Annotated in this window: 105 protein-coding genes and 1 other RNA gene (2 of these 106 cut by a window edge); 52 read left to right on the top strand and 54 right to left on the bottom strand. The window is 68.8% G+C overall.

Annotated elements, in window-relative coordinates:
- From ftsZ to dnaE, 8 genes are all read left to right on the top strand, one after another.
- A protein-coding gene (gene ftsZ / locus J2Y42_RS15455) for a cell division protein FtsZ (RefSeq protein WP_309860260.1) crosses the window boundary here: on the top strand, positions 1–1072 show its 3' portion. The gene continues 110 nt to the left of window position 1, outside the view; only the last 1072 of its 1182 coding nucleotides appear in the window; the start codon falls outside the window, past its left edge; the stop codon is at positions 1070–1072.
- Positions 1038–1751 carry a YggS family pyridoxal phosphate-dependent enzyme gene (locus tag J2Y42_RS15450; RefSeq protein ID WP_309860258.1) on the top strand — a complete coding sequence of 238 codons (714 nt, stop codon included), beginning with the start codon at positions 1038–1040 and terminating at the stop codon, positions 1749–1751. Before ftsZ ends, J2Y42_RS15450 begins: the two co-directional genes overlap by 35 nt.
- Before the next feature lie 64 nt (positions 1752–1815).
- The gene (locus J2Y42_RS15445) at positions 1816–2343 is read left to right on the top strand and encodes a cell division protein SepF (protein WP_018191360.1); all 528 of its coding nucleotides are present in this window, start codon (positions 1816–1818) and stop codon (positions 2341–2343) included.
- A 102-nt stretch (positions 2344–2445) separates the two neighbouring features.
- Positions 2446–2742, top strand: coding sequence for a YggT family protein (locus J2Y42_RS15440; protein WP_309860255.1), 297 nt, complete (start codon positions 2446–2448; stop codon positions 2740–2742).
- A 148-nt stretch (positions 2743–2890) separates the two neighbouring features.
- Entirely contained in the window at positions 2891–3733 is an 843-nt protein-coding gene (locus J2Y42_RS15435) for a DivIVA domain-containing protein (protein WP_309860253.1), read from the top strand.
- 31 nt (positions 3734–3764) lie between these two features.
- Positions 3765–4361, top strand: coding sequence for a signal peptidase II (gene lspA / locus J2Y42_RS15430; RefSeq protein ID WP_309860251.1), 597 nt, complete (start codon positions 3765–3767; stop codon positions 4359–4361).
- On the top strand, positions 4362–5282 hold the full coding sequence (locus J2Y42_RS15425; RefSeq protein ID WP_309860249.1) for an RluA family pseudouridine synthase: 921 nt from the start codon (positions 4362–4364) through the stop codon (positions 5280–5282).
- 24 nt (positions 5283–5306) lie between these two features.
- Complete coding sequence (gene dnaE, locus J2Y42_RS15420; RefSeq protein ID WP_309860247.1) at positions 5307–8822, top strand: DNA polymerase III subunit alpha; 3516 nt, start codon at positions 5307–5309, stop codon at positions 8820–8822.
- 22 nt (positions 8823–8844) lie between these two features.
- Here the strand turns inward: dnaE and J2Y42_RS15415 are convergent, their stop codons facing one another.
- On the bottom strand, positions 8845–9375 hold the full coding sequence (locus J2Y42_RS15415; RefSeq protein ID WP_309860245.1) for a flavin reductase family protein: 531 nt from the start codon (positions 9373–9375) through the stop codon (positions 8845–8847).
- 79 nt (positions 9376–9454) lie between these two features.
- Here J2Y42_RS15415 and hisD point away from each other — a divergent pair, with 79 nt between their 5' ends.
- The 3 genes from hisD to J2Y42_RS15400 are packed head-to-tail and all read left to right on the top strand — an operon-like array spanning position 9455 to position 12316.
- Complete coding sequence (gene hisD, locus J2Y42_RS15410; protein ID WP_309860243.1) at positions 9455–10765, top strand: histidinol dehydrogenase; 1311 nt, start codon at positions 9455–9457, stop codon at positions 10763–10765.
- Positions 10766–10781: 16 nt separating this feature from the next.
- Positions 10782–11252, top strand: coding sequence for a transcriptional regulator NrdR (gene nrdR / locus J2Y42_RS15405; RefSeq protein WP_018191352.1), 471 nt, complete (start codon positions 10782–10784; stop codon positions 11250–11252).
- 20 nt (positions 11253–11272) lie between these two features.
- Complete coding sequence (locus J2Y42_RS15400; RefSeq protein ID WP_309860240.1) at positions 11273–12316, top strand: quinone-dependent dihydroorotate dehydrogenase; 1044 nt, start codon at positions 11273–11275, stop codon at positions 12314–12316.
- Here J2Y42_RS15400 and J2Y42_RS15395 read toward each other — a convergent pair.
- Together J2Y42_RS15395 and J2Y42_RS15390 are read right to left on the bottom strand one after the other, a co-directional pair.
- Positions 12284–13225, bottom strand: a complete 942-nt coding sequence (locus J2Y42_RS15395) for a ribonuclease HI family protein (RefSeq protein ID WP_309860239.1) — start codon at positions 13223–13225, stop codon at positions 12284–12286. The genes J2Y42_RS15400 and J2Y42_RS15395 overlap by 33 nt on opposite strands.
- Position 13226: 1 nt before the next feature.
- Positions 13227–13823: a DUF3043 domain-containing protein gene (locus J2Y42_RS15390; RefSeq protein WP_309860237.1), complete on the bottom strand. Its 597-nt coding sequence runs from the start codon at positions 13821–13823 to the stop codon at positions 13227–13229.
- Positions 13824–13864: 41 nt separating this feature from the next.
- Here J2Y42_RS15390 and J2Y42_RS15385 point away from each other — a divergent pair, with 41 nt between their 5' ends.
- The 5 genes from J2Y42_RS15385 (at position 13865) to J2Y42_RS15365 (ending at position 18986) form a co-directional block, all read left to right on the top strand.
- Positions 13865–15319 carry a dipeptidase gene (locus tag J2Y42_RS15385; protein WP_309860236.1) on the top strand — a complete coding sequence of 485 codons (1455 nt, stop codon included), beginning with the start codon at positions 13865–13867 and terminating at the stop codon, positions 15317–15319.
- Positions 15320–15413: 94 nt separating this feature from the next.
- Positions 15414–15770 carry an iron-sulfur cluster insertion protein ErpA gene (gene erpA / locus J2Y42_RS15380; RefSeq protein WP_089910115.1) on the top strand — a complete coding sequence of 119 codons (357 nt, stop codon included), beginning with the start codon at positions 15414–15416 and terminating at the stop codon, positions 15768–15770.
- Between the two features lie 144 nt (positions 15771–15914).
- Positions 15915–16802 (top strand): cytochrome c oxidase subunit II, encoded by an 888-nt coding sequence (gene coxB, locus J2Y42_RS15375; protein ID WP_309860233.1) that lies wholly within the window; start codon positions 15915–15917, stop codon positions 16800–16802.
- A gap of 9 nt (positions 16803–16811) precedes the next feature.
- Positions 16812–18560 carry a cytochrome c oxidase subunit I gene (ctaD, locus tag J2Y42_RS15370; protein WP_309860232.1) on the top strand — a complete coding sequence of 583 codons (1749 nt, stop codon included), beginning with the start codon at positions 16812–16814 and terminating at the stop codon, positions 18558–18560.
- 3 nt (positions 18561–18563) lie between these two features.
- Complete coding sequence (locus tag J2Y42_RS15365; RefSeq protein ID WP_018191344.1) at positions 18564–18986, top strand: cytochrome c oxidase subunit 4; 423 nt, start codon at positions 18564–18566, stop codon at positions 18984–18986.
- Between the two features lie 859 nt (positions 18987–19845).
- Here the strand turns inward: J2Y42_RS15365 and J2Y42_RS15360 are convergent.
- The 5 genes from J2Y42_RS15360 to J2Y42_RS15340 all read right to left on the bottom strand — a co-directional run bounded on the left by J2Y42_RS15360 (position 19846) and on the right by J2Y42_RS15340 (position 25006).
- Positions 19846–20664 (bottom strand): methyltransferase domain-containing protein, encoded by an 819-nt coding sequence (locus tag J2Y42_RS15360; RefSeq protein ID WP_309860229.1) that lies wholly within the window; start codon positions 20662–20664, stop codon positions 19846–19848.
- A gap of 95 nt (positions 20665–20759) precedes the next feature.
- A complete protein-coding gene (locus J2Y42_RS15355; protein ID WP_309860227.1) occupies positions 20760–22376 on the bottom strand; it encodes a ubiquinol-cytochrome c reductase cytochrome b subunit in 1617 nt (538 codons plus the stop codon).
- Positions 22373–23440, bottom strand: coding sequence for a ubiquinol-cytochrome c reductase iron-sulfur subunit (locus J2Y42_RS15350; RefSeq protein ID WP_018191341.1), 1068 nt, complete (start codon positions 23438–23440; stop codon positions 22373–22375). Before J2Y42_RS15350 ends, J2Y42_RS15355 begins: the two co-directional genes overlap by 4 nt.
- Positions 23441–23498: 58 nt before the next feature.
- On the bottom strand, positions 23499–24338 hold the full coding sequence (locus J2Y42_RS15345; RefSeq protein ID WP_309860225.1) for a c-type cytochrome: 840 nt from the start codon (positions 24336–24338) through the stop codon (positions 23499–23501).
- A 23-nt stretch (positions 24339–24361) separates the two neighbouring features.
- Positions 24362–25006, bottom strand: a complete 645-nt coding sequence (locus J2Y42_RS15340; RefSeq protein ID WP_026307206.1) for a heme-copper oxidase subunit III — start codon at positions 25004–25006, stop codon at positions 24362–24364.
- Between the two features lie 132 nt (positions 25007–25138).
- Between J2Y42_RS15340 and trpD the strand changes: the two genes are divergently transcribed.
- From trpD to dhaM, 4 genes are read left to right on the top strand one after another with little or no spacing between them, the layout of a single operon-like run.
- Entirely contained in the window at positions 25139–26188 is a 1050-nt protein-coding gene (trpD, locus tag J2Y42_RS15335) for an anthranilate phosphoribosyltransferase (protein WP_309860222.1), read from the top strand.
- Positions 26189–26228: 40 nt separating this feature from the next.
- Complete coding sequence (gene dhaK / locus J2Y42_RS15330; protein ID WP_018191337.1) at positions 26229–27227, top strand: dihydroxyacetone kinase subunit DhaK; 999 nt, start codon at positions 26229–26231, stop codon at positions 27225–27227.
- 32 nt (positions 27228–27259) lie between these two features.
- Positions 27260–27901 (top strand): dihydroxyacetone kinase subunit DhaL, encoded by a 642-nt coding sequence (gene dhaL / locus J2Y42_RS15325; protein WP_309860220.1) that lies wholly within the window; start codon positions 27260–27262, stop codon positions 27899–27901.
- Positions 27898–28626 carry a dihydroxyacetone kinase phosphoryl donor subunit DhaM gene (dhaM, locus tag J2Y42_RS15320; RefSeq protein ID WP_309860218.1) on the top strand — a complete coding sequence of 243 codons (729 nt, stop codon included), beginning with the start codon at positions 27898–27900 and terminating at the stop codon, positions 28624–28626. Before dhaL ends, dhaM begins: the two co-directional genes overlap by 4 nt.
- Positions 28627–28688: 62 nt before the next feature.
- Here the strand turns inward: dhaM and J2Y42_RS15315 are convergent, their stop codons facing one another.
- Both J2Y42_RS15315 and J2Y42_RS15310 read right to left on the bottom strand, forming a co-directional pair.
- On the bottom strand, positions 28689–29225 hold the full coding sequence (locus J2Y42_RS15315; RefSeq protein WP_309860216.1) for a GNAT family N-acetyltransferase: 537 nt from the start codon (positions 29223–29225) through the stop codon (positions 28689–28691).
- A gap of 5 nt (positions 29226–29230) precedes the next feature.
- Positions 29231–30544: an aminotransferase class I/II-fold pyridoxal phosphate-dependent enzyme gene (locus tag J2Y42_RS15310; RefSeq protein ID WP_309860215.1), complete on the bottom strand. Its 1314-nt coding sequence runs from the start codon at positions 30542–30544 to the stop codon at positions 29231–29233.
- A gap of 108 nt (positions 30545–30652) precedes the next feature.
- Between J2Y42_RS15310 and J2Y42_RS15305 the strand changes: the two genes are divergently transcribed.
- Positions 30653–31252: a DUF1345 domain-containing protein gene (locus J2Y42_RS15305; protein WP_396427165.1), complete on the top strand. Its 600-nt coding sequence runs from the start codon at positions 30653–30655 to the stop codon at positions 31250–31252.
- Between the two features lie 6 nt (positions 31253–31258).
- Here J2Y42_RS15305 and J2Y42_RS15300 read toward each other — a convergent pair whose 3' ends face one another.
- Both J2Y42_RS15300 and J2Y42_RS15295 read right to left on the bottom strand, forming a co-directional pair.
- Positions 31259–31756: a dihydrofolate reductase gene (locus tag J2Y42_RS15300; RefSeq protein ID WP_309860212.1), complete on the bottom strand. Its 498-nt coding sequence runs from the start codon at positions 31754–31756 to the stop codon at positions 31259–31261.
- Positions 31753–32559, bottom strand: coding sequence for a thymidylate synthase (locus J2Y42_RS15295; RefSeq protein WP_309860211.1), 807 nt, complete (start codon positions 32557–32559; stop codon positions 31753–31755). Before J2Y42_RS15295 ends, J2Y42_RS15300 begins: the two co-directional genes overlap by 4 nt.
- Positions 32560–32745: 186 nt before the next feature.
- Here J2Y42_RS15295 and J2Y42_RS15290 point away from each other — a divergent pair, with 186 nt between their 5' ends.
- From J2Y42_RS15290 to rnpB, 4 genes are all read left to right on the top strand, one after another.
- Positions 32746–35010 (top strand): cytosine permease, encoded by a 2265-nt coding sequence (locus J2Y42_RS15290; protein ID WP_309860209.1) that lies wholly within the window; start codon positions 32746–32748, stop codon positions 35008–35010.
- Between the two features lie 100 nt (positions 35011–35110).
- On the top strand, positions 35111–35929 hold the full coding sequence (locus J2Y42_RS15285) for a Nif3-like dinuclear metal center hexameric protein (RefSeq protein WP_309860207.1): 819 nt from the start codon (positions 35111–35113) through the stop codon (positions 35927–35929).
- Positions 35930–35957: 28 nt separating this feature from the next.
- Positions 35958–36692 carry a hypothetical protein gene (locus tag J2Y42_RS15280; protein WP_309860204.1) on the top strand — a complete coding sequence of 245 codons (735 nt, stop codon included), beginning with the start codon at positions 35958–35960 and terminating at the stop codon, positions 36690–36692.
- Between the two features lie 62 nt (positions 36693–36754).
- Positions 36755–37122: RNase P RNA component class A (gene rnpB / locus J2Y42_RS15275), an RNA gene on the top strand.
- Positions 37123–37191: 69 nt separating this feature from the next.
- Here the strand turns inward: rnpB and J2Y42_RS15270 are convergent.
- From J2Y42_RS15270 to J2Y42_RS15255, 4 genes are read right to left on the bottom strand one after another with little or no spacing between them, the layout of a single operon-like run.
- The gene (locus tag J2Y42_RS15270) at positions 37192–37896 is read right to left on the bottom strand and encodes a response regulator (RefSeq protein WP_309860202.1); all 705 of its coding nucleotides are present in this window, start codon (positions 37894–37896) and stop codon (positions 37192–37194) included.
- On the bottom strand, positions 37893–40457 hold the full coding sequence (locus J2Y42_RS15265) for an ATP-binding protein (RefSeq protein WP_309860200.1): 2565 nt from the start codon (positions 40455–40457) through the stop codon (positions 37893–37895). Before J2Y42_RS15265 ends, J2Y42_RS15270 begins: the two co-directional genes overlap by 4 nt.
- Positions 40458–40463: 6 nt before the next feature.
- Complete coding sequence (gene ppgK, locus J2Y42_RS15260) at positions 40464–41297, bottom strand: polyphosphate--glucose phosphotransferase (RefSeq protein WP_309860198.1); 834 nt, start codon at positions 41295–41297, stop codon at positions 40464–40466.
- 26 nt (positions 41298–41323) lie between these two features.
- The gene (locus tag J2Y42_RS15255; protein ID WP_309860196.1) at positions 41324–41941 is read right to left on the bottom strand and encodes a TetR/AcrR family transcriptional regulator; all 618 of its coding nucleotides are present in this window, start codon (positions 41939–41941) and stop codon (positions 41324–41326) included.
- Between the two features lie 66 nt (positions 41942–42007).
- Between J2Y42_RS15255 and J2Y42_RS15250 the strand changes: the two genes are divergently transcribed.
- Positions 42008–43474, top strand: a complete 1467-nt coding sequence (locus tag J2Y42_RS15250; RefSeq protein ID WP_309860194.1) for an MDR family MFS transporter — start codon at positions 42008–42010, stop codon at positions 43472–43474.
- Positions 43475–43534: 60 nt separating this feature from the next.
- Here J2Y42_RS15250 and map read toward each other — a convergent pair whose 3' ends face one another.
- On the bottom strand, positions 43535–44401 hold the full coding sequence (gene map, locus J2Y42_RS15245; protein WP_309860192.1) for a type I methionyl aminopeptidase: 867 nt from the start codon (positions 44399–44401) through the stop codon (positions 43535–43537).
- Positions 44402–44413: 12 nt separating this feature from the next.
- On the opposite strand from map, the gene J2Y42_RS15240 reads away from it, so the two are divergent.
- The gene (locus tag J2Y42_RS15240; protein ID WP_018191320.1) at positions 44414–44623 is read left to right on the top strand and encodes an SPOR domain-containing protein; all 210 of its coding nucleotides are present in this window, start codon (positions 44414–44416) and stop codon (positions 44621–44623) included.
- Between the two features lie 70 nt (positions 44624–44693).
- On the opposite strand, the gene panB is transcribed toward J2Y42_RS15240, so the two are convergent.
- Positions 44694–45545 carry a 3-methyl-2-oxobutanoate hydroxymethyltransferase gene (gene panB, locus J2Y42_RS15235; RefSeq protein WP_309860188.1) on the bottom strand — a complete coding sequence of 284 codons (852 nt, stop codon included), beginning with the start codon at positions 45543–45545 and terminating at the stop codon, positions 44694–44696.
- A gap of 150 nt (positions 45546–45695) precedes the next feature.
- On the opposite strand from panB, the gene glnA (J2Y42_RS15230) reads away from it, so the two are divergent.
- On the top strand, positions 45696–47033 hold the full coding sequence (glnA, locus tag J2Y42_RS15230; protein ID WP_309860187.1) for a type I glutamate--ammonia ligase: 1338 nt from the start codon (positions 45696–45698) through the stop codon (positions 47031–47033).
- A gap of 10 nt (positions 47034–47043) precedes the next feature.
- Positions 47044–50067 (top strand): bifunctional [glutamine synthetase] adenylyltransferase/[glutamine synthetase]-adenylyl-L-tyrosine phosphorylase, encoded by a 3024-nt coding sequence (locus tag J2Y42_RS15225; RefSeq protein ID WP_309860185.1) that lies wholly within the window; start codon positions 47044–47046, stop codon positions 50065–50067.
- A 123-nt stretch (positions 50068–50190) separates the two neighbouring features.
- Here the strand turns inward: J2Y42_RS15225 and J2Y42_RS15220 are convergent, their stop codons facing one another.
- Both J2Y42_RS15220 and J2Y42_RS15215 read right to left on the bottom strand, forming a co-directional pair.
- Positions 50191–51426, bottom strand: a complete 1236-nt coding sequence (locus tag J2Y42_RS15220; RefSeq protein ID WP_309860183.1) for an RNA polymerase sigma factor — start codon at positions 51424–51426, stop codon at positions 50191–50193.
- 22 nt (positions 51427–51448) lie between these two features.
- Positions 51449–51877 (bottom strand): YciI family protein, encoded by a 429-nt coding sequence (locus J2Y42_RS15215; RefSeq protein WP_309860181.1) that lies wholly within the window; start codon positions 51875–51877, stop codon positions 51449–51451.
- 253 nt (positions 51878–52130) lie between these two features.
- Here J2Y42_RS15215 and J2Y42_RS15210 point away from each other — a divergent pair, with 253 nt between their 5' ends.
- A complete protein-coding gene (locus J2Y42_RS15210; protein WP_309860179.1) occupies positions 52131–53288 on the top strand; it encodes an acyltransferase in 1158 nt (385 codons plus the stop codon).
- 16 nt (positions 53289–53304) lie between these two features.
- On the opposite strand, the gene J2Y42_RS15205 is transcribed toward J2Y42_RS15210, so the two are convergent.
- The 4 genes from J2Y42_RS15205 to J2Y42_RS15190 all read right to left on the bottom strand — a co-directional run bounded on the left by J2Y42_RS15205 (position 53305) and on the right by J2Y42_RS15190 (position 56795).
- Entirely contained in the window at positions 53305–54783 is a 1479-nt protein-coding gene (locus J2Y42_RS15205) for a dicarboxylate/amino acid:cation symporter (protein ID WP_309860178.1), read from the bottom strand.
- A 263-nt stretch (positions 54784–55046) separates the two neighbouring features.
- Positions 55047–55589, bottom strand: a complete 543-nt coding sequence (locus tag J2Y42_RS15200; protein ID WP_309860176.1) for a hypothetical protein — start codon at positions 55587–55589, stop codon at positions 55047–55049.
- Between the two features lie 432 nt (positions 55590–56021).
- The gene (locus tag J2Y42_RS15195) at positions 56022–56462 is read right to left on the bottom strand and encodes a hypothetical protein (RefSeq protein WP_309860174.1); all 441 of its coding nucleotides are present in this window, start codon (positions 56460–56462) and stop codon (positions 56022–56024) included.
- Between the two features lie 117 nt (positions 56463–56579).
- Positions 56580–56795, bottom strand: coding sequence for a hypothetical protein (locus J2Y42_RS15190; protein WP_309860172.1), 216 nt, complete (start codon positions 56793–56795; stop codon positions 56580–56582).
- A gap of 311 nt (positions 56796–57106) precedes the next feature.
- Here J2Y42_RS15190 and J2Y42_RS15185 point away from each other — a divergent pair, with 311 nt between their 5' ends.
- Positions 57107–57487, top strand: coding sequence for a hypothetical protein (locus J2Y42_RS15185; RefSeq protein ID WP_309860170.1), 381 nt, complete (start codon positions 57107–57109; stop codon positions 57485–57487).
- A 33-nt stretch (positions 57488–57520) separates the two neighbouring features.
- Here the strand turns inward: J2Y42_RS15185 and J2Y42_RS15180 are convergent, their stop codons facing one another.
- Positions 57521–58141, bottom strand: coding sequence for a hypothetical protein (locus tag J2Y42_RS15180; protein WP_309860168.1), 621 nt, complete (start codon positions 58139–58141; stop codon positions 57521–57523).
- A gap of 210 nt (positions 58142–58351) precedes the next feature.
- Here J2Y42_RS15180 and J2Y42_RS15175 point away from each other — a divergent pair, with 210 nt between their 5' ends.
- The gene (locus J2Y42_RS15175) at positions 58352–59752 is read left to right on the top strand and encodes a recombinase family protein (RefSeq protein ID WP_309860166.1); all 1401 of its coding nucleotides are present in this window, start codon (positions 58352–58354) and stop codon (positions 59750–59752) included.
- A 221-nt stretch (positions 59753–59973) separates the two neighbouring features.
- On the opposite strand, the gene J2Y42_RS15170 is transcribed toward J2Y42_RS15175, so the two are convergent.
- From J2Y42_RS15170 to J2Y42_RS15120, 12 genes are all read right to left on the bottom strand, one after another.
- Positions 59974–60885, bottom strand: coding sequence for a hypothetical protein (locus J2Y42_RS15170; RefSeq protein WP_309860165.1), 912 nt, complete (start codon positions 60883–60885; stop codon positions 59974–59976).
- Between the two features lie 10 nt (positions 60886–60895).
- Positions 60896–62146 carry a hypothetical protein gene (locus J2Y42_RS15165; protein ID WP_309860164.1) on the bottom strand — a complete coding sequence of 417 codons (1251 nt, stop codon included), beginning with the start codon at positions 62144–62146 and terminating at the stop codon, positions 60896–60898.
- A 140-nt stretch (positions 62147–62286) separates the two neighbouring features.
- Positions 62287–65010: a phage tail tape measure protein gene (locus J2Y42_RS15160; RefSeq protein WP_309860162.1), complete on the bottom strand. Its 2724-nt coding sequence runs from the start codon at positions 65008–65010 to the stop codon at positions 62287–62289.
- On the bottom strand, positions 65007–65351 hold the full coding sequence (locus J2Y42_RS18700; protein WP_396427161.1) for an HNH endonuclease: 345 nt from the start codon (positions 65349–65351) through the stop codon (positions 65007–65009). The genes J2Y42_RS15160 and J2Y42_RS18700 overlap by 4 nt, the downstream gene beginning before the upstream one ends.
- A 40-nt stretch (positions 65352–65391) precedes the next feature.
- The gene (locus J2Y42_RS15155; RefSeq protein WP_309860160.1) at positions 65392–65676 is read right to left on the bottom strand and encodes a hypothetical protein; all 285 of its coding nucleotides are present in this window, start codon (positions 65674–65676) and stop codon (positions 65392–65394) included.
- Between the two features lies 1 nt (position 65677).
- The gene (locus tag J2Y42_RS15150; protein WP_309860158.1) at positions 65678–66217 is read right to left on the bottom strand and encodes a hypothetical protein; all 540 of its coding nucleotides are present in this window, start codon (positions 66215–66217) and stop codon (positions 65678–65680) included.
- Complete coding sequence (locus J2Y42_RS15145) at positions 66214–66633, bottom strand: helix-turn-helix domain-containing protein (protein WP_309860156.1); 420 nt, start codon at positions 66631–66633, stop codon at positions 66214–66216. Before J2Y42_RS15145 ends, J2Y42_RS15150 begins: the two co-directional genes overlap by 4 nt.
- A 52-nt stretch (positions 66634–66685) precedes the next feature.
- Positions 66686–67069 carry a hypothetical protein gene (locus J2Y42_RS15140; RefSeq protein ID WP_309860154.1) on the bottom strand — a complete coding sequence of 128 codons (384 nt, stop codon included), beginning with the start codon at positions 67067–67069 and terminating at the stop codon, positions 66686–66688.
- 11 nt (positions 67070–67080) lie between these two features.
- Positions 67081–67299 carry a hypothetical protein gene (locus J2Y42_RS15135; RefSeq protein WP_309860152.1) on the bottom strand — a complete coding sequence of 73 codons (219 nt, stop codon included), beginning with the start codon at positions 67297–67299 and terminating at the stop codon, positions 67081–67083.
- On the bottom strand, positions 67296–67826 hold the full coding sequence (locus J2Y42_RS15130; RefSeq protein WP_309860150.1) for a hypothetical protein: 531 nt from the start codon (positions 67824–67826) through the stop codon (positions 67296–67298). Before J2Y42_RS15130 ends, J2Y42_RS15135 begins: the two co-directional genes overlap by 4 nt.
- A complete protein-coding gene (locus J2Y42_RS15125) occupies positions 67826–68152 on the bottom strand; it encodes a hypothetical protein (protein ID WP_309860147.1) in 327 nt (108 codons plus the stop codon). The genes J2Y42_RS15130 and J2Y42_RS15125 overlap by 1 nt, the downstream gene beginning before the upstream one ends.
- Positions 68149–68340, bottom strand: coding sequence for a helix-turn-helix domain-containing protein (locus tag J2Y42_RS15120; RefSeq protein ID WP_309860370.1), 192 nt, complete (start codon positions 68338–68340; stop codon positions 68149–68151). The genes J2Y42_RS15125 and J2Y42_RS15120 overlap by 4 nt, the downstream gene beginning before the upstream one ends.
- 96 nt (positions 68341–68436) lie before the next feature.
- Here J2Y42_RS15120 and J2Y42_RS15115 point away from each other — a divergent pair, with 96 nt between their 5' ends.
- Positions 68437–69156, top strand: coding sequence for a helix-turn-helix transcriptional regulator (locus J2Y42_RS15115; protein WP_309860145.1), 720 nt, complete (start codon positions 68437–68439; stop codon positions 69154–69156).
- Positions 69131–70243, top strand: coding sequence for a tyrosine-type recombinase/integrase (locus J2Y42_RS15110; protein ID WP_309860143.1), 1113 nt, complete (start codon positions 69131–69133; stop codon positions 70241–70243). The genes J2Y42_RS15115 and J2Y42_RS15110 overlap by 26 nt, the downstream gene beginning before the upstream one ends.
- A gap of 27 nt (positions 70244–70270) precedes the next feature.
- Here J2Y42_RS15110 and glnA (J2Y42_RS15105) read toward each other — a convergent pair whose 3' ends face one another.
- The gene (glnA, locus tag J2Y42_RS15105; protein ID WP_018191311.1) at positions 70271–71695 is read right to left on the bottom strand and encodes a type I glutamate--ammonia ligase; all 1425 of its coding nucleotides are present in this window, start codon (positions 71693–71695) and stop codon (positions 70271–70273) included.
- 187 nt (positions 71696–71882) lie between these two features.
- Between glnA (J2Y42_RS15105) and J2Y42_RS15100 the strand changes: the two genes are divergently transcribed.
- Complete coding sequence (locus tag J2Y42_RS15100) at positions 71883–72305, top strand: RDD family protein (RefSeq protein WP_309860141.1); 423 nt, start codon at positions 71883–71885, stop codon at positions 72303–72305.
- Positions 72306–72421: 116 nt separating this feature from the next.
- On the opposite strand, the gene J2Y42_RS15095 is transcribed toward J2Y42_RS15100, so the two are convergent.
- From J2Y42_RS15095 to lipB, 3 genes are all read right to left on the bottom strand, one after another.
- Positions 72422–73117 (bottom strand): DUF4191 domain-containing protein, encoded by a 696-nt coding sequence (locus J2Y42_RS15095; protein ID WP_020077407.1) that lies wholly within the window; start codon positions 73115–73117, stop codon positions 72422–72424.
- Positions 73118–73179: 62 nt separating this feature from the next.
- Complete coding sequence (lipA, locus tag J2Y42_RS15090) at positions 73180–74169, bottom strand: lipoyl synthase (RefSeq protein ID WP_309860139.1); 990 nt, start codon at positions 74167–74169, stop codon at positions 73180–73182.
- Positions 74166–74825 carry a lipoyl(octanoyl) transferase LipB gene (lipB, locus tag J2Y42_RS15085; protein WP_309860137.1) on the bottom strand — a complete coding sequence of 220 codons (660 nt, stop codon included), beginning with the start codon at positions 74823–74825 and terminating at the stop codon, positions 74166–74168. Before lipB ends, lipA begins: the two co-directional genes overlap by 4 nt.
- A gap of 115 nt (positions 74826–74940) precedes the next feature.
- Between lipB and J2Y42_RS15080 the strand changes: the two genes are divergently transcribed.
- Positions 74941–76539 carry a hypothetical protein gene (locus tag J2Y42_RS15080; protein WP_309860135.1) on the top strand — a complete coding sequence of 533 codons (1599 nt, stop codon included), beginning with the start codon at positions 74941–74943 and terminating at the stop codon, positions 76537–76539.
- Between the two features lie 5 nt (positions 76540–76544).
- Here J2Y42_RS15080 and sucB read toward each other — a convergent pair whose 3' ends face one another.
- From sucB to J2Y42_RS15065, 3 genes are all read right to left on the bottom strand, one after another.
- Entirely contained in the window at positions 76545–78140 is a 1596-nt protein-coding gene (sucB, locus tag J2Y42_RS15075) for a 2-oxoglutarate dehydrogenase, E2 component, dihydrolipoamide succinyltransferase (RefSeq protein ID WP_309860133.1), read from the bottom strand.
- Between the two features lie 78 nt (positions 78141–78218).
- Positions 78219–79592, bottom strand: coding sequence for a dihydrolipoyl dehydrogenase (lpdA, locus tag J2Y42_RS15070; RefSeq protein WP_309860131.1), 1374 nt, complete (start codon positions 79590–79592; stop codon positions 78219–78221).
- Positions 79593–79698: 106 nt separating this feature from the next.
- A complete protein-coding gene (locus J2Y42_RS15065; protein WP_309860129.1) occupies positions 79699–81183 on the bottom strand; it encodes a leucyl aminopeptidase in 1485 nt (494 codons plus the stop codon).
- Between the two features lie 119 nt (positions 81184–81302).
- Here J2Y42_RS15065 and J2Y42_RS15060 point away from each other — a divergent pair, with 119 nt between their 5' ends.
- From J2Y42_RS15060 to J2Y42_RS15040, 5 genes are all read left to right on the top strand, one after another.
- Positions 81303–82232, top strand: a complete 930-nt coding sequence (locus tag J2Y42_RS15060; RefSeq protein ID WP_309860128.1) for a PAC2 family protein — start codon at positions 81303–81305, stop codon at positions 82230–82232.
- Positions 82233–82303: 71 nt separating this feature from the next.
- Positions 82304–83635, top strand: a complete 1332-nt coding sequence (locus J2Y42_RS15055; RefSeq protein WP_309860126.1) for an MFS transporter — start codon at positions 82304–82306, stop codon at positions 83633–83635.
- A 236-nt stretch (positions 83636–83871) separates the two neighbouring features.
- Complete coding sequence (locus J2Y42_RS15050) at positions 83872–85245, top strand: RNA polymerase sigma factor (RefSeq protein ID WP_309860124.1); 1374 nt, start codon at positions 83872–83874, stop codon at positions 85243–85245.
- 4 nt (positions 85246–85249) lie between these two features.
- The gene (locus J2Y42_RS15045) at positions 85250–86524 is read left to right on the top strand and encodes a MurT ligase domain-containing protein (RefSeq protein ID WP_018191300.1); all 1275 of its coding nucleotides are present in this window, start codon (positions 85250–85252) and stop codon (positions 86522–86524) included.
- Positions 86521–87237 carry a cobyric acid synthase gene (locus tag J2Y42_RS15040; RefSeq protein ID WP_309860122.1) on the top strand — a complete coding sequence of 239 codons (717 nt, stop codon included), beginning with the start codon at positions 86521–86523 and terminating at the stop codon, positions 87235–87237. Before J2Y42_RS15045 ends, J2Y42_RS15040 begins: the two co-directional genes overlap by 4 nt.
- Positions 87238–87324: 87 nt before the next feature.
- On the opposite strand, the gene alr is transcribed toward J2Y42_RS15040, so the two are convergent.
- Genes alr through J2Y42_RS15025 form a run of 3 tightly spaced genes read right to left on the bottom strand, consistent with a single transcriptional unit; the run spans position 87325 to position 89393 of the window.
- Positions 87325–88401 (bottom strand): alanine racemase, encoded by a 1077-nt coding sequence (gene alr / locus J2Y42_RS15035; protein WP_309860120.1) that lies wholly within the window; start codon positions 88399–88401, stop codon positions 87325–87327.
- Positions 88398–89120, bottom strand: a complete 723-nt coding sequence (locus J2Y42_RS15030; protein ID WP_309860118.1) for an alanine racemase C-terminal domain-containing protein — start codon at positions 89118–89120, stop codon at positions 88398–88400. Before J2Y42_RS15030 ends, alr begins: the two co-directional genes overlap by 4 nt.
- Positions 89121–89156: 36 nt before the next feature.
- Positions 89157–89393: a hypothetical protein gene (locus J2Y42_RS15025; RefSeq protein ID WP_018191296.1), complete on the bottom strand. Its 237-nt coding sequence runs from the start codon at positions 89391–89393 to the stop codon at positions 89157–89159.
- Between the two features lie 215 nt (positions 89394–89608).
- Between J2Y42_RS15025 and J2Y42_RS15020 the strand changes: the two genes are divergently transcribed.
- Positions 89609–91705 (top strand): DNA topoisomerase IV subunit B, encoded by a 2097-nt coding sequence (locus J2Y42_RS15020; RefSeq protein WP_309860116.1) that lies wholly within the window; start codon positions 89609–89611, stop codon positions 91703–91705.
- Between the two features lie 109 nt (positions 91706–91814).
- Here the strand turns inward: J2Y42_RS15020 and J2Y42_RS15015 are convergent, their stop codons facing one another.
- Positions 91815–94301 (bottom strand): DNA topoisomerase IV subunit A, encoded by a 2487-nt coding sequence (locus J2Y42_RS15015; protein WP_309860114.1) that lies wholly within the window; start codon positions 94299–94301, stop codon positions 91815–91817.
- An 84-nt stretch (positions 94302–94385) separates the two neighbouring features.
- Here J2Y42_RS15015 and J2Y42_RS15010 point away from each other — a divergent pair, with 84 nt between their 5' ends.
- Complete coding sequence (locus J2Y42_RS15010; protein ID WP_309860368.1) at positions 94386–95510, top strand: alkaline phosphatase family protein; 1125 nt, start codon at positions 94386–94388, stop codon at positions 95508–95510.
- Here J2Y42_RS15010 and J2Y42_RS15005 read toward each other — a convergent pair.
- Complete coding sequence (locus tag J2Y42_RS15005) at positions 95458–96747, bottom strand: acyltransferase (RefSeq protein WP_309860112.1); 1290 nt, start codon at positions 96745–96747, stop codon at positions 95458–95460. The two genes, J2Y42_RS15010 and J2Y42_RS15005, sit on opposite strands and share 53 nt — an antisense overlap.
- 55 nt (positions 96748–96802) lie before the next feature.
- Positions 96803–97978, bottom strand: a complete 1176-nt coding sequence (sepH, locus tag J2Y42_RS15000; RefSeq protein ID WP_309860110.1) for a septation protein SepH — start codon at positions 97976–97978, stop codon at positions 96803–96805.
- A 203-nt stretch (positions 97979–98181) separates the two neighbouring features.
- On the opposite strand from sepH, the gene J2Y42_RS14995 reads away from it, so the two are divergent.
- On the top strand, positions 98182–98475 hold the full coding sequence (locus tag J2Y42_RS14995) for a DUF4193 domain-containing protein (RefSeq protein ID WP_026307201.1): 294 nt from the start codon (positions 98182–98184) through the stop codon (positions 98473–98475).
- Between the two features lie 11 nt (positions 98476–98486).
- On the opposite strand, the gene J2Y42_RS14990 is transcribed toward J2Y42_RS14995, so the two are convergent.
- Positions 98487–98933: a DUF3093 domain-containing protein gene (locus J2Y42_RS14990; protein WP_309860106.1), complete on the bottom strand. Its 447-nt coding sequence runs from the start codon at positions 98931–98933 to the stop codon at positions 98487–98489.
- A gap of 40 nt (positions 98934–98973) precedes the next feature.
- Between J2Y42_RS14990 and dut the strand changes: the two genes are divergently transcribed.
- The 8 genes from dut (at position 98974) to J2Y42_RS14950 (ending at position 110132) form a co-directional block, all read left to right on the top strand.
- Positions 98974–99432: a dUTP diphosphatase gene (gene dut, locus J2Y42_RS14985; protein ID WP_309860104.1), complete on the top strand. Its 459-nt coding sequence runs from the start codon at positions 98974–98976 to the stop codon at positions 99430–99432.
- A gap of 65 nt (positions 99433–99497) precedes the next feature.
- Entirely contained in the window at positions 99498–100106 is a 609-nt protein-coding gene (locus tag J2Y42_RS14980; protein WP_309860366.1) for a DUF3710 domain-containing protein, read from the top strand.
- Between the two features lie 9 nt (positions 100107–100115).
- On the top strand, positions 100116–100898 hold the full coding sequence (locus tag J2Y42_RS14975; protein WP_309860102.1) for a DUF3159 domain-containing protein: 783 nt from the start codon (positions 100116–100118) through the stop codon (positions 100896–100898).
- Between the two features lie 37 nt (positions 100899–100935).
- Positions 100936–103311 carry a cation-translocating P-type ATPase gene (locus tag J2Y42_RS14970; RefSeq protein WP_309860100.1) on the top strand — a complete coding sequence of 792 codons (2376 nt, stop codon included), beginning with the start codon at positions 100936–100938 and terminating at the stop codon, positions 103309–103311.
- Positions 103312–103450: 139 nt separating this feature from the next.
- Positions 103451–106279, top strand: coding sequence for an aconitate hydratase AcnA (gene acnA / locus J2Y42_RS14965; protein WP_309860099.1), 2829 nt, complete (start codon positions 103451–103453; stop codon positions 106277–106279).
- A gap of 326 nt (positions 106280–106605) precedes the next feature.
- Positions 106606–108564 carry a 1-deoxy-D-xylulose-5-phosphate synthase gene (gene dxs, locus J2Y42_RS14960; RefSeq protein WP_309860097.1) on the top strand — a complete coding sequence of 653 codons (1959 nt, stop codon included), beginning with the start codon at positions 106606–106608 and terminating at the stop codon, positions 108562–108564.
- A gap of 189 nt (positions 108565–108753) precedes the next feature.
- The gene (locus J2Y42_RS14955; RefSeq protein WP_309860095.1) at positions 108754–109155 is read left to right on the top strand and encodes a MerR family transcriptional regulator; all 402 of its coding nucleotides are present in this window, start codon (positions 108754–108756) and stop codon (positions 109153–109155) included.
- A complete protein-coding gene (locus tag J2Y42_RS14950; protein WP_309860093.1) occupies positions 109152–110132 on the top strand; it encodes an aldo/keto reductase in 981 nt (326 codons plus the stop codon). Before J2Y42_RS14955 ends, J2Y42_RS14950 begins: the two co-directional genes overlap by 4 nt.
- A gap of 91 nt (positions 110133–110223) precedes the next feature.
- Here the strand turns inward: J2Y42_RS14950 and J2Y42_RS14945 are convergent, their stop codons facing one another.
- From J2Y42_RS14945 to J2Y42_RS14935, 3 genes are all read right to left on the bottom strand, one after another.
- Positions 110224–112362 carry a 3-hydroxyacyl-CoA dehydrogenase NAD-binding domain-containing protein gene (locus J2Y42_RS14945; protein ID WP_309860091.1) on the bottom strand — a complete coding sequence of 713 codons (2139 nt, stop codon included), beginning with the start codon at positions 112360–112362 and terminating at the stop codon, positions 110224–110226.
- Between the two features lie 7 nt (positions 112363–112369).
- Positions 112370–113557: a thiolase family protein gene (locus tag J2Y42_RS14940; protein WP_396427160.1), complete on the bottom strand. Its 1188-nt coding sequence runs from the start codon at positions 113555–113557 to the stop codon at positions 112370–112372.
- Positions 113558–113651: 94 nt separating this feature from the next.
- A protein-coding gene (locus J2Y42_RS14935) for an HRDC domain-containing protein (protein ID WP_309860087.1) crosses the window boundary here: on the bottom strand, positions 113652–113865 show its 3' end. 983 nt of this gene lie beyond the right edge of the window; the window shows 214 of its 1197 coding nt (coding positions 984–1197); its start codon lies beyond the right edge, outside the window — the gene reads right to left on this strand; the stop codon is at positions 113652–113654.

Below are 113865 nucleotides of genomic sequence, written 5' to 3'. Positions count from 1 at the left end.
CATCGCCATCAACACGGACGCCCAGGCGCTGCTGATGAGCGACGCCGACGTCAAGCTCGACGTCGGCCGTGAGATCACGCGCGGCCTCGGCGCCGGAGCGGACCCCGAGGTCGGCCGTCGCGCCGCCGAGGACCACGCGGAGGAGATCGAGGAGGCCCTCGCGGGCGCTGACATGGTCTTCGTCACCGCGGGCGAGGGCGGCGGCACCGGAACCGGTGGCGCACCCGTCGTCGCGCGCATCGCGAAGTCGATCGGCGCACTGACCATCGGTGTCGTCACCAAGCCGTTCTCCTTCGAAGGCAAGCGCCGCCAGCAGCAGGCCGAGGCCGGCGTGCAGCGCCTGAAGGAAGAGGTCGACACCCTCATCGTCGTGCCGAACGACCGGCTGCTGGAGATCAGCGACCGCGGCATCAGCATGCTGGAGGCGTTCTCCACCGCCGACCAGGTGCTCCTCGCCGGTGTCCAGGGCATCACCGATCTCATCACGACCCCCGGCCTCATCAACCTCGACTTCGCTGACGTCAAGTCGGTCATGCAGGGAGCCGGCTCCGCCCTCATGGGCATCGGCTCCTCGCGCGGCGCCGACCGGGCGATCAAGGCGGCGGAGCTGGCGGTGGCCTCCCCGCTGCTGGAGGCGTCCATCGACGGCGCCCACGGCGTCCTGCTCTCCATCCAGGGTGGATCGAACCTCGGCATCTTCGAGATCAACGACGCCGCCCGACTGGTGCAGGAGGCGGTGCACCCGGAGGCGAACATCATCTTCGGCGCGGTCATCGACGACACCCTCGGCGACGAGGTGCGCGTGACCGTGATCGCGGCCGGATTCGACGGCGGCGAGCCGAGCACACGGCCCGCCGCGGTGGATGCGCGCCGCGCCAGCTACATCGAGGCCGGCTCCGAGGAGTCGCAGGTGGCCTCCTCCGCCGAGGTGGAGGCGGGCGAGATCCCCGCGCCCGTGACCAACGACGCCTGGCACACCGGCGAGAGCCCCGTGACCGAGGCCGCCCAGCAGAAGGACCCGGCGTTCGACGACGAGAATGACGACCTCGACATCCCCGACTTCCTCAAGTAGTCCGCTGGCCGAGCGGCTCGCCGCGGTCCGGGAGGGCGTCGCCGACGCCGCCCGGGCCGCCGGCCGTTCGCCCGACGAGCTGACGACCATCGTCGTGACGAAGTTCCACCCTGCCTCGCTCGTCCGCGAGCTGGCCGAGCTCGGCGTCCGCGACGTGGGGGAGAACCGCCACCAGGAGGCGCAGGAGAAGGCGGCGGAGCTCGCCGACCTCGACCTCACGTGGCATTTCGTCGGCCAGCTGCAGAGCAAGAAGGCGCGGCAGGCGCGGCGCTACGCGTCCGTCATCCACTCGGTCGACCGGTTCTCGCTCGTCGACGCCCTCGCCGCGCGCGAGGGCGAGGGCGACCGCGATGTGGATGTGTTCGTCCAGCTGAACCTCACCGACGACCCCGCGCGCGGCGGTGTCGCCGACCGCGACCTCGAACCGCTGGTGGAGCACGTGCTCGCAGCGCCCGGGCTGAACCTGCTCGGCGTCATGGCCGTCGCCCCGCTCGGCGAGGCGCCCGCCAGTGCCTTCGAGCGTGTCCGTGCCGCCTCCGACCGCGTCCGTGCGCTCGCGCCGGAGGCCACGTCGATCTCCGCGGGGATGTCGCAGGACTACCGCGAAGCCATCGCGGCCGGCGCGACACACCTTCGGATCGGGACCGCCATTACCGGGAATCGGCCGGAGCTTCGTTAATCTCGAAACGAAGAGTTCGAAGTGCGTGGCGAGGCGTCGACGCGCAGGTCTGTACGGAGGAACCATGGCCAACCCGCTGAAGAAGACGATGGTCTACCTGGGCCTCGCCGACGAGGAACTGGAGTTCGAGGAGCAGCCGCAGGAGCAGGCTCATCACCAGCCGCGCCGCGAAGCACCGGTCCACACCCCGGCCCCGTCGCCGGTCCAGGCCGTCCCCCACCCCGCTCCGGTCGCTCCCGCGGCCGGTCGCGCTCCGGTCACGCCGCTGCGCAAGTCGTCCACCGCACGGAATGCATCGGTACAGGAAATGAACGAGATCCTCACGGTCCACCCCCGCCAGTACCGCGACGCCCAGGCGATCGCCGAGTCCTTCCGGGAGGGCATCCCGGTCATCATCAACCTCTCGCAGATGAGCGAGGGCGACGCCCGCCGCCTCATCGACTTCGCCAGCGGCCTCTCGCAGGGCCTCTACGGCAAGATCGAGCGGGTCACCCCGAAGGTGTTCCTGCTGTCGCCCAGCCACGTCGTCGTCTCGGGCGAGCACGGCGGCCAGGACGCCGAGGTCGACGCCTCCTTCTTCGCCCAGGCCTGAACCTGCGGGCTCCGGCCCGTCGACGCTCCAAGCGCACCGCCTCCCTCGTCGTCCATTGCGGACGCTCAGGGGACGCGGTGCGCTTTCCTCCATACTGGGAGGGTGTTTGTCGTCTCCCTCATCGCGACCGTCCTCTACTATGCGTTGCTGCTCTACTTCTTCGCCCTCTGGGCCCGGTTCGTGCTCGATCTGGTGCGCGTCTTCGCACGCCAGTGGCGCCCGCGCGGTTTCGGTCTGGTGCTCGCAGAGTCGACGTACGTCGTGACCGACCCGCCGATCCGCTTCTTCCGGCGGATCATCCCGCGCGTCTCGATGGGCCCGGTGGCGATCGACTTCGGCTGGAGCCTCACCATGCTCGTGGTGATCATCGGCTTGTACGTGACCCTGGGATTCCGCTGAGCGTCGGTCCACGGTTCGGGGGAGGGCCCGTTGTATCGTTGACGAGCCGACGCGCCGGACAGGCGCTGGAGTGCGCGACTCCCGCCCGCTTTGCTAGCGTTGGCTGAACGCGTTTCTGTTCCAATTTCACGATCTAAGGTGGCTTGCCATGGCGCTGACTCCGGAAGATGTAGTCAACAAGCGGTTCCAGCCGACGAAGTTCCGCGAGGGCTACGACCAGGACGAGGTCGACGACTTCCTCGATGAGGTCGTCGTCGAGCTGCGTCGCCTGAACCAGGAGAACGAGGAGCTCAAGCAGCGCCTCGTGGCGGCCGACTCGCGGATCGCCGAGCTGCAGCGCAGCGCCGGCCAGGGCGGTGCCGCCCCGGTCGCCGCCGCAGCGCCGCAGGCGGCCGACAACGGCGAGGCCGAGCGCCTCCAGCGCGAGAACGAGGAGCTCAAGCAGCGCCTCGCGCAGGCCCAGCAGGAGGCCGCGCAGGCGAAGCAGCAGGCCGAGCAGCAGGCGCAGGCCGCTCCCGCCTACCAGGCGCCCGCGGACGACGCGAACGATCCCAACGCCACCAACAACCTGCTCCAGCTCGCCCGCCGTCTCCACGAGGAGCACGTGCGCGAGGGTGTCGAGAAGCGCGACCAGCTCATCGCCGAGGGTCACGCGACCGCAGCCCGGATCGTCGCAGAGGCAGAGTCGAAGCAGCGCGCGCAGATCAGCGCCCTCGACCAGGAGCGCACCGGCCTCGAGCGCCGCATCGACGAACTGCGGACGTTCGAGCGCGACTACCGCAAGGGCCTCAAGAGCTACATCGAAGGTCAGCTCCGCGACCTCGACGCTCCGGTGCAGGGCGGCGGCGCGCAGCCCGGCGGTGCGTCAGGCAGCCGTTCCGCGGCTCCCGTGAGCGCGAGCGGCTCTGTCCCGGCGCCGGTCCCCGCGGGCGGCTCCGACGACTCCGGCCAGGGGCAGCAGCCCCCGGCGTTCCCCGGCTTTGGAGGCTAGTCCCTCCCGGTCCAAGGTCAGCATCAGGGCCTTGGCGGTCCTGGCGGTGGTCGCGCTGTGCGTGTACCTCGTCGATCAGATCGCCAAGGTCCTGGTCGTCTCGAACCTGTACGAGGGCCAGCAGATCGAGGTCCTGGGGCAACTGCTCCAGTTCCATTTCGTCAAGAACGCCGGCGCGGCCTTCTCCATCGGCAGCGGCTCGACGTGGATCTTCTCCATCGTCGGGGTCGGCGTCCTCGGCTTCGTCATCTGGTACGCCCCGCGCATCCGCTCCACCGCCTGGGCCGTGCTGTTCGGCCTGCTGCTGGGCGGCCTGCTCGGCAACCTGACCGACCGGCTGTTCCGGGAGCCCGGCTTCGGGGTCGGCCATGTGGTCGACTTCCTGCAGATCCCTCTGCTGCCGGCGATCTTCAACCTGGCAGACGTCGCCATCGTGTCGAGCATGGCGTTGTTCCTCATCCTCACCCTCCGCGGGGTCGGCCTCGACGGCCGTCACACCCATGACGATGACGAGGATGAGGCGGATGCGGATGACGTGGACGCGGATGCTGCTGCTGATGCAGACGCAGCGGCCGCCGACACCGCTCGCCCCGCGCCCGAACCACGCGACGACAAACCGCAGGCCTAGATGGAGTCGCGCAGCTTCCCCGTCCCGGACGGCCTGGAGGGCTCGCGGGTCGATGCGGGTCTCGCCAAGCTCCTCGGGTTCTCCCGCAGCTTCGCGGCCGAGATCGCCGAGGCCGGCGGCGTCACCGTCGACGGCCGTGAGGCGGGCAAGTCGGACCGGCTCTCCGCAGGTTCCTGGCTCGAGGTGTCGTGGCAACCGAAGTCCGACGTCGAGATCGTGCCGATCGCCGTCCCCGAGCTGACGATCGTCCACGACGACGACGACATCGTGGTCATCGACAAGCCCGTCGGCGTCGCTGCGCACCCCTCCGTCGGCTGGGAGGGTCCGACCGTGCTCGGCGCCCTGGCCGCCGCGGGTTTCCGCATCTCCACCTCCGGCGCCGCCGAGCGTGCGGGCATCGTCCACCGTCTCGACGCGGGCACCAGCGGGCTCATGGTCGTCGCGAAGTCGGAGCACGCCTACACGGTGCTCAAGCGCGCCTTCCACGACCGCACGGTCGAGAAGATCTACCACGCGGTCGTCCAGGGGCACCCCGACCCGCTGACCGGAACCATCGACGCCCCGATCGGCCGGCATCCCCGCTCCGACTGGAAGTTCGCGGTCGTCGCCGGCGGCAAACCGTCCGTGACGCACTACGAGACCATCGAGGCCTTCCCCTCCGCCAGCCTGCTGGAGATCCACCTCGAGACCGGGCGCACGCACCAGATCCGCGTCCACATGGCCGCGCAGCGGCACCCGTGCGTGGGCGATGCGATGTACGGTGCCGACCCCGTCCTCAGTGCGAAGCTCGGCCTCAGCCGGCAGTGGCTGCACGCCGTCCAGCTCTCCTTCGACCACCCCGCGACGGGGGAGTGGGTCACCTTCACGACGACGTATCCGGCCGACCTGCAACACGCGCTGGACGTCCTCCGAGAGTCGTAGGTCCGACGTAGGCTGGTGTCACTCATGAGCGACTCCTTCGTCCACCTCCACGTCCACAGCGAGTACTCGATGCTCGACGGGGCTGCGCGCGTCAAACCCCTGGTGGAGTCCGCCGCCGCCCAGGGAATGCCCGGCGTCGCGATCACCGACCACGGCAACATGTTCGGCGCGTTCGACTTCTGGCGTACGGCGACCGACGCCGGGATCAAGCCGATCATCGGCACGGAGGCCTACCTCACGCCGGGCACGCACCGCTCCGACAAGACCCGGATCCGGTGGGGCGACGGCGGTGGCGACGACGTCTCCGGATCGGGCGCGTACACGCACATGACCCTCCTGGCAGCGACGACCGAAGGGATGCACAACCTCTTCCGGCTGTCGTCGTACGCCTCGATGGAGGGCTACTACTTCAAGCCGCGCATGGACCGCGAGCTGCTCAGCAAATACTCCAAGGGCATCATCGCGACGACCGGCTGCCCGTCCGGAGAGGTGCAGACCCGCCTGCGGCTGGGGCAGTACGAGGCGGCACGGGCCGCGGCGGCCGACTACCGCGACATCTTCGGCAAGGAGAACTTCTTCGCGGAGATCATGGACCACGGCCTCGGCATCGAGCGCCGGATCATGTCCGACCTCATCCGGCTGGCGAAAGACCTCGGCCTTCCGCTGGTGGCGACCAACGACCTCCACTACACGCACGCGGAAGACGCCAAGAGCCACGCAGCACTGCTCTGCGTGCAGTCCGGCTCGACCCTCGACGACCCGAACCGCTTCAAGTTCGACGCCGACGAGTTCTACCTGAAGACCCCGGAGCAGATGCGACAGCTGTTCCGCGACTACCCGGACGCCTGCGACAACACGCTCGCGATCGCCGAGCGGTGCGACGTGAAGTTCGACACCGCCGCCAACTACATGCCGCGCTTCCCGGTGCCCGAGGGCGAGACCGAGCAGACCTGGTTCGTCAAGGAGGTCGAGAAGGGCCTCGAGCAGCGCTACCCGAACGGCATCACGCCGGAGGTGCGCAAGCAGGCGGACTACGAGATCGGCGTGATCTCGCAGATGGGCTTCCCGGGCTACTTCCTCGTCGTCGCCGACTTCATCAACTGGTCGAAGCGCAACGGCATCCGCGTCGGCCCCGGCCGTGGCTCCGGCGCCGGCTCGATGGCCGCGTACGCGATGCGGATCACCGACCTCGACCCGCTGCAGCACGGTCTCATCTTCGAGCGCTTCCTCAACCCCGACCGCGTCTCCATGCCCGACTTCGACGTCGACTTCGACGACCGTCGCCGCGGCGAGGTCATCAAGTACGTGACCGAGAAGTACGGCTCGGAGCGCGTCGCCCAGATCGTCACCTACGGCACGATCAAGGCCAAGCAGGCGCTCAAGGACTCCGGGCGCGTCCTCGGCTTCCCCTTCTCGATGGGCGAGAAGCTCACGAAGGCGATGCCCCCGCCCGTCATGGGCAAGGACATCCCGCTGACCGGGATCTTCGACAAGAACCACCCGCGCTACAAGGAGGCCGTCGACATCCGGGCGGTCGTCGAGACCGACCCCGAGGCGAAGACCGTCTTCGACACGGCGCTCGGGCTCGAGAACCTGAAGCGCCAGTGGGGCGTGCACGCCGCCGGCGTGATCATGTCGTCCGACCCGCTGATCGACGTCATCCCGATCATGAAGCGGGAGCAGGACGGCCAGATCGTCACGCAGTTCGACTATCCGGCCTGCGAGTCGCTCGGCCTGATCAAGATGGACTTCCTGGGGCTCCGCAACCTCACCATCATCAACGACGCCCTCGACAACATCCGCGACAACCGCGGAGAAGAGCTGGTGCTCGAAGACCTGGAGCTCGACGACCGGCCCGCCTACGAACTGCTGTCGCGCGGTGACACGCTGGGCGTGTTCCAGCTCGACGGCGGCCCCATGCGGTCCCTCCTGCGCCTGATGAAGCCGGACAACTTCGAGGACATCTCGGCACTCATCGCGCTGTACCGGCCGGGTCCGATGGGCGCCAACTCGCACACCAACTACGCGCTCCGCAAGAACGGGCAGCAGGCGATCACGCCCATCCACCCGGAGCTCGCCGAGCCGCTCGCCGACATCCTCTCGACCAGCTACGGCCTCATCATCTACCAGGAGCAGGTGATGGCGATCGCGCAGAAGGTCGCCGGCTTCTCGCTCGGTCAAGCAGACATCCTGCGCCGCGCGATGGGCAAGAAGAAGAAGTCGGAGCTGGATAAGCAGTTCGAGGGCTTCTCACAGGGCATGCAGGCCAACGGCTACTCGATGGACGCCGTCAACAAGCTCTGGGAGATCCTGCTCCCGTTCTCCGACTACGCGTTCAACAAAGCGCACTCGGCCGCGTACGGGGTCATCTCGTACTGGACCGCGTACCTCAAAGCGCACTACCCGGCGGAGTACATGGCCGCGCTGCTCACCAGCGTCGGCGACTCCAAGGACAAGATGGCGCTGTACCTCAACGAGTGCCGTCGCATGGGCATCAAGGTGCTCCCGCCGGACGTCAACGAGTCGAACCTCTACTTCGCCGCCGTCGGCCAGGACATCCGCTTCGGCATGGGGGCGGTCCGCAACGTCGGCGCCAACGTCGTCGAGGGCGTCCGCGAGGCACGCGAGAGCAAGGGCCGCTTCGAGTCGTTCCACGACTTCCTGAACAAGGTGCCCATCCACGCCGCGAACAAGCGCACGGTGGAGTCGCTGATCAAGGCGGGTGCGTTCGACTCGCTCGGCCACACCCGCCGCGCGCTCGTCGAAGTGCACGAGGATGCGGTCGAGTCGGCCGTGAAGATCAAGCGCAACGAGGCCAACGGCGACGTCGGGTTCGACTTCGACAGCCTGTGGGGCGAGGACGAGGTGTCGCAGACGCAGCACCACATCCCGCAGCGGCCGGAGTGGGCCAAACGCGACAAGCTCGCGTTCGAGCGCGAAATGCTCGGGCTGTACGTCTCCGATCATCCCCTCGCCGGGCTCGAACTGCAGCTGGCGAAGCTCGCCAGCACGGGGATCGCCGAACTCGTGGCGTCGGAGAACATCCAGGACGGCGAGACGGTGACGATCGCGGGCCTCGTGACGAGCGTGCAGCACCGCGTGGCGAAGGCGTCGGGCAACCAGTACGGCATGATCCAGGTCGAGGACTTCGGCGGCGAGCTGACCGTGATGTTCATGGGCAAGGCGTACCAGGAGTACTCGGCCCAGCTGCAGGGAGACGCGATCGTCGTCGTCCGCGGCCGGGTAAGCCTGCGCGACGACGGGATGAACCTGCACGCGTTCTCGCTGATGACGCCCGACCTCGGGCAGGCGAACGACTCCGGTCCGCTCGTCATCACGATGCCCGATCAGCGCGCGACGACCGACACCGTCATGTCGCTGAGCGAGGTGCTCGCGCGGCATCCGGGCGAGAGCGAGGTGCGGCTGCGGCTGGTGAAGGGGCAGGTCGCGCGCGTATTCGAGGTGCCGAAGCCGGTGACGGTGAGCGCGGACCTCTACGGCGAGCTGAAGGGTCTGCTCGGCCCGCACTGCCTGGTCTGACCGGGGTCCGGAGGGCGCCGGGTCAGACCGGGGTACCCGGGCGCCAGTAGGTGCGCTCGTGGTAGACGAGCGGGGCGTCGTCCTCGCCGAGGCCGCCCTGCTCGATCTGCACGACGACGACGGCGCTCTGGTGCACCTGCACGCGCTCGACGATGCGGCCGACCATCCACGCCGTCGTGTCCCTGATCACCGGCAGCCCGTGCGGGCCGCGGTACCAGTGGTCGCCGAGGAAGCGCCGGCTGTTGTCGCCCGACAGCGTCTGCGCGACCTCGCGGTTGCGCACGCCGAGGGTGTGGATGACGACGCGCTCGGTCTCCGCGATGGCGGGCCAGCTCGACGCCGACAGCGCCATGTTGAACGTGGCGAGCGGCGGGACGGCGGCGAGCGAGGCGAGCGACGTCGCCGTGAACCCGACGGGCGTGCCGTCCTCCCGCTGGGCCGTGATGATGGCCACCCCGGCCGCGTGCCGCCGGAACGTCTGCCGGAAGGCCGCGAGGTCGGGGGTCGCGTCGGTGATGGCGCCGTCGGTGGGGTCGGGGGATGCGCTGTTCATACTGTTGGATACAAGCCCGAATCTGTGTGGACCATTCCGCGGGGGAGGGACTCGCCCGAGCGGATAAGGTGGATGGGCCATGATCCAGACCATCGACCTCCGCGGTGTCCAGCCTACTCGCGCCGCCTTCCAGCGACTCGTTCCCCGTCCCGTCGTGGACGTGCAGGCGGCGATGTCGGTCGCCTCCGAGCTGATTGACGACGTACGGCATCGCGGTGTCGCAGCGCTCACCGAGCAGGCGGAGCGTTTCGACGGCGCGGCTCCCGCATCCGTCCGCGTTCCGCAGGCCGAGATCGATGCTGCGGTCGAGGCGCTTCCCGCCGACGTGCGCGAGGCGCTGGAGGAGGCCATCGCCCGCGTGCGCGAGGCGACGGCCGCGCAGGTTCCGCCGCCCACCGAGACCGTCATCCGTCCCGGCGCCTCCATCGTGCAGCGCTGGGAGCCGGTCGAGCGTGCCGGACTCTACGTGCCGGGTGGAAAGGCCGTCTACCCGTCGAGCGTGGTCATGAACGCCGTGCCGGCGCAGATCGCGGGTGTCGCGTCCGTCGCCCTCGCCAGCCCCCCGCAGCGGGAGTTCGGGGGAGCGGTCCACCCGGTCATCCTCGGAGCGGCGGGCCTCCTCGGCATCGACGAGGTGTACGCGATGGGAGGCGCCGGTGCGATCGGCGCGCTGGCGTACGGAGTCGAGGAGCTCGGGCTCGACCCGGTCCAGGTCATCACCGGCCCGGGCAACATCTACGTCGCCGCCGCGAAGCGCGTGGTGCGCGGTCAGGCGGGCATCGACTCCGAGGCAGGCACCACCGAGATCCTCGTGATCGCCGACGACACGGCGGACCCCGCGTACGTCGCGGCAGACCTCGTCTCGCAGGCCGAGCACGACGAGGCGGCCGCATCCCTGCTGGTCACCGACAGCCCGGCGTTCGCCGAGCGGGTCGTTGCCGAGCTGGATGCGCTGGCCGGCGCCACCAAGCACAGCGAGCGGGTGCGCACCGCGCTGGGCGGCCCGCAGTCCGCCGTGGTGCTCGTGGACGACCTGGCCGCTGCCGCCGCGTTCAGCAACGCCTACGGCCCGGAGCACCTCGAACTGCAGACGGCCGACCCGCAGGAGCTCCTCGCCTCCATCCGCAACGCCGGCGCCATCTTCCTCGGGCCGACGTCGCCGGTGAGCCTCGGCGACTACCTGGCGGGGTCGAACCACGTGCTCCCGACCGGCGGACAGGCGCGGTTCTCGTCCGGCCTCGGCGCGTACTCGTTCCTCCGGCCGCAGCAGGTCGTGCAGTACGACCGCGAGGCGCTGCAGGAGGTCGCCGACCGGATCGTCGCCCTGTCGACGGCGGAGGACCTGCCGGCGCACGGAGAAGCGGTCACCCAGCGGTTCCGCACCCGCTGAGCGATAGAATCCCTCCATGTTCTGCCCCTTCTGCCGTCACCCGGACTCCCGCGTCATCGACTCTCGGACGAGCGACGACGGGCTGTCCATCCGCCGCCGCCGGCAGTGCCCGGAGTGCGGCCGTCGATTCTCGACGACGGAGACGGCGAGCCTCAGCGTGATCAAGCGCAGCGGGGTGGCGGAGCCGTTCAGCCGCGAGAAGATCGTGCTCGGCGTCCGGAAGGCCTGCCAGGGCCGCCCGGTGACCGACTCCGATCTCGCCGTGCTGGCGCAGAAGGTGGAGGAGACCATCCGGTCGACGGGTGCGTCGCAGATCGAGGCCAACGACATCGGCCTGGCGATCCTGCCGGAGCTGCGCGAGCTCGACGAGGTGGCGTACCTGCGGTTCGCGAGCGTCTACCAGGGCTTCGACTCGCTCGACGACTTCGAGGAGGCCATCCGCTCGCTGCGCCTGGCCCACCACGCGGAGCCGGTGCAGGTCGACTAGCCAGGTATTCTCGAACCGGCATGTATCGCGCATTCTTCGACCTCGTCCTGTCCCGGCTCGACCCCGAGCGGGCCCATCACCTCGCGTTCGTGGTGATCCGCGCCCTCCCGGCCGTCGGGCTCGGCGGGCTGGCCCGGCGCTTCACGGCCCCGGATCCGTCGCTCGCCGTCGAGGCTCTCGGCCTGCGATTCGACTCGCCGTTCGGCGTCGCCGCCGGCTTCGACAAGGACGGCGAGGGCGTGCTCGGTCTCGGCGCACTCGGTTTCGGCCACGTGGAGGTCGGAACGATCACCGCGCGGCCGCAGCCCGGCAACGACAAGCCGCGGCTGTTCCGTCTCATCCCGGACCGTGCGGTCATCAACCGGATGGGCTTCAACAACCACGGCGCCGGTGCCGCTGCCAACCGGCTGCTCCGCGTGCGACGTGCATCCCGGCGTCCCGTGCTCGGCGTGAACATCGGCAAGTCGCGGGTCGTCGCCGTCGAGGACGCGACCGAGGACTATCTCACCAGCGCCCGCGCGCTCGCACCGGTCGCCGACTACCTGGTGGTCAACGTCAGCTCGCCGAACACCCCGGGACTCCGCGGTCTGCAGGAGCTCGAACTGCTCGGCCCGCTCCTCACCGCGGTCAAGGACGTCGCGGGCACGACGCCGCTGCTGGTCAAGATCGCCCCCGACCTCACCGACGAGCAGGTCGAGCGCATTGCGCGCCTCGCCGTGGAGCTCGGGCTCGCGGGCATCATCGCCACCAACACGACGATCTCCCGCGACGGGCTCCACACCGATCGTTCCGTCGTCGAGGCAGCGGGCGCGGGCGGCCTCAGCGGCGCCCCGCTCGCGGCACGTTCGCTGGAGGTGCTGCGCCTCATCCGAGCCGTCGTGCCCGCTGAACTCTGCGTCATCTCCGTCGGAGGCGTCGAGACCGCTGAGGACGTGCAGGAGCGGCTGGATGCCGGGGCGACTCTAGTGCAGGGCTACACCGCGTTCCTCTACCGCGGCCCGCTCTGGGCCCGGCAGATCAACCGGGGGCTGCTACGCCTCCGGCGTGCCCTGGTGGAAGCGTAGGCGCCAGCGTCCGGAGCTGCGCACCCATAGCGAGCTGCGCAGGGTCGCGCCGCGCGCATCCGTCGTCCGTGCGGTGAGCAGCAGCGTCTCGGGGGCGACACGGTCGACCGCGAGCAGCTCCATGGCGGCCGCCTGGTCCTCTTCGACGGCCAGCTCGGAGATGATCGCATCCCGGCCCCAGAGACGGCCGGAGCGCCCGATCTCCTCGAACGAGGGATGCAGCAGCTCGGCGAGACGGGATGCGTCCGAGCGCACCGCGGGCTCCAGCAGCTCGCGCTCCAGTCGCGCGACGACCTGCTCGTCGGTCTCCTCGGCGGCGAGGTCGGCGAAGAGGTCGAGCTCGAGGGAGGCGTCCTGCGCGGGGGCGGGTGCGGCGGCTGCAGGGGGCGCGGTCGCGGGGGCCGCTGCCGCGCGTGCCGGAGCCGGCACCTCCGCGACGGCCGCTCGACCGGGCCAGCCCGGACCGATCGGGATCGGGTCGCCCTTCTGGTACGCAAGCGCGACGGCGCGAGCGCGCACATCCGCCGCTTCGTTGAGATCGTGGCCGGCGTGCCCCTTGACCCACTCGAAGCGGTAGCTCCGGTCCTGCAGGGCGCGATCGAGACGTTCCAGCAGCTCGCGGTTCAGGACGGGAGCGCCGTCGGCCTTGCGCCATCCCTTGCGCTTCCAGCCCGGCATCCACTTGGTCACCGCGTTGATGACGTACTGGCTGTCGCAGAAGATGTGCAGGTCTTCGCCCAGGTGCGCGGTCGCCTCCAGGAGGTCGATGACCGCCATGAGCTCGCCCTGGTTGTTGGTGCCGTGCGGCCAGCCGCCCGCGGACCAGTGGTCGTCGTCCACGTACCAGGCCCAGCCGGCCGGGCCGGGGTTGCCGAGGGCGGAGCCGTCCGCCGCCGCGACGATCGTCACGTCAGCTCGGGAACTGGCCGCGCTTGACCTGCGGCTTCGGCAGGCGCATGACCCGCAGCTGCAGCGCGCGCATCGCGGCATACCAGCGCAGGCCGCGCTCGACCTTCGTCGCGCCGAACTTGGCGGCGATGCGCTTGCGCACCAGGAAGCCGAGCACGAAGCAGTCGATGACCGCGATCAGGAAGAAGCCCCAGAGCGCGAACAGGCCGTAGACCTGCATCTCCGGCCACGGCAGGAAGGTCAGGATGATGACGATCAGCATTACCGGGATGAGGAACTCGCCGATCGAGAACCGGGCGTCGACGTAGTCGCGCACGTACCGCCGCTGCGGTCCGCGGTCGCGTGCGGTCAGATAGCGGTCGTCGCCGGCCGCCATGCCGAGGCGCGCCTTCTCACGCGCCTCCGCCTGCTTCTGCCGGGCGACGCGTGCCGCCTCCTTGCGGTCCGTCGGCACCAGCGGGCGCTTGCGGGCGGCCTCCTGCTGGCGGCGCGAGGGCGTCGGTGCGCCCTTGCCCTGCTTCAACCGGGCAGCCGTCTCTTCGGGGGTCTCGGCGACGGGCGTCTCCGCCTCGCCTGCCGCATTCTGTCGTTTCGCCAACTTCGAGCCTTCGCTTGTGGGGTCCGCTTAAGATTACCCGCATGACAGACAGCCAGCAGACCCCAGTTCCCGCGGCCGCCGACGATGCGTCGGGCGGACCGACCCCCGGCATCGAGGCGGAGGCCCGCGCCGCGGTCGAGGCGGGGCTGCCGTCGGCCGTCGCCGACCTCTCGCAGCTCGTCCGCATCCCCTCGGTGTCGTGGTCCGCGTTCGACCCGCAGAACGTGCGCCGCAGCGCCGACGCCGTCGCCGCGCTTCTGACCGACACGGGGATGTTCGACAGCGTCGAGATCAGGCAGGCGCCGATCGGCGACGGCGACGCGCTCGGGCAGCCGGCCGTGCTGGCCACGCGGGCCGCGAAGAACGGCCGTCCGACGGTCCTCCTCTACGCCCACCACGACGTCCAGCCCGAGGGCGACGAGGCGAACTGGGACACGCCGCCGTTCGAGCCGACCGTGCGCGGCGACCGCCTCTACGGCCGCGGTGCGGCCGACGATAAGGCGGGCGTGATGACGCACGTCGCCAGCGTCCGCGCCCTGCGCGACGTGCTGGGAGACGACCTCGAGGTCGGCCTTGCCGTCTTCATCGAGGGGGAGGAGGAGTTCGGCTCCCGCTCGTTCGCGAACTTCCTGCAGCAGAACAAAGCGGCTCTCGCGGCCGACGTCATCGTCGTCGCCGACTCCGACAACGTCGACGTGAACACCCCGGCGCTGACCGTCTCGCTGCGCGGCAATGTGACCTTCCGTCTCACCGTCTCGACGCTCGAGCACGCATCGCACTCCGGCATGTACGGGGGAGCGGCGCCGGATGCGATGCTCGCCATGGTCAAGCTGCTCGCCACCCTGCACGACGACGACGGTGCGGTGGCCGTGGAGGGGCTCACCTCGTACGACGCCGCGGCAGAGCCCCCGGCCTTTACCGAGGAGCAGCTCGCGGAGGACGCGGCGTTCCTGCCGGGCGTCACCAGCGTCGGTCGCGGTCCCATCCTGTCGCGGATGTGGTCGCAGCCGACCATCACCGTCACCGGAATCGACGCGCCGACCGTCGCCAACGCCTCCAACACCCTGCTGCCGAGCGTCGCCGTGCGGATCAGCTCCCGCGTCGCACCGGGCCAGCCCGCCCGCGAGGCGTACGAGGCGCTGGAGCGCCACCTGCGCGCGCACGCGCCGTTCGGCGCGCACATCGAGATCGAGGACGTCGACCTCGGCGACCCGTTCCTCGTCGACACCGACGGGTGGGCGGCGACCGAGGCGAAGCGCGCGATGACCGACGCGTGGGGCGCCGAAGCGGTCGAGACCGGCATCGGCGGCTCCATCCCGTTCATCGCCGACCTCGTCCGCGAGTTCCCGGCCGCTCAGATCCTCGTGACCGGCGTCGAGGACCCGGACACCCGGGCGCACAGCCCCAACGAGTCGCTGCACCTGGGCGTGTTCAAGCGCGCCGTGCTGACCGAGGCGCTCCTGCTGTCGCGGCTCAACGGGCGCACCGCATCCTGAGCAGATCCCGCGCTCTGCCGAATTTCCAGTTCGGCGACGTACAATCGACGCAGATTTCGTTCCGAAGTCCCGTTTCACCTTCGTGAGGAGTCCCATGACCGACACAACGCTGACCGCGACCAAGGCCCACGGAGTCGGCCTGACCGACGCCGCGGCATCCAAGGTCAGGAGCCTGCTCGAGCAGGAGGGCCGCGACGACCTGCGTCTGCGCGTCGCCGTCCAGCCCGGCGGATGCTCGGGTCTGATCTACCAGCTGTACTTCGACGAGCGCATGCTCGACGGAGACGCGACCGTCGACTTCGACGGGGTGGAGGTCATCGTCGACAAGATGAGCGTCCCGTACCTCGACGGTGCGACGATCGACTTCGAGGACACGATCCAGAAGCAGGGCTTCACGATCGACAACCCGAACGCGACCGGTTCCTGCGCGTGCGGAGACTCCTTCCACTGAGCGCCGTATAGCACAGAGAAACACATCGGGCCGCCCTCCACAGGGCGGCCCTTTTGTTCGGATCAGGGTGTCAGTCGGAGTAGGGTAGACACAGCCACATACAGTTGCATGTGAACTGTCCAGTAGTCACTCGAAAGGTCACCGGTGCGTCACAATCGCCGTCTCCGATGGGCTGCCATCCCGATCGCCGCGACGCTCGTCGTGGCACTCGCGGGCTGCACGCAGGCTCAGCTGCACGGATTCCTCCCGGGCTTCGTCGAGGGCGAGCCGCCCGTCACGAACCACACCGACCGCATCAGCGGCCTCTGGGTGACCAGCTGGATCGTCCTCCTCATCGTCGGCATCGTCGTCTGGGGCCTCACGCTCTGGGCGGTCATCGTGTACCGCCGCCGGAAGGGCCAGACCGGCCTCCCCGTACAGCTGCGCTACAACATGCCGATCGAGATCTTCTACACGATCGTGCCGCTCATCCTGGTGCTCGGCTTCTTCGCCTTCACCGCGCGCGATCAGAACGCCATCGAGCAGCCCTACGCGAACCCGGACGTCAAGATCCAGGTGTACGCCAAGCAGTGGGCGTGGGACTTCAACTACGTCAGCGACAACGTCTACGACCCGGGAATCCAGGTCCAGCCGGATGACAACAGCGCCACCCCCGGATCGGTCCAGGAGGGCGAGGTCCCGACCCTGTACCTCCCCGAGAACAAGAAGATCACGATCCAGCTCGACTCGCGCGACGTGATCCACTCCTTCTGGGTGCCGGCGATGCTCTACAAGAAGGACGTCATCCCGGGCAAGACCAACTACATGTACTTCGAGACGACCGACCGCACGGGCACCTTCGTCGGCAAGTGCGCCGAGCTCTGCGGCGAGTACCACTCGGCGATGCTCTTCAACGTGAAGATCGTGTCGCAGTCCGAGTACGACGCCCACATCAAGAGCCTCCGCGACCAGGGTTACGAGGGTCAGCTGGGCTCCGAGTACGACCGCAACCAGAACCTGCCCGGAACGGGCGCCCCGCAGGGCAACGAGTAGGACGCACAGATGACGACGACAGCACCGGCGCCGGGAGCGACCACCGCTCCCAAGCCTGCGCCCACGATCCTCACCGCGAACGGTGTGGCCCGTAAGGGCAACATCCTCGTGAACTACATCACGTCGACGGACCACAAGACCATCGGGTACATGTACCTGATCTCGTCGTTCGTGTACTTCCTCATCGGCGGCGTGATGGCGCTGATCATCCGCGCCCAGCTGTTCGAGCCGGGACTGCAGGTGGTCGCCACCAAGGAGCAGTACAACCAGCTGTTCACCATGCACGGCACGATCATGCTGCTCATGTTCGCGACGCCGCTCTTCGCCGGCTTCGCCAACGTGCTCATGCCGCTGCAGATCGGCGCACCGGACGTGGCGTTCCCGCGTCTGAACGCGCTGGCGTACTGGTTCTACTCGTTCGGCTCGCTCATCGCGGTCGCCGGCTTCCTCACCCCGCAGGGCGCGGCATCGTTCGGCTGGTTCGCCTACGCACCGCTCTCGAGCACGACGTTCTCGCCAGGAATCGGCGGCAACCTCTGGGTGCTCGGCCTCGGGCTCTCGGGCTTCGGCACCATCCTCGGCGCGGTGAACTTCATCACCACGATCATCACCATGCGCGCCCCGGGCATGACCATGTTCCGCATGCCGATCTTCACCTGGAACACCCTGGTGACCTCGATCCTCGTGCTGATGGCCTTCCCGGTGCTCGCCGCCGCGCTCTTCGCCCTCGCGGCCGACCGCGTGTTCGACGCGCACATCTACGACGCGGCGAACGGCGGAGCCCTGCTCTGGCAGCATCTGTTCTGGTTCTTCGGCCACCCCGAGGTGTACATCATCGCGCTGCCGTTCTTCGGCATCGTGTCCGAGATCTTCCCGGTGTTCAGCCGCAAGCCGATCTTCGGATACAAGACGCTGGTGTACGCGACGATCGCGATCGCCGCCCTCTCGGTCACGGTGTGGGCGCACCACATGTACGTCACCGGGTCGGTGCTGCTGCCCTGGTTCTCGTTGATGACGATGCTCATCGCCGTCCCGACCGGTGTGAAGATCTTCAACTGGATCGGCACGATGTGGCGCGGATCGCTCACGTTCGAGTCGCCGATGCTCTGGTCGATCGGCTTCCTGATCACGTTCACCTTCGGTGGTCTGACCGGCGTCATCCTCGCGTCGCCGCCGCTCGACTTCCACGTGTCCGACACGTACTTCGTCGTCGCGCACTTCCACTACGTGGTCTTCGGAACCGTCGTGTTCGCCATGTTCGCCGGCTTCTACTTCTGGTGGCCCAAGTGGACGGGCAAGATGCTCAACGACCGGCTGGGCAAGTGGCACTTCTGGCTGCTGTTCATCGGCTTCCACACGACCTTCCTCATCCAGCACTGGCTGGGAGTCGTGGGCATGCCGCGCCGGTACGCCACCTACCTGCCGTCGGACGGCTTCACCTGGATGAACCAGGTGTCGTCGATCGGCGCCGGCATTCTGGCGATCTCGATGATCCCGTTCTTCGTGAACGTGTACCTCACCGCGCGTAACGCGCCGAAGGTCACGGTGAACGACCCGTGGGGCTACGGCCGTTCGCTCGAGTGGGCGACCAGCTGCCCGCCGCCGCGCCACAACTTCACGTCGATCCCGCGCATCCGTTCGGAGTCGCCGGCGTTCGACCTGAACCACCCCGAGGCGGGCATCCCGGTAGGTATCGGACCCGCGAAGGACGCCCCCGACGCCCCTGTGCACGACGTCGCGAACGACGAGGTGAGGTAACCCATGCGCGCCAATGCCATCTTGTTCTGGATCCTGTCGATCTTCTTCTTGCTCTCGGCGGTCGTCTACACGCTGTGGAACCTGCTCGACCAGTCCCATCGCAACGTCGAGTGGGTCGGCACCATCGGCATGCTGCTCGGTGCGATCCTCGCCGCGTTCATCGCGTTCTACGTCGGCCGCTCCCACGCCTCGCAGGGCGGGGAGCTCCCGGAGGACCGTCTCGACGCGAACATCGACGACGGTGACCCCGAGCTGGGCCACTTCAGCCCGTGGAGCTGGTGGCCGGTTGCTCTCGCGTTCGGCGCGGGCCTGGTCGTCCTGGGCCTCGCCGTCGGTTTCTGGATCTGCTACATCGGCGTCGCCTTCGCCCTGGTCTGCATCGTGGGCTGGGTCTACGAGTACTACCGCGGCTACTTCGCGCGCTGAGCGCGCCGTCCGCGCCTGACGAGGGCCGTCTCCAACGGGAGGCGGCCCTCGCTGCGTATCGGGCCGCCCGGCGTCTCCGTCGTGTGCCGGCCAGGTCCGCACGGTTCGACACCAGCGGCGCTGCGCTGCCTCCCACTCCTGGCGCCTGCCGTCTCTGGGGCGCAACACGCCGTTATGCCACTGTCGCAACGGCGTGTCGCGACCCACGGACGCGGTGGTCGTGGAGGCGTCCTGTTGGAGGCCAGACGCTGTTCGAGCAGGATCTTGTCGTCTGTGAGGCGCAACGCGCCGTCACGGCGTCCGCATAGCGGCGTGTTGCGACCCACGCACGCGGGCGGTCGCGGCGCTCCTGTGGGCCCGGGGCGCTGTGCGGGCAGGCGTTTATTGCCTGTGGGTCGCAACGCGCCGTTATGGCGTCCGCGTAGCGGCGTGTCGCGCTTTACGGATGGGCGGTCGCGGGGCTCCGGTGGGACCGGGGCGCTGTGCGGGCAGGCGTCTGTCGTCTGTGGGGCGCAACGCGCCGTTACGGTGTCCGCGTCACGGCGTGTTGCGGCCCACGGATAGGGCGGGGCGTGGGTGCTCCCGCAGGACCACGGCGCTGTGCGGGCAGGCGCTTGTTGTCTGTGGGACGCAACGCGCCGTCATGTGCTCCGCGTAGCGGTGCGCTGCGACCCACGGACCGTGCGGTTGTCGCACGCGACACTGTTCGGTTCCCAGGGCGGAGGCGTCCGCCGGGAGGCCCGACCCTGTTCATCCAGTTGACGCAACACGCCGTCGTGGGTGACGGCATGACGGCGTGTTGCGTCAAGCAGGTGTGGACGGCGGGGCGCCTAGCGGAGGAAGGGACGGGCCGGCGGCGTCAGCGGCGGGCGAAGCGGAGGACGTCGACGGAGACGCGCGTGGCGTCGACGTCGGACGGGATGGCAGCGGCGCCTGTGGCGGCGTGACGCGCGGAAGGCCCCATGCCTGCCAGAGCGTCTCGGAGCGCCGGCGTGAGCGCCAGGTCGTACGCGACCGGTTCGCGCGCCAGGAGGGCGTACAGGGGCTCTGTGGCGGCGATGACCCCGTCCGCCTTGTCGGACGGGATGTCGAGCATCGTCCCGGCGGCGCGGAGCGAACCGAGGTGATCGGCGCGGGGGACCACCACCACGAGGGTTCCCTCGGGACGCAGCACGCGGTGGAACTCCGGGAGGTTGCGCGGCGCGAACACGTCGAGCACGGTGTCGGCCGCTTCCGAACGGACGGGCAGCGGACGCCAGGTGTCGGCCACGAGGCCGTCCATCCGCTCCGAGGAGCGCGCGGCGCGGGCGACCGCCTGCGGAGACAGGTCCATCGCGAGTCCCCGCGCGTCCGGGAGGGCGGAGAGGGCGGCACGGAGGTAGTGGCCGGTGCCAGCGCCCGCATCCAGCACGCGCGTCCCGGTGGCCGACGCTGCCACGGCGTCGGCGATGGGGGAGTAGGCGCCGCTCTCGAGCACCAGGTCGCGTGCATCGAGCATCTCGGCGGTGTCGCCCAGGTGCTTCGTTCCTCCGCCGAGCAGGACGACGTAGCCGCGCTTGTTGACGTCGTGGCGGTGCCCGTTCACACATCCCAGAGTGAGGCGCTCGACCGGTTCCAGATCGGCGTGGCAGACCGGGCAACGCAGCCAGGCGGCGAGGCGGGACGGATCAACGGACATCGGCAGCCCCTCGGTCGACGGAACGGAAACAACGGGCGGGAACGAGAAAGCGCCGGCGCGAATGAACGCACCGGCGCTTCCGACGGAGGCGGGCCTCAGTGGTGGTCGTGACCCGACTCGAGCTCGTTCCGGGTCGGCGGAACGATGCGGTCCTCGAAGAACCAGCGGGACAGGCCAGCGCGCATGCGGTTCGCGGCCGTGATCTTGCCCCGACGGTTCGGACGCAGCATCAGCGGCTCGTACGACTCGAACGACACCAGACGCCAGCGCTCGTAGTCGCTCAGCTGCTCGTGCACCTCGATGAACTCGCCACCGGGCAGCTTCACGATGCGGCCGCTCTCGTAACCGTGGAGGGCGATCGAGCGGTCCTTCTTCTGCAGCGCCAGGCAGACGCGCTTGGTCACGACGTACGCGATCAGCGGGCCGATGAACAACAGCGCCTGCAGGGTGTGGATGACACCCTCCATCGTCAGCTTGAAGTGCGTCGCGATGATGTCCGAGCTCGCCGCCGCCCAGAAGACCGCGTAGAACGTGACACCGGCAGCGCCGATGGCGGTGCGGGTCGCCGCGTTGCGCGGACGGTCCAGGATGTGGTGCTCACGCTTGTCGCCGGTGATCCACGCCTCGAGGAACGGGTAGATCATGACGGTCACGATGAACAGACCGAGGATCGCCACCGGAATGATGATGTTGAACGACCAGGTGCGGTCGAGCCACACGAACTCCCAGCCCGGCGGAACCAGACGCAGGGCGCCGTCCGCGAAGCCGATGTACCAGTCCGGCTGGGTACCCGCCGACACCGGGGAGGGGTCGTACGGGCCGTAGTTCCAGATCGGGTTGATCGTGAACAGCGAGGCGAGAAGCACCAGGACACCGAAGACGATGAAGAAGAATCCACCGGCCTTCGCCGCGTACACCGGGAGGACCGGGTAGCCGACGACGTTGCCCTGGGTGCGACCGGGAGCCGCGTACTGCGTGTGCTTGTGGATGACCACGAACATCAGGTGCAGCGCGATGAACGCCACGACGAACGCGGGCAGAAGCAGGATGTGCAGCGTATAGAGGCGCCCGACGATCGCCGTGCCCGGGAACTCGCCGCCGAAGAGCAGGAACGAGATCCAGGTTCCGACCACCGGCAGACCCTTGATCAGGCCGTCGATGATGCGGAGGCCGTTGCCCGAGAGCAGGTCGTCCGGGAGCGAGTAGCCGGTGAAGCCCTCGGCCATCGCCAGGATGAACAGCACGAAGCCGATCACCCAGTTCAGCTCACGCGGCTTGCGGAACGCGCCCGTGAAGAAGATGCGGAGCATGTGCAGGCCGATGGAGGCCACGAACAGCAGGGCCGCCCAGTGGTGGATCTGTCGGACAAGCAGACCGCCGCGCACCTCGAACGAGATGTTGAGCGTGCTCTGCATCGCGGAGGACATCTCGATGCCCTTCAGCGGCACGTACGAGCCGTTGTAGGTGACCTCGGCCATCGACGCCTGGAAGAAGAACGTCAGGAACGTGCCGGACAGCAGGATGACGATGAAGCTGTAGAGCGCGACCTCGCCGAGGAGGAAGGACCAGTGGTCGGGGAAGATCTTGCGACCGAACTCCTTGACGGCCCCTGAGATGCTGGTGCGGTCTTCCAGGTAGTTCGCGGCTGCCGCCGTGAAGCCACCCTTCTTGGCCGTCGTCGTTGCCGCGGGTGCGGCGGTCGTGGTGCTCAATGGCGCTCCCAGAAGCTTGGGCCGACGGGCTCGGTGAAGTCGCTGCGGGCGACCAGGTAGCCATCGGCGTCGACGGTGATCGGCAGCTGCGGCAGCGGCCGCTTCGCCGGTCCGAAGATGACCTGCGCTTCGTGCGTGATGTCGAACTGCGACTGGTGGCACGGGCAGAGCAGGTGGTGCGTCTGCTGCTCGTAGAGCGCCACCGGGCACCCGACGTGCGTGCAGATCTTGGAGTAGGCGACGATGCCGTCGTAGTTCCAGTTCTCACGGCCCTTGGACACGTGCAGGTCCTCGGGCTTGAGGCGCATGAGGAGCACGGCCGCCTTGGCCTTCTCCTCCAGCATGTTCTCCGACTCGTTGAGGCCTTCGGGGATCACGTGGAACGCGCTCCCGAGGGTCACATCCGAGGCCTTGATCGGGGTTCCGGTTGGGTCGCGGGTGAGCCGGACCCCCTTCGCCCACATCGTGTTCGAGAGCAGCTCGACCGGGTCCTCGTTCTCGGGCGCGAGGCCGCGGAACAGGACGACGGCGGGCAGCGGGAAGGCGATCAGTGCGCCGATGAGGCTGTTGCGCACGAGCGTGCGCCGGCTGAAGCCGGACTCCTCGTCGGCCTGGCGGAAGATCTCCGCGGCGCGCTCGGTGGTCGCCTCGCTGCCGCGCACGGGGTGACGGAGGTCGACGCCCTCCTTCTCGTGCATGAGGGCCTTGCCCCAGTGGACGGCGCCGATGCCGATCGCGAGGAGCGCGAGGGCTCCGCCGATGCCGATGAACAGGTTGTTCAGGCGGACCGAGCCGGGGTCGCCGTCGACGATCGGGAAGGCGAGGTAGGCGGCGACCGCCCACACCGAGCCCGCGATCGACAGGTAGAACAGCGTGTAGACGGTGCGCTCGGCGCGCCGTTCCTTCCGCGGGTCGAGGTCGGTGACGCGCGGGCGGTGAGGCGGGAAGCCGGGGTTCTCGACGGCGTCGCGGATGATCACCGCCGTCCCGGGGTCGCCGGTGCGGTGCGCCTCAGACGAACTGGCGGGCGTCAGCTCGCGACCGCCGTTCTCGTCCTGTGCCATTGCTCTCCTTCTTACGCTGTGGTTCGTGCCTGTGCGGGCCGACTAGTTGGCCAAGTGGCTAATTGGATTTGGCCGTGATCCACACGGTGAGGGCGACGATGGCGCCCAGACCGAAGATCCAGAGGAACAGACCCTCGGCGACCGGGCCGAGGTTGCCCAGCTCGAAGCCGCCCGGGGACGGGTTGTTCTGGATGTACTTCAGGTACGTGATGATGTCGGCCTTGCCCTGCGGCGTGATGTTCAGGTCGTTGAAGACCGGCATGTTCTGCGGGCCGGTGACCATGGCCTCGTAGATGTGCTCGGCGCTGACGCCGGTGAGCGGCGGGGCGTACTTGCCCTCGGTGAGCGCTCCACCCGCGCCGGCCACGTTGTGGCACATGGCGCAGTTGATGCGGAACAGCTCGGCGCCGTGGGCGGCGTCGCCCTTCCCGTCGAGGTACTTCTGCTCGGGGATGGACGGCCCCGGGGCGAGGGACGCGACGTAGTCGGCGAGGGCCTTGACCTGGTCGTCGGTGAACTGGACCGGCTTCTCCTGCGCCTGCGGGCCCTGCATCTGCATGGGCATGCGGCCGGTGCCGACCTGGAAGTCGACGGCGGCCGCGCCGACGCCGATCAGGCTCGGGGCCACCGAGGTGCCCTGGGCGTCGAGCCCGTGGCAGGTGGCGCAGTTGGCCTGGAAGAGCTTCTTGCCCTCGTCGACCGAGTTCTGGCTGGCGGCGGCCACCTGCGGCTCGTCGGCGGATGCGGTGGTCGTCGTGAACGCGGCGTACGCGCCGCCGGTCAGTCCGAGGCCGATCGCGAGCAGCGCGACGGTGGCCAGCGGGTGTCGACGGCCGGCCTTGCGGGCGGGCTTGCCCGTGCGAGGCTGGGTGGCCGGGCGGGGGTTTTTCGGACGCATGGGGTGAAGAACGCTCCTGTTTCCTATCGGATGATGTAGATGACCGCGAACAGTCCGATCCACACGACGTCGACGAAGTGCCAGTAGTACGAGACGACGATGGCGCTCGTCGCCTCCTTGTGGCCGAAGATCTTGACCGCGAACGCGCGGCCGATCACGAGGAGGAAGGCGATGAGCCCGCCCGTGACGTGGAGGGCGTGGAAGCCCGTCGTCAGGTAGAACGCCGATCCGTAGGCGTTGGAGCTGAGGGAGATGCCCTCCGAGACGAGGGTCGCGTACTCGAGCACCTGGCCGGAGACGAAGACCGCGCCCATCAGGTACGTCAGCGTGAACCACTCGACCATGCCCCAGCGCCAGAACTGCAGCAGACCGCCCGTGCGGCGCGGCTGCATGCGCTCGGCGGCGAACACGCCGAACTGGCAGGTGACCGAGCTGAGCACCAGGATCAGCGTGTTGGTCGCCGCGTACGGGATGTTGAGGTGCTGCGTCTCGGCGGCCCACAGATCGGGCGACGTCGACTTGAGGGTGAAGTAGATCGCGAACAGCCCCGCGAAGAACATCACCTCCGAGCCGAGCCAGACGATCGTGCCGACGGCCACGACATTGGGCCGGTTGATCGCCGGCGCACTCGCTGAGGGAGAAATGGAGGTGCTCGTCACGTAACCCATTATGGCTGAAAAGAACCCTTGGTTTTCCCACCTGAGGGGCGGGAATCGACCGGATTTCCGGTTAGGACAGCCTTACCGGGCACCGATCGGCCGCTATCGCCGTGGCGTGTCGCCCGCCGATAGGATCGCTTCATGGTCCACACGCAGTCCTGGTCGTCCGTGCTGACGTCTCTCCTGGCGGGGGAGCACTTGAGCGTTGCGGACGCGGCCTGGGCCATGGACCAGGTGATGACCGGCGAGGCGACGGACGCCCAGCTGGCGGCCTTCCTCATCGCTCTCCGCGCCAAGGGCGAGACGGTGGATGAGATCGTCGGGTTCCGCGACGCGATCCTCGACCACGCCGTCCCGCTGGTGGTCGATCCGATGGCGCTCGACATCGTGGGAACCGGCGGCGACCGCTTCGGCACCGTCAACGTGTCGACGACCGCGTCGATCGTCGCGGCGGCCGCAGGCGTCCCCGTCATCAAGCACGGCAACCGCGCCGCGAGCTCGTCCTCCGGCTCCTCGGACGTGCTGGCCGCCCTCGGCATCGACCTCACGCTCCCGGCCGACCGCGTCGCCGAGGTGCTGCAGAAGGTCGGCATCACGTTCGCCTTCGCCAGCGCGTTCCACCCCGGGTTCGGCCACGCCGGCCCCGTCCGCGCCCAGCTGGGCGTCCCCACCGTCTTCAACTACCTCGGACCGCTGTGCAACCCGGCGCGCCCCGAGGCGTCCGCGGTCGGCGTCGCGACGCTCGACCGCATCCCGCTCATCGTCGGCGTGTTCCAGACCCGCGGTGCGACCGCGCTGGTATTCCGCGGTGACGACGGGCTCGACGAGCTGTCGACCACCGGTCACAGCCACGTCTGGGAGGTCTCGAGGGGCCTCGTCACCGAGCACGACATCGATCCGCGCGATCTGGGCATCCCCCGCGCGCGGATCGACGATCTGCTCGGGAAGGACGCCGCGTACAACGCGGCGGTCGTGCGTGCCGTGCTCGCGGGCGAAGAAGGCCCCGTGCGCGACATCGTCCTGCTCAACGCGGCGGCCGGGCTCGTTTCCTTCGAGCTCGCGTCCGACCCGTCGAGGGTTCAGGAATCCATCCTGGATCGGTTCCGTTCGCAAATGGCGGTCGCTGCCCGAGCGATCGACTCCGGGGCTGCGGCCGCGAAGCTCGACGAGTGGGTGGCGGCGACGCACTGACAAAGTGGAGCATTCCACTGGAATGGAAGGAAGGGTTTCGATGAAGAAGCTCATCAACGACGTACCCGACGTCGTGGCCGAGTCCCTCGCGGGCTTCGGCCGGGCACACGCGGACATCGTCACGGTGTCCCAGGATCCGCGCTTCGTCTCCCGGGCCGACGGCCCGGTGCAGGGCAAGGTCGGCCTGGTCAGCGGCGGTGGCAGCGGCCACGAGCCCCTCCACGCCGGCTTCGTCGGCAAGGGGATGCTCGATGCCGCCGTGCCCGGCGAGGTGTTCACCTCGCCGACGCCCATGCCGATCGTCGAGGCCACCAAGGCCGCCGACGGCGGCGCGGGCGTGCTCCACATCGTCAAGAACTACACGGGCGACGTGCTCAACTTCGAGACGGCGGCCGACCTGGTGGCGGCGGAGGGCATCACCGTCCGCTCCGTGGTGACCAACGACGATGTCGCCGTGCAGGACTCCCTGTACACGGCCGGCCGGCGCGGTGTCGCGGGCACGGTCCTGGTCGAGAAGATCGCCGGAGCCGCGGCGGACCGCGGCGACGACCTCGACGCGGTCACGGCCATCGCCGAGCGCGTCAACGCGAATGTGCGCTCGATCGGCCTCGCGCTGACCGACGGCACCGTGCCGCACGCCGGAGAGCCCGGCTTCGTGCTCCCGGAGGACGAGATCGAGTTCGGCGTGGGCATCCACGGCGAGCCCGGTCGCGAGCGCATCAAGCTGGAGCCGGCGGACCGCCTGGTCGACCGGATGATGGATGCGGTGCTCACCGACCTCTCGTTCGACGGCTCGCAGGTGCTGCTGTTCGTCAACGGCATGGGCGGCACGCCGCTGTCGGAGCTGTACATCCTGTTCCGGCGGGCGGCCGAGGTGCTCGACGAGCGCGGCATCACCCTCAGCCGCTCGCTCGTCGGCAACTACGTCACGTCGCTCGAGATGCAGGGCGCATCCATCTCGCTCCTCAAGCTGGACGACGAGCTGACGCAGCTGTGGGACGCCCCCGTCCACACCGCGGCTCTGCGCTGGGGCCTGTAGGAAGCCGGAACGACAACGAGGAGGAGGCGTCGATGACGCTGGACACGAACTGGGTGAGGCAGTGGATCTCCGCCGCGGCGGCATCCATCGGCGAGCACAAGCAGGAGCTGAACACGCTCGACCGGGAGATCGGCGACGGCGACCACGGCGAGAACATGGACCGCGGGCTGCACGCATCGGTCATCGCCCTGGAGAAGCTGCCGGACGACACCACGCCGAACGCGGCGCTGCGCTCGGTCGCCATGACCCTGATCTCGACGGTGGGGGGTGCGTCCGGTCCGCTCTACGGCACGGCGTTCCTCAAGGCGGCCGACCCCGTCGGCGACGGAACCGAGATCGACGAGAAGGCCATCGTCGCGGCCCTGGCGGCCGCGCGCGACGGCATCGTGTCCCGCGGCAAGGCCGAACCCGGCGACAAGACCATGATCGACGCATGGACGCCCGCGGTGGACGCCGCTGCTGCCGCCCAGGAGTCCGGGGCTTCGGCCGCGGGCATCCTGGCGGCTGCCGCGGACGCCGCCGAGAAGGGAGCGGAGGCGACCGAGCCGCTCGTCGCCCGGAAGGGCCGCGCGAGCTACCTCGGCGAGCGGTCGGCCGGGCACCGCGACCCGGGCGCCCAGTCGACGGCGCTGCTGCTGCGCGCCGCGGCGCAGACCGCCGAGGCGGCCGGATGACCGCGAAGGTCGGCGTCGTCTTCGTCTCGCACAGCTCCCAGATCGCCGCGGGGATGGTGCAGCTCGCCGGTCAGATGGCGGGCTCCGTGCGGCTCGTCGACGCGGGCGGAACCGACGACGACGGGATCGGCACCAGCTTCACGAAGGTCATGTCCGCCGTGTCGGAGGCCGACGGCGGCGATGGCGTCGTGGTGATCAGCGACCTCGGCTCGGCTCTGCTCACCGCCGAGACGGTGCTGGACATGCTCGACGAGGCGCAGCGGTCCCGCGTGCGTGTCGTGGACGTGCCGTTCGTCGAGGGCGGGGTCGCTGCCGCGGTCGCCGCGGAGTCCGGCGGGAGTCTCGACGAGGTCGTCGCCGCTGCGGAGGGTGCGGTGGATGCGTGGGCCGGGAGGTCCGGCGGTGAGCCGGCGGCCGCATCCACTCCGGCGGCACCTGCCGCCGAACCTGCAGGCGCCGAGCCCGCCGGTCCGTACGAGCGCGAGGTGCTCGTGCGCAACCCGGAGGGGCTTCACGCCCGCCCTGCCGCGGAGTTCGTCAAGCTCGCGAACACCTTCCCGGTGAAGGTGACCGTCAACGGCAAGGACGCGAAGAGCCTCCTCGGCATCATGTCGCTCGGGCTCACCGCGGGCTCCACCGCGCGCATCTCGTCCGACGACCCCGACGGTCGCACCGCGGTGGACGCTCTCGCCGACCTCGTCGACACAGGCTTCGGCGAGGTCTGACCGCATCCACGCCATCAGCTCCTGAGTTTTTCGCCCGACACGCCGTCGGGAACGCGAAAAACTCAGGAGCCGGCGGTGGGGGACGTGGGGGAGGTACGCGTCAGCGGGAGTTGCATCTCGCGCTCGTCGGCGGTGCGGTCGAGCGGATAGGGCTGCGTGCGGCCGGTGAACGTGAAGCCGCGGCGGAGGTACGAGCGGATGGCCGGTTCGTTGTCCTCGTGCACCTCCAGCAGCAGGCGGTCGCCGCGCCCGCGCGCCCAGTCGATCACCGCATCCAGCAGCGCGTCCGTCATTCCGTGCTCGCGCCCGCGCCACGCCGGTGACACGTAGACGCCGACCAGGTACGGATCCCGCGACGGCGCGGACTGGAACCCGCCCATGCTGCCGAGCCACCGGCCGTCGTCCGCGACCGCGGCGAACAGCCGGCTCGTCGACGACGTGTTCGCCGCGCGCCTGCGCCAGTGCTCGTCGGGATGCGCGCGCGCCTGCTCGAGCGTCTCCAGGAACGCGATGGGCGCATCCTCGAGCATCTCGAACCGCAGCGCGCGGTACGCCTGCCAGTCGTCCTCCGTGCTGGCGCGGACCGTCCAGCCGGCCATGCGGGTCAGTCCCGCGCGGACAGCAGGGTCTCCGCCTCGGCGAGGAGGATCGCCGTGCAGAGCCCGTCGAGCGCGGTCGTCAGCTCGTCGAGCGGCGGGAAGGTCGGGGCGATGCGGATGTTCGCGTCGCGCGGGTCGTCGCCGTACGGGAACGTCGCCCCGGCCGGTGTGACCGCGATGCCGGCCTCCTTCGCCAGCTGCACGGCGCGCTTCGCGGCGCCGTCGATCACGTCCAGGCTCACGAAGTAACCGCCGCGCGGCGCCGTCCAGGTGCCGCCGCCCCACGGTGCGAGCCGCTCGCGGAAGGCCGCGTCGACGGCGGCGAACTTCGGCTCCAGGATGGCGCGGTGCTTCTCCATGTGCGCCGCGAGGCCGTCCGCGTCGCGCAGCAGGTCGACGTGGCGCAGCTGGTTGAGCTTGTCGGGGCCGATGCTCTGCACCGAGAGGTTGTGCAGCATCCACTCGACGTTGGACGGGGAGGCGCCGAAGAACGACACGCCAGCGCCCGGGTACGTGACCTTGGAGGTGGAGGCGAACACGAGCGGACGATCCGGGTTGCCGGCCTCCGCCGCCAGGGCGAGCACGTCGATCGGCTCGGGGCGCTCGTCGGTGAGGTGGTGCACCGCGTACGCGTTGTCCCAGATCAGCCGGAAGTCGTCGGCGGCCGGGAGCGACACGAGCGCCCGCACGACCTCCTCGGTGTACACGGCGCCGGTCGGGTTCGAGTACACCGGGACGCAGAACATGCCGCGGATGCTGTCGTCCGTCTCCAGCAGCGACGCGACCGCATCGATGTCGGGGCCGTTGTCGTTCGACGGCACCGGGATGAGCCGGATGCCGAGGCGCTCCGCGATGGTGAAGTGCCGGTCGTAGCCGGGGACGGGGGCCAGGAAGCTGATCGGGCGACCGGCCCACGGCAGCTCGCCGCCCGGAACGCCGTGCAGCAGGGCGAACATGACGGTGTCGTGCATGAGCGTCAGGCTGGAGTTGCCGAGCGCGAGCAGCTGCTCGACCGGCACGCGCAGTGCGTCAGCGAAGATCGAGCGGAGCTCCGGCAGCCCCGTGGCGCCGCCGTAGTTGCGGAGGTCGGTGCCCGCGGCGTCGCGGTAGCGGCCATCGGGGAGGTGCAGCAGGTCGTTGGAGAGGTCCAGCTGCTCGGCCGACGGCTTGCCGCGCGTCAGGTCGAGCTTCAGGCCGGCGGCCTTCAGGTCGTCGTACGCGCGGGCGAACGCGGAGTGCGCCTCGCGGAGCGCGGCGGTGTCGAGCTCGGCCAGAGGGGACGGGCGGAGAGTGGAGGCGGAGTGGGCTGCTGACGTCACGTCATCGATCGTACCGGCGCTGCTTCACGGCGCGCTCAGCCGGCGTGTGCGAACATCCGGAGTGTGACCGACGATCTGCACAAGGGCCGCGGCCGGACCCGCGCGAAGATGACCACCGCCGTCGCGTCCGGCGTGGTGGTCGCCGTGATCGTGGGGCTGCTGAACGCCTGGCATTACGCGGTCATCGCGGGCTGGGCGGCCGCCTGCATCGTGTACATCGCGTGGGTCTGGCTGTCGGTCTGGCGGCTCGACGGCACCTCCACGAAGGACCACGCCACCCTCGAGGATCCGGGCAGGCGCACCACCGATCTGGTGCTGCTCCTGGCGTCGCTGGCGAGCGTAGTCGCCGTCGTCTACATCCTGGTCGATGCGAAAACTCTCAAGGGCGGCGCCCAGCTCGGGGTCGCGCTGCTGGCCGTCGTCAGCGTCGCGCTCTCGTGGACGCTGGTGCACACCGTCTACGCGCTTCGGTACGCCCGCATCTTCTACCGCACCGGCGGCGGCATCGACTTCAACCAGAAGGAACCACCCCGCTACAGCGACTTCGCCTACCTGGCCTTCACGCTCGGGATGACGTTCCAGGTCTCCGACACGAACATCCAGAACGCGTACATCCGGGCGACGGTGCTGCGGCATACCCTGCTGTCGTACCTGTTCGGGACGGTCATCGTCGCGGCGACGGTGAACCTTGTCGCCGGGCTGACCTGACGTGCGTCAGTGCGTTTTGGTGACGCGCGAGTAGGTGACGAAGCGGTACCGCATCCCGTTGGACCCGGTGAGCCACTCGCCCGCGTCGACCGTCCAGCCGTCGCCGGGTTCGGGGGCGTACGTGTCTCCCGCGACGTCGAGGTCGATCTCGGTGACCTCCAGCCGGTCTGCCGTCGGAAGCGTCTGGCGGTACAGCTCGGCGCCGCCCATCACCCAGACGGTGGGGGCGTCTCCCGCGGAGGCGAGCGCCTCATCCACCGAGTGCGCCACGATCGCGCCGGGGGCCGTCCAGTCGGCCTGCCGGGTGACCACGATGTTGTCGCGGCCGGGCAGCGGCCGGTAGCGCTCGGGCAGCGACTCCCAGGTGCGGCGCCCCATCACCACCGGATCGTCGCCGGTGAGCGCGCGGAAGTGCCGCAGGTCTTCGGTGAGGTGCCAGGGCATGACGCCGTCCGCGCCGATCACCCGGTCGTGGGCCTGCGCCCAGATCAGCGCGATCGTCATACGGCGACGGCCGCGCGGATCGCCGGGTGGTGCTGGTAGTCCTCGACGACGAAGTCCTCGAACCGGTAGTCGAAGATGCTGTCGGGCGTGCGGGCGAAGCGCAGGGTGGGCGCGGGATAGGGATCGCGCGTCAGCTGCTCGGTGACCTGCTCGACGTGGTTGTCGTAGATGTGGACGTCTCCACCGGTCCAGACGAACTCGCCGGGCTCGAGGCCCACTTGCTGGGCGACCATGAGCGTGAGGAGCGCGTAGCTGGCGATGTTGAACGGGACGCCGAGGAACATGTCCGCGCTGCGCTGGTAGAGCTGGCAGGAGAGTTTGCCGTCGGCGACGTAGAACTGGAAGAAGGCGTGGCACGGGGCGAGGGCCATGCTCGGGATGTCGGCCACATTCCACGCCGACACGATGATGCGGCGGGAGTCGGGGTCGCTGCGCAGCGTGTCGATGACCTGCTGGATCTGGTCGATGTGCCGGCCGTCCGGGGTCGGCCACGAGCGCCACTGCACCCCATAGACCGGGCCGAGCTCGCCGTCCGCGTCGGCCCACTCATCCCAGATGGTGACGCCGTTGTCGCGCAGCCAGCCGACATTGCTCTCGCCGCGCAGGAACCACAGCAGCTCGTACGCGATGGACTTGAAGTGGACGCGCTTGGTGGTGATCAGCGGGAAGCCGTCGGCGAGGTCGAACCGCAACTGCCGGCCGAACACGCTGCGCGTCCCCGTGCCCGTGCGGTCGGATTTGTGGGCGCCGTTCGTCAGCACGTCGCGCAGGAGGTCCTCGTACGGGGTCGCAATCTCGCTCACACCCCCGATGCTACTTCCCCCGCCCGCGCATCCTGGCCCGCCACCGCCGAGTCCGCAGAGACTTACCGTTTCTCGGCGCGAAACGTGCTAAATGTGCGGACTCGACGGTGGGCGGGGTCGGTGGGTGGGGGTCGCGCGGGAGGGAGGCTCTGCTGCTCGGGGGCGGCGCGTCGTAGTCTGGGGGCCATGGACCGGGGAGCGGCCGATCGGCACAGCGACGACGAGCTGGCGAGCGTGCTCGAGGAAGAGGTCGCCCGCATCACGTCAGCCATCCCGATCATCCCTCCCGAGGCGCTCCGCGGGGGCGCGGAGGAGGCGTCCGACGACGGTGCGCCGGGCTCAGTGGCGGCCGACGAGGTGGCGTTCGAGCAAGTGGATGTCGACGCAGGCGGTGCCGATGCTGCGGACGACGACGAAGGGGAATGGACGGGGCCGCCGACGCAGGCGATCAGCTTCGACGACCTGCCCGTTCGCCGGGAGCCGACCGGGCCCGAGCCGACCTTCAGCCCGTGGGTGGCGACGGCCGCGATCCCGATCCAGCGCAGTGAGCCGGAGTCGGCGACCGAACAGGAGGCGCTGCAGGAGACGCGGGAGGCGCATCCCACCGGCGCGCACGCCCTGCCGGTCGCCGAGCGCGAGCCGGAGGACGGGGACGAAGGGCACCGGCCGGGGCGGCATGCGTCGGCGCCCGCCGAAGCTGAGCCCGAGCCGGAGCCGGAACCCGTCGCGGCCGTCGCGCCGCCCGCCTATCCGCCGCTCGCGCGGGCGGAGCCACTCGCGCTGGTGCCGGAAGAACTGGCTCCACGGGATTCGGAACCGGTTCCCCTCGTCCCGGTGGTGACGGCGGTCGCTCCCGCTGCGCCTCCGGTCGAGTCCGAGCGGGCCGCGTCGGAGACCGACACGGACGACTCGAGCGGTGCCGACCTCCCGACTCCCGTGGCCGCGTCGGAGGCCGCGACTGCCGGTCCGCCGCCCACCGGCGAGGTGTCCACACCCGACGCCCCCGCGAAGCGCCGTCCCGGGGTCTTCGTCCCAGAGGCCGCCGACCTCGAGCCGACGGCCGTCGAGCGCCGGGTCGGACGCGCCTCCCGGATGTTCTGGCTCTGGTTCGCCGGCACCTCCTCGCTCATCAGCGTGGGGGTCGGCGCGACGCTCTTCGTGCTCGGGCTGAGTCTGCGCCAGCTGCTCGTCGCGACCCTCGTCGGCGTCGCACTCTCGTTCCTGCCGCTCGGCCTCGGCACGCTCGCCGGCAAGTGGAGCGGCCAGCCGACGCTGGTCGTCTCCCGCGCGTCATTCGGCCTCCGCGGCAACATCATCCCGACGGTGCTCGCGCTGGTCGTGAAGCTGTTCTGGGGGTCGGTCCTGCTCTGGCTGGCGGGCTCCGCGGCCGGGTCGCTCACGGTCGCAGAGCAGTGGCCGGGGGATGCGGTGCTCGCGACGTCCGCGGGGCTGGCGGTCACCATCCTGGTCGCCGTCGCCGTCGCCTACTTCGGGTACGCCCTCGTCGCGCGGGTGCAGCTGGTGCTGACGATCGCCTCCGCCGTGCTCATCGCCCTGATGGTGGCGGCGACCTGGCGGCACGTGGATGTGTCGCGGGCGCTCGCCGTCCCCGACGCGCTGTGGACGCACGTGGTCACGGGGGCCGTCATCGTGTTCAGCTACGTCGGGCTGGCCTGGGCGATGAGCAGCGCCGAGGTCGCGCGCTACCAGCGGCCGCTGTCATCGGGCGGTGCGGCGATGTTGTGGGCGACGTTCGGCGCAGGCGTGCCCCCGCTGCTGCTGGTGTCGTACGGGGGACTGCTGGCCGCATCCGATCCCGGGCTGGCGGGAGAGCTCGCGCGCGACCCGGTGGCGGGCCTCGTGCAGCTCGGACTTCCCGCGTGGTACCCGCTGCCGCTGCTGCTCGCCGTGGGGCTGTCGCTCGTCTCGGCGCTCGTGCTGACCGTGTACTCGGCCGGATTCACCCTCGACGCGCTGGGCGTCAAACTCGGGCGCCGGTGGAGCACGCTGATCGCCGGTGCGGCGATCGCTGCGGTCGGCATCGTGCTGGCCGCGACGGTGACCGACCTGTCCGCCGTCATCCGTGGCGTCCCGACCGCCCTCTCCGTGCCGGTCGCCGCGTGGGTCGGCGTGTTCTCGGGCGAGATGATGCTCCGCACCCGCCGCTTCCACCAGGCGTCGCTGCTCGCTCGCGGCGGCGTCTACCCGGACTGGCGGTGGATCAACGTGGGCCTCTTGGTGGCCGGAACGGCGGTCGGGTGGGGAACGATCAGCTCGCCGTTGCCCTGGCTGGCGTGGGAGGGATACCTCTTCCGCCTCGTCGGCATCGACCCGAATGCGGGCATCGGCGCCAGCAACATCGGGGTGGTCATCGCCCTCGTCATCGGGATGTTCGGAGTACTGGTGAGCGCCGTGCCGGCCGTGCGGCGGCAGGAGCTGGCGGCGGCGTGACGCGACGGGGGATTCCGTCCACAGCGCGGCGCGTGGTCGCGTTCTCCACATCTTCGGCTCGTCCGGTGCCGTCCGGATCGCATCCCGTAGGCTGATCGACATGCCTCACGCCCTCGCCTCCGTCCGCGACACCATCGAGCGGCTCTGGCCGCTCGGCGGTGCCGAGAGCTGGGATGCGCCGGGGCTCGTGACGGGTGATCCGGCCGCTTCGATCGAGCGCATCCTGCTGTCCGTGGATGCGGTCGCGGCGACCGTGGACGAGGCGGTGGAGCTCGACGCCGACCTGCTGATCGCCCACCATCCGCTTCTGCTGCGCGGAGTCACCAGCATCGCGGAGGACCGGTACAAGGGCGCGCTGCTCGCCCGGCTGATCCGCGGCGGCGTCGCCCTGTACGCCGCGCACACCACGGCCGACGTGGTCGCCGCCGGCACCAGCGACGTCCTCGCCACGCGGCTGGGGCTCCGCGATACGCGCCCGATCTCACCGGCGGCCGACGGCACGACGGGCATCGGGCGCGTCGGCAACCTCCCACAGCCGACGACGCTCGGGCAGCTCGCTCGCGCGCTCGCCGACATCCTCCCGCCGACGGCCGGGGGAGTCCGGGCCGCCGGCGACTACCACCAGCCGGTCACGCGCGTCGCCCTCTGCGGCGGAGCGGGTGACTCCCTGCTCGGCAGCGACGCCGTGCGGGATGCCGACGTCTACATCACCGCCGACCTGCGGCACCATCCCGCCTCCGAAGCACGCGAGCAAGCGGTGCTCGGCGGCGGCCCCGCCCTCCTCGACGTCTCCCACTGGGCGAGCGAGTGGCTCTGGCTCGACACCGCCGCCGATCAGCTGCGCGCCGCGCTGCCGGGGGTCGAAGTCGTCGTCAGCGAGCTCCGCACCGACCCCTGGGATTTCGTCATCCTGCAATGATCACCTCGCACGAAGGAAGCACCACACCGTGAAAGCCAGCCCCGCCGACCAGAACGAGCTCCTGCGCCTCCAGGCGGCCGACACCCGCCTGGCGCAGCTCGCCCACGCCACCAAGAACCTGCCGCAGGCGGCCGAGCTCCTGAAGCTGCAGCCGGAGGTGGAGGCTCTTCGCGCGCGGTGGATCGCCGCCACCGGAGAGCTGGAAGACGCCCGGGCGGAGCTCAAGCGCATCGAGTCCGACGTCCAGATCGTCGATGCACGGGCGAAGCGCGACTCCGACCGCGTGCAGCAGTCGGCCTCGATGAAAGACGTCCAGGCGCTCGAGGCGGAGCTCGCGTCGCTCGCCAAGCGCAAGAACGACCTCGAAGAGATCGAGCTGACCGTCATGCAGCGCGTCGAAGACCTCGAGCAGGCGCTCGCCGGCGTGGAGGCGGAACGTGCCGAGTTGAACGGCCGCGTCGCCGTGCTCGAAGGCGAACGCGATGAAGAGGCCGGCAAGCTGGAGGCGCAACGAACGGCGCTCGCGAAAGACCGCGCAGCCATCGCGGAGACGCTCCCGGCCGACCTGATCGAGCTGTACGAGCGCCAGCGCACGCGCTACGGCATCGGTGCCGCCGCGCTCATCCGCGGCGTCTCCATGGGCTCCAACGTGAAGCTGACGGAGTCGGACCTGTCCGACATCCGTCGCGCCGCGGCCGACGACGTGGTGCTCTGCCCCGACAGCGGCGCCATCCTGGTGCGCGGGGAGGACTCGGGGCTCTGATTCGTGGTCCGAGGCCGGGCGGCGGTCCAGCTCAGACCGCTGCGCTATCGTTGAGCGCGGAATGGGTCGGCAAGACGGTCGCGTCGGTCCGCGAGAGCGGGCCGCCGAGGAACGTCCGGGCTCCGCAGAGCAGGGCGGTGGGTAACACCCACCCGGGGCAACCCGCGAGAAAGTGCAACAGAAAGCAGACCGCCGCAGGCTTCGGCCCGCGGTAAGGGTGAAACGGTGGTGTAAGAGACCACCAGCGGCCGGGGCGACCCGGCCGGCTGGGTAAACCTCGCCCGGAGCAAGGTCGGACAGGGGACCATGAGGCTGCTCGTCTCGTCCCCGGGTAGACCGCTGGAGGGCGGCGGCAACGTCGTCCCGAGATAGATGGCCGTCCGCGGTGCTCGCACCGTGACAGAACCCGGCGTATCAGCCGGCCCATTCCCTTACGAGATTCGTGCCGAATGTGCGCTTTCGCGCGCCCAAAACGCACATTCGTGCCGAATGTGCGGCGTCAGGACGCGTCGGTGTTGGCGTCGTCGGGCGTGAAGCGGTAGCCCATCCCGGGCTCGGTCAGCAGGTAGCGCGGCCGCGACGGCTCGGGCTCCAGCTTCTTGCGCAGCTGCGACAGGTACAGCCGCAGATAGCCGGTGTCGGTCGTGTACTGCGGACCCCACACCTGGGTCAGCAGGGATTGGCGCGTCACCAACCGCCGCGGGTTCCGCAGCAGCACCTCCAAGATCTGCCACTCCGTCGGCGTGAGCCGCACCGCGCTCCCGTCCCCGTCCCGCCGGGTCACCTGGCGCGCCGCGAGGTCCACCGTCACGTCGCCGAACGTGATGACCGGTTCGTCCGCCGTCGTGCTCTGCCGCCGGGTGAGGGCGCGGATGCGCGCGAGCAGCTCGTCCGCCGCGAACGGCTTGGTGACGTAGTCGTCGGCGCCGGCGTCGAGGGCGTCGACCTTGTCGGCGGAGCCCGTGCGGCCGGAGACCACCAGGATGGGCACGCTCGACCAGCCGCGGAGCCCTTCGATGACCTCGATGCCGTTGAGTTCCGGCATGCCCAGGTCGAGCATCACCAGGTCGGGATGCTGGTCGACGGCCACGCTGAGCGCCTCCGCCCCGCTGCGCGCGGTGAGCACCTGATAGCCCCGGGCGGTGAGCAGGATGCGCAGCGCGCGCAGGATCTGCGGGTCGTCGTCGGCGATGAGGATCTTCACGCGTCCACCTCCCGTGCCGCGGGGAGGGACACGACCATCGTGAGGCCGCCGCCCGGGGTGTCCTCCGCTTCGAGCGTGCCGCCCATCCCTTCGACGAATCCCTTCGACAGGGCGAGCCCGAGACCGATGCCCGCCTCGTTGTCGGTGTCGGAGAGCCGCTGGAACGGCGCGAAGACCGCCTCCCGACGCTCGGCGGGGATGCCCGGCCCGCGGTCGATCACGCGGAGTTCGACCGTCCCGGCGAACTCGCTGGCGGCGAGCACCGGCCGGGCGTCCGGCGGGCTGTAGCGGAGGGCGTTGCCGAGCAGGTTCACAATGACACGCTGGAGAAGGACGCCGTCGGCCAGCACCGGCGGCACGTGGGCGCCGAGGTCCAGCTCGACGTCGCCGGGGCCGGCCCCCAGTTCGTCGAGCGCGGGAAGCACCACGTCATCCACCTCGGTCGGGGCCAGCGAGACCGCCAGCGCGCCGGCCTGCACCCGGCTGGCGTCGAGCAGGTCGGTGACGAGCGATGCGAGTCCGTGGAGGCTGTCCTCCGCGGTCTCCAGCAGGGCCTCCCGGTCGTCGTCGCCGAGCGCGAGATCCGACTGGCGCAGGGTGGTCACCGCGGCGGTCGCGGCGGCGAGCGGCCGGCGGAGGTCGTGCCCGACCGCGGCCAGCAGTGCGCTGCGCACACGGTCGGCTTCGGCGAGGGGCGCCAGTTCCGCGGCCGTGGCGGTGAGGCGGCGGTGTTCGAGCGCGGCCTCGAGCTGCGCGACGATGGCCGACAACAGTCGGCGATCGCTCGCCTCCAAGTCGCGTCCGTACAGCTCCAGCGTCGCGATCTCGCGCGGCCCCGACGAGGGGGACGTGCGACCGGTCGTCGCGCCTCGGTCGTCGCCCGCCGCCGGCCCGACCGGGATGCGCTGCACCGGTTGCGACACGTCCGCTTCGCCGTCCTCGGCCACGACGGACTCCGCGCGCTCCTGCCCGGCGACCACGAGCCGCACGGCGCTCAGCCCGAACGCCTCGCGGGTGCGGGCGACGAGTGCCTGCAGCGCATCCTCGCCGCGGATCACGCCGCCGGCGACGGTGGCCAGCAGTTCCGCCTCCGCCGCCGCCCGGATCGCCGCTCGGCTGCGTCGCGCCGCCTGGTCGACCACCAGGCTGACGAGCGCCGCGATGACGACGAAGAGGATGAGCGCGAGCAGGTGCAGGGGCTCGCCCACGGTGATCGTGTAGAGCGGGTCCACGAAGAAGAAGTCGAGTGTCAGCCCCGAGAGCAGCGCCGCGAAGAGCGCCGGCCAGATGCCACCGACGAGCGCGACGAGCACGACGAGCAGCTGGTAGCTGAGCACGTCCGCCGTCATCGACTCGTCCGACCGCACGCTGGTCAGCAGCAGGGTCAGCAGAGGCCCGCCGATCAGGGCGAGGGCGAACCCGTACACCCGGCGCCGCACCGTCAGGCCGCCGCGCGGACGCGGCAGCGAGAACCGTCCTCCGGCGCGCGCGTGCGACACGATGTGCACGTCGATGTCACCGGACTCGCGGATGACGGTCGCGCCGATGCCCGGACCGGTCAGCAGGGCGGCGAGCCGACTGCGGCGGGAGACGCCGATCACCAGCTGGGTCGCGCTCTCGCCGCGGGCGAACTCGACCAGGGCACGCGGGATGTCGTCGCCGACCACCTGGTGATAGCTGCCACCGAGCTGCTCCACGAGCGCGCGCTGCGCCGCGAGGACGCCGGGCTGCGCCTCGCGGAGGCCGTCCTGGCTGGTGACGTGCACGGCGAGCAGTTCGCCGCCGGCGCTCCGAGCGGCGATGCGGGCTCCGCGGCGGAGCAGCGTCTCGCCTTCCGGGCCGCCGGTGAGCGCCACGACGACGCGCTCGCGCGCCTCCCAGGTGCCGGCGATCCCGTGCTCGGCGCGGTATTGCAGCAGCGCGTTGTCGACCTCGTCGGCGAGCCACAGCAGGGCCAGCTCGCGCAGGGCGGTCAGGTTGCCGAGGCGGAAGTAGTTCGACAGGGCCGCATCCACCCGCGCTGCCGGGTACACGAGGCCGTCGGCCAGCCGGTCGCGCAGCGCCTGCGGCGCCAGGTCGACCAGCTCGATGCGGTCCGCCCGCCGCAGCACGGCATCCGGGATGGTCTCGCGCTGCGGAACACCGGTGATCTGCTCGACCACGTCGTTCAGCGACTCGATGTGCTGGATGTTGACGGTCGAGATCACGTCGATCCCGGCCTCCAGCAGGGTCTCGACGTCCTGCCAGCGCTTCTCGTGCTCCGACCCCGGAGCGTTCGTGTGCGCGAGTTCGTCGACCAGGGCGACGCGGGGGTTGCGGCGCAGGACCGCATCCAGGTCCAGCTCGGTGAGCGTCACCCCGCGGTGCTCGACCGTACGCCGCGGCACGACCTCGAGCGTGTCGACGAGAGCGGCGGTGGCCGCTCGGTCGTGCGTCTCCACGATCGCGACGACGACGTCCTTCCCGAGCGCGCGGAGCCGTTCGCCCTCTTCGAGCATGGCGAACGTCTTGCCCACGCCCGGGGCGGCTCCCAGCATCACCCGGAGGCGACCCCGCGGCATGCGCCGTTATGCCGGTGTCGGCGCAGGAGCGTCCTGGGGCGTTCCGGCCTCGGCGCTGCGGCCGCGCTCGCCGGCGTCGCGGCGCTCGTTGCGGACGGTGAGGGCGGCGGCCCCGAGGATGCCCGCGTTGTTGCGGTGCACGGCGGGGACGATCGGGGTCTTCAGCTTCAGCAGCGGGAGGAACTCCTCGTAGTGCTTCGAGACGCCGCCACCGACGATGAAGAGGTCGGGTGTGAACAGGAACTCGACGGTGGAGTAGTACTTCTGCAGGCGCTTGGCCCACTTCTCCCAGCTGAGGTCCTCGCGCTCCTTGGCGGAGTACGCGGCGCGCGACTCGGCGTCGTGGCCGTCGATCTCGAGGTGGCCGAGCTCGGCGTTCGGGATGAGGATGCCGTCGTAGATCAGCGCGGAGCCGATGCCCGTGCCCAGCGTGGTCATGATGACGAGGCCGTCCTTGCCCTTCGCCGCACCGAAGCGGGTCTCGGCGTATCCGGCCGCGTCGGCGTCGTTGACGAAGTGGATGTCGCGACCGAGCGCCTTCTCGAACAGGTCCTCGGCGTGCAGCCCGATCCAGTCCTTCGCGACGTTGGCGGCCGAGAGAGTGACCCCGTGGCTGACGATCGCGGGGAAGCAGACGCCGACCGGCGCATCCGGCTCTTCCTGGGCCAGGCGGTCGACGATCTCTTTGGTGGTCTCGACGATGTCGTCCGGCTTGCCGCCCTGCGGGGTGGGCAGCTTGACCCGGTCACTGACGAGCTCGCCGGTCGACAGGTCGACCAGGCCTCCCTTGATGCCGGTTCCGCCGATGTCGATGCCGATCGCGTGCTTCTGCGAAGTCATGCCTCGAATCTACCGCGCCGCGAACCTCACCGCTCGCCGGGGCTCTTCCGACGGGTCGCCAGCGCGAGCGGGAGGAACGCATCGTCGACGAACGACTGGAGCGTCGCGTCGTCGGCCCGGGTGAGCCGCATGAGCATCTCGTGGCGGACGAGGGTGAGGGGGAGGTCGGCGACGACGGGGGAGAGCCGGGCGAGGTCGATCTCACCCCGGGCATCCGCGCGTTCGAGGATGGCGCCGAGCTGCGTCGGCTGGTCGCCGATCAGGCGTTCGCGGAGGCCCGCGATGCCGCCGTCGGCCTCGGTGACGACGCCGGAGAACCGCAGCAGCACCTCCGTCACCAGTCCGCGGCGCCGGGTGTTCATCTGTCGCAGCAGGTCGAGCGTGTCCTCGCGCAGACTGCCGTGGTCGGGCACCTCTATGGGCTCGGCGGCGAAGTGGTGGCGGATGGCCGCGAGCGCCAGGTCGCTGCGGGTCGCCCAGCGGCGGGCGAGGACGGGACGGCTGGTGCCGGCGCGGGCGGCGACGGCCTCCATCGTGAGGGCGGCGAAGCCGTGTTCGTCGAGCTCGTCCCAGGCGGCGTCGAGCAGCGCGCTCTCGAGGGCCGCCCCGCGACGTCGGCGACCAGCGGTCTCTTTAGAGTCCATTTGCGCATCTTATCCGATCGTCGTACGATCTCGTTAAGATACAGACGCGCATCTTAAGGAGCGGACATGGCGGACAAGCTGGATCGGGCGGTCGTGCGGACGGCGACCGCACTCGTCATCGGCGCATTGGCGGTGGTCTTCGACACGACCATCCTCAGCGTCGCCCTGCACACCCTGGCGAGCGACCTGCATACGACGGTCGCGCAGATCCAGTGGGTGACCACCGGCTACCTGCTCGCACTCGCCGCGACCGTGCCGCTGTCGGCGTGGTGCCTGGCGCGGTGGGGCGGCAAGCGCGTGTGGATGGTGGCGCTGGCGATCTTCCTCGCCGGCTCGGTGCTCTCGGGCCTGGCCTGGAACGCGGACTCCCTGATCGCGTTCCGCGTGCTCCAGGGCGTCGGCGGCGGTCTCATGCTGCCCGTGATGACGACGATGGTGATGGAGGTGGCCGGCGGCCGTCAGCTCGGCCGCGTCTCGGCGGTGATCGGGCTCCCGGCGATGGCCGGACCGATCCTCGGACCGGTCATCGGCGGCCTCATCCTCGCGCTCGGCGACTGGCGCTGGGTGTTCTGGGGCAACATCCCGTTCTCGGTCGCCGGTCTTCTGCTGGCCTGGCGGATGCTGCCGTCGGACCGTGGCCGCGACCCGAAGCGCCGCCTCGACCTGATCGGCGTGCTGTTGCTGGTACCCGGGCTCGCCGGACTGCTGCTCGGCCTGTCCGACTCGGTGCTCGACGGCGGGTTCGCGCGACTGGACGCGTGGCTGCCGCTGGTCGTGGGCGCGGCCCTCGTCGCCGCCTTCGTGTTCTGGGCACTGCGGCGGAAGGGCGCCGCGCTGGTGGATGTGCGGCTGCTGCGGGTCCGCTCGGTCTGGTCGGCATCCACTCTGCTGTTCCTCTCCAGCGTCGCCCTCTACGGCGCGATGCTGCTGCTGCCGCTGTTCTGGCAGCAGGCACGGGGGACGGATGCGCTCGGCGCCGGCCTCCTGCTCGTGCCGCAGGGGCTCGGGACGCTGGCATGCCGTCCGATCGCCGGTCGCCTCATCGACCGCATCGGTGCCCGGTGGATCGCGGTGGCCGGGTTCGCGGTGGTCGCGGTGGCGACCATCCCGTTCGCGCTCGGGCCGACGTCGGCGGCGGATCCGCTGCTGCTGGTCGCCCTGTTCGTACGCGGATTCGGGCTCGGCGCGATCACGATGCCGCTCATGGTGGCGTCGTACCAGGGGCTCGGCGGGGAGCAGATCGCACACTCCAGCATCCTGACCCGGACGGCGCAGCAGTTAGGAGGGTCGTTCGGCACCGCGCTGTTCGCGGTGCTGCTGCAGGCGGCGGTGCAGGGCGGGGCGTCCGTGTCGTCGGCCTTCGACACCGCCTTCTGGGTCGCGACGGCGGCGACGGTGCTCGGCGTGGGGCTCGCGTTCGTGCTGCCGTCTCCCTCCCGGGCCGCGGCCGCCCCCGCGCCCGTCGCGCCCGCGCCCGCCGCCCCCGCGCCGGTCGCGCCCGAGCCCACCCCCGCACACTCCAACAATTCCTGACTTTTTCGGCCGGAATCAGCCGTCAGGGGTGAAAAACTCCGGAGCTGTCGGCGTGGGAGGTCAGGGGAGCGTGAGCACCTCGGCGCCGCGCTCGGTCACGACGAGCGTGTGCTCGAATTGGGCGGTGATGCTCCGGTCGCGGGTCACCACCGTCCAGTCGTCGGCCCACATCTCCCACTCGTGCGTGCCGAGGGTGAGCATCGGCTCGATGGTGAACACCATCCCCGGCTCCATCACGTCGTCGTGGGCGGGCGCCGAGTCGTAGTGCGGGATGATCAGGCCGGAGTGGAAGGCCGCGCCGACGCCGTGACCGGTGAAGTCGCGGACCACTCCGTAGCCGAAGCGCTTGGCGTACGACTCGATCGCCCGGCCGATGACGTTGACCTGCCTCCCGGGGGCGACGGCCTTGATGCCACGGCCCAGGGCTTCGCGGGTGCGCTCGACGAGACCGGCGACCTCGTCGGAGGCGGTGCCGGCGATGAAGGTCTGGTTGCTGTCGCCGTGGAAGCCGTTCTTGTAGGCGGTGATGTCGATGTTGACGATGTCGCCGTCCTCGATCACCGTGTCGTCCGGGATGCCGTGGCAGATGACCTCGTTGACGGAGCTGCAGATCGACTTCGGGTAGCCGCGGTAGCCGAGCGTCGACGGGTAGGCGTCGTGTGCGAGCAGGAACTCGTGCCCGATCGCATCCAGCTCCTCCGTCGTCACGCCGGGGCGGACGGCCTCGCCGACGCGCTCGATCGCCTGCGCGGCGATGCGCCCGGCCTCGCGGATGAGCTCCACCTCATCGGGCGTGTACACGTCGCCGCGGGTGTACGGAGCGGGCCCGGGGCGGCCGACGTATTCGGGGCGCGCGATCCGGCTCGGCACGGGCCGCATCGGGGTGACGCGACCGGGGATCAGGTGACCGGCGGAATCCTTGGGCATACGATCAACCTTATGACGAGCGACGAGTACGGCATCAAGCAGGACGCCGAGCACAAGTACTGGTACAACATGAAGACCGGCGAGGTGGAGCAGGGTTTCCTGTCGCCCGCGCCGAACCGCGTCGGCCCGTTCGACACCCGCGACGAGGCCGAGCACGCCCTCGAGAAGCTGCGCGAGAACTCCGCGAAGTGGGCCGAGGAGGACGCCGAGGACGGTCGCTAGACCCGCGACGGTCGGCCGCACTAGCGCGGCCGGCCGCGCCGCGGCGCCGACCTGCGGGAGCCGGTGACCGCTAGAAGCTGTGCTCCTCGGTCGGGAACGTCCGCTCCTCGACATCCGCCTTGTACGCGCGGGCCGCATCCGACAGCACGGTCTTGATGTCGGCGTACTGCTTGACGAAGCGCGGCACGCGGCCCGTCGTGAAGCCCGCCCAGTCCGTCCACACGAGCAGTTGGCCGTCGACGTGCGGCCCTGCGCCGACTCCGATCGTCGGGATGCGCAGCTCGGCTGTCACGCGCTTGGCGACCTCGGCCGGAACCATCTCGAGGACGACCGCGAACGCGCCGGCCTCCTCGACCGCGTGCGCGTCGGCGAGCAGGTCGTCGGCCGCCTGGCCGCGTCCCTGCACGAGGTGACCCCCGAGGCCGTGCTCGCTCTGCGGGGTGAAGCCGATGTGGGCCATGACGGGGATGCCCGCGTCGACGATGCGGCGGATCTGCTCGGCGCTGCGCCGGCCTCCCTCGAGCTTCACCGCGTGCGCGCCGGTCTCCTTCATGAAGCGGACGGCGGTGTGCAGCGCCTCCAGCGGGCCGGTCTCGTACGAGCCGAACGGCATGTCCGCGACGACGAACGCACGCTTGACCGCGCCGGCGACCGCACGCGTCAGGGGGATGAGGTCATCGACCGTCACCGGAAGCGTGGTGTCGTAGCCGAGCACGTTGTTGCCGGCGGAGTCGCCGACGAGGAGGAAGTCGATCCCCGCCTCGTCGAAGATCTGGGCGGTGAGCATGTCGTAGCTGGTCAGGCCGGTGAACGGCGCCCCCTCCTCCTTCGCCGCCTGGAAGTGGCGGGTGCGCACCCGTTTCAGCGACTGCATCGACGAGGTCGCGGGATGGACGGAGGGCACCGGTGACTGCTCACTCATGCGGCTCAGTCTAGTGACGGACATCGGGGCGCCCGGGCTCAGGCCGGAACCGGTTCCAACAGGCTCCGCTTCTCGGTGTTGCACCGACGCGTCGCGGGGTGACGCCGCCCGCCAGCCACTAGTCTGGACACGGCCGAGGAAAGGGGCAGGATGGACAAGCAGCGCGACTTCGTTCTTCGCACGATCGAGGAGCGTGGCGTCAAGTTCGTGAGGCTGTGGTTCACGGACGTCGTGGGCACACTGAAGTCCGTCGCGATCGCCCCGGCCGAGGTCGAGGGCGCGTTCAGCGAGGGTCTCGGCTTCGACGGCTCCGCGATCGAGGGCCTCACGCGCGCCTACGAGTCCGACCTGCTCGCGCTTCCGGACGCGACCACCTTCCAGATCCTCCCGTGGCGGGGCGAGGTCGACCCGACCGCGCGCATGTTCTGCGACATCACGACGCCGGACGGGCAGCCCGCCGTCTCCGACCCGCGGAATGTGCTCAAGCGCACGCTGGAGAAGGCGGCCGACCGCGGCTTCACCTTCTACACGCATCCCGAGATCGAGTTCTACCTGCTCAAGTCGTCGTCCTTCGGCACCGAGGGCCCGGAGCCCGTGGACTCGGCCGGCTACTTCGACAACGTCCCCGGCGGCACCGCCCACGACTTCCGCCGTCGCTCGGTGCGCATGCTCGAAGACCTCGGCATCTCCGTCGAGTTCAGCCACCACGAGGCGGGCCCCGGCCAGAACGAGATCGACCTCCGCTACGCGGACGCGCTCACCACGGCCGACAACATCATGACGTTCCGCACGGTCATCAAGGAGGTGGCCATCGAGCAGGGCGTGTACGCCACCTTCATGCCGAAGCCGCTCTCCGGCCACCCGGGATCGGGGATGCACACCCACATGTCGCTCTTCGAGGGCGACACCAACGCCTTCTTCGAGCCGGGCGCGCAGTACCAGCTGTCGAAGATCGGGCGCCAGTTCATCGCGGGCCTCCTGCGCCACGCGCCGGAGATCACCGCGGTCACCAACCAGTTCGTGAACTCGTACAAGCGCCTGTGGGGCGGGGATGAGGCACCCAGCTTCGTCAGCTGGGGCCACAACAACCGGTCGGCGCTGGTCCGCGTGCCGCTGTACAAGCCGAGCAAGGGACAGAGCTCGCGCGTCGAGTACCGGGCGATCGACTCGGCGGCGAACCCGTACCTCGCGTTCTCGCTGCTGCTCGCCGCCGGCCTCAAGGGCATCGAGGGCCAGTACGAGCTGCCGCCGGAGGCGGAGGACAACGTCTGGGCCCTCTCCGACGGGGAGCGACGGGCGCTCGGCTACAACCAGCTCCCGGCGAGCCTCGACCACGCCATCTCGCTGATGGAGGACTCGGAGCTCGTCGCCGAGACGCTCGGCGAGCAGGCCTTCAACTACGTCCTGCTCAACAAGCGCAAGGAGTGGGCGGAGTACCGGGCTCAGGTCACGCCGTACGAGCTCCGATCCAATCTCGAGATCCTCTGACCCCTTCGTCGTGACGCGGCAGCAGCTCTCCCTCACCGCCCTGGCGCGCGCCGGGTTCGTGGGGCTGAGCTCGGTCCGGGACGGGTTGGACGAGCTCGCCGACCTCACCGGGCTGCCGCCCGAGACGCTGATCTCGGCGCTGTCCGCCGCGGCCGATCCGGATACCGCGCTCGCCTCCGCGCTTCGGCTGCTTCGGCAGGCGCCGGAGCAGGCGACGGCGGCTCTCCGGATCGAGGACGACGCCCGCCGGCTCTTCCGTCTGATCGGAGCATCGGAGGGAGCGGCCGAGTTCTTCCTCCGCCAGCCGGCCGAGGTGGATGCGCTTCTCGCGCCGATCACCGCGCTCCCGTCGGCGGACGAACTGCGCACCGACCTGCTCGACGTCGTCGGAGCCGTCGACGGTGTGGCGGCGGACGGCGACGAGAGCGCCTGGACGCGCCTCCGCATCCGTTACCGCCGCCGCCTCGTCCAGGTCGCGAGCTTCGACCTGGAGCAGTCCGACCCGGTCGGCGGCTTCGATGCCGTCGCTGCGACGCTCTCCGACCTCGCCGCGGCGGCGCTCGAGGCCTCGCTGGCCGTGGCGCGGCGGATGACGATCGGCCCCGGCCCCGGCCGCTTCCCCGAGGAGCAGGTGCGCGCGACACGGTTCGCGATCATCGGGATGGGCAAGGCGGGCGCCCGCGAACTGAACTACGTCAGCGACGTGGACGTGATCTTCGTCACCGAGGGCGACGAGGAGGCCGGACTGGAGCCCGGCCGCGCGGTCGACATCGCCACGCGCCTCGCGATGCTGACGATGCGCGGCATCCACGAGCCCGCCATCGAGCCGGGGCTGTGGGAGGTCGACCCCAACCTGCGGCCGGAGGGCAAGGACGGCGCGCTCGTCCGCACCCTCGACTCGCACATCGCCTACTACGACCGCTGGGCGAAGGGATGGGAGTTCCAGGCCCTGCTGAAGGCGCGCCCGCTCGCGGGCGACCCCGGGCTCGGCGAGCGGTACGTCGCCGCCCTCGCGCCGAAGGTGTGGAGCAGCGCCTCCCGCGAGAACTTCGTGGAGTCGGTGCAGCGGATGCGCGAACGCGTGACCGACCACATCCCGGACGACGAGGTCCACTACCAGGTGAAGCTCGGGCCCGGCGGTCTGCGCGATGTCGAGTTCACCGTCCAGTTGCTGCAGCTCGTCCACGGCCAGACCGACGACGCCGTCCGGCAGCGCGACACGCTCTCCGCCCTGGCCGCCCTCGCCGCCCAGGGATACGTGGGCCGCGAGGAGGCGGCGACCTTCTCGCGCGACTACCGCTCGCTCCGCCTGATGGAGCACCGCCTGCAGTTGCGCCGGCTGAGCCGCACGCACCTGATGCCGCGCGACGAGGCGGATGTGCGCATCCTCGCCCGCGCCACCGGTCTCGCTCCCAGCGCCGACGGCCTCCTGACGCAGTGGAACGAGATCAAACACCGTGTCCGCGGACTGCACGAGCGGCTCTTCTACCGCCCGCTGCTCAGCGCGGTCGCGGCGACGCCGGCCGACGACGCGCGGCTCGCCGGGGGAGCGGGACTCACCAGCGAGCAGGCGGAGGCGCGCCTCGCCGCGATCGGGTTCCGCGACCCGCGCGGTGCGCTCGCCCACATCGGTGCTCTGACCTCCGGCGTCTCGCGTCGTGCGGCGATCCAACGGCACCTCCTCCCGGTGATGCTGCAGTGGTTCGCGAGCGGCCCGGATCCCGACTACGGCCTCCTCACCTTCCGGCGGCTCAGCGAAGAGCTGGGCAGCACCCACTGGTATCTCCGGATGCTGCGCGACTCCACGGGAGCGGCCGAAGGGCTCACGCGCGTCCTCTCGGGGTCGCGGTTCGCCGGCGAGCTGCTGGGGCGCATCCCCGAGTCCGTCGCGTGGCTCGAGGACGACGACGAGCTGCGGCCGCGCCCGGCGGCGCTGCTGCGGGAGGAGACGGCCGCGATCCTCGCCCGGCATGAGTCGGTCGACACGGCCGCCGCCGCGCTCCGGGCGGCACGGCGGCGGGAGATCCTGCGGCTCGCGTTCTCCGGCATCCTCGGCTTCGCCACGATCGAGGAGCTCGCGCACGGGCTCACCGACGTCACGGAGAACATCATCTCGGGTGTGCTGGAGGCCATCCGGCTCGCCCGAGGGGATGCGGACCAGCTGGAGTTCGCCGTCATCGGCATGGGGCGGTTCGGCGGTCGCGAGCTCGGGTTCGGCTCCGATGCCGACGTGATGTACGTGTTCCGGCCGCTGGCCGCGGGTCAGGAGGCGGCGAACCGGAGCGCCCTGGCGATCGTCTCGGAGCTGAACCGGCTCACCGAGGACAACCGGCTCCCGCTCGACCTCGACATCGGCCTGCGCCCGGAGGGGAAGAACGGCCCGCCCGCGCGCTCGCTCGACTCGTACCGCGCGTACTACCAGCGCTGGTCGCTCACCTGGGAGGCCCAGGCGCTGCTGCGCGCCCGCGGGATCGCCGGGGACGCGGGCCTGCTCGCTGACTTCACCGAACTCGCCGACGAGGTGCGCTATCCGCAGAGCATCGGCGAGCAGGAGATCCGCGAGGTCAAGCGCATCAAGGCGCGCGTCGAGAACGAGCGGCTCCCGCAGGGCGCCGACCCGTCCCGCCATCTCAAGCTCGGGCGCGGTTCGCTGAGCGACGTCGAGTGGTTCGTCCAGCTGATCCAGCTGCAGCACGCCGCCGAGGTGCCCGCGCTGCGGACCACCTCCACTCTGGATGCGCTGGCTGCGGCGGCCGAGCACGGGTTCGTCTCCGCCGAGGACGCCGCGCGGCTGCGTGACGCGTGGGTGTTCGCATCCCGGACCCGATCGGCGATGACCCTGTGGGCCGACAAGACGGCCGATGTATTGCCGTCCGACCGCGTCGCGCTCGACGGCGTCGCCCGGCTGATGGAGTACCCGCCCGGCTCCGCCTCCCGCCTCGAGGAGGACTACCTCGCGGTGACGCGCCGGGCTCGCCAGGTCTTCGAGCGCGCCTTCTACGGTCTCCCGCAGCGTCCCGCCCCCACCGCCTGACGCCCCGCCCCCTCTCCCACACCGTCGAGTCCGCAAACTTTGCACGGTCTTAGGCCTTCGGGCGTGCAAAGATCGCGGACTCGACGGTGGGCGCACCGACGGGGAGTGGGGGCGCGAAGGGCGTCAGGCGTCGCGGAGGCGGGCGGCCTTGGCGAGCAGCACCTCGCGCTCGCGGTCGTTCGCGGTGAGTCCCGCCGCTGCGGTCAGGTCCGAGACCGCCTCCTCCGTCCGCCCGAGTTGCGCGAGCAGTTCGCCGCGGACGCTCGGCAGCAGATGCGACCCCGGCAGGGCGCCGCGCGCGGCCAGCTCGTCGGCGATCCGCAACGCGTTGGCCGGACCGGTCGCCATCGACACCGCCGCCGCCCGGTTCAGCTCCACCACCGGGCTCGGGGCGATCCGGCCGAGCGCTTCGTAGAGGATGACGATGCGGTCCCAATCGGTGTCGTCGGCGCTTGCCGCGATGGCGTGGCATTCGGCGATGGCGGCCTGCAGCGCGTACGGCCCGCGCCCGCGACCCAGCTCGTCCGCCCGGGCGAGCGCCGCACGTCCGCGCACGATCTGCGCTCGGTTCCAACGCGTCCTGTCCTGCTCGGTCAGCAGCACCGGGGTCCCGTCCGGCCGGGTTCGCGCCGGGAAGCGCGCGGCCTGCAACTCCATGAGCGCGACGAGTCCGTGCGCCTCGGGCTCCCGCGGCAGCAGCGCGGCGACCATGCGTCCCAGGCGCAGCGCCTCGTTCGCGAGGTCGGCCCGCATCCACTCGCGTCCCGTCGTCGCCGCATAGCCTTCCGTGAAGATCAGGTAGACCACGCTGAGCACGCCGGCGAGCCGTTCCTTCCACTCGGCCGGCTCGGGGGAGGCGAAGGGGATGCGCGCCTCAGCGATCGTCTTCTTCGCCCGGACGATGCGCTGCTGCACCGTCGCGACCGGCACGAAGTACATCCGGGCGATCTCCGCCGTGCTGAGCCCGGCCACCACGCGCAGGGTGAGCGCGACCTGGCCTTCCCTCGACAGAGCAGGATGGCACGCCGTGAATACGAGCCGGAGCACGTCGTCGTCGATCGGCTCCCAGGTGTCTTCGCCCGACTCCTCCAGCGTCGCGGCGATCGCCCGGTACCGGTCGTCGAGCCGTTCTCGCCGCCGCCAGTGGTCGATCGCGCGTCGCTTCGCCACGGCGACGAGCCAGCCGCCCGGATTCTCGGGCACGCCATCCCGAGGCCACTTGTTCAGCGCCTCGACGAGCGCCTCCTGGGCTAGATCCTCGGCCAGGCCGACGTCGCCGGTCACCTTCGCGAGCGTCGCGACGACGCGCGCTCCGTCGATGCGCCAGACGGCGTCGACCCGTGCCGGGATCCCGCTCATCTTCCGCTGCTTTCCGCTCGGCTCAGGCCTTGTCGGCGGCCGCGCGCCACTCGGCCTCCTTCTGGATGTACTCGTTGTCGGCGAAGGCCGCGAAGTCGCTCTCGTCGGTCACGCGGCGCACCTCGAGCTTCGATCCGGGGCCGAGCGGGCACCGGCTCGCCCACTCCGCGGCCTCCTCCTTCGAGCCGACCTCGAGGATCCAGAAGCCGTTGAACAGCTCGTGCGTCTCGCCGTAGGGGCCGTCCGTGATCGCCGGAGGCGTCGACGAGAAGTCCACGACGAATCCCGTCTCGGCGATGTCGTCCGAGAGGCCCTCGCCCGCCAGCAGCACGCCGGCAGAGATCAGCTGCTCGTTGTACTGGCCCATCCGGGTGATGACCTCGTTGAAGTCCATCTCCTGGTAGGCCTCTTTGGCGGCGTCGTCCGAGCGCATGATCAGCATGTACTTCATGGGGTGTCTCCCTCGATCCGGGGTGCTTCGGTCGCACCCTCCTACCATCGTGTCGAACGGCGGTGCGAAAGGTCGACAGGGCAGTGGAAAAAGATCCGAGCGGCTAGCATGGGCTGGCGGAGTAGAGCGGGGGACCTCCTGTTCGTGCGCGCGAGCGGCCCGGGTGTCGGCATCCGCTGCTCGCCCCGCGTACCGACCTGCATCCGGGCGGAGGGGCCGTGCTGTGTCATCGGCCGGGATCGAAAGGAAAGCGTTGCGCAAGATCGAGCTCGACTCGCTGAGGGGTGCGGCCGCGTTCGCGGTATTGCTCTGGCACACCACGGCGAGTTCTCTCCACACCTTCCTCGTCGGCTCGAACTTCCAGCCGGTCGACAGCTTCTGGTACAACGCGGTGATGTATTCGCCGCTGCGCATCTTCAGCGCGGGGCCAGAAGCAGTGTGGCTCTTCTTCGTGCTGTCGGGCTTCGTGCTCACCCGATCCGCTTCGCCGGTCGACTACCGATGGGATGCGTACTACCCGAGCCGTCTCATCCGGCTGTACCTGCCCATCGTCGGCGCCGTGCTCGTGACCGGGATCGCGTTCCTCCTGCTGCCACGTCAGCTCACGGCTGCGAACAGCGTCTTCGTGAATGGGCTTCCGACGGAGTACTCCGTCTCCGCGATGCTGCGCGACATGACCGTGCTCAACGGGACGACGACGGCGAACGTTCCCCTCTGGTCCCTCCAGTGGGAGGTCCTGTTCTCGATCCTGCTCCCCGTGTACGTGCTGGCCGCGCGGGCGTTCCCACGGATCGCGCTGGCCGGGTCGGTGCTGCTGATCATTGCGAGCGCCTGGACGGGATCGCCTTTCCTCCTCTACATGCCGATGTTCCTCATCGGTTCTGTACTCGGCTTCCACTGGGAGGCGATCGCCGACCGCTTGGGCGTCGTGACGGCCGGAAACCTCCGAGCCACCGTGCTCGGCGCTCTCGGTGTGCTGCTCTCGGTCGTTCTGATCACGTCCTCGTACACGTTCAACTTCTTCATCGCGGGGCAAACCGGTGCGGCCGGCAACCTCACGACCAACGTGTTCACCGTGGTCAAGTTGACCGGAATCTGCCTCCTGCTTGCGCTCGCATTGACGTATCCGCCACTCCGCGCCGTTTTGCGCTGGCGTCCCCTCGTCGCTTTGGGCACCATCTCGTTCAGCCTCTACCTCACGCATGGACCGATCACCATCGGCCTCGCCTTCGTTATGGGCCCGGGAATCCTGACGACGATCACGCAGATCGTCCTCAGCCTCATCGTCGCGGTGCTGTTCTACTTCGCCGTCGAGAAGTGGGCCCACCAGCTGTCGCGGAGAGTCGCGCGCGCCATCCGCGCCCGGTGGAACGCGCCCGCCCCGCGGCCGCAGGCCGAGCCGGCCGCCTGAGCCGCCATCGGCGACCTCAGGCCGGCTGGGCGACCTTACCCCGGGCGGCGTCGCCGCTGTCGCTGGTCTCCGGCTCACCGCCGTCCACCGTCGCATCGGTGTCACCGGCCTCCGCCGCGTGCGCCTCATCCTCATCGGTGAACGGCACGCCGGAGCGCGGCGCGTTGTACAGCTCGAGGTCCAGGATGCCTTCCCGCTTGGCGACGATCGTCGGGACCAACGCCTGGCCGGCCACGTTGACCGCCGTCCGGCCCATGTCGAGGATCGCGTCCACCGCGAGCAGCAGGCCGACACCGTCGAGGGGCAGGCCGAGCGTCGAGAGCGTGAGCGTCAGCATGACGATCGCGCCGGTCGTCCCGGCGGTCGCCGCCGATCCGACGACCGACACCACGATGATGAGCAGGTACTGCAGGATGTTGAGCTGGATGCCGTAGAACTGCGCGACGAAGATCGCTGCGATGGCCGGGTAGATCGCGGCGCAGCCGTCCATCTTGGTCGTCGCCCCCAACGGCGCGGCGAATGACGCGTACGCGCTCGGCACGCCCAGGTTGCGCTCGACGACGCGCTGCGTGAGCGGGAGCGTCCCGATCGAGGACCGGCTCACGAAGCCCAGCTGCACCGCCGGCCACACGCCCGAGAAGTACTGGCGGATCGAGAGTCCGTTGCTGCGGACGATGATCGGGTAGACCACGAACAGCACGATCGCGAGGCCGAGGTAGATCGCGAACACGAACCAGGCGAGCGATCCGATGGTCGTCCATCCGTAGGTGGCGACAGCGTTCCCGATGAGGGCGAACGTGCCGAGCGGGGCCAGCCGGATGATCCACCAGAGCACGCGCTGGACGATCTTCAGCGCCGAATCGGTGAAGGTGAGGAACGGCTCCGCCTTCCTGCCCACTTTCAGGGCGGCGATGCCGATGGCCGCCGCGACCACGATCACCTGCAGCACGTTGAAGCTGACGGCGGAGGTGGCGGTGGCTACGCCATCAACCACATCCACGTGGGTGTTGACCTGCGCGCCGACGAAGTTCGCGGGCACCAGGCCGAGCAGGAAATTCCACCACGTCGCGGTGACCCCCGGGTCGGCCGCGGCGAGCTCGCCGTGCGACGCCCGGCTGCCCGGCTGGATGATGACGCCCAGCGCGATGCCGATGCTCACGGCGATGAACGCGGTGATCGCGAACCACAGCAGGGTCCGCCCCGCGAGGCGCGCGGCGTTCGAGACGCGGCGCAGGTTGCCGATGCTGGAGACGATCGCGAGGAAGACGAGCGGGATCACCGCGGCCTTCAGCAGCGAGACGTACGACTGCCCGATGGTGTTCAGGGTCGCAGTGAGCCCGTTGGGCTGTCCGCCCGGTTCGCCGAGCTGGCGTGCGATCAGGCCGGCGACGACGCCGAGCACGAGCGCAGCGGTGACCTGGACGCCGAACGAGCGAAGCCAACGGGGGCCGCGCCGCGTCCGCGACGCAGGGGAGGAAAGCGAAGTGGAAGTCATGCTTCCACGCTAGGAGCGGGGGAGGTGGACTCCCAGTTCTACGGCAACATACCGAAACACACGAAAAGGGCCGCACCCGTGATCGGATGCGGCCCTTCGCGTGACTGGCGTACGGATCAGACCCCGTAGTACAGCTCGTACTCGCGAACAATGATTGGCAGACATTGGGAGTTATAGAAATACCTGGTTGGAGGGCGATTCCTTGATTGCGGGCGATAGCGAACCATCGAGCTCCGTAGGGATTCCTGCGGACTTTTTGCGGACTAGATCCTCTCGGTAGGCAGCCGTTCGATCCATTCCTTGAGGTCGTCGGCGAGGATGATGGTCTTGCTGTTGGCGTAGTGGACCTTCAGGGCACCGTTGTTGATGAACACCTTCAGCATGGATGGAGACATCCCGCACTCGTCGGCAGCGGCCTCTATCGAGTAAGCAATCCTTGGCACCGAGGTATTGCCCATCGCTACGGCGATCAAATCAGGAACAGTCACATTGAGCCCCTTGAAGCCATCCCACTTAGCGGCCTCTTCCTCGTCCCGCCTGAGTTGCTCCTCGGCTCTCTCCGCCTCGATTCGTTCTGCGAGTTCCTTTTGCCGCTCCAGATATTCCTCGAGCCTGTCCCACTGGCACCGGTATTTTGGCCGACGGGCGTACGTCTGCGGACGGCCGGGAAGGTCGATCAATTCCCCACGGATATAGGCGTCGTAGTGAGTGCCCTTGTCGAGGATCCGAACACGTTGAAGGGGTTTCGACGGACTCTCTCGATACGCCCAAATCTGGCCGTTTTCCATCTCACTGTGGCGAGGCATGCGGCTAAGAGTACTTCGAGCGATCTGCGGCGGCACCTCGTCCTACGCTGTGCCTCACACAGAGAAGTGCCTACGTGCATTGCTTGGCATTGCTCTGTGCTCGTGGGTTCAGTGGGCTCATTCCGTATCACTTCTGCTGCGTATTGGGATCGCCTAGTTCGACCAGCATGAGCCCACTATGGGCTGCTACGTCGGTGGTCGCAGATACCCTCGCGCCCGTGACTACCACCTACGAGAGCCGAACGAACGTCTGCCCGATTTGCGGTCGCACCATGGTCGCTACAGTCAAAGTCATTGGTTCGTGGCAGCAGCAGGCAATCCGAGCAATTCCAACAGACGTTCGTTGCGAGTCGTCGTGCGAGTCAGTCGTCGGAGACAACCGCTCGCGAATGCTGGACGTCTTCCGCCGATAGATCTCGTGCCCTGGGACCGCTAGCGGCGCGGGGGCTGGGCGTGTTGCTCCCCGGGCCGGGTGTGCCACTGGCGATGAGATATGTGCCTGTCTCGAGTCTCGTCGAGGATCTGCTGCCAGTCATCGCGCGCGGACTGACCGGTGATTTTGATCGTCCATTCCACTGCATCCTCAAACGTGAACCGTGCAGTGGGCAGATGGGTATCTTCGTCCAGACCTGCGGAATTTGGGAGGTGTAGGTGGGGCAGCTCGTAGGCGCTTCGACCAGTCGGGTGCCAGTGCATCATGAACTGGATGTCTCCGCCGATCTGGAGCTTGTATCGATATGCTTTCGTGGTCACGCGGAAGCCCTGATCTTCATCTGGGATAATTTCGTAGTGCATCTGCGCGTCGAAGTGGGCGCCGTTACGTAGCGCGATTCCGCGCTCACTGTTTAGGGACCACGCGTGGACTTTGCCCATTTGGCCGCGGCCTCCGGACGAGACAGTAGGCACCGCCTGTCCGAGACACGCAATCGCGCGCTGGATTGGACTGATGAACGCCTCGAACGCCTCGTTAGGAGTACGCCCGGGCAAGTGTTACTCCGCGAACGGGAGCAGCATCATGAGTCGAAGGACCGCATCGTCTCGAGAGTCATCGAAACGACCCTCAGCGACCTGACGACGGAATTCTTCTAGCGAGATACCGAGCACATCGGAGACCTGCATGGATACCATGCGCCGACCGTCTTCCTCGGAAAGCTCCTCGACGGGAACCGCATCGACGGGAATCAATGACATGCTCATGCTCTTCACCTCCGTTACCTTGGCACACTAACTTATCAACAGCTTCTCAACTACCCCTGACATTCGAGAGCTCAAGGAGGTGCGCTCGCACGGATTTCTCCGTGTGTGAAAGCCGCCTTGCCCCAGAGGTACGGGGACCGCGGTCCCGGGTGCCCTCCCCCTCGGTCCGTCGAGGCAGGGGAAGGGCGGGTCGTCTCGCTGCAGCGGCCCGCCCCGTCGTTACAGTAGCCGAGGGCTGGTCGAGTGCGATAGGCAGGGAGAGATCTCTAGATCACATCCGTCGTAGTGCGGAATACGAGGTCGGCGGTACGGTACCTCGCATGAGAAGGTCTCACTTGATAGCCGTTGCAACCACTGCCGTACTGGCACTGGGGCTGGTCGGATGCTCCAGCAGTTCGCATGAGGCTTTATCCGGCGACGAGACATCGATCGACAAGTACACGCAAACGTGGCCGAAGCAGTACTCGGACACCACATGCGAAGACTGGAATAACCAGATGACGCCGGCTCAACAGTTCGCGGCGGCCGCGGACATTCTCAGTAGCGCTCGAGACAAGCTTGACGGAGGAACGGGCGTCGCGCCAGATGACCTCATCCGTCAGTTCCAATCCGGCATCACGAACGTTTGCGTCATCGATTCAATGACGCTGACAGATGCGAGCTACGGGTTATATGCCACTGAAGCCAGGTTCCACCCATAAGGTCAGCGGGCTCGCATTTCCACGCTGTGCCGCTCAGAGCTCGTCGACGCCGCCGGGAGGGGCCTGCACGGGCGGAGCGGTATCGGCTGGGTCCGTAGTGCCCGCAACTTCTTGCCATGCCGACTTGATCTTCTCCCAAGGGCTGCGTAGGTCAATTCCTGCCCTCCGCATGACGACTCTCGCTCGCCTTGCCCGGAGCCACTGCACCGTCGCGACTGCGGCGAACACGACGGCAAGACTTACCATCACGACCGCGGCCCAAGCGTCGCTCTCCCTCTGAGATCTCGACACCGGTCCAGGATTGATCAGTTGTAAGCCAAAGATAAAGATGATCACCGAATACACGGCGAACACGAACGCGGCCAGATATGAGGGGGCAGCTCGGTGTACTAGGCCTACATACGTAGCCGATACCCGCCTTATGGCGACGTTGACTCCGTCCACCTGTTTGCTCTGTGCGTCTTGGCGGCGCTCCTCGCTTACGGCGTTATCTAGGCCGTCGATGCCAAGGCTTTCGAGGGTCCGCTTTACATCCAGCAGAGACTTGAGTTGTTCGGCATAGCGTTTCTCTCGAGAAGCGCGGACGGCGACGATGATCGTCCATGCCAGGGTCATTGCTCCGAGAGCTATCGTCAGCCAGTCCTTGAGTTCCACCGCTACATCGTCCCGGCCGATATCGGAGGTTGCAAGCCCCCTACTGCAGAGGCGTCGCGAAACGGGTACTTGCTCATCCGATGGGACATCGGCCCTGCTGAGCGGCGTCTGATGGCTGTATGCGGCCCGTTCGAGCGTGCCAACGACTTGGTGCGGTATGACAACATTCCGAGGTACGGCTAAGCAATCTTGTTTCGCTATCGTGCGCGCATGAAGCAGGCCAACGCCGCGGCGATCTACGCCCGAATCTCATCCGACCAATCCGGCGAAGGACTTGGAGTCCAACGTCAGCTCGAGGACTGTCGAAGGCTCGCCGCTGAACGCGATTGGGTCGTCGCGGGCGAATACGTCGACAACGACATCTCCGCGTACTCAGGCAGGACGAGGCCCAACTACGAACGCATGCTGATTGACATCGAAGCGGGCCGGATCGACGCCGTCTTGGTCTACCACCTGGACCGGCTCACCCGTCGACCCGCCGAGCTCGAGCATTTCATCGATGTATGCACCGACGCTCGCGTTGACGTGACAACGGTGACGGGAGATATCGGCCTTGGAAATGACAATGGACTGATGATCGCCCGTATCACCAGCGCGATGGCGGCGGCGGAATCGGGCCGAAAGTCTGCGCGCATCAAACGCAAGATGCTTCAGAACGCGGAGATGGGTAAGCCGAGCGGCGGGGGTCAGCGCCCCTTCGGCTACGAGCATGACCGGGTGACCGTGCGCGAGTCTGAGGCGGAAGTGATCCGTGCGTTGGCCGACCGTTACATCAAAGGCGAATCGATGATCGCGTTGGCCCACTGGTTGAACGACCAGAACGTTCCTACTTCTGGTGGCGTCGCCTCTTGGCACGTCCAAACGGTGCGGCGCATTCTCGTGAGTGGCAGGATCGCCGGCCTTCGTGATCACCACGGCGAGCCGATCGCCGAGGGTAAGTGGCCGGCGATTATCTCGGTCGAGCAGCGCGAGCAACTTCTGACTGTATTGAGGGCGAGAGGAGGCACGCAGCAGGCACGGACAAACAGGTATCTCCTCAGCGGGATGTTGCGGTGCGGCCTGTGCGGAGCCAAGCTTCACACCACCATAACTCGAAGCATTCGGAGGTATACGTGCCGGCGCTCTCCGGGTGACAACGCTTGCGGTCGGCTTTCGATAAACGCTATCCACGTTGAGGAATGGGCTGCCGCGGCCGTCGTGCTTCACTTGGATGCGCGCGGCATGACCTCGATGCTCGCAAGCCGAGCATCGGCCGACTATCGACACTCTCCGTACCTGGCAGAGGTACTACGGGCGCAACAAATTCTCACGGAGCTCGCTGAGATGCTGGGAGCCGGGGAGCTGTCCCGGACGGAGTACGCGGCGGCTCGAAAAGTGGCCGAGGCTCGACACATGGGGGCAGTCCGCGAGCTTGACCGTGCCACGGGAACCAATGCGATGCACGGCCTCGACCCGAAGCGGGAAGCCCTCACCCGCTCGTGGGAACGGCTGGATCTGCAACGGCAACGATCGATAGTCCGAACGCTCCTCGACTTTGCGATCGTCTATCCGCGACCCCGCGGACAACGCAAGCTCGACCCGACACGGATCGAGGCGCGCTGGGTTGTCTGATATTTAACGCGAAGCGGTTTGGGAAGCGGCGGTCGAGTTGTACCGCGAGGGACACAAGGATATGCCGAAGTCATAATTCGTCTAGTCCGCACGATCAGACGTGGCCTCAGAGAGCAGCTCCCCATACCGTCCCGTGTCCCGAACGTCCGCCATGTGCGCCAGCAGCGCCACATCATCGAGGGGCGCCGAATCCTCATCCGGGCGGATGAACCGCCCGTGGGTTAGGGCTTAGCCATGATCCCGAACGCGTACGGTCCAGCCCCAAGGCCGGTGAATGTGTACGGGGAGGTGACGTTGGACGCCACTAGTGCGAAGTCCGACTGCGCGGGTGAGGTGTTGGTGGCCTTGTACGCGTCGTAGCTGGCCGCGTTCGCCACGGCCGCCCACAACACCACCTGAGAACCATCTGTCGCGCCAGTCGCGGACGGATTCGTTGTCGTTCCCGCCGTCACGGACGGTGCGGCGAGCGGGACGAGTACCGGACCGATTTCAGTTGTACGGCCATCGTCCATCTGCAGGTCTTCGAGTCCGACGGATATGGCGGTAGGTCCCGAATTGCCGATCTCCACCTGATGCAGTGTGGCGGCCGTCAGGTTGGCGTTCGTGACCGGCGTCATCGTGGCGATCGCGCTTGAGGTACTTGAGGGGCTGTACACGGCACAGTTGATCTTGCCTGCCGTCGTCGAGTTGCCCTGCAAGCGCAGCTCCACCCGATACTGGCTGCCGTAGGCAAGCGTTCCAGCGGTGGGGGTGACGTACGTGATGGTTCCACCGGATGCGCCGGCGTCGGCGACATAAAGTCGCCCGTTGGTGCTGATTCCGAGGCTTGCAGCTCGTCCTGATCCGGTACGGACGGAGAAGAACTGGGCGAACGCGCCGGGTGCGGATGCCGGCATGGTGAACACGAGGCTGAATGCGGCGATGTCGTTGTCCGCGTTCATGTCGTATCTGACGATGGCCGTGGCCGTACCCACGTTGACGCGGAGGCCGGTGGTGCCTCGCATCCCGTCGGCGGTGGAGAAGGTGATTGTGGATGGTGCTGTGACTGTGTAGCCGGAGTTTCCGGTGAGGAGGGCGCTGGTTGCGGTGGCGCCGTTGGTCTGGCCGTCCCAGAGGACTTGCTTGAGGGTCATTGGTTTCTCCTTATGCTCGAACGACGACGAAGTACTGATTTGGGGATTGGGTCATCAGCCCGGTCGGCTGGGACGACACGTTCACGGGTGTGAGCTGGATGCCGTTCTTGATGACTTTGGGGATGGTGGTTTGGGTGTTTGTCACGCCGTCGTATTGGGGGTGGATCCGGATGATGAACATGCCGTTGTAGTTGGCGTGGCCGTTTGTCCATGTCGGCTCGTTGATGGTGATGTCGGGGTTGTCGCCGAGGCGGGAGTCGAACAGCATGTGGTTTCCTGTCCACCCGATGTTGTTTAGCGTCGTGGTGGGGTGGTCGTGGAATATGCGCCCGTAGGTGTTCTCGTGGTTCCAGCCTTGGTTCTGCCCGTTGTTGGCTGAGGTGCACCAGTAGGTTTCCACCCCGGACGTGACGGCGTTGATGTCGGTTGGGGCGCCTGAGTAGGAGGAGGTATGGGTGGAGATGATGCCGTCGTGGAAGTTGCACCCGTACTCTTTGACGTTCTTTGAGTTGTTGTGACCGAGCGGTGAGCCGCCGCGGTGCGATCCCCGGGTTCTCGCGAGCGTTCCGTCTGGAGCGCCTGTGTTCGTGTAGGTCCAGGTGTATCCGTCGACTTCCATGTAGGTGATGACGGTGTTGGTGTCCTTGTAGCAGTTGAAGCCGAAGGTCTCGCCGGGCGGGAATGTGGCGTCACCGGGTACGCCGCTGATCTTGATGTTGTAGAACTGCGCACCGGTGGTGATGTAGTTGAAGAAGCCGTTGAACAGGTGCGGAAGCCCGGTGTTTGGGTCCGTTGGCTGATCCGTGCCGGCGAGCGTGAAGTCACGACACACGATCAGCGACTTCGACAGGCGCATGAGGTACAGCTGGTTCGTGCCGCCCGCGGATTGCTTTGGGACGAAGGACGCCTTCGTGGATGAGCCAGGTCGCATCTGGAATACCGTCTTGTCAACACCTGAGCCGATGATGCCGAGGCAGTTGAGCGCTAGTACCCCGTACGCTGCCGGCGCAGTGGCCGTCTTGAAGTCCACGATCTCGTACAGTCCTGGATTGAAATGGACGATCGAGGGGGTCGTCAGCCGGTTCAGGCCGGCGTTGATGTCGGTGTCGCCGACTCGGTAGAGGGTCGAGTACTCCACCACTGGTGTTCCGGGCGGGATTGTTGGTTGCGGGTACGACGGCATGCTCACGCTGAACGTGACGTCGGGTAGGCCGACGCCGCGGAGCACGCCGGGGGCGACGAGCGTGCGAAGCGAGGCCATCAGTCGTCTTCTGGTTCTGCCTGCACGGTAGCGATCACGTACCCGATTGCCTGGGACTGCTCATTGGGTTGGTTGCGGTCATCGGTGGTGCTCATGTTCGTCTCCTCCTCGTTGGTGTGGTGCTTGATGTCGGGCCCGGGTCATCCCATCCGCGTTCGGCGAGCCTGAGCTCGCTCGTTTTTGACGATCTGATCCGTGATCATGATCTGAATCGGCCGGCCGTCGATCGTGGCCTGCAGGGTCGCCCCCGCCAGAGACACCTGTGCGGGAGGAAGCACCACGGTTTGAGTGGTCGAGTAGGTCGAGGCGGGCACATATGTCGGTGTGCCGCCATAGGCGAAGCCACGGTGCAGGTTCGCGCGGAACTCGTACACCGCACGCTGCCCACCCATCGCGTTCACGTCGGAGGCGGTAAGCACGTGCTCACCGTTCGACAGCGGATACAGGCCCGCCTTGTCGTCACGCGGCCCGCCAGGCCCCGCGATCGCGCCACCGTACGCATGACCGTCACCGAGACCGAACCCAACTTTCGGGTTCGTGGCCTGCACGAGGATGTGCGCGACACGGTCCTTCGTGACCTCAATGAAACGGGCGTAGAAGTTGTCCAGCGCGTTCTTTGCAGCGAGGGTGTCGGCAAGAACCTTCACTGCCTTCTGGTCCGGGATCCGGTACACCTGGTCAGCGATCGCGGACGCCTGAGCAGCAGTGCCGCCGAGGGCCGTGATGTTGTCGATCAGCGTTTGCCGACCGGCCTGCAGGTTGCCGATGTACGCCTGCGTGTTTCCGTCGACTGCGAGTTGTGCCTTCGCAGCATCCTGCGACTTGGAGGCAAGATCCGAGAACATCTGAATGTTGTCCGCGCCTGCGGCAGTGTTGGCATCCAAGGAAGACGAGTAGCCTTCGGCGCCGTCCTTCACCTTGTCGATGGTCTCTTTCACCTTCTGAAGCGAGTCCTGGTAGGAAGCGTTCGCCGAGACCGCGTCCTGGCCGACACCGTTCGCCTTGTTGACCTCGTCGGTCAGTTGGCGGATCTGGTCGTTGAGGTTTCCGGCGCTGTCTGCTGCATCTAGGTAGGCTTTCGACGCCGCTTCGACGCTTCCTGTGTTCTCGTCGGCAGCGTCGGCGTTTTCACCGAGTGCTTCGTTTGTGTTCTTGATGTCGCGCTGGGCGTTCTTCAGGCTCTCGGCGGTGCCGCTTACGCCGTTCCGTAGCGTGGCCCAGGCGACACCTTCCGCGTTGATCTCAGGGGACAGTCGGCCCTTTTGGGCGGCGCGGAGGGCGTCGTATTCGGCGTACCTCGCGTTGAGCTCATCGATCGCCTTCGCGTTGCCGAGAGAGGCATCGGTGACCGTTTTCAGGCTGATGTTGAGCTTGTTCGCCGCGGCGATAGACCCGTTGTCGTGGAGCTGTTTCGCCGCCGTCGCGCGAGTGTTCTTCGTGATCGCGCCGGTGTTCTGATCCAGCGACGCGGTGAAGTCGTCGGTGCGCTGCTGTGCCTCAGCCTGCGACGTGGCCACCGCGGCGACGATGGCGATCAAGCCCGTGACTGCGAGACCCACGGCGCCGCCAGCGATGCCCACCGTGCGCATTGACGTTCCGAGGGTGTCGAGGGCGGTGCGGAAGTTGCCCAGCATGGGCACGACCTTGAGCACACCACCACCAAGGAGACCCACACCTGCCACCAAGGCGCCCGAGGCGAGGATCACACCCTGCGCGGGGCCGGGGAGGTCGCCGAACGCTTTTGTAAGCGCGGTTACGCCCTGCACGGTTCCGCGGAGCACATCGTTCGCGGACGAACCGGTCCTAATCAGAGCGGTGTCGAAGGCAGCTGCCAGTTTCGAGAGATCACCGTTGAGGTTGTCGAGCTTGCCACGGGCCTGCTCGGCCGCGAATCCCTGATCGTCGACGGCCTTCGTCCACTTGTTGACAGCCGCTGCGCCGCCCTGCATGAGCACTGTGGCAGTGGTGATCTGCTCGTTACCGAATATCTGGCCCAGAGCGGTCTGCCGGGTCTGTTGGTCAAGGGATCCGAGCTTCGTGCGCAGCTGTTCCGCGACACCGTTGAACCCGATGAACTTCCCGGTGGCGTCGTAAACGCTGATGCCGTACTGGTCCATCGTCTTCCGTGCGATCGCGGAAGGTGACGTGAGAGAAGACAGCATGCCTCGAAGCGAGGTGCCCGCCTGGTCGGCCAGGATCCCGTTCTGCGCGAGCTCCGCAAGAGTGCCTACGGTCTGCTCGATGCTGATGCCCATGCTCGCGGCAACCGGGCCGACATACTTGAGCCCCTGCCCGAGGTCTTGCACGGAGCCGAGGGCCTTGTCCGCGCCGGCGGCGAGGAGGTCCGCGATATGCGGGACGTCCTGGCCCTGTAGCTTGAACTGCGTCATCGCGGACGCTGCGATCGACGTCGCATCGGCCACGTTCAACTGACCGGCCGCAGCCAAGTCCAGGGCACCCTTGAGGGCACCGCCGAGCATGTCCTTGACCGAGATGCCTGCCTTGACGAGCTCCGTCTCAGCGTCCGCAACCTCAGTCGCGGAGAACCCGATCGCCTGACCCATGCTCAACGACGCAGCACGAAGCTTGTCCATGTCATCCGCTGTTGCGTGCGACAGGGTCTGCACCTGCGACATCTGCGCATCCCAGTCGGCGAACTTCTTGATCGCGATCGCCACACCAGCCGCAGCCACCGCGCCCATTGCCAGGGCCGCGTTACCCAACTGGTTGAACGCTTCCTTCTTCTGCGCGAGCTTCTCAGCCTCAGTACCGGTCTCCTTCGTAGCCCGGGCGGCCTTCTCCATGCCCTGGATGTACCCAGACACCTGAGCGATCAGCGAAACCTTCACGGTGCGGTCGGTCATGCCGTGCTCTCCATTCGTGTGGAAAAAAAAGTCGGGGAGAGATGTGGCCTGACACCGGAGGTACTACGGGTGAGGGGACCCGGGCACCTCCCCCTACTCATCGGTCGAGTGATCCGGATCGCCGGATGGTTGCGGGGATGAGGCGAGCTCGTTTCGCGCTGTTGCAGTCTCGATTGTCGGTGCGCTGCCTTGACGTTGTGCAGCGCATCCTCTCCTCCCTTGGAGAGGGGAACGAGATGGTCGATGACGAACGATCGCGGGTTCGTGTGCGGCAGCGTGTAGTCGATCGCCTCACCGCAAAGGTGACAAGCTGCACCTGTCTTGCGGATTCGGTCCCTCATGCGCTGTCTGAGTGTGGTGCTCCTCGGTGTACCAGCCATGTCAGATCACCGCCTGTGCGCGCTTCGTTGCGCGCTGTGTGAGCTTGGTGTTGAGCAGTGCTCCTGGGTCATACTCTTCGGCGAAGCCGTCCGGGATGGTGAGGCTGACTCGGGTGTTCGGGGTGATCATGACCATGACGTGCGGACTGATAGCCAGTGCGCCTCCTCCGCGGCGGGCTGTGGTGACGGCCAGGAGGAACAACGTCCTTGCTTCTGGTTCGAGAAGCTCCTGCTCGTGATTGTCGATGTGCACGATGCCCTTGGTGGGTTTCGGCTGGCCGTTCATGTCACACCACCATGTAGTGAGCTGCGCGGGCGAAGCCACCTTCGCGGAGGAAATCCTGTAGCTTCTCGATTTCGCGGGCGGCTGTTGCTGACTCTGGGTACTCCTGTTCGAACTGTCGAGCTGCGTCGGTCCAACCGGCTTCGAGGGCTCTGCGGAACAATGCGTGGGCAAGGGTACGGTCGTTGCTACGCAGCGCAAGGCCCATAGTTCGTGATGCCTGTTCGGCGCTCTCGATGCGCTCGGAGCGTTCTTGGGCGTCGCGGAAGGCGATGAGGTCTGTAGCCCCGTAGCCCACCTTCGCGTCGAGCTTGGTTTCGAGGGATCTGATGTGCTCTTTGACTAGAGCAATCTCCTTGTCGCGCAGAGCGAGGGTTTGCTGCTTTGCGCTCGCGATTCGCTGCTCGTGGGCCTGTCGCTTACCTTCGTCGCTGAGAGTGGTGTCGCTGTTGATCTCCGCCGCGCGCCGGTTCGTCGCTGCCTGGATTCGTCCAGCGTCGGCGCGCAGTCCATCGATCTGCGCGTCGAGTGCATCGAGGCTCATGCTCTGCTTCCCCTTCGTTCTCGGTAGTGGGCGAGTTGCTCGCGGCTGATGCGGTACGTCCTGCCCACCCTCTCTGCGTCTAGTCGTCTCTCCCGGATGGCCTTGCGGATTGCCCGGTCGGTCACCTGGATCGCTGCTGCGGCTTGGCTGGTGCTAAGCCACTGCGATCTTGCGTCGAGTTCCGGTCTCGCCGCCTCTCGGGTTCCGGTTGCGGTACCACGCCAGGCGAGGGCCGCGACCTTGAGGGCTACAAGGGTCTGGTCGATTTCTGGATCCTCGCCTCGGTGGTCGACGTGGTACTGGTTGAGGCCGGCGTACCGAAGTAGGAAAGCGGCCGCACGGCCGCTGATTATCACCTCTGGTCCTCCGCTGCCGACGACCAGTTCGATCGCATTCCTGACACGTGAGTCGCCCATCGCGTGGCCCTCCCTCACTCCTCGATCGCTCGACTGGCAGATCCGAAGATGTTCACGAGCTCAGGTCGCTTCCCGCGTCAGCCACAAGATCGTCGGCTTCCACGGGCCGGATGAGGCGCCATCCAAGGATCAGTGCGTTGATGTGGCGAAGCCGGGCCGCTAACTCCCATGTCTGCGCGCTGTGCAGCATTTCGAGCGCGATGAGTTGCATTGACTGCTCCGCCAGCCATTGCACGTACGCGGCCGATTTGGTCTCACTCCAGACCTTCCAAAGCTGCTGCTGCGCGAACTGGTCCTTCGGGCTCCGGGGCGTGATATCCATGACTCCGCCGACCAGTCGCGCCAAGTGCTCGCGCGCCGTCTCAGGGTCTGCATCGTAAGTAGTGCCGTCCGGGCCGGTTAGGGTGAATGGTTCATCGGGGATTGGGTCGATCATCGTCTGCTCCTTCATCGCCGTTGTCGGTACGGCAGCCGGCGGATGGGCTGAGGTTTTGAGTGGGGAGAGATCCCCAGAGCGAGGTTGCGTTGGATCGCGCGTTGATGGCGTTCGTCGGCTTGCTGCTGCTCGAGCTCTCGGTTGGCCTGGTCGCATGCAGCGCAGCGAACCTGGAAGGCCTCGCCGGCGTGCTCGTCGCAGCGGGCGCCTAGGTCGAGGTTCGTGGTCATGCTGATCTCCTCTCTTCGGTGTTATCCACAGGCCTCAAGTGAGATGGTTCGGTAAAGCGAGGTGTTCGTCGGCCTAGATCTTTTTCTGGTTCCTCAGTGGTTCCTTGGGGGAAAGGTGCGCTTGCCCCTGAAGGAAAGAGCGGCTTTCCATCGAGGGGAAAGGAATCCTTTCCTTCTAGGGGAAAGGAACTCTTTCCCCTGAAGGTGACCCCGTACACAGCCCGGCGCCCCGCCCGCCCTCGCTCGAGCCGCTCTATCGCTCCGAGGTTGACCAGGCCCCGCGTTGCCACCTTGACCAGCTCGAATGCTGAGGCGCGCTCCTTGAGCTGGGCGTCTGAAAGATCTACGCCCTCGGCGAGCATGCGGCCGAGGGCGTAGGCGGACATTTCACGCGAAGCGAAGTATCGCGGGGGCTGGTCGGAGTCGAGCGCCGTGTATGCCATGAAGATCAGCAGCCGATATTCGTTCGGCTTGAGATCATGCATGGCGGCGAAGGCGATCGCACGTCCGACCAGCTGCGCCCCCATCAGTCGGTGACGCCTTCGAAGAAAGCGGCGGGGGAGATGTGTAGGGCGTTCGCCGCGCCCACTATCTCTTCGAAGTAGGCCGGCAATTCCCCGGCCATAACGAGCCGGGCTCTCTCCGGGCTCTCGAAGGCATCGATGGCCGCCCACGCTTCATCACTCGAGGCCGCGCAGATGTGATTGGCGACGCTGAGCCCCACGAGACTGACCCCGCGCGGCTGATCTTCGGTGTAGGTGATACGCTTCTTCACAGTTGAACTCCTTGCTTCGCTGCAGGTTTCGACTTCAAGGCCGGATTGCCCTCCGGCCTTTTTCTTTGGATCGGTCACGATGCCTCCTTGGCGAACTGCGCTTCGATCCATCCGTTGACGTCCGCCTCTCGGAACATCCGACGGCCGCCGATGATCGCGGAGGGCGGCGCCGTCTTTGAGTGGATCATCCAGCGCAACTGGGCCTCGCTCTTCCTAAGGCGCTCCGCGGTTTCCGCCAGGGTCAAAAGGGCAATTAGTGCCTCCATCGGTTCTCCTTCGGGTATGTGTTCGGCTATAAACACGTTACAGCATAATGCCGTGTTGTGTTGAGAAACAATGCCGTGTTGTGGGAAAGTTGGCCCGTGGTTGAAAACGAGAACTTGGACTTCCTGTCCTCTGTGGATCAGGCCGTTGCACGCAACGTGAAGAGCGCGCGCGAACGCGCGGGGTTTTCGCAGGCTGAACTTGCGGCCCGGCTCGCTGACATGGGCGTGCCAGGCATTCACCAGACGACGATTGCAAGGATCGAAAGTGGCACCAGAGTGCTGCGTCTTGCCGAAGCGCTCGCAATTGCCCGACTTCTCGACTACCAGATCGAGGAACTGGTTGAGTCGCCGATGTCGGCGAGCTTGCGCTGGGAGTATGGCGAGCTGCGTGACGCGGTCCAAGCGTTTTCCACGTCGGGGCAGGCTCTCTTCGAGCAACGCTTGCGCACCGCGCAGTCGCTCGATGAGCGGTTCCCGTACAACCGTTACGGCGTCCCGTTCGACGGAGACGTGCTCGCAGTTCGGCCGAGTTCTTACAACCTTGTGGACGAGTTGTTGAGCACCAACTCAGACCCCTTAGAGCGGGTGGAGACGATGTACTGGGGCTTTCTGGATGTCATGAGGAATCACCCTCTGGTCGAGCCGTTCAAGGCGTCGCGAGTAATGGAGATCTACGACGAAGTACTCGCCCAGTGCCAGGCGATTTCGAAGCTGCGCTTGCGCGACGACGCGACGGACGACGAATTCGAGCGGGAGGTCGCGGCTCTTTTCGCGGACATGGAGGTCACAGATGGCGAGCGTCAAGCGACGTCCTGACGGCTCTTGGCGTGCCCGCTACCGGGACGCGACTGGCCGGGAGCATGCGCGGCATTTCAAGTTCAAGGACAACCCGCGTGATCCGGAGAACTCCGCTCAGCACTGGCTCGATCGGGAGACCAGCAAGTTAGTCACAGGGACGTGGATCGCGCCCAAGACTGCAAAGGTGTCACTGGGGGAGTGGTGCGATACCTGGCTTGCCGGCTACGCGACGAATCGGGCGTCGACGGTGCGACAGGCTCGCACTCACCTGGTGCGGATCAAGGCGAAGTTCGGTGATCGGCCTTTGGGCAGCGTCCGCCCGTCTGAGGTGAAGAACTGGATGGCCGAACTCAAGGCCGAGGGGCTCGCCGAGTCCACTGTGTACGCGCTCCACAGGCGCCTCTCGCAGGTTTACGCGGACGCCGTGCACGACGGACTCGTCCCCAAGTCACCAGTCAGCCGGCGCACGTCGCCAGGGGCAGGGAAGCAGCGTCCTTACGTAGCGACCACAGAGCAGGTGTGGGCGCTCCATGACGCCCTACCGGCGCATTTCCGCCCTGTCGTGCTGCTCGGTGCGTTCGCGGGTCTGCGAGTGGCTGAGATCGCCGCGCTGCGGGTGACCGACATCGACTTCATGCGAGGGGTAATCACACCGGCGATCCAGTACCCAGAGGAACCTCTGAAGACGGAAATGTCGAAGACGCCGATCCCTATCCCGCATGAGGTCGCGCTCGAGCTCAACCGCGTACCCGCAGAGTGGGGGAGTGCGACTCTCGTCGTCGGCGCGTGGGGCCGGCCTGTAGCGCCGTACACGATCGAGGAGGCATTTCGTACCGCACGTAGTACGGTTCCCGGCTTGCCTGACGGCTTCCGCATCCACGATCTGCGCCACTACTATGCATCACTTCTGATCGCCGCCGGGCTGGATATCAAGACGGTTCAGACGCGGCTGAGGCATGCGTCAGCGAAGACGACGCTGGACACGTACGGGCACATGTGGCCAGACAAAGACGAGTCCGCACGAGCTGCGGTTTCGGTCGCTTTCGCGGACCGTCCTACAACTCGTGCGGACTTTTTGCGGACTAGCGAGCCCGCGACGCCTTAGGAGCCGCGTGTTTACGCGGGTTTCCGATCAGACCCCGTAGTACAGCTCGTACTCGAACGGGTGCGGACGCTGCGCGAGCGGCTTGATCTCCTTCTCGCGCTTGTACTCGATCCAGGTCTCGATGAGCTCCGGGGTGAACACGCCGCCCGCGGTGAGGAAGTCGTGGTCGGCCTCGAGCGCGTCAAGCGCCTCGCCGAGCGACGCCGGCACCTGCGGGATGTTGCGCGCCTCCTCCGGGGGAAGCTCGTAGAGGTCCTTGTCGACCGGCTCGTGCGGCTCGATGCGGTTCTTGATGCCGTCGAGGCCGGCCATCAGCTGGGCGGCGAACGCGAGGTACGGGTTGCCCGACGCGTCGGGGGCGCGGAACTCGATGCGCTTCGCCTTCGGGTTGGAGCCCGTGATCGGGATGCGGATCGACGCCGAGCGGTTGCCGGCCGAGTAGACCAGGTTGACCGGCGCCTCGAAGCCGGGGACCAGGCGGTGGAACGAGTTCACCGTCGGGTTCGTGAACGCCAGGACGGCCGGGGCGTGCTTCAGCAGGCCGCCGATGTACCAGCGGGCGATGTCGGAGAGTCCGCCATAGCCGGCCTCGTCGTAGAACAGCGGCTTGCCGTCGTTCCACAGCGACTGATGGGTGTGCATGCCCGAGCCGTTGTCGCCGAACAGCGGCTTCGGCATGAACGTGGCCGTCTTGCCCCACTCGTTGGCGGTGTTCTTGACGATGTACTTGAACTTGAGGATGTCGTCCGCCGCGTGGACCATCGTGTCGAAGCGGTAGTTGATCTCCGCCTGGCCGCCGGTGCCCACCTCGTGGTGCGCGCGCTCCAGGATGAGGCCGGCGTCGATCAGCTTCAGCGAGATGTCGTCGCGCAGGTCGGCCTGCTTGTCGACGGGGCTCACCGGGAAGTAGCCGCCCTTGTACGGGGTCTTGTTGGCGAGGTTGCCGCCCTCTTCGACGCGGCCCGAGTTCCAGGCGCCCTCTTCGGAGTCGACGGAGTAGAAGCTGGAGTTCTGCTTCACCTCGTAACGCACGTCGTCGAAGATGTAGAACTCCGCCTCGGGAGCGAAGTACGCGGTGTCGGCGATGCCGGTCGAGGCGAGGTACTTCTCGGCCTTCTTGGCGACCTGGCGCGGGTCCTTCGAGTAGATCTCCCCGTTGCGCGGGTTGTAGATGTCGAACACCATGATCAGCGTGCGCTCGGCACGGAACGGGTCGATGTAGGCCGTCGACACGTCCGGGATCAGCTGCATGTCGGACTCGTGGATCGACGCGAAGCCGCGGATCGAGGAGCCGTCGAAGAGCTGACCGACGGAGAAGAACTCCTCATCGACCGTCGAGGCGGGGATGTTGAAGTGCTGCTGCACACCGGGAAGGTCGGTGAAGCGGATATCAAGGAACTTGACGTCGGTGTCCTTGATGAACTTGAGCACCTCAGACGAATCACGGAACATACGGACGACTCCCAATGGCTTTGCGGGTGACCGGACTGCGCGTGCAGCCCACGTCAACGCTAGGGGGAGGCCGTTTCCCGGGGGTGACGCAAATGTTTCCGGCATGTTACGGGTACCCGGGCAGGGGATGCGGGATCGGGGTGCGCAGGCTCAGGATGCGCCGGGAAGCGCTCGATAGACTCGGCGGGTGCCGCAGAATCCCGCCAACCGCCCCGGCGACATCGCCCCCAGTCGTTACCCGGGGGAGCGCCTCGGACTCCCCGAGGTCGGTCCACGATCGGTCGGACGGGTGGGGCGGCGGATCGCGGCGATCGTCATCGACTGGGCCATCGCATCCCTGCTGTCGTTCGCGTTCTTCCATTACGACTCGTGGGCGACGATCTCGATCTTCGCCGTGCTGCAGATCGTGTTCATCCCGACCCTCGGCGGCAGTGTCGGCCACAGGGCTCTCGGGATGCGGGTCGTCGCCGTGCGCGGCGGCTGGGTCGGCGTGTGGCGTCCGATCGTCCGGACGCTGCTGCTCTGCATCGTGATCCCAGCGCTGGTGTGGGACTCCGACCAGCGCGGTTTCCACGACAAGATCGCCGGCACCGTCCTGATCCGCGCCTGACGCGGTTCCCGCCACCGTCGAGTACGCAAAAACTGCACGGAATCCACGTGGAGACCGTGCAGTTTTCGCGTACTCGACGGCGGGCGGAGCGGCCCGACGGAGGGGGAGTGCGAGGGTCAGCGCGCGCGCTGGGCGCGCACCTTCATGGGGTCGATGCCCTTCGGGATCGGCATCTGGTTCTCCATCGACTGGAGGCGGTTGCTGATCGCGAGCACCTCTGCCTTGGTGAGGGTCGGCTTGATCTTGGCGAGCGTGCGCGGCACCTTGTGCAGGGGCACGGAGTCGGCGTCCGGCCCGACACTGATCACGGTGACCGGAACGTTCGGGAGCACGCGGTTCACCTTGCGGCGCTCCTCGTCGATCATGCGCTTGGTGCGGGTCACCGGGCCCTCGCTGATGAGCACGACACCGCCGCGACCGGTCGCCCGGTACACCGCATCCTGCGTCTTGCCGTTGACGGCCACCGGCATCTCGGAGCCGCGCCAGCTGCGCTTCAGCGACGAGCGGAGCACCGCGCCGACGGCGCCAGGCTGCCCCTCGATCTGCGAGTACGCGGCACGCTCGGCACGACGGCCGAGGATGATCAGCGCGATCAGGACACCCGCGAGCACTCCCGCGAGGATCCACAGCACCATCGTGAAGATGTTGCCGCCGGAGAGGAACACGGCGAGCAGGATGCCGAGGATGATCGGCAGGACAGCCCCGAGGACGATGTACAGCACCGCGCGGTTGTCGTACCGGCGGGTCATCTGGAACACCTGCCACATCTGCTTCAGACGGCCGGGCTCCTTGGTGGACTTGTCCTTTGCCATAGCTCCAAGGATACCGGCTCGGCGGCGTTCCAGATGACCCGTTCGCTGCGGGGAGAGGGCTCTCAGGACACCGCCTGCGCGAAGCCGAGCGTCGCGTCGGCGAGGTGCCGCAGTTCCTCCGGCACCGGCCGTCCCTTCGCCTGCATGGATTGGGCCCACAGGCGTCCCGCACGGTACGACGAGCGCACCAGCGGCCCCGCCAGAACGCCGAGGAATCCGATCTCCTCCGCCTCCTGCTTGAGCTCGACGAACTCATCCGGATGCACCCACCGCGCCACCGGCAGATGGCGCGGGCTCGGCCGCAGGTACTGCGTGATCGTGATGATGTCGGTTCCCGCGTCGTGGAGGTCGCGCAGGGCTGTGCTGATCTCGTGGCGCTCCTCGCCCATCCCGAGGATGAGGTTGGACTTCGTGATCAGCCCGGCGGACCGGCCCTGTGTCAGCACGTCCAGCGAGCGGTCGTAGCGGAACGCGGGCCGGATGCGCTTGAAGATGCGCGGCACCGTCTCCACATTGTGGGCGAACACCTCCGGGCGGGCGGAGAACACCTCGCCGAGGTGGACGGGGTTGCCGGAGAAGTCGGGCACGAGGATCTCGACCCCGGTGCCCGGCGACTGGCGGTGGATCTCGCGGATCGTCTCCGCGTACAGCCACGACCCCTCGTCTTCCAGGTCGTCGCGGGCGACGCCCGTCACCGTCGCGTAGCGGAGGCCCATTCGCTGCACGGACTCGGCGACGCGGCGGGGCTCGTCGCGGTCGAACTCCGCCGGCTTTCCCGTATCGATCTGGCAGAAGTCGCAGCGGCGCGTGCACTGCGAGCCGCCGATGAGGAAGGTCGCCTCGCGGTCCTCCCAGCACTCGTAGATGTTCGGACAGCCGGCCTCCTGGCAGACCGTGTGCAGCTCCTCGGACTTCACCAGGCTCTGCAGTTGCCGGTACTCCGGCCCCATCTTCGCCTTCGTCTTGATCCACTCGGGCTTCCGCTCGATCGGCGTCTGGGCGTTGCGGACCTCGAGGCGCAGCATCCGGCGCCCCTCGGGTACGGCGCTCACGCGACGGCCTCCGCAGCGGTGAACTCCAGGTCGAAGGCGTCCATCACGAGCGGCGCGACGTCCTGCGGCGTCACGGTGCGGCCGAGGACCCGGGAGATCGTGGTCACCCCGGCGTCGCGGATGCCGCAGGCGACGATGCGGTCGTAGGCATCGAGGCTGTTGGAGCAGTTGAGCGCGAACCCGTGCATGGTGACGCCCTCGGCGACGCGGATGCCGATGGCGGCGATCTTCTCGTCCCTGGTGGCTCCGGGGTTGTGCTCGGGTCGCATCCACACGCCCGAGCGGCCCTCGATCTGCACCCCGGTGACGCCGACGCGCGCGAGCACGTCGATGAGCACCCGTTCGAGCGCGCGGACGTAGCCGACGAAGTCGATGGGATCGTGGAGGCGGAGGATCGGGTACCCCACGAGCTGACCCGGCCCGTGCCAGGTGATCTTGCCTCCCCGGTCGACGTCGACGACGGGGGTGCCGTCGTCGGGACGTTCGTCCGGTGAGGTCCTTTTGCCCGCGGTGTACACCGGCGGGTGCTCGAGGAGGATGACGGTATCGGGCGCCCGGCCTGCGACGACGGCGGCGTGCAGGGCACGCTGCTGTTGAAGGGCCTCGAGATACGGCACGGAGTTGGCGCTTAGCCCCGTGACGTCATACGTGGTCACGGGGTCAGTCTATGCGCGGTGCGACTCAGGTGTTCACAGGCGGGCGAGTGGATGCGTTATGCACAGATCCGCGGGCGGCCGGCCGCGGCGCCCGGCGGTCGGATGGGATGGAGGGGTGACTTCCTCTCCCGTCTCCCTTCGTTCAGCGCCCATCCGACCCTCCGCGTCCGCGCGTTCCGCCGATCGCGCCCCGACCGAGGCCGAACTCCTGCGTATCGCCCGGACGATCGCCGCCGCCGAAGGGTGGGAGGTGGATGCGCCGACCTGCCAGGTGCGCGGCGAGCCGCCGCGAGAGCTCCGCGTGGCGGTCTCGGGCGGGAGGCTCCCCGGGCGTTGCCTCCTGCGTGTGCGGGAACCTTCTCCCGGGGCGCCGCCCCGTCGTGCCGAGATGGAGGCGCGCGTTGCGGCGGCGAGCGAGCACGTGGCCGGAGTGGTGGCGGCCCTCCCGCACCGGCGTGTGCGGGGGAGGGACGTGGATGCTGTGGTCCTTGCCTACCCGGAGCACGGCGATCTCGACAGACTCCTCGCGCAGAGGCGCGGCGTGCGTTCGGGGGAGGCCGCGACCATCCTGCTCGGCGTGGCGGGCGGGCTGGAAGCGCTGCACACGTCCGGCTGGGCCGGACCCGGATTGGCTAGCTCGGACATCGTCTTCCTCGGCGACGGGTGCCCCGCGCTCGACGCGTTCGACGATGTTGAGCCGTGGACCCCCGACGCCGCCGTGACGGACGCTGAGCGCTTCTACGCCCTGGCTCGAACGATCTGCTTGAAGGTGGTGGATGGGTCCGGGATGCGACTGCTGGCCGCTGTGGAGGCCGGCCTCCGTCGCGGGAGCTGGTCCGCGCTCGCCGAATCCGTCCTGCTGGTGATCGCGCCGGAGCCGGTCGCGCTCGAACCGGCCTCGGTGGAACCGGTCGCGTCGGCTGATGGCGGGGCCGACGGAAAGCGCAGGACCGGCGGTCGGGCATCGCAGCTCGTCGTGTGGTTGGCTCGGGTGATGGACCGGCTCGACGGCCGGCCGGGCCGTGCTCTGGGTGACCGGGTCCGGACGACGCTGCAGCGGAGGCCCGCTGTGGCTGCAGCTGCGGCGGTGCCGGTGGTGCTGGCGATCGCGTTCGTCGCCCTGCTCCCCGCGCCTGGCCCGACGTCGGAGTCGGCGTTGGAGTCGGCGTCGGGGAAGAGCCGGGGAGCGCCCACGTCTGCGGCGACCGAGCAGGGCGATGCGATCGAGGTAACGGGAGCCGCTGCATCCCCGTCCCGGACCGCCGCGACGCCGACTCTGCCGCCTGGTTCCACGCCTGAGCCGACGCCTGTGTCGTCCGAGGTGAGTCCGGCTGCCGTTGCTGCCGACCCCTCGGCCGCGGCGGGTGCGGTCGGCGGCGGCTTGGCGAGCGATGATCCGGTGGATGCGGCCCGCGCTGTCCTCGACGCTCGGCATTCGTGCTTCACGACGCGCCCCTCGCAGCCCGACTGCCTGTCGGCCCTACTCGATGCGGGCTCGCCCGCGGTCGCTGAGGAGACGGCCGCCCTGGGTGCCAAGGGGGCCGCCGCAGACCGGGACTACCGCGGCGCGCAGCTGTCGCTGGTCGAGCGCTGGGGCGGTGCAGCACTCGTCAGCGCCGCCCCGGATTCCGCCCGCACCCCGGAAAGCGAACCGGCCTCGCTCCTGCTGGTGAGGAGCGAGGCCGGTTGGCGGCTACGGGCGGTGTACCCGTGAGCGGATCAGATTCCGAGGTTGGCCTCGAAGTTGCCGCCCTCGAGACGGTTCTTGACCGCGACGAGGAAGCGGGCCGCGTCGGCACCGTCCACGATGCGGTGGTCGTACGAGAGAGCCAGGTACACGGTCGAACGGATCGCGATCGAGTCGGTGCCGTCGGCCGAGATGACGACCGGCTTCTTCGTGACGATGCCCGTGCCCAGGATCGCGACCTGCGGGAGGAAGACGACCGGGGTGTCGAACAGGGCGCCGCGCGAACCGGTGTTCGTCAGCGTGAAGGTGCCACCGGCGAGCTCGTCCGGCTTGAGCCGGTTGTCGCGGGTGCGCTCGGCCAGGTCGGTGATCTCCTTCGCGAGACCCGCGATGTCGAGCTCCGACGCGTTGCGCACCACCGGGGTGAGCAGGCCGCGCTCGGTGTCGACGGCGATCGACATGTTCTCGTGGTCCGGGTACACGATGCTGTCGCCGTCCACCGTCGCGTTGATGACGGGGTACGTCTTCAGCGCCTCGGCCGCGGCCAGGGCGAAGAAGGGCAGGAAGGAGAGCTTCACACCGGTCTTGGCGAGGAAGTCGCCCTTCACGCGGTCGCGGAGAGCGGCGACCTTCGTGACATCGACCTCGACGACGCTCGTGAGCTGCGCGGTCGACTGCATCGACACGACGGCGCGCTCGGCGACGACCTTGCGCAGACGCGACATCGGCTGGGTCGTGCCGCGGAGCGGCGAGACCTCGGGAGCCGGGGCCGCCTCAGCGGCGGGCGCACCGCCCTGAGCCGCAGCCGGGGCAGCAGCCGAGAGGATGTCCTCCTTGCGGATGCGGCCGCCGACACCGGTTCCGGTGACGGTCGAGAGGTCGACGCCCTGCTCGTTCGCGAGCTTGCGGACGATCGGCGTCACGTAGCCGGCGTTGCCGGCGTGGGCGCCCGATGAGGAGCTGCCGGAGGCCGCGGGGGCCTCCTGCGCGGGAGCGGCCTGAGGAGCAGCGGGAGCGGCGGGAGCCGCCTGCTGAGCGGGTGCGGCCTGCTGGGCGGGCGCGGCCTGAGTCGGTGCGGCCGGAGCCGGAGCCGCCTGAGCCGGCGCTGCGGGAGCCGCCGGGGCGGGCGCAGCGGGGGCCTCCTGGGCCGGAGCCTGGGGTGCGGTCTCGGCGGGTGCTGCCTGCTGAGCCGGAACCTGCTGGGCCGGAGCGGCCTGCTCGGGAGCGGCCGCCTGCGCGGAGGGTGCGGCCTGCTCGGCCGGAGCCTGCTCGGCGGGAGCCGCCTGCTGGGCCGGCGCGGCCTCGGCAGGAGCAGCCTGCTCGGCCGGAGCGGCCTCCGCGGGCGCGGCCTCGGCCGCCGGGGCAGCGGGCGCCTCGGCGCCTGCACCGGAGCCGTCACCGATCGTCACGAGCGCAGTGCCCACCTCGACCGTCTCGTCCTCCTGCACCAGGATCTCCTCGATGACGCCGGCGACCGGCGACGGGATCTCGGTGTCGACCTTGTCGGTCGAGACTTCGAGCAGGGGCTCGTCCACCTCGACACGGTCGCCAACGTTCTTCAGCCAGCGGGTGACCGTGCCTTCCGTGACGCTCTCGCCGAGCGCCGGGAGGCTGACGGATTCGCTCATGAGCTTCTCTCCTTCAAAACCTGATCGTTCAGTAGCTTATTGCAGCCGGGTCCGCGGGGGCGGACCCGGCTGGTCGTCCTAGAGGGTGTGCAGCGGCTTGCCCGCGAGGTACAGGAAGGCCTCGCCGAGGGACTCGTTCTGCGTGGGGTGCGCGTGGATGAGAGGAGCGATGTCCTCGGGGTACGCCTCCCAGTTCACGGCCAGCTGCGCCTCGCCGATGAGCTCGCCGACGCGGGCGCCGATCATGTGCACGCCGACCACGGGGCCGTCGTTGACACGGACGACCTTGACGCTGCCGTTCGTGCCGATGATCTCGCTGCGCGCGTTGCCCGCGAGGCTGTAGTCGTAGCTGCTGATGCTGTCGGCACCGTACTTCTCGGCCGCCTTCGCCTCGGTGAGGCCGACGGAGGCGACCTCGGGGTCGGAGTAGGTGACCTTCGGGATGTTGACGTCAGGGACGACGATCGGGTTGAGGCCCGCGATCTCCTCCGCGACGAAGATGCCCTGCTGGAAACTGCGGTGCGCGAGCTGCAGGCCCGGCACGATGTCGCCGACGGCGTAGACGCCCGGGATGTTCGTGTGCAGGCGCTCGTCCGTGATGACGAAGCCGCGGTCCATGGTGACCCCGACCTCCTCGAACCCGAGACCCTGGGTCAGCGGGCCGCGGCCCACGGCGACGAGCAGGATGTCGGCCTCGACGGTGTTGCCGTTCTCGAGGGTGACGACGACGCCGTTCTCGTTCTGGGTGACGCCCTGGAAGCGCACACCGAGGCTGTAGTCGATGCCGCGGCGGCGGAACGCCCGCTCCAGCGACTTGCTGATCGACTCTTCCTCGTTGGGGACGAGGTGCGGCAGCGCCTCGATGATGGTGACCTCGGAGCCGAACGACTTCCAGACGCTGGCGAACTCGACGCCGATGACGCCGCCGCCGAGCACGGCCACCTTCTGGGGCACGAAGTCGAGCTCGAGCGCCTGCTCGCTGGTGATCACGCGGCCGCCGATCTCGAGGCCCGGAAGCGAGCGCGAGTAGGAGCCGGTGGCCAGGATGATGTTCTTGCCGACGATGGTGTCGTCGCCCACCTGCACGGTGGTCGGGGAGGTCAGACGGCCCTCGCCCTCGATGACGGTGATGCCGCGCGCCTTCACGAGGCCCTGCAGACCCTTGTACTTCTTCGCGACGATGCCCGTGCGGTATTCGGTCACGCCGTTGATGTCGACGCCCTGCAGCTGGGTCACGATGCCGTACTTCGACGACTCCCGCGAGTAGTCGGCCACCTCGGCCGCGTGGAGCAGCGCCTTCGTGGGGACGCAGCCGCGGTGCAGGCAGGTGCCGCCGACCTTGTCCTTCTCGATCATGCCGACGGTGAAACCGAGCTCGGCCGCACGCAGCGCTGCTGCGTAGCCTCCACTCCCACCGCCGAGCACCACAATGTCAAAGTTCTGCTCAGACACCCAGCTACTCCCTCGCGCATCAGGATCATGTGACACGATTTGCCGCCCAGAGGGGTGGCTCCGGGAGACGTGTTGATGGGCGGGATTTCCCGCCCATACGACCCTACTACTTCCCGGAAAAGCTCTCGGCCAGACGGATGAGCGCCCTTACGCTGACGGCGGACGGTCCCTTCCCGGTGAATCCGTACGGCGCAGCGGGGCTCTTCGCCGGGCCCGCGATGTCGAGGTGGGCCCACGGGATGCGCGGAGCGTCGTCCGCGTCGCCGGTGCGTCCCACGAACTCCTGGAGGAACACGCCGGCGAGCAGAGCGCCGCCGGCGGTGTTGCCCGGGTTGGCGTTCGCGATGTCGGCCACATCCGAGTTGATCGTCGCGCGCAGCTCGCCGGGGAGCGGCATCGGCCAGAGCAGCTCGCCGCTCTCCTTGCCCGCCGTGAGCACCTGGTCGACGAGGTCGTCGGAGCCCATCACGGCGGCGTACCGGGTGCCGAGGGCGACCATCGCCGCGCCCGTCAGCGTGGCGACGTCGACGATCGCGTCGGGCCGCTCCTCGCTGGCGGCGACCAGGCCGTCCGCGAGCACGAGCCGGCCCTCCGCGTCGGTGTTGAGCACCTCGACGGTGCGTCCGCCGCGGATGCGCAGCACGTCGTTCGGACGGATCGCCGATCCGGACGGCATGTTCTCCGCCAGGCACAGCCACGCCGTGACGCGTACGGGGAGCGCGAGGCGGGCGGCGGCGAGCACCACGCCGAGCACCGTCGCGGCGCCGGTCATGTCGTACTTCATCCCGACCATCCCGGTCGCCGGCTTCAGCGACAGGCCGCCGGAGTCGAACGTGATGCCCTTGCCGACCAGCGCGAGGTGCCGCTCGGCGCCGTCGGGGGAGTAGGCGACCTTGACCAGCCGCGGCGGCCGGGTCGAGCCCTGGCCGACGCCGAGGATGCCGCCGAACCCCTCGACCGCGAGCTGTTCCTCATCCCAGACGGTCACCGTCACGGGAAGGTCCGACGACGCCGCCTGCGCACGCTCGGCGAACGTCTCGGGGTAGAGGTCGAGCGGGGGAGTGTTCACCAGATCCTTGACGAGCGCCGCGGCCTCGGCGACGGCGGTGGCGCGGGCGATCAGGGCGCCGCCGTCCGACGCGGTGCCGAGCACCTCGACGGACCCGACGGGATCCTTCGTCGCCGCACGGCTCTTCTCGCGGTACTCCGTGAAGGCGTAGGCGCCGAGCGCCGCGCCCTCGAGCACGGCGCCGAGCTGTGCGTCGCCCTCCGCCGGGAGGTCGAGCGCGACCGCGGCGGTGCCCGCCAGCTGCCGCACGGCGCTCCCCGCGGCATAGCGCAGCGCATCCTCTCCGCCCTCGGGCAGTCCGATCACCGCGAGCGACGCGCCGGCGCCCTGCCCGGGCAGCCGCACCAGTTCGTCCTTGCCCCCGCTGAACCCGACGTCCCGCAGCTGCTGTGCAAGCCCGTCGCGGTCGGCGCCGGACAGCACGGTCACGCTGTCTCGGGCGACCCGCGCGGCGACGACGAGCACGTCGGCGGGGCCGGAGGGGGTGGATGCGTCGGTCACGGTCAGCGCAGGAACGGTCATGCCTCGACCCTAACGCGCACGCGCGTTCCGTCCCGGCCGCCGGCCGTGTTCGCTGTGGGCGTTCGCACACCCGCCCCGCACTCGGCTCCCGCCGCCGGGGTCCGCTCTAGAGTTGAGATATGCGTGACCCCGGCGAACTGTTCGAGCTCAACCCGGCACTGTCGGTGCCGGAGGGATTGCCGCTCGTCGCGGGGCTGACCGGCTTCGCCGACGCGGGCTCCGGCGTGAGCCAGCTGGGCACCTATCTGCTCGGCACGCTCGACAGCGAGGTGGTCGCCACCTTCGACGCCGACATCCTCCTCGACTACCGTGCCCGTCGTCCGATCATCTACTTCGACCAGGACCACCTGACCGACTACCAGCCGGCGACCCTCAAGCTGTACCTCGCCTACGACGAGCTGCGTCAGCCGTTCCTGCTGCTTTCGGGCTTCGAACCGGACTTCCGGTGGGAGGCGTTCACGGAGGCTGTGCTCGGCCTGATCGAGCGGTACAAGGTGAAGAGCGTGACCTGGGTGCACTCCATCCCGATGCCCGTGCCGCACACGCGACCGATCGGCGTGACGGTGAGCGGCAACCGCACCGATCTGATCGACTCGATGTCCATCTGGAAGCCGCACACGCAGGTCCCCGCGAACGCCCTGCACCTGCTGGAGTACCGCCTTCAGCAGCTGTCGTACCCGATCGCCGGCTTCATCCTGCTCATCCCGCACTACCTCGCCGACACCGAGTATCCGGCCGCGGCGATCGCCGCGCTCGACTCGATCAGCGCGGCCACCGGGCTCATCTACCCGACCGACCGCCTGCGGCAGGAGGACAGGGAGTTCGTCGCGAACATCGACGAGCAGGTCGCCGGCAACGCCGAGCTCGGCCGGCTGGTGGGCACGCTGGAGGAGCGGCACGACTCCTATATGGAGGACACGCAGCTGCGCTCGCCGCTGACGGACAGCGACGGCGAGCTCCCGAGCGCCGACGAGATCGCCGCCGAGCTGGAGAACTTCCTCGCGTTCCGGCGACACGGCGACGAGGAGAACGGGCGCGGCGAGCGCTGAGCGCATACGCCTGAGGCGCGCACGCGTCACCCGGGGGAGCCCCCTCCCGTCGACGGGCATAGGATCGTCCGGTGAATTCGCGTCGCTCCTGGGTCGTCTACGGGATCGGCGTCTTCGCCTACCTGATCGCGGTCATGCAGCGCACGACCATCGGCGTCGCCGGTGTGGCCGCGACCGACCGCTTCCACGTCTCCGCGTCCGTCCTGTCGACGCTCGCCGTCGTCCAGCTGATCGTCTACGCCGGGATGCAGGTCCCGGTCGGCGTGCTGATCGACCGGATCGGGTCGCGCGTCCTCATGATCGCCGGGACCGCGCTGATGGTCGTCGGGCAGGTCGCCGTCGCACTCGCGCCGAGCATCGCCGTGGCGATCATCGGGCGCATCCTGGTCGGGGCGGGTGACGCGACCGTCTTCACCTCTCTGATGCGGCTCACCAATTCCTGGTTCCGCGGCAAGATCGTGCCGCAGCTGTCGCAGTGGATCGGCAACGTCGGCCAGCTGGGACAGGTGCTGTCGGCTGTTCCGTTCGCGCTGCTCCTGCACCTCTCCGGCTGGACGGTGGCGTTCCTTACCGCGGCCGGCCTTTCCGTCGTCGCCCTGGTGGGCATCGTGGCTGCGGTCACCGACCGGCCGGTGGGAGCGAGCGAGGGCCCCAGGCCGGCGACCTGGTCGGACTCGCTGCGGCAGCTGCGGGTCAGCCTGGCGCGTCCCGGAACGCAGCTCGGGTTCTGGTCCCACTTCGTCACGCAGTCCTCCGGCACGGTGTTCAGCCTGATGTGGGGCATCCCGTTCCTGGTGTTCGCCATCGGCATCGAGCCGGCGGAGGCGTCCGCCCTGCTCACCGTGCTCGTCGGCGCCGGCCTCATCTCCGGGCCGATCCTCGGCATCCTCACCGCCCGCTTCCCGATGCGCCGCAGCAACCTGGTGCTCGGGATCGTCGCCCTGATGGCCGCCGCCTGGACGCTCGTGCTGCTCTGGCCGGGGCAACCCCCGCTCTGGACGGTGATCGTTCTGATCGCGGCGATCGGCATCGGCGGCCCCGGGTCGCTCATCGGCTTCGACTTCGCGCGCACCTTCAACCCACTGCACAGCCTGGGATCCGCCAACGGGATCGTCAACGTCGGCGGCTTCCTCGCGAGCTTCGTGATGATGTTCCTGATCGGCGTCTCGCTCGACGTCCAGGCGCACGGAGCGGGTGGGGATGCGGAACTCTACCAACTGGACCACTTCCGCTGGGCATTCGCCATCCAGTACGTGATCGTCGGCATCGGGGTCGGGTTCCTGGTGCACGCACGACGCCGCACACGACGCAGATTGAAGGACGACGAGGGAATAGAAGTGGCCCCTCTGTGGGTTGCACTCGTCGGAGCGTGGAGGAGGCGCGGCGGGCGCGAAGCGCTGTAGGGGCGCAGGCGGCGTCCCGATTCGATCCGATATGGCCGTACGTGGTCGGGGGCTCACGTGGAACGTGCAATAATTGACGTCTGGACCCGTTCATGTCCCTGGGCCGGAGCATTCGACGATGCCCGGCGCAATCACCCAGGACTTGACATGGGTCTTAGTAGTGTCCGCACGCAAACCCTGAGCCAGGCTCGGCCGTCAGGATCCCGGCCCCTCTGCTTGGTATGAAAGGTGTTCACATGGCAACCCGTGCAGCAACGAAGACCCGCGATGCGGAGGTCGAGGTCGAAGAGACCGTGACCGTCGCCGCGGACGAGACGGCGAAGCCCGCCAGGAAGACCGCCGCGAAGGCGGCTCCGAAGAAGGCTGCGACGAAGACGGCTGCGAAGAAGCAGACCGCGTCGAGCAAGGCGAAGGGCAGTGCGGCGGACGACGACGAGGAGATCGACGACGACGCCGAGGTCGAGATCGACGTGGAGGACGTGGCCGTCGTCGCGGACGACGACGCGGTGGCGGACGACGCCGACGACGCGGAGACGACCGAGGAGGCCGACTCCGACGACGCCGACGGCGACGAGACCGAGGGCAAGACGCCCGCGATCACCATCCCGGTCGGCGACATCCCGCTGCCGACGGACGCGCTCGTTCTGCGCGCCGTCGACGAGGACGACGACATCCCCGTCTACTCCTCGACGATCACGGGCGCCACGGCCGACCCGGTCAAGGACTACCTGAAGCAGATCGGCAAGGTCCCGCTGCTGAACGCGGCCGAAGAGGTCGAGCTCGCCATGCGCATCGAGGCCGGTCTGTTCGCCGAAGACAAGCTCGCGAACACCCCGAACCTGAGCAAGGAGCTGGAGCGCGAGCTGAAGTGGGTCGCCCGCGACGGCCAGCGCGCGAAGAGCCACCTGCTCGGCGCGAACCTGCGCCTCGTGGTCAGCCTCGCCAAGCGCTACACCGGTCGCGGCATGCAGTTCCTCGACCTCATCCAGGAGGGAAACCTGGGCCTCATCCGTGCCGTCGAGAAGTTCGACTACACGAAGGGCTTCAAGTTCTCGACCTACGCGACGTGGTGGATCCGTCAGGCGATCACTCGCGCGATGGCGGACCAGGCGCGGACCATCCGCATCCCGGTCCACATGGTGGAGGTCATCAACAAGCTGGCCCGCGTGCAGCGCCAGATGCTGCAGGACCTGGGCCGCGAGCCCACCCCCGAGGAGCTGTCGAAGGAACTCGACATGACCCCGGAGAAGGTCATCGAGGTGCAGAAGTACGGCCGCGAGCCCATCTCGCTCCACACCCCGCTGGGTGAGGACGGCGACAGTGAGTTCGGCGACCTGATCGAGGACACCGAGGCGGTCGTCCCGGCCGACGCGGTGGGCTTCACGATGCTGCAGAAGCAGCTGGAGAGCCTGCTCGACTCGCTCTCCGAGCGCGAGGCGGGCGTCATCCGCATGCGCTTCGGCCTCGGCGACGGGATGCCGAAGACGCTCGACCAGATCGGCGACACCTTCGGTGTGACGCGTGAGCGCATCCGCCAGATCGAGTCGAAGACGATGGCGAAGCTGCGTCACCCGTCGCGCTCGCAGTCGCTGCGCGACTACCTCGAGTAAACCGGTGCGCTACCGACTGGCGGTCATCGCCGGCCGCCTCGCCCGCTGGCTTCTGCGCCTGCGGGGAGGCGGCTCCGCGGTCCCCGGCCGTGTCGCGCTGGCCATCGCTCCGAAGTTCCTGGAGCGTGCGGTCAGCCGCCTTCCGCTCGGCGTCGTGTTCGTGTCCGGCTCGAACGGCAAGTCCACGACGACGAACATGCTCACCGCGATCCTGCGCGAGCACGGTCTCGACGTGTTCACGAACCCGTCCGGCGGCAACCTCCCGCAGGGCATCGCGTCCGCGCTGCTCGCCGACGTGCCGCTCGACGGCTACGTCCGCGGCGACGTCGGTGTGATCGAGGTGGATGAGGCCTACGGCGTCGACCTCGCGCGCGTGCTGAAGCCGCGCGGCTCGCTGCTGCTCAACGTCCAGATCGACCAGCTGAACCGCTTCTTCGAACCGACTCGCGTGATCGGGATGCTGCGCTCCATCGCCGAGGGCTCTTCGGAGTTCGTTGTCGTGAACGCGGACGACGACAGCCTCGCCCGGGTGGGCGCCGAGCTGGCCGCGCAGGGGCGCGACGTCTCCACGTTCGCCGTCGCGCCGTCCATCATCGAGTCGTCGCCCAATGGGCTGGCCAACGTCAAGGACCTGACGGGCGCGGCCGCCGGCGCTCTGCCCATCCCCTCGGTGTTCGTCAGTAAGCTCGAAGTGCAGAGCGCCCAGCTGACCATCGGCGGCGAGAACGTCCGCATCGGCCTGCCCGCCCGCGGTCTGCACTACGCGGTGGATGCGGCGGGCGCGACCGCGATGGCGCGTCGGTTGCTCGGCGACCGCTTCCAGCCGAACGCCGTCGTCGCCGCGATGGCGGCCCTCCGCACGGTCTACGGCCGCGGGGAGACGCTGCACGTCGGCGACGAGGACATCGAGATCATCATGATGAAGAACCCGCCGAGCCTCCAGCTCAACCTCGACTACCTGAGCGAGTCGCCGGAGCAGGTGTTCGTCTCGGTCGACGAGGGCACGCCCGACCCGTCGTGGGTGTACGACATCGACCTCTCGAAGCTGACCCATGTGGATGTGGTGTCCGGCACGAAGGCGTGGCAGTTCGCGACGCGCTTCGCCTACGCGGGCATCGACGTCGACCAGGTCGTGCCGGAACTGAAGCCCGCGCTGCAGGCGTTCCTGGCGCTGCCGAAGCCGTCGCGCGGCACCAAGACGATGATCGTCAACTACGAGCAGATGATGCTCATCCGCAAGCAGCTCGGCTTCCTCGACCTGGAGGGCGGCGAGCGATGACCGTGCTGCGCATCCTGCACCTGTACCCGGCCGAACTCGGGATCAACGGCGACGCGGGCAACGTGCTCGCGCTGGCAGAACGTGCCCGTTGGCGCGGAGTCGACGTGGATGTCGTCGAGCACGCTCCCGGCGCGGAGCTTCCTACCGCCGTGGACCTCGTCCACATCGGCTCCGGTCCGCTGTCGGCACAGCGCGCCGTCCACGAGGACGTTCTCCGGATCGCGCCGCAGCTGCGCCAATGGCGGGATGCCGGGGTGCCGTTCGTGGCGATCGCCGGTGGCTGGCAGCTGCTCGGTACCCAGCTCGAGACCCCGGAGGGCGAGGTGCTCGCGGGAGCCGCCGTCTACCCGACGCGCGCAGCGCTCGGCAGCAAGCGGCACGTCGGCGAGATCGTGGTGCGCCTCGCGGACGGCACGACGATCGCCGGTTTCGAGAATCACTCGGCCCGCACCGTCCTCGACGGTGCCGAGCCGCTCGGCCGCGTCGTGCGCGGCACGGGCAACGACGGCTCGGTGGAGGGCGTCCTGGTCGGATCCTCGATCGGCACCCACCTGCACGGTCCGCTGCTGCCGATGAACCCCGTCCTGGCCGACCGCCTGCTCAGCACCGCGCTGCGCGGCGAGCTGCCGCCGGTGCCGCAGACGGAGCGCGTCGACCGCTACGCGACCAACGCGCGGCGCGCGATCGCGGACCGCCTCGGCGTCTCCCTCTGACTCCCGCCGACCCACACCAACGGCTCCTGACTTTTTCGCTCCCAGCCCGGCGTTTCGGCCGAAAAACTCAGGAGCTGTCGGCTGGGGTCAGTTGACGTAAACGCGGGGGACCCGGGTCGCGACGCCGGTGATCATCTCGTCGGCGATCGTCTCCGCCCAGTCGGCGTACTTCTCGGCGGTGGGCTCGCCATCCGTGCCCGGGCCGAACAGGATCGCGGTGTCGCCGACCTCGACGCGGTGCGCGCCCGCATCCACCAGCATGCTGTCGGCGGCGACCTCGATGACGGGGCAGCGGCGGCCGTTCAGCTGAATGGATGTCTTGGCGATTCCCAGTGTCGGAACGCCGTCGGCGTAGCCGATCCCGAGCCGGGCGTGCGTCGTACCGCCGACGTGCACCTCGGTGACGGGAGCCTCCAGTCGCATCGCGGGGATGAGGCCCAGCTCGCCGCCGCTCGAGTCGTCGAAGGGGGAGAAACCGTACGCGGCGATGCCGAAGCGCACGAAGTCGAAGCGCGCCTCCGGCATCCGGATGCCCGCGGAGCTCGCGGCCAGGTGCAGCACCTGGAACGATGCTCCCAGGCGCTCCGCCTGGACGACCGCGGAGCGGAACTCGGCCAGGGCGGCCTCGTCGTCGGCGAGCGAGGCGTCGGCCAGATGGGACCAGGCGGCACGGATGCGGACGATGCCGCGCTCCTGCAGGTCGAGGGCGGCACGGATGAGACCCGGCCACTCCTCACGGGTGGCGCCGTTGCGACTGAGGCCCGTATCCACCTTCAGATGCACCACCGCGGGACGGTCGGCACCCGCCGCGGCGATGGCCTCCAGCTGCCACACGGCTGAGATGCCGAGCTCGATGTCGGCCTCGATGCCCGCGCGCCAGTCGGTGTCCTGGCCGTGCAGCCAGGCGAGCACCGGGACGGTGACACCCGCGCGCCGGAGGACGAGCCCGGCCGGGATCTCCAGCACGGCGAGCGAGGTCGCCCCGGCCTCGAGTCCCGCCTCGGCGACCGGGAGGAGTCCGTGGCCGTAGGCGTCCGCTTTCACGGCGAGCATGGTCTGCGCCGGCGCGATCAGTCGCGTCAGGTGGGCGACGTTGTGCCGCACTGCGGCGAGGTCGATGACGGCGCGGGGGAGCGGCTCGGCGACGGCGTCCACGATGGTCACGCGCTGTACGTCCTCTCGATGCGCCGGCCCAGCCGGCTCGTGATGACCGGAGCGGCGACGCCCAGCGCATCCGCCCAGTCCCGCACGGTCGGTTCTCCGCGGTCTGGGTCGCCGAACAGGATGACGGGGTCGCCGGGCTCGGCGGAGTCGTCGCCGATGTCGACGACGAACTGGTCCATGGCGATCCGTCCGGTGATGCGGCCGACGGTGTCGCCGACCTTCACGGGCGCCTTGTTGGAGGCGACACGCAGGATGCCGTCGGCGTAGCCGAGTGCGACCAGCACGAGGGTGCTCGGCCGGGCGGTGCGGTACGTGTAGCCGTAGGAGACGCCGCGATCGGCGGGGACGCGCTTGACAGCGATGACCTCGCCCTCGAGGCGCATGGCTGGGGCGGACGCGCGGTCGGCGTCGAGCCCGAGGAGTTCAGGACCGAGGAGGGCGCCTGCGGGCGTGGACGCGGGCTGGCGGCTGCCGACGGTCGCCTCGACGGGCAGGCCCTCGTCGGCGATGGCGGCGGCATCCTCGACCCGGGAGACGAGAAAACCGCCGACCCCCGCATCCGTCAGCGCACGAGCCACGGGGATGAGCCCGTGTCCGTACGCGTCGGCGCGGAGATCGGCGGTGCAGTCGGGGAGCGATGCGAGGGCCGCGGCTGCCGTCGAGCGGATGACGGAGAGGTCGATGTGGGCGCGTCTGCGCACACCCGTTCCTGGTGTCATCCTCCGGTCAGCCTCGCGATTCGCGATGCGGCCGCGTTACGCGCGCTGCTCTTCGAACAGGCGAGCGGTCTCGTCATGCCAGCTGTGGGCGATCTGAGACAGCTTCTCCTGGTGCTTCTTGCCGTGGTGGGCGCAGAAGAGAAGTTCGCCGTTATTGACAACGACACGGATGTACGCCTGCGCGCCGCAGCTGTCGCAACGGTCCGCGGCCGTCAACTGCGGCCCCGATGCGAGCTCGTCAACCGCCCCGTTCTCCGAGGTGAGTGTCGACATGTGATGCTCCTTTCCGTCGCAACCGCTTGAACTCGGTACGTCTATAGAACCACGGATGCTCGGCAATCTGGCGCGCATTGGCTGCTATTTCGCTCAACGCGTAGCCTCGGCTCCGGACTCGTGTCGGTGACGTAGGCTGCGCCGCCCGGCGCTTACTCTGGAGAGGCACGTGCGTCCGCACCCGGATGGGCGCACCGGAACCACAAGGAGCACCCGTGGCGAGTTCGGACTATTCGGCCAGGCACCTCTCGGTGCTCGAGGGGCTGGAGGCCGTGCGCAAGCGCCCGGGCATGTACATCGGCTCCACCGACTCCCGCGGCCTGATGCACTGCCTGTGGGAGATCATCGACAACTCGGTGGATGAGGCTCTCGCCGGTCACGGGTCCGACATCGAGGTCATCCTGCACGCCGACGACAGCGTCGAGGTGCGCGACCGCGCCCGCGGCATCCCGGTCGACATCGAGCCGAAGACCGGACTCTCGGGCGTCGAGGTCGTCTTCACCAAGCTGCACGCCGGCGGGAAGTTCGGCAGCGGGTCGTACGCGGCCTCCGGTGGCCTGCACGGCGTCGGCGCCTCGGTCGTCAACGCCCTGTCGGAGCGCCTCGACGTCGAGGTCGACCGCGACGGCAAGACGTGGGCCATGTCCTTCCACCGGGGCGAGCCCGGCACCTTCGACGACAAGAAGGGCGAGCCGGGACCGGACAGCCCGTTCACACCGTTCGTCAGCGGCAGCGAGCTGCGGGTCGTCGGCAGGGTGGCGAAGGGTGTGACCGGTACGCGCATCCGCTATTGGGCCGACCGCCAGATCTTCACCAAGGGCGCCGAGTTCTCGACGGACGACCTCGTCGGGCGCGCCCGGCAGACGGCGTTCCTCGTCCCCGGCCTCTCCATCTCCATCGACGACAAGCGGCCGGGAACGGACGGCGCGGAGACGGGCCGCGCGACTTTCCGCTACGAGGGCGGCATCTCGGAGTTCGTCGACTTCCTCGCGCCGGACAGCCCCATCACGGACACCTGGCGGCTCACCGGCGATGGGCACTTCACCGAGACCGTTCCCGTGCTGTCGGAGACCGGCGCCATGCTGCCCACCGAGCTGAGACGAGACTGCCAGGTCGACATCGCACTGCGCTGGGGCACCGGATACGACACGGTCATGCGCAGCTTCGTCAACATCATCGCGACGCCGAAGGGCGGCAGCCACCAGGCCGGGTTCGACCAGGGGATGCTCAAGTTCCTCCGCCAGCAGGTGGAGCAGAACGCGCGCCGGCTGAAGGCCGGGAACGACAAGCTCGAGAAGGACGACGTCATGGCCGGTCTCACGGCCGTCCTCACCGTCCGCCTCCCGGAGCCGCAGTTCGAGGGCCAGACCAAGGAGATCCTCGGTACTCCCGCCGTGCGTGCGATCGTCGCCAACGTCGTCCAGAAGGCCATGGCCGAGCGGTTCGGGTCGTCGAAGCGCGACGACAAAGCGCAGTCGGCCCTCGTGCTCGACAAGGTCGTCGCCGAGATGAAGTCCCGGATCTCCGCGCGCGCCCACAAGGAGACGCAGCGCAGGAAGAACGCGCTGGAGACCTCCTCCCTCCCCGCGAAGCTGGTCGACTGCCGCTCCAACGACGTCGCCAACAGCGAGCTGTTCATCGTCGAGGGCGACTCCGCGCTCGGCACCGCCCGGCGGGCGCGAGACAGCGAGTACCAGGCGCTGCTGCCCATCCGCGGCAAGATCCTGAACGTGCAGAAGGCATCGATCTCGGACATGCTGTCGAACGCCGAGTGCGCGGCGATCATCCAGGTCATCGGCGCCGGCTCCGGTCGCAGTTTCGATCTGTCGGTCGCCCGGTACGGCAAGGTCATCATCATGTCGGATGCGGATGTCGACGGCGCGCACATCCGGACGCTGCTGCTGACGCTGTTCTTCCGCTACATGCGGCCGATGATCGAGGAGGGCCGCGTCTTCGCCGCGGTGCCGCCGCTGCATCGCGTCGTGGTCGTCAACCCCGGGTCGAAGCCGAACGAGACGATCTACACGTACTCGGAGGCGGAGCTGCAGGCGGTGCTCGCGGACCTCAAGAAGCGCGGCAAGAAGTACCAGGAGCCCATCCAGCGGTACAAGGGACTCGGCGAGATGGATGCGGACCAGCTGGCGACCACGACGATGGATCGCGCCCACCGCACCCTGCGCCGGGTGCGTGTCCCCGACGCCGAGGCGGCGAACCGCGTCTTCGAGCTGCTGATGGGCAACGACGTCGCCCCGCGCAAGGAGTTCATCATCGCGGGCGCCGACGACCTCAGCCGGTCGCGCATCGACGCCTAGCCCCTCACCGCCCCCCCCAAGCCACAGCTCCTGAGTTTTTCGCAGTTTCCGCCGCCTTCGGCGCGAAAAACTCAGGAGCTGTTGGCTTGGGACGGGGGATCGGGGACGGTCAGCCGATGCGGCGGCCGATGGAGCCGACGACCGTGTCCAGCGGGGTGCCCGAGCCGTCGCGCCGCGAGCCGCCCTCGGGGAGGGTCCGCGCGACGCCGTCCGGCGCGACCGCGTGAGCGGGCGCCGGGCCGGCCCAGGCGAGCACCAGCTCGCTCTCGCCCTTGAGGAACCGCTGCGCGCGCACACCGCCGGTCGCGCGTCCCTTCGCCGGGAACTCCGCGAAGTCGCTGACCTTCGCCGTGCCGGGGTCGGCGCCGGGAAGCGTGGCGTCGCTGGCAGCGATGGTCGCGACCACCGCTGTCTCCGCCTCCTCGGCCGAGACGGCGCCGAAGTAGATGACGCGCGCGCCCGCACCGAGGTTGATTCCCGCCATGCCGCCGGCCGCGCGGCCCTGAGGACGCACGCTCGACGCGGCGAATCGCAGCAGCTGGGCGTCGCTGGCGACGAACACGAGCTCGTCCGCGTCCGTGACCGTCGTGGCGCCGACGACCTCGTCGCCGTCCTTGAGCGAGATGATCTCGAACTCCGGCTTGTTCGCCCAATCGCCCGCCGCCACGCGCTTGACGACACCCTGCGCGGTGCCGAGCGCGATCGTGCGCTCCGAGTCGAGTGACGCGAGCGCGAGGATGCGCTCCTTCTTGTCGGCGAGCGCGAGGTAGTCGCCGACCTTCACCCCCGCTGCCAGCTGGATGGAGTTCGCCGGCACCGCGGGAAGGTCGACGGGGGAGAAGCGGATGAGCCGGCCGCGGTTCGTCACGGCGCCGATCTCGCTGCGGCTGGTGGTGTCCAGCTGCGACAGGATGGCATCGTGCTTGCTGCGGCGTGCCGGCGCTTGGATGCGGTCGAGGCCGCCCTCCGCTCCGTCGGCGCCCGAGACCGCGTCCACGCGCAGGATGCGCCCGGTCGTCGACAGGAACACGCGCGTGGGCACGTCGGCGACCTCGAGCTGTACGTTCGCCGCCTTGCTGCGCGATGCTCCGGCGATCGACGGCTTGGCCTCGGTGAGCAGGGTGCGGCGCGGGGTGCCGAAGGTGGCGGCGACCCGCTCCAACTCGTCCGACACGAGGTCGTTGATGGCCTGACGCGACGCGAGCAGCGCCTCCAGCTCGTCGATCTCGCGGCGGAGCTGGTCGCGCTCGGTCTCGAGCTCGATCCGGCTGAACTTGGTGAGGCGGCGCAGCCGCAGCTCGAGGATGTAGTCGGCCTGCAGCGTGCTGAGGTCGAACACCTGCATCAGGCGTCCGCGCGCCTGCTCCGTGTCGTCCGAGGTGCGGATGACCTGGATGACCTCGTCGATGTCGAGGATGGCGATGAGCAGGCCCTCGACCAGGTGCAGCCGCTCTTTGCGGCGGGCGAGGCGGAACTGCGAGCGGCGGGTGACCACGCTGATGCGGTGGTCGAGGTACACCTGCAGCAGGTCGGTCAGGCCGAGCGTCTGCGGTCCGCCGGCGACCAGGGCGACGTTGTTGATCGCGAAGCCCTCTTCGAGCGGCGTGTACCGGTACAGCTGTTCGAGCACCGCCTCCGGGCTGAACCCGGTCTTGAGGCCGATGACCAGTCGGAGGCCGTTCTGGCGGTCGGAGAGGTCGGTGACGTCGGAGATGCCGTTGAGCTTCTTGGCGTTGACGCCGTCCTTGATCTTCTCGATCACCTTCTCCGGGCCCACCAGGTAGGGCAGCTCGGTGACGACGAGGCCGCTCTTGCGGGCGGTGATGGATTCGACGGTCACCTTGGCGCGCATGCGGAAGCTGCCGCGGCCGGTGGCGTAGGCGTCGCGCACACCGGCGAGCCCGGCGATCGTCCCACCGCCGGGGAGGTCGGGGCCGGGGACGTACTCCATCAGGTCGTCGAGGGTGGCGTCCGGGTTCTCGAGGAGGTGCCGGGCGGCGCCGACGACCTCGATGAGGTTGTGCGGCGCCATGTTCGTGGCCATTCCGACGGCGATACCGCTCGCGCCGTTGACGAGGAGGTTGGGGAAGGCGGCGGGCAGCACGTCCGGCTGCATCAGCTGGTTGTCGTAATTGGGGACGAAGTCGACGACGTCCTCGTCGAGGTCCTCGGTCATCGCGAGCGCCGCGGCGGCCAGGCGCGCCTCGGTGTACCGGGCGGCCGCGGGGCCGTCGTCGAGCGAACCGAAGTTGCCGTGCCCGTCGACCAGCGGGACGCGGAGGGTGAAGTCCTGCGCCATCCGCACCAGGGCGTCGTAGATGGCGCCGTCGCCGTGCGGGTGCAGCTTTCCCATGACCTCACCGGTCACACGTGCCGACTTGACGTGGCCGCGGTCCGGGCGCAGGCCCATCTCCGTCATCATGTAGAGGATGCGGCGCTGCACGGGCTTGAGGCCGTCGCGGGCGTCCGGGAGGGCCCGCGAGTAGATCACCGAGTAGGCGTATTCGAGGAACGAGCCCTGCATCTCGGTCGTGACATCGACGTCTTCGATGCGTTCCGTCGTTCCGGCGGCGGGCTTGTCGTCTGCAGGTGTCATTCGGGCATTCTGTGCGGTGCGAAGGGGCGGGGGCGGCTTGTCAGGCGGCGGGATCGCTGTGCCAGACTGGGCCGGATGCCCCCCATGCTACCGGCCGCGTTCACGACGAGAGCGAGCCTCGCCACGGTTCTGCCGAGTTCGCTCGCCGCGCTCTCCGGCGAGACGAACGACCTGGGACTGCCGCGGATGGAGCATGTCGTCGTCATCGTGGTGGACGGGCTCGGCGCCGCCGCCCTCCGCGCCCGCGCCGGGCACGCGAGGACGCTCGCCCCGCTGCTCGGGAAGACGACGACGATCGACGCGGGCTTCCCGACGACGACGGCCGCTGCCCTGGCCACATTGACCACGGGGACGACGCCCGGCAAGCACGGCCTGGTCGGCTACCGCGTGCGCGACGGCGCCGGCCGTCTGACCAACCAGTTGACCGGCTGGGACGAGCGGATGGATCCGGCGACCTGGCAGCGCTCGACCACGGTGTTCGAGCGGGCCGCGGAGCAGGGCGTCCGCCCGCGCGCGATCGCGCTCCCGAAGTTCGCGGGCACGGGATTCACCGCGGCCGTGCTGCGCGGAGCGGAGTTCGTCGGCGTGCAGTCGATGGCCGACCGGTTCGCCGCGGCGGCCGACGTGCTGGCGACCGCGGGGCCGGGCCTCACCTATCTCTACGTCGCCGAACTCGACCAGCTGGCGCACGCCCGCGGCTGGGAGTCGCCGGAGTGGACGGCCGCCCTGGAGACCCTGGATGCGCTGGTCGCCGACTTCGCCCGCCGCCTCGGCCCGGGCCGCGGCGCACTGCTGACGGCCGATCACGGCGCGGTGGATGTGCCGGAAAGCGGCCACATCCTGTACGACACCGCGCCCGAGCTGCTGCAGGACCTGGCGGACATCGCCGGCGAGCCCCGCCTGCTCCACCTCTACGTCGAGGACGGCGCCTCTCCGGTTGCCGTCGCCGAGCGCTGGCGCGACGCCGAAGGCGACCGGTCGTGGGTGGCGACGCGTGCCGAGGCGGTGGACGCGGGCTGGTTCGGCGAGCGGGTCGATCCCGAGGTCGCGCCGCGGATCGGGGATGTGCTGGTCGCCGCACGCAAGCGCATCGCGTACTACGACGGCCGCGACCCGCAGCGGACCGGCCGCAACATGGTCGGCCAGCACGGCTCGCTCACGCCGGAGGAGACGCGGGTTCCGCTGCTGCGGTTCGGAGCGGCAGGCTGAGTTCCGCGGTGACCGGATGCGCCACGTGCGTCGACGAGGACGCTGGGGCGGTGTTCTCGGCGACGGGTGCCGCCTCGCCGGCCGGTCCGTTGGCGCGCCGGAAGCGCTGCACCCAGTAGGCGAACCCACGGCCCGGTCCCCAGCCCTTCAGCGACATGGCCGGGCTCTCCACGTAGCGCCAGCTGAGCCAGGAGAGGCCGAGCGTGATCGCGGCGGCTCCGAGTATCATCGGGATGACGCCGAGCTTGTAGAGGCCGAAATAGGCGAGCGTCTGCTGAACCGGGAAGGCGTAGAGGTAGACGCCGTAGGAGATGTCGTTCTTCTGCCCGACCTTCCGCAGCCGGCCGGGGATCGCGGAGCCGAGCCAGAGCACGAAGTAGACACCGGCCGGGACGCCGACGACGGCATATCCGCCGTTGAGCAGGGTCCAGACGAGCACGACACCGGCCGCGATGCCGAAGCGCGGTGTCAGCGGGATGGAGCGGGAGTAGACCGCGAACACGGCGCCCACCGCGAAGGGATAGGCGAGCGAGAGGAACTCCGGGTTGCCGAGGGGCGGGAGGACCGCACCCATCGTGCCCGGGCTCACCAGCTGGACGATCTGCCCGGCGAAGATCACGACCGCGACCGCGACGACCACCGGCCTGGCCTTCGTGAGGACGCCGGCGACCAGCAGGATGGCGACCATCAGATAGCAGGCCCATTCGTGGCTGAGGGTCCACATCGAGCCGTTGAAGACGCTGATGCCGGTGTGCAGGCCGTACGGAGTCGAGTGCTGGAAGACGTCGAGGATGCCCCAGGTGCCGACGGTCAGCGTCCAGTTGGACCCGATGTAGTGCCAGGGGCTGGCGGCGGAGCGCGCGAAGTACTCGGGGAGCGAATGGCCGTCCAGCATCCAGATGACCGGTCCGAGGGCCAGCGCGGAGAGCAGCAGCACGAGCAGGAACGCGGGGAAGATGCGAAGGACGCGGCGCCAGAGGAACTGCATCACGTCGGCGGACATCCCGCTCTTCGTGATGAGGTAGCCGCTGATGGCGAAGAACCCGCCGACGGCGAGTCCGCCGAGCGTCGTCTGACCGCGGCTGATCCCGCTTCCGGGGTCGTGTCCGAACCCGCCGAGCGGCCAGGTGTGCGAGACCAGGACCGCCAGGGCGAGGACGAGCCGGATCAGCCCGAGCGCGTTGTCATGTCCGCGCAGGGCAGAACTGATCGTCCGTGCAGGGTCGGTTGGAAGCATTCCCACAGGATAAAGGACGATCGACGACGTCCCGACACCCCGGAACGGCGATCCCTCAAGCCAGGTCGTCGTCCGTTCGGGCGCCGAAGACGATCTCGTCCCAGCTCGGCATGGCGGCCCGGCCCTTCTTGCGCGAGGAGGGCTGCGGGCCGGAGTCGTTCGACGGACCGCCGTTCGACGGACCGCCGTTGGACGGACCGCTCGGCGGCGCCGGAACGTCGAGGGGGAGCGGCGGCTGCTCCGCCGCGGGCGGACGCTCGTCGATGAGACGGAACGGCGTCGCGGCGGGCGTCGGGGTGACCGGGGCCTCGGTCGACGCCGTCGGCACGACATCCAACGGGGTCGCATCGCTCGGCGTCGGGCGGTCCTCGTAGCCGGCGGCCTCCCGCTCGCCGCGGCGGCGCCGCAGGGCCTCCAGCAGGTCGGCGGTCTGGTGCAGGTCGCGCGGGGCTCCGTCGTCGGCGCGCTTGATGGCCGAGACGGTGATCGAGTTGTTGGCGCCGGGCGTCCGGCCCTGCGGCAGCGGCTCGATGGGCGCGGTGATCTCCGGGCCCATCAGGTCGGCGGCCGGGGCGGGGAACGTGAAGGCTCCGCTGTCGAAGCGGGAGTTGTCCGGCTCGCCCTCGTGCGGCAGCACGGCACGGAGCCGGGGGATGAGGGAGCCGCCGCGCAGCTCGCCGGCCTGCGACAGGGTGGTCGCCTCCGAGTTGAGCGGTGCGAGGGCGTGCTTGCGCGCGTCGTACGACCAGCGTGCGTCGTGGTCGATCGTGTCGGCCGTGAACTCCAGCTTCACGATCCAGCCGGTCTCGCTGTCCTTCCAGCTCGCCCAGCGCTCGCCCGCGACGCCGAGCGACGCGAGGCGGTCGCGGATGACCGACCCGAACGTCTCGGCCTCGCCCAGCGGGTCGACGGCGTCGGAGGTGTGCACGGGGACGCTGAGGGCGCTCGCGACGATGTGCTCGCGCTCGGCGATGATCGGTCCCTCGAAGCGCTGCACGTACTCCAGCGGGGCTCCGGTGACCGCTGCGACGTCCTCGGCGGACATGCCGGAACGGATGTGGGCCTGCACTTCACGCGGTGAGAGTTTGGGCGCGTCGGCGGGCGTCTCCTGCCGCACCTGGCGCACCTTCGACTGCAACGCCTCGTCCACGGCGATGCGGAAACGCTCACCGTCGTCGCCGACGGCGACCAGTGCGCCGTTCTCGACCCCGATGACCTTCAAATCCTGCATGTGGATTGCCTTCCGAGCTCGTTCGTACGGCCCCAGGATGCCACGGAGCAGAAGGCATTCCGGGGAATACAGCGGGCGTGCCGGAAGTTGCACACCGAGCAATGCTGAGAGGCTCCTGTTTGGTTTTGCTATTCAGGGGCGATTGATGCAAACTATGGCCGCCGATTGCGAGAATCGGCCGTTACGACGAGAAGTGGATGGGCATGGCAACGGATTACGACGCACCGCGGAAGACCGAGGACGACTCCGAGTCGATCGAGGCCCTCAAGGAGCGTGTCCCGGACAAGATGTCGGGGGTCGTCGACGTCGAAGACGCTGACAACCCCGGCGGATACGAGCTCCCCGGTGCCGACCTCTCCGACCTCGACCTCGACGTCGTGGTGCTGCCTCCCCAGGCGGACGAGTTCACGTGCGTGAACTGCTTCCTGGTGAAGCACCGCTCCCAGATCGATCACGAGACGAAGCTCGGACCGATCTGCGTGGAGTGCGCCGCCTGACGTCGAACGAACTAGGAACTGAGGCGAGCCTCATCGAGAACCCGGACCAGCTGGTCCGGGTTTCTTGTTGAGAGGAGCCAGTAGGGCGCCGGGTCGTCCTGATCCACGACCGGGACCTTCACGACGGGCTTGATCCAGCCGCGGATGAGCAGCCACGCGCGCGCGTCGAGCCGCCGGCCGCGCTCCTGGGTCGCGTCGTCGCCGCGGTAGGCCGTCGGCTGCCCCACGAGATCGAGCGGGATGCGCGCGTGGCCGGCGACCAGCTCCTCCTTCGTCACCCGGATGACCGGCGCGGTCGCGACGAGGAAGATCGCGAAGGCCACGTAGATCGCGATGGCGAGCACGACACCGATGGTGAAGTTGATCGGCGCGAAGACGAGCATGACCGCGGGGATGACGAGCAGGGTGGAGATGAACAGCCAGGGGGTCGCCCACAGTCGCTCTCGGTACAGGTCCATGACCTCTATTCGATCAGACTTCTGCACTAGCCTCTGACACGTGACCGATACCGTCGACGTCCCGATCATCGCCTCCTCCCTGCCCGCGTACGCGCACCCGGGCGACGCCGGCGCCGACCTGTGCGCTGCGGAGGCGGTGACGCTGGGCCCGGGGGAGCGCTTCACGATGCCGACCGGCGTGTCCATCGCCCTCCCCGACGGCTACGCCGCGTTCGTGGTCCCGCGCAGCGGCCTGGCCATGCGGCACGGCCTCACGATTGTGAACGCCCCGGGGACGGTTGATGCCGGATACCGCGGCGAGATCCGGGTGACCCTTCTCAATACCGACAGGTCGATGCCGTACGATATCGCCGTCGGCGACCGGATCGCCCAGCTGATCGTCATGCCGGTCACGCGGGCCCGGTTCATCCCCGTCGACTCCCTCCCGGACAGCCACCGCGGCACCGCGGGCTTCGGCTCGTCCGGGTACACCGTGACCGAGTCAGGAGAACACGCGTGAGCGACATCAGCGACACCCCTCGTGGAGCCGAGGAGGGCGCAGAGCTCGAGCAGCAGGACGACGGCCTGGAGGCGGAGTTCGAGAAGTCGGCCCCGCCGGACCGCGAGACCGAGGGGCCGCTCGACGAGAGCGAGGCCAACCCGGTGCGCCCCTACGTCGACCTCGGCGGGGTGAAGATCCTCCCGCGCGAGGGCCTGCACCTGCGCCTCGAGGTGGAGGAGGAGACCCAGCGCGTCGTCGCGGTCGGCCTCGACTACGCCGGCTCCACGCTGCAGGTCCAGCCGTTCGCGGCGCCGCGGTCGACCGGCCTGTGGCATGAGATCCGCGAGCAGATCACCGACCAGATCCAGCGCCAGGGCGGCCGGGTCACCGAGCGCGACGGCGCGTTCGGTCCGGAGCTCGTGGCGGAGATCCCCGTCGCCGCGCCTGACGGCGGCCCCGTCGAGACGCGCGTCGCGCGCTTCGTCGGCGTCGACGGCCCGCGCTGGTTCCTCCGCGGTGTGATCGCGGGCGACGCGGCGGTCCAGCCGGAGGCGGCCGCGCTCGTCGAAGACCTGTTCCGCAGCATCGTCGTGGTGCGCGGCTCGGTGCCCATGCCGCCGCGCGACCTCATCCCGCTGCGGATGCCGGCCGCGCCGACGACCGGCAACGAGAACGACTACTCCTCTCTCTAAGGCGCGCGCATGACCGATCAGGACCGGCCCGACCGGAAGAGCACGCCGGCCGAACCCGCCGCCACGGCGGAGGGTGCGCCGGCTCCCGCGCTGGGCGACAGCATCGCCGCGGCCGCCCGCCGCTCGGGCCTGGGGCAGCTGGCGGAGACCGACGCCTCCACGGGCGCGGCGCTCCTCGGCGCGCTCGGCGGCATCCGCGGACTGTGCGAGACGATCCTTCCCGGGCTCGTCTTCCTCATCCTCTTCACCTTCACGCAGAACGTGCCGCTGTCGATCGGCTGCTCGGTCGCCGTCGCGGTCGTCTTCACCGTGCTGCGCGTGGTCGGCAAGACACCGCTCACGCAGGCGCTGGCCGGCCTGATCGGTGTGGGCATCTCGGCGATCCTCGCGCTCATCACGGGGCGGGGCGAAGACAACTTCCTGTTCGGGATCTGGACCAACGCCGCGTACGCCGCCGGCATCCTCATCTCGATGCTGGTCCGCTGGCCGGTGATCGGCCTCGCCGCCGGCTACCTGATGGGCGACGGCGTGGCCTGGCGCAGCGACAAGCGGAAGTTCCGCGTGATGCAGGCGCTCACCTTCCTGTGGCTGCTGCTCTTCGTCGCGCGGCTCGTCGTTCAGGTACCTCTCTATCTGGCGCACACGGACGAAGCGACCAGCGCGCTCGCCCTCACCAAGCTCCTCATGGGCGTCCCGCTGTACGCGCCGCTGCTGCTCGTGACGTGGTTCGTGGTCAAGGCGCAGTTCCCGCAGAAGGCGGCCGCACCGCGCCGCACGGCCTCGGGCCGCTAGGGGCGGTCGCAGGCTCGCGGGCGACGGAGGGGGACGGATGCTGGACGCGGGGACGCAGACCGGGCTGACGGCCGCCCAGGTGGCGGAGCGGGTCGCGGCGGGTCGCGCGAACACGCAGACGCAGCCGAGCTCGCGGTCGCTGGGCGACATCCTGCGCGAGAACATCTTCACGCTGTTCAACGGCATCCTCACCGCCTGCTTCGTCGCCGTGCTGCTGCTCGGCGACCTGCGTGACGGGTTCTTCTTCGGCATCGTCGTCGTCAACGCGCTGATCGGCATCGTGCAGGAGTACCGCGCCAAGCGTGTGCTCGACCGTGCGGCGCTGCTGGCCGCACCGCACAGCCGCGTGCGCCGCGACGGAGAGGTCGCCACGGTCGCCCTGGAGGACGTCGTGATCGACGACCTGCTCGTGCTGCGCCCGGGCGATCAGATCCCCGCCGACGCCGTGGTGGTCGAGAGCACGGGGCTGTCGCTGGACGAATCGATGCTGACGGGGGAGTCGGACCCCGTGTTCAAGGATGCGGAGACGCCGCTCCTCTCCGGCTCTCACGTCGTCACCGGCACCGGCCTCGCGCTCGTCACCGCCGTCGGCGCGGATTCGTACGCCAGCCGGCTGACCAGCGAGATCCGCAAGCACTCGCTGGTGCGGTCGGAACTCCGCGAGGCGACCAACCGCATCCTGGTGTACCTGTCGTGGATCCTCGGCCCGCTCATCATCGTGACGGTGATCGGGCGCGTGCTCACCTACGGCGGCTTCTCGGAGATCTTCGTCGACGACCGCTGGCGGCGCGCGCTGCTCGACGCCGTCGCCGCGGTCGTCGGCATGATCCCGGAAGGGCTCGTTCTGCTCACGAGCCTCGCATTCGGCGTGGCTGCCATCCAGCTCGCCACCAAGAAGGTGCTCGTCCAGGAGCTCGCCGCCGTCGAGGTGCTCGCCCGCGTGGATGTGCTGTGCCTCGACAAGACCGGCACCCTGACCACCGGCGAGCTCTCCCTGCACGGCACGGAGGTCATCGGCGACGCGGCCGTCGTGGAGCTGGCCGAGACGGCGCTCGCCGCATTCGGATCGGATGAAGCGGGCAACGCGACGTCCGGGCTGCTCGGATCGCGGTTCCGCAGCGACCGGTTCCGGGTGATCCGACGCATCCCGTTCAGTTCGGCGACCAAGTACAGCGCGGTGGCGATGACGGTCGACGGCGCCGAGAGCGCGTGGGTGCTCGGCGCGCCGGAGCGCGTGCTGGAGCAGCACCCGGAGGTGCTGGCCCGCGCGACGGAGCTGGCGGCCACCGGGCTGCGCACGCTGGCCCTGGCGCGGGCGGTCGATCCGCTGCCCGCGGACGTCCACCGGCCGCTGACCGGGACGCGCGTCGAGCCCGCGCTGCTCGTGCTCCTCGCCGAGACCCTGCGGCCGGAGGCGCGCGACACCCTCGGCTACTTCCGCGAGCAGGCGGTGCGCGTCGTGGTGATGTCGGGGGACAATCCGGTCACCGTCGCGGCCATCGCGCGCGAGCTCCAGCTGGAGGGCGAGGCCGTGGATGCGTCCGCGTTGACGACCGACGAAGCGCTCGCCGAGGCGCTGGAGACCGCGAGCGTGCTCGGCCGCGTCAGCCCCGACCAGAAGCGCACGGCGGTGCGGCTGCTCAAGGAGCGGGGCCGCACGGTCGCGATGACCGGCGACGGCGTGAACGACGCGATGGCCGTGAAGGATGCCGACCTCGGCATCGCGATGGGCACCGGCACGGCCGCGACGAAGGCCGTCTCACGGGTCGTGCTGCTCGACGACCGCTTCGACCGCCTGCCCGACGTGCTCGCCTCCGGACGGCGGGTGATCGCCAACGTGGAGCGCGTCTCGAACATCTTCCTCGCGAAGACGACCTACGGCATCCTGCTGGCCCTCGTCAGCGCCGTCGTGCTCTGGCCGTTCCCGTTCCTCCCGCGCCAGCTGACGCTCGTCTCGACGCTCGCCATCGGCATCCCCTCCTTCTTCCTCGCGCTCGCGCCCAACAGGCGCATCTACACGCCCGGCGTGCTCGGCCGGGTGCTGAAGTACTCCGTGCCGACCGGCCTCATCGCCGGGGTGACGGCGATCGTCGCCTACGCGCCGCTCTACGGCAGCATCCCGCTGCACGAGGCCCGCAGCGTGACCACCGTCGCGCTGTTCTGCGTGTCGTTGTGGATCCTGTGCGTGCTCACGCGGCCGTTGACCGGGATGCGGTGGCTGCTCCTCGCCGCGGTCGCCGCCGCCTTCGCACTGGTGTGCCTCATCCCGTTCACCGCATCCTTCTTCGAGATGCATCTGCAGGCGGACGGGGCGCTGGCGTGGGGCATCGTCGTCGGCGCGGTGGGGGCCGCCGGGGTGGAGCTCTTCTACCGCTTCGCGAAGCGCCGCTCGCTGGTCTTCGACCGGCTCTGAGCGTGCTAGATTTATCTCGACGTCAAGATACTTTCCGGTTCGGCGATTTAGGGTTACCTTGCTGGAAAGGCGCTTCGACGGACGAGGAAGATGGACGAGGCGTGCGTGGACATCGCCTGCCGATGAAGGAGAGGGCATTGTGACTGCAACCGAGAACGCAGGACACGGCAGCTTCGGTGCGAAGCGGACACTGACGGTCGGGTCGAGGGACTACACGATCTTCGGGATCGACACGGTCGAGGGGTACGAGCGGCTTCCGTTCAGTCTCAAGGTCCTGCTCGAGAACCTGCTCCGCACGGAGGACGGCGCGAACATCACCGCCGACCACATCCGCGCCCTCGGCGGGTGGGACCCGACCGCCGAGCCGGACACCGAGATCCAGTACACGCCGGCCCGCGTCATCATGCAGGACTTCACCGGCGTGCCCTGCATCGTCGACCTCGCCACCATGCGCGAGGCGGTCTCCGCCCTCGGCGGCGACCCGAAGAAGATCAACCCGCTCGCCCCGGCCGAGATGGTCATCGACCACTCCGTCATCGCCGACCTGTTCGGCACGGAGAACGCGCTGGAGCGGAACACCGACCTCGAGTACGAGCGCAACGGCGAGCGGTACCAGTTCCTCCGCTGGGGCCAGACCGCCTTCGACGACTTCAAGGTCGTCCCGCCGGGCACCGGCATCGTCCACCAGGTCAACATCGAGTACCTGGCGCGCGTCACCATGACCCGCGAGGTCAACGGCGAGCTGCTCGCCTACCCGGACACCTGCGTCGGCACCGACTCGCACACCACGATGGTCAACGGCCTCGGCGTGCTCGGCTGGGGCGTCGGCGGCATCGAGGCGGAGGCGGCCATGCTCGGCCAACCCGTCTCCATGCTCATCCCCAAGGTCGTCGGCTTCAAGCTGACCGGCGCCATCCCGACCGGTGTCACCGCGACCGACGTCGTGCTGACCATCACGCAGATGCTGCGCAAGCACGGCGTGGTCGGCAAGTTCGTCGAGTTCTACGGCGCGGGCGTCGCCGAGGTCCCGCTCGCGAACCGCGCCACCATCGGCAACATGAGCCCCGAGTTCGGCTCGACCGCCGCCATGTTCCCGATCGACGACGTCACCCTCGACTACCTGCGCCTCACCGGCCGCAGCGAGGAGCAGGTCCAGCTGGTCGAGGAGTACTCCAAGGCGCAGAGCCTGTGGCACGACCCCTCCGTGGAGCCCGTCTTCAGCGAGTACCTCGAGCTCGACCTGTCGACGGTCGTCCCGTCGATCGCCGGCCCGAAGCGCCCGCAGGACCGCATCGAGCTCAGCCACGCGAAGGACCAGTTCGAGAAGGACCTCGTCGACTACGCCGACGTCTCCCACGACCTGGTCGATCTGACCATCTCCGAGTCGTTCCCCGCGTCCGACCCGGGCGAACTCCAGCCGGAGGATGCGCGCAGCAGCCACCAGCACAGCCACCACAGCCACGCGCCCAAGGCGGCATCCAACCCGGTCCCGGTGCGTCTGTCCGAGAACGGCGAGGACTTCGTCCTCGACCACGGCGCCGTCGCCATCGCGGCGATCACGTCGTGCACCAACACCTCCAACCCGTCGGTCATGCTCGCCGCGGGACTCCTCGCCCGCAATGCGGCGAAGAAGGGCCTCAAGGCGAAGCCGTGGGTCAAGACGACCCTCGCGCCGGGCTCCAAGGTCGTCACCGACTACTACGAGAAGGCCGGTCTGACGCAGGACCTCGAGGCTCTGGGCTTCTACACGGTCGGCTACGGCTGCACCACCTGCATCGGCAACTCGGGCCCGCTGCCCGAGGAGATCTCGCAGGCCGTCAACGACAACGACCTCGCCGTCACCGCGGTGCTCTCGGGCAACCGCAACTTCGAGGGCCGGATCAACCCGGACGTCAAGATGAACTACCTGGCGAGCCCGCCGCTGGTCATCGCCTACGCACTCGCCGGCTCGATGAACTTCGACTTCGAGGTCGACCCGCTGGGCACCGACACCGAGGGCAACGACGTCTTCCTCAAGGACATCTGGCCCGACGCGGCCGAGGTGCAGCAGACCATCGACTCGTCGATCAACGAGGGGATGTTCGTCAACCAGTACGCGTCCGTCTTCGAGGGCGACGAGCGCTGGAAGTCGCTGCCGACCCCGACCGGCTCGGTCTTCGAGTGGGACGAGAAGTCGACCTACGTGCGGAAGCCCCCGTACTTCGAGGGCATGACGCTCGACACGACCCCGGTCACCGACATCGTCGGCGCCCGCGTGCTCGCCAAGCTGGGCGACTCGGTCACCACCGACCACATCTCGCCCGCCGGGTCCATCAAGGCGGACAGCCCGGCCGGCCAGTACCTCACCGAGCACGGCATCGACCGCAAGGACTTCAACTCCTACGGCTCGCGCCGCGGCAACCACGAGGTGATGATCCGCGGAACCTTCGCGAACATCCGCCTGAAGAACCAGCTGCTGGACGGCGTCGAGGGCGGCTACACCCGCGACTTCACCCAGGAGGGTGCCCCGCAGTCGTTCATCTACGACGCGTCGCAGAACTACCAGGCGCAGGGCACCCCGCTCGTGATCCTCGGCGGCAAGGAGTACGGCTCCGGCTCGTCGCGCGACTGGGCGGCGAAGGGCACCAGCCTCCTCGGCGTCCGCGCGGTGATCACCGAGAGCTTCGAGCGCATCCACCGCTCGAACCTCATCGGCATGGGCGTCGTGCCGCTGCAGTTCACGGCCGGCGAGTCCGCCGACTCGCTGGGCCTCGACGGCACCGAGGTGTTCTCGATCACCGGCCTCGAGGCGCTCAACGAGGGCACCACGCCCAAGACGGTGCACGTGGTCGCCGAGCCGAGCGACAACTCGCCCGCCGGCAAGCAGACCGTCGAGTTCGACGCGGTCGTCCGCATCGACACCCCCGGTGAGGCGGACTACTACCGCAACGGCGGCATCCTGCAGTACGTGCTGCGGAGCCTCGTCTAAGCTCGCCGCGCGGAAACGGAGGTGTCGGCGGCCAGAACGGCCGTCGCCACCTCCGTTTCCCGCGTCTACGGGCGTGTCGGCCTGGTTTCTCCTCCGTTTCGCACATCGCGGCCATCGCGGCCATCGCGGCCGTGGCGGGCGGAAAGGGAGGGGAATGCTGATGACACGCCGACCACCCGCGGCATACGGAGGCGTCTGCGGACGGGCCGCGATGGGGCACCTCCGTCCGGGTCGCAGCTTCGAGGAGGGAACACGCGTTGTCAAGGGGACCGTCGAACGGCAGCTTCCGAGCCTCTCTTCACGATGGCGCGCCTAGACTCGAAACCATGGGAATCCTCGAGACCATCCACGGTCCCCGCGACCTCGACCGGCTGACCGAGCGGGAGCTCGTCCAGCTCGCCGCCGAGGTGCGCGCGTTCCTGGTGGCGAACGTGGCGAAGACCGGCGGGCACCTCGGACCGAACCTCGGTGTCGTCGAGACGACCATCGCCATCCACCGCGTCTTCGACTCCCCGCGCGACGCCGTCGTGTTCGACACCGGACACCAGTCGTACGTGCACAAGCTGCTCACCGGCCGTCAGGACTTCTCGCAGCTGCGGCAGCGCGGCGGGATGGCGGGCTACCCGCAGCGATCCGAGTCCGAGCACGACATCGTCGAGAGCTCGCACGCCTCCTCGTCGCTGTCGTGGGCGGACGGCATCTCCCGGGCGTTCGAGCTGACCGGCCAGCAGGACCGGCACGTCGTGGCCGTCGTCGGCGACGGCGCGCTCACCGGCGGGATGACGTGGGAGGCCCTCAACAACATCTCGGACGACAACAACCGCAAGCTGATCATCGTCGTCAACGACAACGGGCGCTCCTACGCGCCGACGATCGGCGGCATGGCGCGGTTCCTCAACACGGTGCGGACCCGCAAGAGCTACCGCAACCTGTACCTCACCTCCCGCAAGGCGTTCGACAAGCTCGGCACGCCCGGGCGTTCGTTCTACCGCGGCGTGCGCGGCGGCCTCCACGGGTTCCTGAGCCGCTTCTCGAACAATGAGGCGCTGTACTCGAACCTCGACATCAAGTACATCGGGCCCATCCACGGCCACGACATCGAGGCGATGGAGGAGGCGCTGCGCCAGGCGAAGAACTACGGCGCGCCCGTCATCGTCCACGCCATCACGCAGAAGGGCCGCGGGTACGAGCCGGCGCTGCGCGACGCGGCCGACCAGTTCCACTCGGTCGGCCAGATCGACCCGGAGACGGGCGAGCCGATGGCAGGGTCCAGCAAGACGGGTTGGACGGATGTGTTCGCCGACGAGATCGTCCGGCTGGCCGAGAAGGACCCGAAGATCGTCGGCATCACCGCCGCGATGCTGCGTCCCACCGGGCTGCACAAGTTCGCCGAGCGGTTCCCTGAGCGCGTCCACGATGTCGGGATCGCGGAGCAGCACGCGGCGACCAGCGCCGCCGGCCTCGCGTTCGGCGGGCTGCATCCCGTCGTCGCCATCTACGCCACGTTCATGAACCGCGCGTTCGACCAGGTGCTGATGGATGTGGGCCTCCACAAAGCGGGCGTCACCTTCGTGCTCGACCGTGCCGGTGTGACCGGTCCGGACGGGCCGAGCCACCACGGGATCTGGGACCTCGCGATCCTGCAGGTCGTCCCCAACATCCGGCTGGCCGCTCCGCGCGACGGCACGCGGTTCCGGGAGGAGCTGGGGGAGGCCGTGGCCGTGGATGACGCCCCGACCGTCCTGCGCTTCCCGAAGGGCTCCGTGCAGCCCGACATCGAGGCGCTCCGACGGCTCGACGACGGCGTGGACGTGCTGCGCGAGGGCGACCGGAAGGACGTCCTGCTGGTCACCGTCGGACCGATGGCCGACCTCGGGCTGAAGGTAGCCGACCGGCTGGCAGCGCAGGGGATCGGCGCGACCGTGGTCGACCCGCGCTGGGTCGTCCCGGTGCCGAAGAGCATCCTCGCCCTCGCGGCGGAGCACCGGATCGTCGTCACGATCGAAGACGGCATCCGTGTCGGCGGCATCGGTACGCGCGTCCGGCAGGACCTCCGGGAGGCGGGCATCGACACGGCCGTGGACGAGCTGGGCCTGCCGGACGCCTTCATCGACCACGCGTCGCGCGACCAGATCCTTGAGGACGCCGGGCTCACCCCGCAGAAGATCGCGCGCGACCTGGTCGCCCAGGTGCTCGGCAGCCGCGTCCCGATCGCGCGCCCGCTGCCCGACGACGACTCCGCCGGCGACGCCGCCACCGCCCCCGCCAAAAAGCGCCGCGCCTAGCCCGCCCCTCCCGTCCCTGACCCGCGCGCCCGCCTCCCCGCGCGCCCGCCTCCCCGCGCGCCCGCCCTCCCGCGAGAGATTTGCGCCAAATCTCGGTTATAGCCGCCGCATAACCACGATTTGGCGCAAATCTTCGGAGTGGGTGGGATCGGTTGACTTGGAGTGCGCTCAAAGTTCTACTGTGGCGATATGACCGACACACGGACGGCGATGTCGATCTCCGACGTCGCCGAGCGGACCGGGCTCACCACCCACACCCTGCGCTACTACGAGCGCGAGGGACTGATGCTGACCCCGGTCGGGCGCGCATCCTCCACCCATCGGCGCTACACCGAGGCGGACGTCACCTGGGTGACGTTCCTCACGAAGCTGCGCTCGACGGCCATGCCGATCGCGACGATGCGCCAGTACGTGGTGCTCGCCCGCGGCGGCGACGGCACGCAGGCGGATCGGCTGGAGCTGCTGCTCCTGCACCGGATGGCCGTCGTGCGGCAACTGGAGGAGATGACGGCGAGTCTGGCGGCCATCGACTACAAGATCGACCTGTACCGGCAGAGCGTCGGCCAGGTCACGGAAGGGAACGACGCATGAAGACGATCGCATTGGGAACCGAGAAGCTGGAGGTCTCGCAGCTGGGACTCGGCTGCATGGGGATGTCCGCGTTCTACACCGGGGCGGGCGCCGACGAGGCCGGCTCGATCCGCACCATCCACCGGGCGATGGACCTGGGTGTGACGTTCTTCGACACCGCCGAGATGTACGGCCCGTACAAGAACGAGGAGCTGCTCGCGAAGGCGTTCGCCGACGGGCGCCGCGACCGCGTCGTCATCGCCACGAAGTTCGGCACCATCAAGCACCGCCAGAACGACGAGCGCGGGATGGACGGCTCGGCCGAGAACGTGCGGCTGTCGGTCGAAGGCTCGCTGCGCCGGCTGCAGACCGACCACATCGACCTGTACTACCAGCACCGGATGGACCCGGACACGCCCATCGAGGAGACCGTCGGGGCGCTGAAGGAGCTGATCGAGGAGGGCAAGATCCGCCACTACGGGCTGTCGGAGGCGGCGCCCGCGACCATCCGCCGCGCCAACGCCGTGCACCCCGTCACCGCCATCCAGACCGAGTACTCGCTGTGGACGCGCGACCCGGAGGCCGAGGTGCTGCCGACGGTCCGCGAGCTCGGGATCGGCTTCGTGCCGTACTCGCCGCTCGGCCGCGGCTTCCTCACCGGCACGATCCGGTCGCTCGACCAGCTGTCGGACGACGACTTCCGCCGGTTCAACCCGCGTTTCGAGGGCGACAACCTGGAGTCGAACATCCGGATCGTGGAGCAGGTCGACGAGGTCGCGCGGGAGCTGCGCGCCAAGCCCGGCCAGGTGGCCCTGGCGTGGCTGTTGGCGAAGGGCGACGACATCGCGCCGATCCCGGGCACCACCAAGGTGGAGAACCTGGAGCAGAACGTCGCCGCCGCCGACCTGCACCTGAGCGACGAGCAGATCGCCCGCCTGGATGAAGTGGCCGCCCCCGTGGGCGACCGCTACCCGGACATGTCGACGGTCAACCGCTGACCCATCCCGCTGCATGACACAACAGGCTGCCTGACGCGACACGCCGTCCGCCACATCAGGCGGACGGCGTGTTGCGTCAACTCGGCGCTGCTTAGGCGACGCCCTTGACCGGCGGGTGGTGGAACGTGTCCCCGAACACCCGCTCGGAGGCTCCGACGCGATCCAGGTAGGGGGTGATGCCGCCCATCTGGAACGGGAAGCCCGCGCCGAGGATCATGCACAGGTCAATGTCCTCCGGCGCCTCGACCACGTGGTCGTCGGCGAGCATGCGGTGGATCTCGTCGGCGAGGCCGTCTTCGAGGGTCCGCAGGATCTGCTCCTTCGTCCACGGGTTCGTACCGCCGGAGACGATCTTCGCCGCGCCCTTGTCGAGGCCCTTCACCTTGCCCTTGGCGTCCTTCTCCAGCAGCGTGCCGTACTCGGCCAGCTTGTGGAGGTTCTCCGACCGGTAGAACCGGTCCGGGAACGCCGCGTGGTGGGTGTCGAGCACGTGCGCGCCGACCTTGAGCCCGACCAGGTCGAGCAGGGCGGACGGCGCCATCGGCAGGCCGAGCGGCGCGATGGCCTCGTCGACGACGTCGAACGGCGTCCCGTCGTCGACCGCGTGCATCGCGTCGCCGAGAATCTTCGCGAGGATGCGGTTCACGACGAAGCCGGGGGTGTCGGCCGTGATCACCGCGTTCTTCTTGAGCGCTGCGGCCGTCACCATCGCGGTGGACAGCGTGGCTTCATCCGTGAGCGGTGTGTTCACGACCTCGATCAGCGGCATGACCGCGACCGGGGTGAAGAAGTGGAAGCCCACCAGGCGCTCGGGATGCTTCAGCTTGGCGCCGATCTGCTCCACCGACAGGGAGGACGTGTTCGTCGCGAGCACCGCCTCGTCGGAGATGAACTGCTCCACCTGCTCGAACACATCCTGCTTCACGCCGAGCTCCTCGAACACCGCCTCGATGACCCAGTCGCAGTCGGCGAAGTCGGCCTTGTCGGTGGTGCCGGTGACCAGCGCGCGCAGGCGGTTGGACTCATCGGGGGAGATGCGGCCCTTCTCCTGCAGTTTGCCGATCTCGTCGTGGATGTAGGCGACGCCCTTGTCGACGTGCGCCTGGTCGAGGTCCGTGATGACCACGGGCACCCGGAGGCGGCGGACGAAGAGCAGCGCGAACTGGCTGGCCATGTAGCCGGCGCCGATGACGCCGATCTTGGTGACCTTCTTCGCGAGCTTCTTGTCGGGGGCGCCGGCCGGGCGCTTCGCGCGCTTCTGAACCAGGTTGAACGCGTAGATGCTCGCCTGGAACTGGTCGCCGGCGATGAGCTCCGCGAGCGCGTCGTCCTCGAGGGCGAACCCGGCCTCGCGGTCGTTCGACTTCGCGGCCTTGAGGAGGTCGAGCGCCTTGTACGGGGACTTCGGGACGGTGCCGATGCGCGACTCGAGCATCTTTCGTGCGATGCCGATGGCGGCATCCCACTTCACCATCCGCTCGATCTTGCCCGGCTCGTTCGGACGCTTGACGACGACCTCGCCGGTGAGCACCTTGTCGGCCCAGCGCAGCGAGTCCTCGAGGAAGTTGGCCGAGTCGAAGATCGCGTCCGCGATGCCGAGGTCGAACACCTCCTGCGGCTTCAGCATCCGGTTCTGCTTCAGCGGGTTCTCGACGACCACCTTGAGGGCGTTCTCGATGCCGATCAGGTTCGGCAGGATGGTCGCGCCGCCCCAGCCGGGGATGAGGCCGAGGAAGACCTCGGGCAGGGCGAAGGCGGCTGCGTTGCGGTCGATGGTGCGATAGTCGGCGTTGAGGCCGATCTCCACACCGCCGCCCAGCGCCAGGCCGTTCGTGAAGACGAACGACGGAACGCCGAAGGTCGCCTGCTTGCCGAGGACGTAGTGACCCAGCTGCGGGAGCAGCTTCGCCACCTCCACGCTCGGGATGGCATCCACGCGGCTGAGGTCGGCTCCGGCGGCGAGGATGAACGGCTTGCCGGTGACGGCGACCGCGTCGATCTCACCGCGCTTCGCGCGCTCGGTCAGCTCGTCGAAGGTCTTCCCGAGCTCCAGCAGCGTTGCCGGTCCCATGGTGTTGGGGCGGGTGTGGTCGCGGCCGTTGTCGAGGGTGACCAGGGCGAGGGTCTTGCCGCTGGGGAGCGGCACATCCCGGACGAACGAGTGGGTGACGACCTCGTCGTCGGTGAGGTCGGCGAGGGGGGAGAAGTCGATCTTGCTGTAGTCGGTCACGTGCGTGTCAGCCCTTCCGTGCGGCGCGCTTGTCGTAGTTCGGGTTCTCCCAGATGACGGTGCCGCCCTGGCCGAGGCCGACGCACATCGCGGTGATGCCGTAGCGCACCTCCGGGTGCTCCTCGAACTGACGGGCCAGCTGGATCATCAGGCGGACGCCGCTCGCGGCGAGCGGGTGACCGATCGCGATCGCGCCGCCCCACTGGTTGACCCGCGGGTCGTCGTCGTCGATGCCGAAGTGGTCGAGGAACGACAGCACCTGGATGGCGAACGCCTCGTTCAGCTCGAACAGCCCGATGTCGTCGATGCTGAGGCCGGCCTTGCGCAGCGCCTTCTCGGTCGACGGGACGGGGCCGAGGCCCATGATCTCCGGCTCGACGCCCGCGAACGCGAAGCTCACCATGCGCATCTTCGGGGTGAGCCCGAGCTCCTTCACCGCGTCGGTGGACGCGAGGAGGGAGGCGGTGGCGCCGTCGGTCAGCGGCGACGAGTTGCCCGCGGTGACCCGGCCGTGCGGCCGGAACGGGGTCTTGAGCGTGGCGAGGCCCTCCATCGTGGTCTGGGGACGCATGCCCTCGTCCTGCGTGGCGAGGCCCCAGCCGGACTCCGAGCGGATCGCGACCGGCACGAGGTCCGGCTGGATCTTGCCCGCGTCGTACGCGGCGGCCAGCTTGTGCTGGCTGCGCATGGCGAAGCGGTCGGAGCGCTCCTTGGTGAGCGCCGGGAACCGGTCGTGGATGCGCTCGGCGGTCATGCCCATGTTGAGGGCGTCCTCCGCGACCATCTTCTCGGAGAGGAAGCGCGGGTTCGGGTCGGCCCCGAAGCCCATCGGGTGACGGCCCATGTGCTCGACGCCGCCCGCGATCACCAGGTCGTAGGCGCCGAACGCGATGCCGGAGCCCAGGGTGGTGACGCTGGTCATGGCGCCCGCGCACATCCGGTCGATCGCGAATCCGGGGACCGACTTCGGCAGTCCGGCGAGGAGGGCGGCGGTGCGTCCGAGGGTGAGGCCCTGGTCGCCCTGCTGCGTCGTCGCGGCGATCGCCACGTCGTCGATCCGGTCCTTGGGCACCTGGGGGTTCCGCTCCAGGAGTCCGATCATCGCCTTCACGACGAGGTCGTCCGCGCGGGTGTTCCAGTACTGCCCTTTTTCGCCGGCCCGTCCGAACGGAGTACGGACTCCGTCGACGAACACGACATCGTTCCTATCGGCCACAGTGCCTCCCAAATCAAGGTCGGAAACGATCCTAGGTACACCGCTGTGCACGAAAAGAATCGTTTGATCCTTCCTACGAAGCGGGCTCGGACCCCTCGTCGGCGCTTTGGCTGCCATCTACAAATGCCTGGGCGATCACCTGTGAGGTTGCGGCAACCTGCCACGGGCGTGCGCCGTGCGCCGCGAGGGCCTCGCCGACGCTCTCGGGGGTGATCTCGGCGGGCGGAGCCCAGGCGACACGGCGCAGGGTGTCGGGAGTGAGCAGGTTCTCCAGGGGGATGCTGCGC

The organism is Leifsonia sp. 1010 (genome assembly GCF_031455295.1).
Classification (GTDB): Bacteria; Actinomycetota; Actinomycetes; order Actinomycetales; family Microbacteriaceae; genus Leifsonia.
Note: the sequence above shows the minus strand (reverse complement) of the source record. Positions and strands in the feature narration are given on the sequence as shown.

Excerpts from the sequence above, each read along its gene's own strand:
- J2Y42_RS15445 (WP_018191360.1), top strand. The coding sequence starts at position 1,816 with ATGGCCAACCCGCTGAAGAAGACGATGGTCTACCTGGGCCTCGCCGAC.
- J2Y42_RS15215 (WP_309860181.1), bottom strand. The coding sequence starts at position 51,877 with ATGAAGTACATGCTGATCATGCGCTCGGACGACGCCGCCAAAGAGGCC.
- J2Y42_RS15290 (WP_309860209.1), top strand. The coding sequence starts at position 32,746 with ATGGACCGGGGAGCGGCCGATCGGCACAGCGACGACGAGCTGGCGAGC.
- J2Y42_RS15025 (WP_018191296.1), bottom strand. The coding sequence starts at position 89,393 with ATGTCGACACTCACCTCGGAGAACGGGGCGGTTGACGAGCTCGCATCG.
- J2Y42_RS15095 (WP_020077407.1), bottom strand. The coding sequence starts at position 73,117 with ATGGCAAAGGACAAGTCCACCAAGGAGCCCGGCCGTCTGAAGCAGATG.
- J2Y42_RS15285 (WP_309860207.1), top strand. The coding sequence starts at position 35,111 with ATGCCTCACGCCCTCGCCTCCGTCCGCGACACCATCGAGCGGCTCTGG.
- dnaE (WP_309860247.1), top strand. The coding sequence starts at position 5,307 with ATGAGCGACTCCTTCGTCCACCTCCACGTCCACAGCGAGTACTCGATG.
- dhaK (WP_018191337.1), top strand. The coding sequence starts at position 26,229 with ATGAAGAAGCTCATCAACGACGTACCCGACGTCGTGGCCGAGTCCCTC.
- J2Y42_RS15185 (WP_309860170.1), top strand. The coding sequence starts at position 57,107 with ATGAGAAGGTCTCACTTGATAGCCGTTGCAACCACTGCCGTACTGGCA.
- J2Y42_RS15425 (WP_309860249.1), top strand. The coding sequence starts at position 4,362 with ATGGAGTCGCGCAGCTTCCCCGTCCCGGACGGCCTGGAGGGCTCGCGG.
- sucB (WP_309860133.1), bottom strand. The coding sequence starts at position 78,140 with ATGAGCGAATCCGTCAGCCTCCCGGCGCTCGGCGAGAGCGTCACGGAA.
- J2Y42_RS15120 (WP_309860370.1), bottom strand. The coding sequence starts at position 68,340 with ATGGAGGCACTAATTGCCCTTTTGACCCTGGCGGAAACCGCGGAGCGC.
- J2Y42_RS15305 (WP_396427165.1), top strand. The coding sequence starts at position 30,653 with ATGACCACCGCCGTCGCGTCCGGCGTGGTGGTCGCCGTGATCGTGGGG.
- J2Y42_RS15140 (WP_309860154.1), bottom strand. The coding sequence starts at position 67,069 with ATGATCGACCCAATCCCCGATGAACCATTCACCCTAACCGGCCCGGAC.
- J2Y42_RS15345 (WP_309860225.1), bottom strand. The coding sequence starts at position 24,338 with ATGCGTCCGAAAAACCCCCGCCCGGCCACCCAGCCTCGCACGGGCAAG.
- J2Y42_RS15145 (WP_309860156.1), bottom strand. The coding sequence starts at position 66,633 with ATGGGCGACTCACGTGTCAGGAATGCGATCGAACTGGTCGTCGGCAGC.
- J2Y42_RS15155 (WP_309860160.1), bottom strand. The coding sequence starts at position 65,676 with ATGAACGGCCAGCCGAAACCCACCAAGGGCATCGTGCACATCGACAAT.
- J2Y42_RS15450 (WP_309860258.1), top strand. The coding sequence starts at position 1,038 with ATGACGACCTCGACATCCCCGACTTCCTCAAGTAGTCCGCTGGCCGAG.
- J2Y42_RS14975 (WP_309860102.1), top strand. The coding sequence starts at position 100,116 with ATGACCGATCAGGACCGGCCCGACCGGAAGAGCACGCCGGCCGAACCC.
- J2Y42_RS14995 (WP_026307201.1), top strand. The coding sequence starts at position 98,182 with ATGGCAACGGATTACGACGCACCGCGGAAGACCGAGGACGACTCCGAG.
- J2Y42_RS15435 (WP_309860253.1), top strand. The coding sequence starts at position 2,891 with ATGGCGCTGACTCCGGAAGATGTAGTCAACAAGCGGTTCCAGCCGACG.
- nrdR (WP_018191352.1), top strand. The coding sequence starts at position 10,782 with ATGTTCTGCCCCTTCTGCCGTCACCCGGACTCCCGCGTCATCGACTCT.
- J2Y42_RS15265 (WP_309860200.1), bottom strand. The coding sequence starts at position 40,457 with ATGCCGCGGGGTCGCCTCCGGGTGATGCTGGGAGCCGCCCCGGGCGTG.
- J2Y42_RS15135 (WP_309860152.1), bottom strand. The coding sequence starts at position 67,299 with ATGACCACGAACCTCGACCTAGGCGCCCGCTGCGACGAGCACGCCGGC.
- glnA (WP_309860187.1), top strand. The coding sequence starts at position 45,696 with ATGGACAAGCAGCGCGACTTCGTTCTTCGCACGATCGAGGAGCGTGGC.
- J2Y42_RS15340 (WP_026307206.1), bottom strand. The coding sequence starts at position 25,006 with ATGGGTTACGTGACGAGCACCTCCATTTCTCCCTCAGCGAGTGCGCCG.
- J2Y42_RS15200 (WP_309860176.1), bottom strand. The coding sequence starts at position 55,589 with ATGCCTCGCCACAGTGAGATGGAAAACGGCCAGATTTGGGCGTATCGA.
- J2Y42_RS18700 (WP_396427161.1), bottom strand. The coding sequence starts at position 65,351 with ATGAGGGACCGAATCCGCAAGACAGGTGCAGCTTGTCACCTTTGCGGT.
- J2Y42_RS15250 (WP_309860194.1), top strand. The coding sequence starts at position 42,008 with ATGGCGGACAAGCTGGATCGGGCGGTCGTGCGGACGGCGACCGCACTC.
- J2Y42_RS15240 (WP_018191320.1), top strand. The coding sequence starts at position 44,414 with ATGACGAGCGACGAGTACGGCATCAAGCAGGACGCCGAGCACAAGTAC.
- dhaM (WP_309860218.1), top strand. The coding sequence starts at position 27,898 with ATGACCGCGAAGGTCGGCGTCGTCTTCGTCTCGCACAGCTCCCAGATC.
- J2Y42_RS15110 (WP_309860143.1), top strand. The coding sequence starts at position 69,131 with ATGGCGAGCGTCAAGCGACGTCCTGACGGCTCTTGGCGTGCCCGCTAC.
- dxs (WP_309860097.1), top strand. The coding sequence starts at position 106,606 with ATGGGAATCCTCGAGACCATCCACGGTCCCCGCGACCTCGACCGGCTG.
- J2Y42_RS15130 (WP_309860150.1), bottom strand. The coding sequence starts at position 67,826 with ATGGGGGCGCAGCTGGTCGGACGTGCGATCGCCTTCGCCGCCATGCAT.
- J2Y42_RS15255 (WP_309860196.1), bottom strand. The coding sequence starts at position 41,941 with ATGGACTCTAAAGAGACCGCTGGTCGCCGACGTCGCGGGGCGGCCCTC.
- J2Y42_RS14970 (WP_309860100.1), top strand. The coding sequence starts at position 100,936 with ATGCTGGACGCGGGGACGCAGACCGGGCTGACGGCCGCCCAGGTGGCG.
- J2Y42_RS15040 (WP_309860122.1), top strand. The coding sequence starts at position 86,521 with ATGACCGTGCTGCGCATCCTGCACCTGTACCCGGCCGAACTCGGGATC.
- J2Y42_RS15415 (WP_309860245.1), bottom strand. The coding sequence starts at position 9,375 with ATGAACAGCGCATCCCCCGACCCCACCGACGGCGCCATCACCGACGCG.
- map (WP_309860192.1), bottom strand. The coding sequence starts at position 44,401 with ATGCCCAAGGATTCCGCCGGTCACCTGATCCCCGGTCGCGTCACCCCG.
- J2Y42_RS15315 (WP_309860216.1), bottom strand. The coding sequence starts at position 29,225 with ATGGCCGGCTGGACGGTCCGCGCCAGCACGGAGGACGACTGGCAGGCG.
- J2Y42_RS15400 (WP_309860240.1), top strand. The coding sequence starts at position 11,273 with ATGTATCGCGCATTCTTCGACCTCGTCCTGTCCCGGCTCGACCCCGAG.
- J2Y42_RS15065 (WP_309860129.1), bottom strand. The coding sequence starts at position 81,183 with ATGACCGTTCCTGCGCTGACCGTGACCGACGCATCCACCCCCTCCGGC.
- J2Y42_RS15005 (WP_309860112.1), bottom strand. The coding sequence starts at position 96,747 with ATGCTTCCAACCGACCCTGCACGGACGATCAGTTCTGCCCTGCGCGGA.
- J2Y42_RS15010 (WP_309860368.1), top strand. The coding sequence starts at position 94,386 with ATGCTACCGGCCGCGTTCACGACGAGAGCGAGCCTCGCCACGGTTCTG.
- dhaL (WP_309860220.1), top strand. The coding sequence starts at position 27,260 with ATGACGCTGGACACGAACTGGGTGAGGCAGTGGATCTCCGCCGCGGCG.
- J2Y42_RS15300 (WP_309860212.1), bottom strand. The coding sequence starts at position 31,756 with ATGACGATCGCGCTGATCTGGGCGCAGGCCCACGACCGGGTGATCGGC.
- J2Y42_RS15015 (WP_309860114.1), bottom strand. The coding sequence starts at position 94,301 with ATGACACCTGCAGACGACAAGCCCGCCGCCGGAACGACGGAACGCATC.
- J2Y42_RS15220 (WP_309860183.1), bottom strand. The coding sequence starts at position 51,426 with ATGAGCGGGATCCCGGCACGGGTCGACGCCGTCTGGCGCATCGACGGA.
- J2Y42_RS15160 (WP_309860162.1), bottom strand. The coding sequence starts at position 65,010 with ATGACCGACCGCACCGTGAAGGTTTCGCTGATCGCTCAGGTGTCTGGG.
- J2Y42_RS14955 (WP_309860095.1), top strand. The coding sequence starts at position 108,754 with ATGACCGACACACGGACGGCGATGTCGATCTCCGACGTCGCCGAGCGG.
- J2Y42_RS15030 (WP_309860118.1), bottom strand. The coding sequence starts at position 89,120 with ATGACACCAGGAACGGGTGTGCGCAGACGCGCCCACATCGACCTCTCC.
- hisD (WP_309860243.1), top strand. The coding sequence starts at position 9,455 with ATGATCCAGACCATCGACCTCCGCGGTGTCCAGCCTACTCGCGCCGCC.
- J2Y42_RS15205 (WP_309860178.1), bottom strand. The coding sequence starts at position 54,783 with ATGACTTCCACTTCGCTTTCCTCCCCTGCGTCGCGGACGCGGCGCGGC.
- J2Y42_RS15060 (WP_309860128.1), top strand. The coding sequence starts at position 81,303 with ATGCGTGACCCCGGCGAACTGTTCGAGCTCAACCCGGCACTGTCGGTG.
- J2Y42_RS15385 (WP_309860236.1), top strand. The coding sequence starts at position 13,865 with ATGACAGACAGCCAGCAGACCCCAGTTCCCGCGGCCGCCGACGATGCG.
- J2Y42_RS15170 (WP_309860165.1), bottom strand. The coding sequence starts at position 60,885 with ATGACCCTCAAGCAAGTCCTCTGGGACGGCCAGACCAACGGCGCCACC.
- trpD (WP_309860222.1), top strand. The coding sequence starts at position 25,139 with ATGGTCCACACGCAGTCCTGGTCGTCCGTGCTGACGTCTCTCCTGGCG.
- glnA (WP_018191311.1), bottom strand. The coding sequence starts at position 71,695 with ATGTTCCGTGATTCGTCTGAGGTGCTCAAGTTCATCAAGGACACCGAC.
- J2Y42_RS14950 (WP_309860093.1), top strand. The coding sequence starts at position 109,152 with ATGAAGACGATCGCATTGGGAACCGAGAAGCTGGAGGTCTCGCAGCTG.
- J2Y42_RS15365 (WP_018191344.1), top strand. The coding sequence starts at position 18,564 with ATGCGCGCCAATGCCATCTTGTTCTGGATCCTGTCGATCTTCTTCTTG.
- ppgK (WP_309860198.1), bottom strand. The coding sequence starts at position 41,297 with ATGACTTCGCAGAAGCACGCGATCGGCATCGACATCGGCGGAACCGGC.
- J2Y42_RS15360 (WP_309860229.1), bottom strand. The coding sequence starts at position 20,664 with ATGTCCGTTGATCCGTCCCGCCTCGCCGCCTGGCTGCGTTGCCCGGTC.
- sepH (WP_309860110.1), bottom strand. The coding sequence starts at position 97,978 with ATGCAGGATTTGAAGGTCATCGGGGTCGAGAACGGCGCACTGGTCGCC.
- erpA (WP_089910115.1), top strand. The coding sequence starts at position 15,414 with ATGACCGACACAACGCTGACCGCGACCAAGGCCCACGGAGTCGGCCTG.
- J2Y42_RS15050 (WP_309860124.1), top strand. The coding sequence starts at position 83,872 with ATGGCAACCCGTGCAGCAACGAAGACCCGCGATGCGGAGGTCGAGGTC.
- panB (WP_309860188.1), bottom strand. The coding sequence starts at position 45,545 with ATGAGTGAGCAGTCACCGGTGCCCTCCGTCCATCCCGCGACCTCGTCG.
- J2Y42_RS15350 (WP_018191341.1), bottom strand. The coding sequence starts at position 23,440 with ATGGCACAGGACGAGAACGGCGGTCGCGAGCTGACGCCCGCCAGTTCG.
- J2Y42_RS15165 (WP_309860164.1), bottom strand. The coding sequence starts at position 62,146 with ATGGCCTCGCTTCGCACGCTCGTCGCCCCCGGCGTGCTCCGCGGCGTC.
- J2Y42_RS15195 (WP_309860174.1), bottom strand. The coding sequence starts at position 56,462 with ATGGGCAAAGTCCACGCGTGGTCCCTAAACAGTGAGCGCGGAATCGCG.
- J2Y42_RS14990 (WP_309860106.1), bottom strand. The coding sequence starts at position 98,933 with ATGGACCTGTACCGAGAGCGACTGTGGGCGACCCCCTGGCTGTTCATC.
- J2Y42_RS15175 (WP_309860166.1), top strand. The coding sequence starts at position 58,352 with ATGAAGCAGGCCAACGCCGCGGCGATCTACGCCCGAATCTCATCCGAC.
- J2Y42_RS15150 (WP_309860158.1), bottom strand. The coding sequence starts at position 66,217 with ATGAGCCTCGATGCACTCGACGCGCAGATCGATGGACTGCGCGCCGAC.
- ctaD (WP_309860232.1), top strand. The coding sequence starts at position 16,812 with ATGACGACGACAGCACCGGCGCCGGGAGCGACCACCGCTCCCAAGCCT.